This is a genomic window from Brevundimonas sp. ZS04 (assembly GCF_001956865.1).
Lineage (GTDB): Bacteria > Pseudomonadota > Alphaproteobacteria > Caulobacterales > Caulobacteraceae > Brevundimonas > Brevundimonas diminuta.
In genome coordinates, this window is the sequence record NZ_MTHE01000002.1 from 1 (window position 1) to 109,486 (window position 109,486).

The following is a 109,486-nucleotide window of genomic DNA, read 5'->3' on the forward strand; positions in this document are numbered from 1 at the left end:
CCCGAGCCCCTGCCCCCGCGCGACCCCACGCCCGAAGACTATGACGCCGAAGAGCCCGGGCGCGGCCGCCTGGCCCAGCGGCCGTTGCAGATCCCGCACAAGGGCTGGGTCGACATCCTGTGGCGCACGGTCATGGGCTATTTCGGCGATCGCGTCGGCTTCGTCGCCGGGGGCGTGACCTTCTTCCTGCTGCTGGCCCTGTTCCCGACGCTGGGCGCCTTCGTCACCATCTACGGCCTGTTCGCCGATCCGGCCGACGCCTGGGGCCAACTCAGCTTCCTTTATGAGGTGCTGCCGTCGAACGTGGCTCAGTTTCTCGGGGCGGAGATGACGCGGCTGGCGGGCAGCTCCACCGGCCAACTGACCTTCACCCTGATCTGGACCCTGCTGCTGACGCTGTGGGCGGCCAACGGGGGGATCAAGACCCTCTTCTACGGCCTGAACCTCGCCTATCACGAGGTCGAGCGGCGCAATATCGTCATCTACAACCTGGTGTGCATGGGCTTCACCGTCTCGGCCATGGCGGCGGTGATGCTGAGCTCGGCCCTGGTGGTCGGCGTGCCCGTGGTGCTGGCCGTGTTCGGCCTGGAGGACGAGTGGGCCTATCTGGCGCCGCTGCGCTGGCCCCTGTTGTTCCTGGGCTATGCCGGGGCGCTGGCCCTGATCTACCGCTACGGGCCGAGCCGGGCGCGGGCGCGCTGGCGCTGGCTGACGCCGGGGGCCCTGTTCGCGGCCAGCCTGAGCCTGCTGGTGTCCTTCCTGTTCAGCTGGTTCCTGACCACCTTCGTGCGCACCGATTCCTACGGCCCGCTGGCGGCGGCCATGGGCTTTCTGCTGTGGACCTGGTTCTCGGTGCAGGTGATCCTGATGGGCGCGCGGCTGAACGCCGAGATCGAACACCAGACCGCGCTGGACACCACCACGGGCGCGCCCCGGCCGCTCGGCGAGCGCGGCGCTGTGATGGCCGATTCGGTCGGTCCCCGGCGCGGCAATCCCGCCGCCCTGGCCTTCACCCTGAAATACGCCGAGGCGCTGGGCGATCGGGTGATGCGGCGGCGGATGAAGAGACGGAGGCCCTAAGCGGGCCGTCGCGCCCGCAGGGCCTGGATGATGGTGCCGTCGTCCAGCCAGTCCAGTTCGCCGCCGACGGGGACGCCGCGCGCCAGGGAGGTCACCTGCACCCCCGCCGCCGACAGGCGTTCGGCCAGATAGTGCGCCGTGGTCTGGCCATCGACGGTGGCGGGCAGGGCCAGCACGACCTCCTTCGCCTCCCCGCCCTTCGCCCGGCCGATCAGTTCGGCGATGCGCAGTTGTTCGGGGCCGACGCCGTCCAGCGCCGACAGCAGGCCGCCCAGGACGTGATACTTACCGCGAAAGGCGCCCGACCGCTCCATGGCCCACAGGGCGCCGGCCTCTTCGACCACGCAGATCAGGGCGTTGTCGCGGCTCTGGTCCGCACAGACCGAGCAGGGATCGCGCGTATCGGGCGAGCCGCAGACCGAGCAGTTGACCACCTTGTCCGCCGTCTCGGCCAGGGAGGCGGCCAGCGGGACCAGCAGCTGCTCGCGCCGCTTCAGCAGGGCCAGGGCCGCGCGCCGGGCCGAGCGCGGCCCCATGCCCGGCAGCTTGGCCAACAGGCTGATGAGCCGTTCGATTTCCGGCCCGGCGGAGGCGGCCATCAGAAGAGTTTCGGCATTCCGGGGATGTTCATCCCGGCCATCGGCCCGGCGGCGTCGCGCATCAGGGCGTTGTTGATCTCGTCCAGCTTGCGCTTGGCGTCGGCGTGGGCGGCGACGATCAGGTCGGCCAGGATCTCGCCCTCGCCGGGCGCCATCAGGCTGTCGTCGATCTTCACCGAGGTGATCTCGCCGGGGCCTTTCAGGGCGATGGTCACAAGGCCGCCGCCCGAGGTGCCCTCGGCGGTGGATTCGGCCATTTTCGCCTGGGCGTCCTGCAGCTTCTGCTGCATCGCCTGGGCCTGTTGCATCAGGGCGTTGAGGTCTTTCATGCGCCCTAGATAGGGCCAAGCGCCGCGCGGCTCCAGACCCTGACGAAGAAAGCCTGTCGCGCCCGCCCCCTCCATATTCGTCACAAAATCGGTTGCCGATCTCTTGACGACGGAGTCGCGCAAGCCTAATTGGCCACAACTGAAGTTACCAATCAGTTTTCTGGAGAAGCCCTGATGGCCTTTGACGCCCTTTCCGCCCGCGACCTTCCGGTTTCCGACGCCGTTCTGGCCCAGCTGTTCACCGAGGCGCGCACGCGCAACGGCTGGAGCGACCGGCCCGTGTCCGAAGACCTGATCCGCAAGCTGTATGACCTGACCAAGTTCGGCCCGACGGCGGTCAACATGACCCCGGCCCGCTTCGTCTTCATCACCTCGCCCGAGGCCAAGGCCCGGCTGTCGACGCACATGGCCGAAGGCAACCGCGCCAAGACCCTGGCCGCGCCGGTCAATCTGATCATCGCCCAGGACATCGACTTTCACGACACCCTGCCCAAGCTGTTCCCGCACGCGCCGGGCGCCCGCGACTGGTTCCTGGACGAGGCCGGTCGTCGTGAAGCCGCCTTCCGCAACGCCTCGCTGCAGGGCGGCTATCTGACCATCGCCGCGCGCGCCCTGGGTCTGGACGTGGGGCCGATGTCGGGCTTCGACGCTGCGGGGGTGAAGGTCGAGTTCTTCCCCGACAGCAATGTCGAGCCGAACTTCATCATGAACCTGGGCTACGGCACGGACGAGAACCTGTTCCCGCGCTCGCCCCGCCTCGACTTCGAGGAAGCGGCCCAGATCCTGTAAGCGTTTTCCTCTCCATGAAATGGGGAGGGGGACCACGAAGTGGTGGAGGGGCTTAGCGACAGCGGAACCAAGCAGCCCCTCCGTCACGTCGCCTGCGGCTCCGCGCCACCTCCCCACGAAATGGGGAGGAGAAATTCAGCCCTCGCCCCGCGCCCAGGTCTCGAGCAACCGCCGCGCGATGGCGTAGGGCGGCGGGGCGTGGATGGTCGGATGGGTCTCGTCCAGAACGGCGCGCGCCTCGCCGCGGGTCAGCCAGGCGACGGCCTCCAACTCGGTCTGGTCGGGCGCGGCCTCGTCGGTCGTGACCTCGGCGATCAGGCCGATCATCAGTTGGGCCGGGAAGGGCCAGGGCTGGCTGGAGTGGTACCGTACTTCCGACACCGTCAGCCCCGCCTCCTCCATCACCTCGCGGGCGCAGGCCTCCTCGATCGATTCGCCCGGCTCCATGAAGCCCGCCAGCGCCGACATGCGACCGGCGGGCCAAGCGGCCTGACGGCCCAGCAGGCAGCGCGGCTCAGCCCCGCCCTTATAGACAGGAAGCATGATGACGACCGGATCGACGCGCGGGAAATGCTCGGTCCCGCAGGCGGGGCAGACGCGCTTCCAGCCGCCAGACGCCTGATCCGACGCCTTGCCGCAGGCGGCGCAGAAGCCGTGACGACGGCGCCAGTCGAACAGGCTCTTGGCCGTGGCGGCGATGCCGGCGTCGGCCTCGGGCAGGACGACCGCCGCCTCGCGCATCTCGACGAAACGGCCAAGGCCCCCGGCCGGGCCGCTGGTCGGGTCGATGGAGCCCTCGAACTCGGCGGCGAAGACCGGCGCCCCCTTCCACAGACCGAGGAAGACGTCGCGGTCGCGCGCCAGGTCGCGTGCATGGCCCAGCGACAGCCAGACCAGCCGCTCGGCCCCCTCATGGGTTTCGATCAGCGGGCGACCCTCCCACAGGATCATGGCCAGGGCTTCGGGATTGGCTTCCTGCTCGGCCAGCCAGGCGGCGTCGTTGCGAAGGTCGCCGGAGCGGTCGAGCGGATTGCCGGAAAAGACGTTGCGATAGGGCATGAGGCTTCATAGCCCCGACGACGCGTGCAGGGGAGGGCTTGATTCCCGCGCCGTCCGCCGTCATATCCCCTCTCGGAGATCGCGGGCGAAGGCTTCGCCAACCTGGTCAGGGCCGGAAGGCAGCAGCCACAACGAATTCCCCTTCGGGTCGCGGTCTCCACCTTATTCTTAGGGCGCTATGTTCGCGCCGCGGGCGCTCACGACTTGAGCGCTTTTTTATGCGGCATTGTTAGTGCGCTATCGCTCGGCTCGCGGAGCCTCGCTGCTTGAGCGCACGATCCCCGACATCTGCGCCGCACGTGTACCTGCATCTCCGCCGTCATCCTCGGGCTTGACCCGAGGATCGAGTTAAACGGCGTGCTCTGTCTTGCCGATGCCCCGCAGACAGATGGCCCGATCCTCGGGTCAAGCCCGAGGATGACGGCGAGGGAGGGGCGAACGGCGGCGTGGAAGGCCCGTCGTGCAAGCTTCACGGAACCGGGCTGCGCCTCATTCGCTGAAAGGGCTTCGATCCCCTCATCAGGAGCAGGCGAATGAGCATTCTCGGCAAGATTCTCGGCGGCGTCTTCAGGAAGAAGGAGGCGACCCCCGCCGCACCCGCGCCCGAAGCAGCGGCCCCAACCCTGGCGCCTTCGCCCACGGCAGCCGCCGTCGCGCCCCAGCCCGCGGCCGAGGTCGATGTCGCCGGCATCCTCGACTTCATGAACGAGCAGCGCGCGCAGAAGCTGAACTGGCGCACCTCCATCGTCGACCTGATGAAGCTGATCGGCCTGGAATCCTCGCTGGCCGAGCGCAAGGAGCTGGCCGACGAACTGGGCTACACCGGCGACAAGTCGGACAGCGCCAGCATGAACATCTGGCTGCACAAGCAGGTGATCCAGAAGATCCGCGACAACGGCGGCCAACTGCCCACCGATCTCTGAGCCTCTCTGCGGCGCGAGGGGGTGCGCGACGGCGCCCCTTCGCGCTAAGACAGGACCATGAGCGACGCCGATCACAGTCTCGATGGTCCTCCGTGGGAGGAAGACGCGCCCGAAGTCGAGGAGCGCGACCCCAACACCGACGACATGTTCGGCGCCCCGCCCCCCGTCGCGGCGGCCGAACCCGCGCCTGAACCGAAGGCGGAGCCCGCGCCTGCGCCCGCTCCCAAGCCGTTCGAAGCGCCGCCCGCCGAGGGCGAGGCCTACACCGTCCTGGCCCGCAAATACCGGCCGCGCGCGTTCGAGGATCTAATCGGGCAGGAGGCGATGGTCCGCACCCTGACCAACGCCTTCGCCACCGGGCGGATCGCCCACGCCTTCATGCTGACCGGGGTGCGGGGCGTCGGCAAGACGACGACGGCCCGCCTGCTGGCCCGCGCGCTCAACAACGAAACCGAGACGATCGACAAGCCGTCCCTGGCCCTGACGCCCACGGGGCGGCACGACGCCGCCATCATGGCGGGCCAGCACATGGACGTGATGGAGATGGACGCGGCGTCGCACACCGGCGTCAACGACATCCGCGACATTCTTGAGAGCGTCCGCTACGCGCCGGTCGAGGCCCGTTACAAGGTCTATGTGCTGGACGAGGTCCACATGCTGTCGACGCAGGCGTTCAACGCCCTGCTGAAGACGCTGGAGGAGCCGCCGCCCCACGCGAAGTTCATCTTCGCCACCACCGAGATCCGCAAGGTGCCGGTGACCATTCTGAGCCGCTGCCAGCGTTTCGACCTGCGCCGCGTGGAGCCTGAGGTTCTGGTCGGCCATCTGGGCCGCGTCGCCGAGCGCGAAGGCATGAAGATCGAGCAGGAGGCGCTGGCGCTGATCTCGCGCGCGGCCGAAGGGTCTGTGCGCGACGGCCTCAGCCTGCTGGATCAGGCGCTGGTTCAGGCCGAGCGCGGCGCGGTGGTCGAGACGGCCACGGTGCGCGACATGCTGGGCCTGGCCGACCGCACCCAGACCATCGCCCTGTTCGAACAGACCATGGCGGGCAAGACGGCCGAGGCCCTGACGACCTTCCGCACCCTTTACGGCTACGGCGCCGATCCGGTGCAGGTGGCCAACGACCTGCTGGAGCACTGCCACGCGGCCTCGGTCGCCAAGATGCTGGGGCCGAACGCCACCCGCCTGCCCGGCGATCAGGCGCAAAAGCTGGCGGCGCTGGGCGCGGCCATCTCGGCCGGGACGCTGTCGCGGACCTGGCAGATGCTGCTGAAGGCGCTGGACGAGGTGCGGCGCGCGCCCAATCCGGCCGATGCGGTGGAGATGGCCATCGTGCGGCTGGCCTACGCCGCCGACCTGCCCGGCCCCGAAGAGGCGCTGAAGGCGATCCAGTCGGGCGGCGTGCCCGGCGGCGGGGCCGGTCCTCGCGGCGGCGGCTCAGGGGGCGGAGGCGGCGGCGCTTCGGCCATGCTGGCGGCGCGGCCGATGGTGGCGCCCGCCCTGCCCGATCCGCAGAGCTTCGAGGCCGTGGTCGCCCTGATCGGCGAAAAGCGCGAGATCACCCTGCAGATGGACGTGGAGCGCTACGTCCGCGTGGTCAGCTTCCGCCCCGGCGCCATCACCTATGAACCGGCCGAGGGCTCGCCCCATGATCTGGCGCGGCGTCTGGCCGGGCGGCTCAAGGAATGGACCGGCCGCACCTGGCTGATCGCCGCCAACGGACAGGGCGGCGGCGAGACCCTGATCGAGGTCGAGAAGAAGGCCCGCGCCGCGCGCCGCGCGGCGGTCGAGGCGGACCCCTTCGTGGTGTCGATCATGCAGGCCTTCCCCGGCGCCGAGATCAAGGAGATCGTCACCCTGGCCCCGGCCGTCGAGATGCCCGCCATCCCCGACGACGGCGAGGCGGGCGACGACGACTGATCAGGCCAGCGCCCGCGCGGCCTCCAGATCGGCCGGGTTGTCCACCGACAGCGGCGCCGCTTCGATCACCGAAGCCCAGATCTGCAGCCCCATCTCCAGGGCGCGCAGCTGCTCCAGCTTTTCGCGCTTCTCCAGCGGCGACGGCGGGGCGGCGCAGAAACGGGCCAGGGCTTCACGCCGATAGCCGTAGATGCCGACATGGCGCCAGACGGGGCCGTCGCCGTACAGGGTCGAGCGGGTGAAGTAGAGGGCGCGGCCGCTCGTCTGGCCCTCCGCCAAGGCCAGCACCGCCTTGACCACATCGGGATTGGCCCGGTCCGAGACGTCCGCCTCGGTCGCGACCAGGGTGGCGATGTCGCAGGCTGATTCGCGCGCCAGCAGCGCGGCGCAGGCCTTGGTCAGGTCCGGCGAGGCGAACGGCATGTCGCCCTGGATATTGATGACCACCTCATGGGCGCCGTCGGGATCGACCGCCTGGGCGGCCGCCAGGATGCGGTCCGAGCCGCTGGGCAGGTCGGGATCGGTCAGCACCGCCTCGCCGCCCGCAGCCTGCACCGCCGCGACGATCTCCGGATCGCCCGCCGCCACGGCGACGCGGAAGCCCGAAGCCATGGCCTGCTCCCACGCCCGCACGATCATCGGCTTGCCGCCGATGTCCGCCAGGGGTTTGCCGGGCAGACGAGTGGCCGCCATGCGAGCGGGTATCATTATCAGCGGATTCATGGTCGCCAAGCGCCTTGAAAGCGCCCGGAAGCGTCCGGGCCGGTTGCGAAGGTCGCGCTAGCGTGTAAGAGACGCCCACGCAAGAATACGCCTGAACGCCGCTTCGCGGTTGGGGGGCTCACCTAGAGACGGGATGCGACGACGCGGAATGAGCGGCGATCTGAAGTGGAACAAGATTATGGGCGCGTGCCTGGGCACCGCCTTTGCGATCCTGGTGGTCCAGCAGGTTTCGGGCATGGTCTACCACACCAAGCAGCCCGAGAAGATGGGCTACTTCGTCGACGCGCCGGATGAAGCGGCTGCGGGCGCGGCCGAAGCCGCCCTGCCGATCGACTGGGGCACGGTCCTGCCGACCGCCGACCTGGCCGCCGGTGAAGCCGCCTTCGCGCGCTGCCAGGCCTGCCACACCGTCAACTCGGGCGGCGCCGACGGCATCGGCCCGAACCTGTTCGCCGTGGTCGGCGGCCCCGCCATGCACCGCGCGGGCTTCGCCTATTCGGACGCCATGGCCAAGCACAAGGCCGAAGCCCCGACCTGGAACTATGACGAGCTGGATCACTTCATCAACGCGCCGGGCCGCTATGTGCCGGGCACCAAGATGTCCTTCGCCGGCATCCGCGACGAGAAGACCCGCATCAACCTGATCGCCTGGCTGCGCACGCAAGGCTCGGCCGGTTTCGCCATCCCGGCGCCGGATCCCGCCCGTCAACCGGGCGCCGCCGCCCCGGCCGCCGCCGAAGGCGAGGCTCCGGCTGCTGAAGGCGCCGCTGCGACGGAAGCCGGCGCCGCTCCGGCCGAGGCGCCCGCCGCCGACGCCGCCGCGACCCAGGCGACGCCTCCGGCTCCGAAAGCCTAAGGGCGGACGGACACGACAGACGACGGAAAGGCGGCCTTCGGGTCGCCTTTCTTCGTTTCAGGATCAGGCTTTAGGGTGTCAGACCCGGCGGAAAATCGCTGAGGCGAAGCCGTCGGCGGTCAGGCGGGCCTCGACCTCGGCCAGGGTCTCGACCACCACGCCGCCGCGCGCGCCGGTCGCGTGGATGATGCGCTCGGCGTCCAACACCAGGGCCGAATGGCCGGTCCAGTCGCCCTCGGCCTGCGACAGCCAGATCGCCAGGTCGCCGCGCTGGGCGTCCTCGCGCGACACGGCGCGGCCGAGACCGGCCTGCTCATCCGCGCGGCGCGGACCAGGCAGGCCGCAGGCCAGCAGAGCCTGCTGCACCAGGCCCGAACAGTCGGTCTCCAGCGAGGAACGGGCGCCCAGGGCGTGCGGGCGGCCCAGCAGGCGCTCGGCCACCGCTACCAGGTCGCGCTCGAACGCGCCGATGGATTCCAGGTCGCTGTCGGCCAGGCCCTGAGCGTCGTCGCCGATCAAGGCGTTCAGCGGCAGGGCCGCGGAAACAGAAGCGACGCGGCGCGTCGCCAGGGGCGCGCCGGGCGCCAGGGCCTCCAGCGAGACCCAGCCGACCACGCCGTCGCGTCGGGCGCGGCCCCAGGCGCGGTCTTGCCGACGCTCCAACACGTCGAAGGCCTCGCCGAACAGCAACTGGTCGATGCGCTGACCGTCGTCCGCGACGATGTCGGCGACCGGCAGGCGGCAGTGAGCGGGATCGGTCCGGCGATAGGCCTCGGCCCGCATCAGGCCTTCCAGCGCCTGCTCGGCCAGCACCACGCGATCCCCGTCCCGCAGGATCAGGGGCGCGCCAGGCGGCAGCAGGGCCAGGACATCGGTCAAGCGGCGGTCTCTAGACGGCTCGGACAATTCGAGCCGCCCACCCTAGGCGCCGATCCCGAAGGGGGCGTTAACAGCCTTGGCTATTTGACGAATTTGTCGCTGAGGTAGCGGAAGCAGGCGCGGATGGCCTGGGCCTCGCCGCCTTCGGGCCAGCCGGGCCGGGCGCGCGGATTCCAGGCGAAGACGTCCATGTGCGCCCAGCTGCCCGTCGTCGGGGCGAACTTCTGCAGGAACAGGGCCGCCGTCACCGATCCGGCCTGGGCCCAGGCGGCGGAATCGTTGCGCACATCGGCGATCTCGCTGTCCAGCGAAGCGCGATAGCCCGCCCACAGAGGCATCCGCCACAGGGGATCGCCCACAGCCCGACCGGCGTTCAGCACGCCCTCGGCCAGGGCGTCGTCGTCGGTGTAGAGCGGCGGCAGTTCGGGGCCGAGCGCGATGCGCGCCGCGCCGGTCAGGGTGGCGAAGTCCAGCGTCAGATCCGGCTGGTGCTCGCCCGCCCGCGTCAGGACGTCGGCCAGGATCAGCCGCCCTTCGGCGTCGGTGTTGCCGATCTCGATGGTCAGGCCCTTGCGGCTGTTCAGAATGTCGCCCGGCCGGAAGGCGTCGGCCGACACGGCGTTCTCGACCGCCGCCACCAGCACCACCAGCCGCACCGGCAGACCGGCCTGCATGATCAGGCGGCCCAGCGCCAGGGCGTGGGCGGCGCCGCCCATGTCCTTCTTCATGTTGCGCATCCCGGCGGCGCCCTTGAGGTCCAGACCGCCGGTGTCGAACACCACCCCCTTGCCGACCAGGGCCACCAGCGGCCGGTCCGCCTTGTCCAGATTCCAGCCGATCTCCAGAACGCGCGGCGCGCGGTGCGGGGCTGCGGCGCGGCCGACCGCGTGAACGGCCGGATAGTTGTCCTCCAGCAGGGCGTCGCCGGTGGTGACGGTCAGGCTCGCGCCCGCGCCCTCGGCGATCTCGCGGGCGATGGTTTCGAGCTGCAGCGGCCCCATGTCGGCGGCGGGAGTATCGACCATTTCGCGGGTCAGGGCGCAGGCGGCGGCGATGTTCAGCGTCGCCGTCAGGTCGAGGCCGTCCGGCGCGACCAGACGCGCGCGGCCGCGCTCGGGCCGGGCCTTGTAGCGGTCGAACAGATAGCCGCCGAGCGCAAAGGCCAGCGCCGCCGAATGCGCCGCCTCGCCCTCGACGCCCTCCAACCGCCAGTCGCCCGCGGGCAAGCGCGTCGGCAGGCCGCGCGCCGTCATGGGCTCGAAGGCCTCGCCCGCGCCGAAAAGGGCCTGCTCCGGCGCGCCGTCGGCGGCGGGGACCACCAGCAGCTGGCCCGCCTTGCCGGTGAAGCCGTTGGCCTCGGCCCAGGCGGCGATGCGTCCCTCCAGCGCCGCGCCCGCCTTGACGATGCGAACCGGACGCGCGGTCGCGGAAGCGGGGATCAGCAGTTCGGACTGATGGGACATGGGGCGACCTTTCCGACACTTAACGCCGATTAACCAAACCTTGACCCGTCGGCGCGACCATAAGGGCAGAACCGCCACGGACCCCTTCCATGTCGCGCAACGCCGCCCTCGCCGCAACCGTCAGCCTGACGCTTCTGGCCCTCGCCGCCCCGGCCCTGAGCCAGACCGCGCCCGCAGCGCGCGCCCCTGCCGACGCCGCGACGCGGGCGGGCTACGACCGGGCCGACGCCCTCAGCCGCTCGGTGTTCTGGACCCAGGAGCAGCAGCTCAATCCGATGGACCCGGTCGCCGGGGTCAAGCTGGCCCAGGCCCTGCGCGAACTGGGCCAGTTCGATCAGGCCGCCGAGACCGCGCAGGGCGTGCTGGTCGTCCAGCCCGCCAATGTCGAGGCCATGCTGGAGGTGGGCCGCGCCCACATCGCGCGCGGCCAGGCCTTCTACGGCATCGCCGCGCTGGAACAGGCCAAGGCCGCCGCGCCGCGCGACTGGCGCCCTCTGTCGCTGCTGGGCGTGGCCTATCAGCAGGTGCGCCGCCCCGACGACGCCAAGGCCGCGTGGAACGAGGCCCTGCGCCTGTCGCCCGACAACGCCGACGTCCTGACCAACGCCGCCATCGCCCGCATCGGCGAGGGCGACGCGCCCTCGGCCGAGATCCTGCTGCGCCGCGCCGCCGCCCAGCCGGGCGCCGGGCTGCAGGTGCGCCAGAACCTTGCGCTGGCGCTGGGGCTGCAGGGCAAGACCGCCGAGGCCGAAGCCATCCTGCGCCGCGACCTGCCGCCGGAAGCGGCGGACCAGAACCTGCGTTGGCTGGCCGCGCGGATGCAGCCGGGGCAGACGCCCTCTCCCGCCGTGGCTGAAACGTCGCCGACCGCGCGGACGTGGTCGTCGCTGCAGGGCGGATAGAACGCGACTTTCTCCCTCCCCTTTTCATGGGGAGGGTGGCCGAGCCCTTCAGGGCGAGGTCGGGTGGGGGCGGCTTGGCTATCCAGGTGCCGCGTTCATGACCCAGCCCTCCCCACCCGGTCGCTGCGCGACCACCCTCCCCATGAAGGGGAGGGAGAAGCCTTGCGTCTCTTCACCTTCCGCCCTTGAGGGCCTATCTTCATCCCGTGATCGACGACCTTTACAGCGCGCGCATCCTGTCGCTGGCGGCCAACCTGCCGCACAGCGGGCGCCTGCCTGCGCCCGAAGGCTCGGCCGAGCGGGTCGCCAAGCTGTGCGGGTCGAAGGCGATCGTCGACGTGGTGCTGGACGCGGACGGCCGCGTCAGCGGCTTCGCCCAGACAGTCAAGGCCTGCGCCCTGGGTCAGGCGGCGGCGGGCGTGGTCGGGGAAAACGTCCTTGGCGCCTCGGTTGAGGAGATCGAGGCCGCGCGCGACGCCATGTCCGCCATGCTGAAATCCGGCGGCGACGGTCCCGAGGGCCGCTTCGAAGCCTTACGCGTCCTGAAGCAGGTCGCCGACTATCCCGCCCGCCACGCCTCGACCATGGTGGCGCTGGAAGCGACGCTGGAGGCGGCTCAGCAGGCGTTGGCCAAACACCAGAGCGATACGCGAACTCGTCTCGCCGGCGCGGCCTGAACGGCGCGTCGGTTGATCCCCCTGCCGTGAAGAGGGATAAGCGCGACGAACCCGAAACAGAGCCCCCGGCGAAGGGACCGATGTCTCTCTACGAACGCAGCGTCCGCGCGGCCCATCGGGGCTATAAGCTGACGCTGTCCCCCCTGATCGGCCAGCAGTGCCGGTTCATGCCGACCTGTTCGGATTACGGGCGCGACGCCCTGATCCAGCACGGTCCGGTGCGGGGGGGATGGCTCACCGTGCGGCGCCTCTGTAAATGCCATCCCTTCGGCGGTTCGGGCTATGATCCCGTTCCGCCCGCCAAGACCGAAAAAGAACGACCGTCATGATCGAACTGAAATTCCCCGACGGCGCCGTGCGTCAGTATCCGGCCGGCTCGACGGGCCGCGACGTGGCCGCCGCCATCTCGCCCTCGCTGGCCAAGAAGGCGGCCCTGGTCGTCTGGAACGGCGAGCAGCGCGACCTGGACCGCGTCATCGACGGCGACGGCGACTTCCGCCTGCTGATGCGCGACGACCCCGAGGCGCTGGAGACCATCCGCCACGACGCCGCCCACGTGCTGGCGCAGGCCGTGCAGGAGTTGTTCCCGGGCACCCAGGTGACGATCGGCCCGGCCATCGAAGACGGCTTCTATTACGACTTCGCCCGCGACGAGCCCTTCTCGACCGACGACTTCCCGAAGATCGAGAAGAAGATGGCCGAGATCATCGACCGGGGCGCGCCGCTGGAGCGTCAGGTCTGGAACCGCGACGAGGCCATCGCCCACTTCGAAAAGATCGGCGAGGAATATAAGGCCGAACTGATCCGCGACCTGCCCGAGAGCGAGACGATCACCGTCTACAAGCAGGGCGAATGGGCCGACCTGTGCCGGGGACCGCACTTCCCGACGACCAAATTCGTGGGCAAGGCCTTCAAGCTGACCAAGCTGGCGGGGGCCTATTGGCGCGGCGATTCCAACCGCGCCCAGCTTCAGCGCATCTACGGCACGGCCTGGGCGACCAAGGAAGATCTGGACGCCTATCTGCTGCGCATCGAGGAGGCCGAGAAGCGCGACCACCGCAAGCTGGGCCGCGCCATGGAGCTCTTCCACATGCAGGAAGAGGGCCGGGGCATGGTCTTCTGGCACCCCAAGGGCTGGGTGCTGTGGCGCGTGCTGGAAGCCTATATGCGCCGCCGTCTGGACGCCGCCGGGTATGTCGAGGTCAAGACGCCGCAGGTGCTGGACCGGAAATTCTGGGAGGCCTCGGGCCACTGGGACAAGTACCGCGCCAATATGTTCGTCTGCGAGACGGTCGAGGGCGAGACGCTCAGCCTCAAGCCGATGAACTGCCCCGGCCACGTGCAGATCTTCGATCAGGGCCAGCGGTCCTATCGCGAACTGCCGCTGCGCATGGCCGAGTTCGGCGCCTGTCACCGCTATGAGCCTTCGGGCTCGCTGCACGGCCTGATGCGGGTGCGCGGCTTTACGCAGGACGACGCCCACATCTTCTGCCGCGAGGACCAGATCGTCGAGGAGACGGCCGAGTTCATCAAGCTGGCCTATTCGGTCCACGCCGACCTCGGCATGGAGACCAAATACATCAGCCTGGGCACCCGCCCCGAGCTGCGCGCCGGCACCGAGGAGTTCTGGGACAAGGCCGAGGCCCAGATGCTGGAAGCCGCCCGCGCCGCCGGAACCGAGCCGGTCGTCACCGAGGGCGACGGCGCCTTCTACGCGCCCAAGCTGGACTTCATCGTCAAGGACGCCATCGGCCGCGAATGGACCTGCGGCACGATCCAACTGGACTATGTGCTGCCCGAGCGTCTGGATGCGACCTACATCGCCGAGGACGGTCAGAAGCACCGCCCGGTCATGCTGCACCGCGCGATCCTGGGCTCGTTCGAGCGCTTCATCGGCATCATGATCGAGAACTACGCCGGGGCCTTCCCGCTGTGGCTGGCGCCGACGCAGGCCGTGGTGGCGACCATCACGTCCGACGCCGACGGTTACGCCGAGGAAGTTCTGGCCAAGTTCCGGGCGGCGGGTCTGCGCACCGAGATCGACCTGCGCAACGAGAAGATCAACTACAAGATCCGCGAGCACTCGGTCGCCAAGGTGCCCGCCATCGCCGTGGTCGGCCGCAAGGAGGCCGAGGAAGGCAAGGTCGCCATCCGTCGCTTCGGCTCTCAGGCCCAGACCATCGTCACGGTGGAGGAAGCCATCGCCATGCTGACGGACGAGGCCCTGGCGCCGGATCTGAAGCGCATCCGCGACGGCGTGGCGTAAGACTGAGCGCGCTTCTCCTCTCCACTTTGTGGGGAGGTGGCGCGGCGCCGCAAGGCGACGTGACGGAGGGGCGGCCGGTCGCGCTGGCCCCTCCACCACTTCGTGGTCCCCCTCCCCATGAAATGGGGAGGAAAAGGCGCCATAAGCCTGTCATGGCCACCACCCTCTACATCGACGCCGACGCCTGCCCCGTGAAGGAGGAGGTCTATCGCGTGGCGCGCCGCTGCGGGCTGAAGGTCTTCGTGGTGTCCAACGCCTGGATCAACACGCCGCGCGAGCCGCTGATCGAACAGGTGGTCGTCGACGCCGGGCCGGATGTCGCCGACGACTGGATCGCCGAGCGCGCCCAGCGCGGCGACATCGTCATCACCGCCGACATTCCGCTGGCCGACCGGGTGCTGAAATCCGGCGCGCAGGCGCTGAAGTCGAACGGCCAGCCCTTCACGGCGGACTCCATCGGCTCGGCCCTGGCCGGGCGGATGATCGGCGAACACCTGCGCTCCATGGGCGTGCCGACCAGCGGGCCGCCGCCCTTCTCGGCCGCCGACCGCTCGCGCTTCCTGCAGGCGCTGGACGCCGCCGTGGTGCGGGCGCGCAGAGACGCGTCATGAGCCGTATTCCTGAAGACGAGCTGGAGTTCCGCTTCTTCCGCGCCGGCGGACCGGGCGGGCAGAACGTCAACAAGGTCTCGACCGCCGTGCAGATGCGGTTCAACGTGAAGAACTCGCCCAGCCTGACCGAGCCGGTGAAGGCGCGGCTGATGAAGCTGGCGGGCAGCCGCCTGACGCTGGACGGGGTGATCGTCATCAGCGCCGTGCGCTTCCGCACCCAGGAGCGCAACAAGGCGGACGCCGTCGAACGGCTGGAGGCCATGGTGGCCGAGGCCTCGATCAAGCCGGTCTACCGCGTGCCGACCCGTCCGACGCGCGCGTCCAAGGAGCGTCGGCTGCAGGCCAAGTCCAGCCGATCCTCGATCAAGAGCGGACGCGGCAAGCCGTCGCTGGATTAGGTTTCCACCCCCCTCCGTCATCCTCGGGCTTGACCCGAGGATCAGAGGCGGCGTCGCGCTCCTGTTTCCGAGGTCGGGCGCGCGAATAGCTGGATCCTCGGGTCAAGCCCGAGGATGACGGCGAAGGGATGGGGGAGGAGGGCTGTGCGGAGAGCGCCCTCAGTCCTGCGCCGGGCGGAACAGCAGGGCCGCGATCTGGTCCTGGTCGTCGAAGGCGATGACCCAGTCGGTGGCCTGCTTCTCGAACACCACGCGGAACATGTCGGCGCCGCTCTGCTGGCCGCGATGCTCGATCGTCTTCAGCGCGCCGAACTGCTGGATGAGGGGCGCCACCGCGCCGGACTGGGCGCGAATCTGCTCGGCCATGTCGGTGCTGAACACCGAATAGTCGATCTGATTGGCCTGGAAGGCGGCGATGACCCGGCGCAGGGCCTCTTCCGAACGGGCGATGTCCGGCGCCTGGGCGACGGGACCGGCGACCGGCGGCGAGGCGGGCGGGGTCGAAGCGGCGGGCGCATCCCCCTCGAAGGCGTCGGGCAGGGTCGCCGCAGCCGCGCCCTGAGCCGGCGCCCGGCTCGGAGCGGCGGTCTGGGCCAGCGCCGGGGCGGCCAGCAGGAGGGCGCCCGACAGGACGAGGGCGAAGGAAGAGGTCTTCATGAAACGCAGGCTCCGAAGAAACGTCAGGCGACGATCATCGGCCAAAGCGTCAGCACCAAGGCGACCGCCGACGCGCAGACTGCGACGGTGACGGCGGCGACCACCCAGGGCCGCGTTCCGGCCTTCTCGATCACCAACGTCTGAGACGACGGCGGGTTCTGCACCAGACGCGACAGGGCCCTGAGAGCGGCCATCGCCTCCTCGACCGTCTCCTTGATCTGGGCCTGCGGGCCCAGTTCGCGCTTGATCCAGCGCTCGACCACCGGCTTGGCGGCCTCCCACAGATCGTGATCGGGGTTCAGGCGGCGCGCCACCCCCTCGACCGAGACCATGGTCTTCTGCAGCAGCACCAGTTCGGGGCGCATATGCATGTCGAACAGGGCGGTGATCTCGAACAGCTGGCCCAGCAGGCGGCCCATCGACACCTGGCTGGCCTGGCGGCCGATCACCGGCTCGCCGACCGCGCGCAGGGCCTGGGCGAAGGTGTCGACCGAATGGTGCGGCGGCACGTATCCGGCCTCGAAATGGACGCGGCTGATGCGGTCGTAGTCGCGGCTGATGAAGCCCCACAGGATCTCGGCCAGATAGCGTCGCTCGGCCGGTCCCAGCCGCCCGACGATGCCGAAGTCGATGGCCGTCAGCTGCGCGGGCGCGTCGGCGAACAGATTGCCCTCGTGCAGATCGGCGTGGAAGACGCCGTGATCCAGCGCCTGGACCAGGAAGGCGCGCACCACCTTGTCGGCCAGGGCGTCCTTGTCGAGACCGGGCAGATCGACCAGGGCCGGGTCCGTCATCGGCAGGCCGGGCGCCCACTCCAACGTCAGCACCCGCTTGCCCACCCCGTCCCAGACGACGGCGGGCGCGGACATATAGCCGTCCTTGGCCATGACCTCGGCCAGTTCGGAGGCGGCGGCGGCCTCCAGCCGCATGTCCAGCTCAAGCTGCAGCGACTGGGCGATGATCTCGACGAAGGCGCGCGGCTCCAGCCGACGGGCCGGCTCGACGAAGCGGTCCACCAGCTTGGCGCCCAGACGCATGGCATCCAACCCCTGGGCCACGCGGCGCTCGACGCCGGGGCGCAGCACCTTGACCGCCACCTTGCGCCCGTCGGCCAGCCGGGCCGGATGCGCCTGAGCCAGCGAAGCGGCGCCCATCGGTTCGGTCAGATTGATGAACAGGCTCTCGGCCGGACGGCCCAGCGAGCGCTCGATCTCGCGCTTGGCCTCTTCCAGCGGGAAGGGCGGCAGCTTGTCCTTCAGACGCCCCAGATCCTGAGCGAACTGCAGGCCGAAGATGTCGGCGCGGGTGGCCAGCACCTGGCCCAGCTTGATGGCGACGGGGCCGAGATGCTCGAAGGCCTGACCGACGCGCTGGCCGGGTCGTCCCGCGCGGTGCTTGCGGCTGGCGAACAGCTGGACCAGGCGGGCGAAGGGGCGGCCCCAGGCGGGCAGCAGGGGGTTGGCCTCGCGCGGGATCAAGGCGTCGTGGCGCGCCAGCACCCAGCCCCAACGGATCATGCGCAGGGCCGCGCCGACCGGATGGCGGACCGGCTGGGCCTGCGGCGTCGGCGGCGGGGCGTTGAAGGTCAGCCGGCTCAGATCGCCCACCCGTGGTGGATGGCGGCGATCCCGCCCGACAGATTGGTGACGCTGACGCGGCTGAAGCCCGCCTCCTCGATCATCCGCTTAAAGGTCTGCTGATCGGGGAAGCGGCGGATGCTCTCGACCAGATACTGGTAGCTGTCGCGGTCCTTGGCGACCAACTGGCCGATGCGCGGGATGGCGTGGAAGGACCAGGCGTCATAGGCCTTCCTCAGCGCGCCGGTCGTGGGCCGCGAGAACTCCAGGCAGATGAAGCGGCCGCCCGGCTTCAGCGCGCGGCGCGCCTCGCGCAGGGCCTGCGGGATGTCGGCCACGTTGCGGATGCCGAAGCTGATCGAATAGGCGTCCAGGCAGGCGTCCGGCAGCGGCAGGTGCATGGCGTCGCCGACGCCCCAGGCCATCTCGGGCTCGCCGCCCTTGGCCACGCCGTTCAGGATCATCTCGGCGTTATAGTCCATGACGATGACAGTGGCGTCCTCGCCCCCGCGCCGTTCCTGGGCCGCGCGGGCCATCCTGGAATAGCGGCGCGCCATGTCGCCAGTGCCGCCGGCCATGTCCAGCACCACCTCGCCCGGCCGGACGTTCAGCTTGGCCGCCGTCGCGTCCTTCCAGATGCGGTGGACGCCCGCGCTCATCAGGTCGTTCATCAGGTCGTAGTTGGAGGCGACGGAGTTGAACACGCCGCGCACCATCTGCACCTTTTCCTTGGCGTCTACGTCACGGAAGCCGAAGGAGGAGGTCTTGCCGGAAGCGTCGGAGGAGGGATCGGCCTGGGTCATGGATGGCGGTGTAACGCCTCCCGTCGCCGCCGTCATCCGGGGAAGCGTCGCATGATGGCGCCATCTGACGCAGGCTTGCCGCTTGTCGCGTCACGGGGCGCGCGATACGCCTGAACAAAATCCAAGGAGACGCCCATGACCGCCGCCCTCGACGTGACCGAAGTTCTGGCGGGCCTGCCCGACTGGCGCCGCGCCGACGACCCGCGCCCGGCCATCGCGCGCACCCTGCGCTTCGCCGATTTCAACGCCGCCTTCGGCTTCATGACCCGCGTCGCCCTCTTGGCCGACAAGGTCGACCATCATCCGGAGTGGTCCAACGTCTACAACCGCGTCGAGGTGCTGCTGACCACCCATGACGCGGACGGGGTGACGGAGCGCGACGTGGCGATGGCCCGCTTCATCGACGAGGCGGTCAAGGGCCTGGTCGAGTGACCGGCGGCCGCGTCGCAGGCAAGGCGGCCCTGATCACCGGCGCCGCAGGGGGGCTGGGCCAGGCCATGGCGCGGATGCTGGTCCGCGAGGGCGCCAAAGTGGCGCTCAGCGATCTGGACCTGAACGGCGCGCGCGCCCTGGCCGAGGCGATCAACGCCGACCACCCCGGCATGGCCTTCGCCTATGAGCACGACGTCACGCGCGAGGACGACTGGGTCCGCGTGGTCGGCGCGGCGGTCGAGGACATGGGCGGGCTCAGCATCCTGGTGAACAACGCCGGGATCGGCGGCCAGCTGTTGTGGGCCGAGCAGGACACGCTGGAGAACTGGCGCAAGGTCCAGGCGGTCAACCTGGAATCCGTCATGCTGGGCTGCAAGCACGCCATGGCGCCGCTCAGGGCCTCGGGCGCGGGGTCGATCGTCAACATCTCCTCGATCGCGGGGCTGGCGGCGGCGCCGGGCATGGGCGCCTACAACGCCACCAAGGCGGCGGTCTGGCTCTACACCAAGACGGTGGCGCTGGAGGCGGCCAAGGCGGGCTGGAACGTGCGCGCCAACTCGGTGCACCCGGTCTTCATCAAGACGCCGATCCTCGACCCCTTCATCGCCATGGCGGGCGGAGACGAGGCGAACGCGCACGAAAAGCTGGCGCGCGGCATTCCGCTGAAGCGCATCGGCGAACCGGACGACGTGGCCTATTGCGTGCTTTACTTGGCCTCGGACGAGTCCAAGTTCGTGACCGGCGCCGAGTTCAAGATCGACGGCGGACTGACGGCGCAGTAGGGGCTCCGCCCCCTTCCCCAGGCGCAGGAAAAAGGGCGCCGCGGTCTCCCGCAGCGCCCTTCCATCTTCAGACTGTGAAGCCTCAGTCGCCGTAGGCGGGCGGCATGGCGCCTTCGCCGCCGGTGCGGTAGCGGTCGCGCAGCAGCAGGTTGCGCGCCTGCAGCGGCTGCTCCACCCCGTCGATCAGCACGGCCGAGGGCTGGCTCAGCGGCTCCAGCGGATCGCCCGACCAGACCACGACGTCGCCTGCGGCCCCGGCCTTCAGCTCGCCGAACTGGCCGTCGAAGCCGAAGATGCGGGCCGGATTGACCGTGATCGCCTGGATGGCCGCCGCGAACGGCAGGCCGTGCGACACGGCGTTGCCCGCGTTGTAGCGGATGTCGCGAGCACGGTGGGCCGAGCCCTCGTTGCCCTTGATGGCGATGACCACGCCCGCCGCGTTCAAGGCCGCCGCATTCTGCATCCGCGCCGCCCGCATCTCGAAGTTCGAGGGCAGGTTGGTGGTCGGGTGCAGGATGACCGGAACCTTGGCCGCCGCGATCTCATCGGCCACCAGCCAGCCTTCGGCGGCGCCGTCCAGGATGACCTTGACGCCTTCCTCGCGCGCCAGACGCAGCACCTGCTGGATGTCCGAGGCGCGGTTGACGGTGACGATCAGCGGCATGGCGCCGTTCGCCACCGGGATCAGGGCCTCCATATCGGCGCGAGACAGCGACAGAGCGCGCATGTCGGCCCGCTCATAGGCCGCCTTGTTCCGGGCGTAGGCCCGCACCTCGGCCAGGGTCTCCTTGAACAGGACGAACTCGGCGCCGCGAGCGCCGCCCGCCACCGTCGCCCCGGCCTCGCCGAAGGGCGCGACCATGGCCACGCGCGGCTTCACCAGGATGTCGGCGCCGCCCAGCTTGATGACCGCCGCCTGGCCGGCGAACAGGCCCGGCGACTGGAAGCCGCCGTGACCCGCGCCGGCGAAGTCGGAATCGTCATGGCTGTGCCCGCCGCCCGAGCCGCCGTGCTGCGGCGTGACGACGGCGCGGGTGACGCCGCCCAGACGGGCCACCGGCAGGGTGAAGGACCAGGGGTCCAGGCCGTAGGACAGGTCGAAGGCTGCGGTCAGGGTGTTGGCGCGATTGGCCAGGTCGTTGGTCCCGCGCACCGAGCCGACCTCGGTCCCGGCCAGGCCGGAATCCACGGCGACGAAGCCCGGCGTGACGATCTTGCCGCGCGCGTCGATGACCCGCAGACCGGCCGGCGCGCCGCCGGTTCCGACCGAAACGACCTTGCCGTTGCGGATGACCACCGTGCCGTTCTCGATCACCGAAGTTCCGGTCAGCACCCGGCCGCCGGTGATGGCGACGTCCTGCGCCAGGGCGGGGCCGGTCAGGGCCAGGGCTGCGACAGCGCCCGCGAGGAGAGTTTTGATACGCATTGTTCAGCGAGCTCCCTGGGCGACGCCGGCGGCGGCCTGGCCGAAGCCGGGCTGGCCCAGTTCGAAATCGGACACGGGCTGGAAGGCGGGGTTCTGGCGATCGAAGGCCAGGCCGCCGTCGATGAAGACCTGGTCGGCGCGGGCGTAGATCGAGAAGGGATCGGCGCTCCAGATCACCACGTCGGCGCGCTTGCCGCTCTCCAGAGAGCCGGTTTCCTTGTCGATGCCGATGGACCTGGCCGCATTCAGCGTGATCCAGCTTATGGCGTGCTCTTCGGAGATGTTCATCCCGGCGCGGCGGCCGGCCGACAGGGCGGCGGCGGCTTCCTGATTCAGGCGCTGGATCAGTTCGGCGTCGTCCGAGTGGATGACGGCGCACGAGCCCTCGGGCGCGTCGGTCAGGGCGGCGTTCTCCTCGATGCCGTCCAGGGCCTCCATCTTGAAGCCCCACCAGCCGGTCCACATGGCGGCGCAGACGCCTTCACGCGCCAGCAGGGGCGCGATCTTGTAGGCCTCGACCGCGTGGTGGAAGGTGGTGATCTTGTAGCCGAACTCCTTGGCCACATCGAGCATGACCGCCATTTCATCGGCGCGGTAGCAGTGGTTCTGGATCAGGATCGAGCCGTCCAGAACGCCCGCCAAGGTCTCGAGCTGCAGGTTGCGGGTCGGGGGCGTACCCTGACCGTCCTCGCGCCACTTGTCCCACTTGGCCTTGTAGTCGCGCGCGGCGATGAAGCCGGCGCGATAGCCCGCGACATTGCCCATGCCGGTGGCCGGCGACTGGTTGCGCGAACCGTAGACCCGCGACGGATTCTCGCCGCAGGCCATCTTCAGGCCGTAGGGAGCGTTCGGGAACTTCATCCCCTGCATCGTCACCGACGGCACATTGCGCAGGGTCACGCCGCGGCCGCCGAACAGATTGGCCGAGCCGGGCAGGATCTGCATCGTCGTCACCCCGCCCGCGCGGGCGGTGTTGAAGCCGGGATCCTGCGGCCAGATCGAGTGTTCGGACCAGACCTGGGCGGTGTTCGGGTTGGTCGCTTCGTTGCCGTCGCTCATGCCCATGACGCCCGGCGAGGGATAGACGCCCAGATGGCTATGGATGTCGATGATGCCCGGCGTGACGAAGCGGCCGCGCGCATCGATCACCTGATGGCCCGCCGGGACCGGGGTGTTCGCCCCGCCGACGGCGGCGATGCGGCCGTCGGTGACGACGACGACGCCGCCCTCGATCTTCTGACCGGCGCCGGTCAGCACCGTCGCGCCGACGATGGCCATGTTCTGGCGCGGCAGGCCGCGATAGGTCGAGGGATAGGGGTCCGTGTTGGCCCAGCCGTCCAGACCCGGCGCCATCGTGCGGTCCTTGGAGGACGACGCGGCGGAAGCCGTCTCGGTCTTGGGCGCGGCGTCGCCGGTCGTGGCGCAGGCCGACAGGCTGAGCGCGCCGAGCGCGCAGGTGAGAACAGCGAGGCTTGGACCCCGCAGGCGACTGAACAACATGGGCGAGCCCCCTCGCGCCCGCGAACTGCGGGCAGACAATGGCGTGTATACAATCGCCAGTTTCCGTCAGGGTAAAGCTCTAAAAGCCGCCGCTCTCGGCAAAGTCAGGCGCGCGCTCAATCCGCAGGCAGGCGGGCGCGGACCTCCGCGTCGGTCAGGCCGTCGACCTGGATCATCTTCAGCCGCGACTGTCCGCCGCGCGCCAGCGCCACATCGCGCTTGGGCACGCCCAGGGCCTTGGCGAGGAAGGCGGTCAGGGCGGCGTTGGCCTCGCCCTCCACCGGCTGGGCGCGGACGCGGACCTTCAGCACCGGGCGGCCGTCCGGGTCGACATCCCAGCCGTCGATGCGGTCGGCCGAGGCGCGCGGGGTCAGTTTGACGGGAATGCGGGCGGTCATGGGAGGTGTTTGGCCCAAGGAGAGGAAAGGTCCAAATTTTCGTCATTCTCCGGCAAGCCGCGCAGCGGCGCAGACCGGGGAACCCAGCGGCGCCCGGAGGGCGAAACTCCACGCGCCACGCCTGCAGGAAAGATCGCCTTTGGCGCCGCTGGGTCCCCCGGTCTCCCCCCGCCTTCGCGAGGGTCGCCGGAGGATGACGAAAGATAAGGCGCGCCAAAAAGAAAACGCGCCGGACGATCCCTCGCCCGGCGCGCTTCTAACTCAGCGTGTGAAACCGATCAGCCCAGGGCGGCCATCAATTCCGGCACGGCGGTCTTGTAGTCGGCGACCCAGCCGTAGTCGGCGACCTGGAAGATCGGGGCGTCGGCGTCCTTGTTGATCGCAACGATCACCTTGGAGTCCTTCATCCCGGCCAGGTGCTGGATGGCGCCCGAGATGCCGATGGCGATGTAGAGGGCCGGCGCCACGACCTTGCCGGTCTGGCCGACCTGATAGTCGTTGGGGGCGTAACCCGCATCGACCGCCGCGCGCGAGGCGCCGACGGCGGCGCCCAGCTTGTCGGCCAGGGGGTCCATGACGGCGTGGAATTCTTCAGCCGAGCCCAGGGCGCGGCCGCCCGAGACGACGATCTTGGCGGCGCCCAGTTCGGGGCGGTCCGACTTGACCATTTCTTCCGACACGAAGGCGGTCTTGGGCGCTTCGCCGGCGGCGACGCTCTCGACCGAGGCCGATCCGCCTTCAGCGGCGGCGGCGAAGGCCGTCGGGCGCACGGTGATGACCTTCTTGGCGTCGGCCGACTGGACCGTCTCCAGCGCATTGCCCGCATAGATCGGACGCACGAAGGTGTCGGCCGAGACGACTTCCACGATGTCCGAGATCGGCGCCGTGTCCAGCTTGGCGGCGATGCGCGGCGCGAAATTCTTACCGTCGGTGTTAGCCGGGGTCAGGATGGCGTCGTAGTTCCCGGCCAGCGGCAGGACGGTGGCCTCGACGGCCTCGGCCAGACCGTGGGCGACGGCGTCGCCTTCGGCCAGCAGCACCTTGCGCACGCCCGCGATCTTGGCGGCGGCGTCAGCCACGGCCTGAGCGCCCTTGCCCAGCACCAGAACGTCCACGTCCGACGACAGGGCCAGGGCGGCCGTCACGGTCTTGTGGGTGGTGTCGCGAACAACCGAGCCGTCGTGGTCGGCGATGACGAGAACGGCCATTACAGAACCCCTGCGTCTTTGAGCTTGGAAACCAGTTCGGCCGCATCGGCGACCTTGACGCCCGCCGAACGCTTCGGCGGCTCCGTCACCTTCAGCACCTTGAGGCGGTCCGCCGTGTCGACGCCGTAGTCGGCGACCGCCTTCATGGCGATCTCCTTCTTCTTGGCCTTCATGATGTTGGGCAGCGACGCATAGCGCGGCGTGTTCAGGCGCAGGTCGACCGACACCACGGCCGGCAGTTCGGCCGCGACCGTCTGCAGGCCGCCGTCGACTTCACGGGTGACGACAGCCTTGCCGCCTTCGATCGCCAGCTTGCCGGCGAAGGTGGCCTGAGGCCAGTCCAGCAGGGCGGCCAGCATCTGACCCACGGCGTTGTTGTCGCCGTCGATCGACTGCTTGCCCAGCAGCACCAGGTCAGGCTTCTCTTCGTCCACCACGGCCTTCAGCACCTTGGCGACGGCCAGCGGTTCCAGATCCGTGTCCGACTGCACCAGGACGCCGCGATCCGCGCCCATGGCCAGGGCCGTGCGGATGGTTTCCTGCGCCTGGGTCACGCCGATGGAGACGACGACGATCTCGGTCGCCGTGCCCGCGGCATGGTGTTCCTTGCCTTCCTTCAGACGCACGGCCTCTTCGACGGCGATTTCGTCGAAGGGGTTCATGCTCATCTTGACGTTGGCCAGGTCGACGCCGGTCTGGTCCGCCTTCACGCGAGCCTTGACGTTGCTGTCGATCACCCGTTTCACCGGGACGAGTACCTTCATGAGCCTATCCACTTGGTCATCGAAATGTCGGTCGAGGGATTGGACCGATGAAACCGGCCTGTCAACGTAACGCTACGTGAACTGCGGTCGTGTCGCGGACGCATTTTTGATCTATTGAGACTGGCATGAAACGCTTCCTAACGATCCGGCGCCTCAGCTTCATCTTCTTCAGCCTGTTCGCGGTGACGCTGGCGGGGGTGTTCATCCTGCAGCGTTTCTGGGTCGATCCGGGCGAGCGCTGCGCGGCCAAGGGCTATTGGTACGATCTGGAGACGCGCATCTGCGCCCAGCCCATCTACATCCCCGACATCACCGGCCGCCCGGCGGGCACGACGCGCGCCGAGGCCTCGAACAAGGCCAATCAGGAGCTTCTGGTCCTGGAAGACCAGGTCAACGCCCAGAAGCGCGCCCGCGCCGCCGCCACCGAGGCCGAGCGCGAGCGGGTGAACGCCCTGCGGTCGCAGTAGGCCCGCGCCTCAGCGCGTCGCGCCGGGCCGCCACAGGACATCGCCGGCGCCATTGGCGTTGGCGCGGCGGGCGGCGACGAACAGCAGGTCCGACAGGCGGTTGAGGTAGCGCACCGCCTCAGGGTTCACGACCTCGCCCGCTTCCATCAGACGCACGGCCTCGCGCTCGGCCCGGCGGCACACGGTGCGCGCCAGGTGCAGATGCGCCGACAACGGCGAACCGCCCGACAGGATGAAGCTGTCCAGCGGCTTGAGGCTCTCATTCATCCAGTCGATCTCTGATTCCAGCCGCTCGACCTGGGAGGCGATGATGCGCAGGGCCTCCCACTTGGGCGCCGGCTCCATCGGCGTGGCCAGGTCGGCGCCCAGGTCGAACAGCTCGTTCTGGATGCGGCCCAGCATGGCGTCGATGCGGTCGTTCTGGCCGCTGTTCAGGCGCGCCACGCCGATGACGGCGTTCAGTTCGTCCACCGCGCCATAGGCCTCGACCCGCGCATCAGTCTTGGACACCGGAGCGCCCGAAGCCAGCCGCGTCTGCCCGGCGTCGCCGGTGCGGGTGTAGATCTTGTTCAGCGTCACCATGACGCGCCCTCCCCTGTTCCTATTGGTGCGCGCCTCAGCCCGCGTGCGTCCGCTTCAGCCACATGCCGACCATCAGCAGCAGCACCGCCACCGCCTGAAGGATGATGCGCAGCCGCATCAGCTTGTTCGAGCGGACGCTCGCGCCCTCCCCGCCCTTGTTCAGGTTGTAGAGGCCGAAGCCCAGGGTGACGACGACGCCGGCCACGGCGATCAGGATCAGAATGTCGATGAGGTCCATGACCGCTTCTTAGGCCCGCCCGCCATCCCGCGCCAGACATGTCGAAGCGAGATCGCAATTGCGACCTATTCGCACACCCCCATTGCGTTGAGAATGCGAACGCTGTTGAGAGGCGTTCTCATTTTAAAGGCCCCTCCCCGAATGTCCCCTTCACGCATGTCCCGCCGTTCGTCCCTGCTGGCCGCCACCGCTCTGATGACTGTGGGCGCCGGCGCGCCCGCCCTGGCTGACGAGACCGCGGACCTGATGGAGCCGACGCACAAGGTCGCCGACGTGGTCGTCACCGCCTCGGGCTTCGAGCAGAAGATCACCCAGGCGCCCGCCTCGATCAGCGTCCTGCCGCGCGAGGAGATCCAAGAGATCCGCGCCGCCTCGATCGCCGAAATCCTGAACAACATCGAGGGCGTCGACACGGGTTCCGGCGTCGGCAAGACCGGCGGCCAGACCATCAACATCCGCGGCATGGGCTCGGACTACACCCTGATCCTGATCGACGGCCGCCGCCAGAACACGGCCGGCAGCGTGACCCCGAACGGCTTCGGCGAAACGGCCAACAGCTTCCTGCCGCCGGTCTCGGCCATCGACCGCATTGAGGTGGTGCGCGGCCCGGTCGCCACCCTCTACGGCTCGGACGCAATGGGCGGGGTCGTCAACATCATCACCCGCAAGGTCGGCGACGCCTGGACGGGCTCGGCCTCGGCCAACTACACCCTGCAGGGCGACGACGAGTTCGGCGACTTCTGGGGGATCAACGGCTACGCCTCGGGTCCGCTGATCGCCGACCGCCTGGGCCTGGCCTTGCGCGGCTCCTGGTCCGAGCGCGAACAGTCGGACCTGAAATACCGCGACGTGAACGGAAACGAGGTCGACGTCGCCGGCTTCGGGCGCAGCGCCACCGCCTATGAGATCTGGACCCTGGGCGCCCGCCTCAGCCTGACGCCGAACGCCGACCACGACCTGTGGCTGGACGTCGACGCGGCCGGCCAGTGGTACGACAACGCCAAGGGCCAGATGGGCACCAACACCGTCGCCGGCGGCTACAAGGACTTCCTGGAGTTCAACCGCGAGCAGTACCTGCTGGCGCACAATTGGCGTCTGGATTTCGGCACGCTGGAATCCACCCTGTCGCACAACAAGACCGAGACGGTCGGCCGCATCATCCCCCGCGGCGTGCCCGGCGCCGGGGGCGACCGCACCCTGGAGACCACGACCACCCTGTTCGACACCAAGCTGAACAGCCAGTGGCGCAACCACACCTTCACCGTCGGCGGCCAGTACATGGACGCCGAAATGACCGACGGCGTGGCGGCCGGCAACTTCACCTTCGAGCAATGGGCCCTGTTCGCCGAGGACGAATGGCGGCTGCGCGACGACTTGGCCCTGACGGTCGGCCTCCGCTACGACGACCACTCCAGCTTCGGCGACCACGTCAGCCCGCGCGCCTATCTGGTGTGGAACGCCAATGAGCAATGGACCCTGAAGGGCGGCGTCAGCGGCGGCTACAAGACCCCGCGCCTGGAACAGCTGACCCCCGGCATCAATGGCTTCGGCCGCCAGGGCGCCCTGCCGCTGATCGGCAGCCCTGGCCTGCAGCCGGAAACCAGCGTGGCCTATGAGTTCGGCGTCTATTTCGACAACGGCTCGACCTTCCGCGCCAACGCCACCGTCTTCCGCAACGACTTCGAGGACAAGATCGCCTCGGGCCAGCCGATCGCCAACTGCACCTTCGGCCTGACCCAGGCCCAATATGACGCCGGCGACTACTCCAAGACGGGTTGCGCCGACGTCGGCTTCTGGTCGGCGATCAAGGAGTTCGGTCAGAGCGTGAACATCGACGAGGCCACGACTCAGGGCCTGGAAGTCGTCGCCCGCTGGCGCTTCGCCGAGGCCTGGAGCCTGCACGGCAACTACACCTACACCGACAGCGAGCAGAAGACCGGCGCGCAGGCCGGCCGCCCCCTGACCGATACGCCCGAGCACATGATCAACACCCAGCTGCGCTGGCAGGCCACCGACCGTCTGTCGACCTGGCTGCGCGGCGAATACCGCTCGGAGCGCTGGCGCGGCGAGGGCGCCGCCCGCGACGCCCTGGGCGACTTCAAGGCCTATGAGCTGTTCCACATCGGCGGCTCGTACGAAGTCAATGACCGCGTGACCCTCAATGCGGCCATCTACAACCTGTTCGACAAGGACTTCGTCCGTCTGGCTCCCTATGGCGCGCCGGTCGCCTATTCGCCGGAATACGCCAACAATCAGGAGCCGCGTCGTCTTTGGATGTCGGTGACGACGACCTTCTAACCCCTCTTCAGTTTCCTCCCCGACTGACCGGGCCGCCTCCTTGAAGGAAGCGGCCCGTTTTTTTGACCTGCGCCAAACTAAGCCGTTGGTCATTTTTGACTGGCAGGATGGCCGTCATGACTGATCGCGCCATCCGCAACCTCGAACACCTGCGCCGCACCGCCTCGACGGCGCGCGTGCTGAATCTGCTCAAGGTCTATGACGAGCACGGCGACAGCGACGACTGGGCCGAGCGCCCCATGTTCCGCAACCCGGCCCTGAATCGCGCCCTGATCATCAAGCACAGGCTGCGGCGCAATGAGACCGACGCCTTTCCGGGCCGCCGTCAGGTGGCGACCAAGATCGTGGTGCCGATCGACAGCACCGACCTGAAGACCGGCGGCCGCTTCATCTTCGTCAATCAGATCGGCTTCGAGCGCGCCATGCACGAGGCCTTCGGCGTCGACCCCGACCACCCGGACCTGAAGACCCTGCGGCTGATGGATCAGCTGCCGTCGCTGGACCCCTTCCTGCTGCGCGAACAGCTGCGGCGCGGAAATGTGGACGCCGCCCCCTGCTATTTCGCCCTCAGCGAGGCCGACCTGGAGCGTATGCTGGAGTTCGTCCAGAAGGAGATCGAGCCTCTGGTCACGCTCAGCGTCGGCGACGGGGTGGTGGCCGCCGGTTCAACCGCCCGCATGGCGTCGAAGATCCTGTCCAACGCCCCCGGCGACCGGCTGGAGGCGCTGCGCCTGACGCTGAAGCTGGAGCCCGAGCAGTATCAGGAGGGCGTCTTCTGCTGGAAGGGCTTCCTCTACTACAAATGGTCGCTCGCCAGTCTGATGGCCGACATCGTCCATGTGGCCGACGAAGTGGGCACGATCCAGCCCGCCGGCCCCAGCGACCAGGCGGCCAAGGACTATATCGCGCGCGGACGCGGCGTGCTGCGCGGCCGCATCATGAAGACCTGCGAAGAGGTCAGCCGCACCCTGCGCTATTACGACGACGCCTATGCGGGGCTGACGCGCGAGGGCAATCCGGTGGCGTTCCGCGACTTCCTGCTGGAGGCGCCCGCCCTGTTCACCCGCCTGGGCGACCAGCTGGGGGCGGTGCAGCACATCGTCAGCTTCTGGCGCTTCCGCTTCAACCCCAAGGCGCCGCCGGTCGGGGTGGATGAGCTGATCGACATCTTCATGGACTTCGAAACCGGCCTGATGGGCCGAGGGCCTGACGAGTTCGATCCACGCGACGTCGCAGCGTAAGTTCAAAAGAAAACCCCGCGCCGTCGCCGGCGCGGGGTTCTGTCTTTCAGACCCGAGACAGGTCTCAGTAGCGGTAGTGTTCCGGCTTGAACGGACCCTCGACCGGCACCGAGATATAGTCGGCCTGATCCTGGCTCAGCGTCGTCAGCTTGGCGCCCAGCTTGGCCAGGTGCAGGAAGGCGACCTTCTCGTCCAGGTGCTTGGGCAGGGTGTAGACCTTGTTGTCGTAGGCCTTGGCGTTGGTCCACAGCTCGATCTGGGCCAGCGTCTGGTTGGTGAAGGACGCCGACATCACGAAGGACGGGTGGCCCGTGGCGTTGCCCAGGTTCACCAGACGGCCTTCCGACAGCAGGATGATCTTCTTGCCGTCAGGGAACTCGACGTGGTGGACCTGATCCTTGATCTTGTCCCACTTGAAGTTCTTCAGGCCCGCGACCTGAATCTCAGAGTCGAAGTGGCCGATGTTGCAGACGATGGCGTTGTTGCGCATGGCGCGCATGTGCTCGACGCGGATGACGTCCTTGTTGCCCGTGGTGGTGACGAAGATGTCGGCCTTGTCGGCGACGTCTTCCAGGGTCTGGACCTCATAGCCTTCCATCGCCGCCTGCAGGGCGCAGATCGGATCGATTTCCGTCACGATCACGCGGGCGCCGCCGTTGCGGAGCGAAGCCGCCGAGCCCTTGCCCACGTCGCCGTAGCCGCAGACCACCGCCACCTTGCCCGACAGCATGACGTCGGTGCCGCGACGGATGGCGTCGACCAGGGATTCACGACAGCCGTACAGGTTGTCGAACTTCGACTTGGTGACGCTGTCGTTGACGTTGATGGCGGGGAAGGGCAGCTCGCCGCGCTCGGCCATCTGATACAGGCGATGGACGCCCGTGGTCGTTTCTTCCGACACGCCGCCGATGGCGTCGCGGATGGCCGAATAGAAGCCCGGCTTTTCCTTCAGATAGCGCTTCATGACCGAGAAGAGGGCTTCCTCTTCCTCGTTCTGCGGGTTGTCGAGGACGGAGGCGTCCTTCTCGGCCTTCGGGCCCAGCACGCACAGCAGGGTGGCGTCGCCGCCGTCGTCCAGGATCAGGTTCGGATAACCGCCGTCGGCCCATTCGAAAATCTTGTGGGCGTAGTCCCAGTACTCCACCAGGGTCTCGCCCTTGAAGGCGAAGACCGGCGTGCCCGACGCGGCGATGGCGGCGGCGGCGTGATCCTGGGTCGAGAAGATGTTGCACGAGGCCCAGCGCACTTCGGCGCCCAGGGCTTCCAGCGTCTGGATCAGCACGGCCGTCTGAATGGTCATGTGCAGGCTGCCGGCGATGCGGGCGCCCTTCAGCGGCTGGGACGCGCCGTATTCCGCGCGCAGCGCCATCAGGCCCGGCATCTCGGTTTCGGCGATGGCGATTTCCTTGTTGCCGAAGTCGGCCAGGGAGATGTCGCGGACGATGTAGTCGGTCATGCAGAAATGTCTTTCGGCCACTGTCGGGGGATCGCCGTCGCTATAGCGCGGCGCGGCGGCGGGAGCAATCAAGACATAAGGATGTCTTTATATGAACGGCCAACCGCCTGAATCGCGGGCCCTCCGAAGCGGTTAAGGAAATCTACGCAATCCGGGCTTAACCCGGCCAATACCCTCTTGATGACAAGGGGCATTAAGGGCTCTCCCCCGCCCTGCCGTTAAAACGAGTTGCGTCATGGCTTCCCACGAGATCGACCGTCGCATGAACTTCATGGGGCTGGGTCGGCCGTCCGCCGGTTACAGCGCCATCTCGGGCCTGCTGCGTCAGGCCGTGCCCCAGGCCCTGACCGCCTTCTACGACAAGGTGCGCGCCGAGCCCGAGACCCGCCGCTTCTTCCGCGACGAAAGCCATGTCGCCGCCGCCAGCAACGCCCAGCAGCGCCACTGGGCCGCCATCATCGACGGTCGCGCCGACGAGGACTACGCCGCCTCGGTGCGCACCATCGGCCGCGTCCACGCCCGCATCGGTCTGGAGCCGCGCTGGTACATCGGCGGCTACAGCGTCATCCTGGCCCACCTGACCCGCGCCGTGGTCGAGCGCCCCAGAAAGCTGTTCGCCAACCGCCGCGCGCACGACCGCATCACCGCCGAAGCCCTGGCCGAGCTCAACCAGCGGGTCATGCTGGACATGGACCTGGCCATCTCCATCTATCTGGACGCCCTGCAGGAAGAACGCGACCGGGTGCAGGCCGAGCACGACGCCGCCGAAGCCCGCCAGGCTGAGGTCGTGCGCGCCCTGGGCGCCGCCCTGCACAGCCTGGCCGACAACGATCTGTCCGTGACCATCCCGGACGTCTTCCCCGAGGAATACCGCTCGCTTCAGAACGACTTCCACGCCGCGACCCGCGCCCTGCGCACCGCCGTGCGCGCCGTGGCCGACAGCGTCGAGAGCCTGAGCGCCGGGTCCAGCCAGCTGGCCGTCGCCTCCGAAGACCTGGCCAGCCGCACCGAGCGTCAGGCCGCCAACCTGGAGCGCACCGTCAACGAGGCCGACGCCATCGCCCGCCAGGTCGCCTCGACCGCCGACGGCGCGCGCCAGACCGCCGAGGCCCTGGCCGCCGCCCGCGCCGATGTCGAACACACGACCCAGGTGGTCGGCGACGCCGTATCCGCCATCCACGCCATCGCCGAATCCTCGACCGAGATCGCCCGCTTCACCAGCCTGATCGACGAGATCGCCTTCCAGACCAACCTGCTGGCCCTCAACGCCGGGGTCGAGGCCGCCCGCGCCGGCGACGCCGGGCGCGGCTTCGCCGTGGTGGCCCAGGAAGTGCGCGCCCTGGCCCAGCGCTCGTCCGAGGCGTCCGGCGAGATCCGCACCCTGATCTCCACCTCCTCGGCCCAGGTGGCGCGCGGCGTCGATCTGGTCGAGCGCACCGGCGCGGCGCTGGAGCGCATCGGCGCCAAGGTCTCGGCCGTCGACGGCCTGGCGGGCGGCATCGCCGGCTCGGCTCAGGAACAGGCCGACGGCCTGGCCCGCGTCCGCCGCGCCATGGGCGAGATGGACGACATCACCCAGCAGAACGCCGCCATGACCGAAGAGGCCACCGCCGCCGCCCGTCAGCTGGCCAATGAGGCCGTCAGCCTGAACCAGCAGGTCGGCCGCTTCCGCCTGGACCGCTCGGTCGCCGCCGGCGCCGCCGCGACGGGCCCCCGCCTGGTCGCCTGATCCGCAGACGCAAATCCGACTGGCGTCAGGCGACGGACGCGGGCTAACACTCTCCCCGAGTTTCGAGGGGGGAGTATCCATGATGAAAACCTTGCTGACGACCGCCGCCTGCGCCCTGGCCCTGGCGGCCGCGGGCGCGCCCGCAGCCGCCCAGACCGCCACGCCCGTCGCCCCGACGGGCGCCGCGCCCGCGCCGGGCGTCGTGACCCTGATCCAGGCGGGACGCCTGCTGGATCGTCCCGGCCAGGCCCCGCGCGGGCCGTCCACCGTAGTGGTGCGCGACGGCAAGGTGGTCGAGATCCGCGACGGCTTCGTCGACGCCGCCGCCTTTCCCGGGGCCGTGGTGGTGGACCAGCGCGACCGCTTCGTCCTGCCCGGCCTGATCGACAGCCATGTGCACCTGGTGTCGGACGTGGCCGGTCAAGCGGGTTTCCTGGCCGAGATCACCGACAACCTGCCCTCGCGCGCCTACAGCGCCGCCATGAACGCCCGCAAGACGCTGATGGCGGGCTTCACCACCGTGCGGAACCTGGGCGACAGCGGCGGCGTCACCCTGGCCCTGCGCGAGGAAACGGCGGCGCACCGCCTGGCCGGACCGCGCATCATCGACGCCGGGAACAGCATCTCGACCACCTCCGGCCACATGGACGGGCGTCTGGGCTTCAACGACGACTTCCGCGAGCACGTGGCCCACGACAACGTCTGCAACGGCGCCGAAAGCTGCCGCGAGGCCGTGCGTCTTCAGGTCGGACGCGGCGTCGACGTCATCAAGATCGCCACCACCGGCGGGGTCAACAGCCGCATCGGCGCCGGACTGGGCGCCCAGATGTTCGACGACGAGGCCAAGGCCCTGATCGACACGGCCCACCTCTACGGCAAGAAGGTCGCCGTCCACGCCCACGGCGCCGACGGCGTCAACCTGGCCCTGCGCATGGGCGTCGATTCGGTCGAGCACGGCACCATCTTCGACGACGAGACCCTGCAGCTGCTGCGTCGCACCCGCGCCTATTACGTCCCGACCCTGTCGGTGGTGAACGGCTACACCGAGCGTCTGGCCGCCGACCCCGAGGCCTATCCGCCGGAAGTCCTGGCCAAGATCCGCTGGCGTATCGAGATCACCGGCCAATCGCTGCAACGCGCGGTCCCGGCTGGCGTCCGCATCGCCTTCGGCACCGACGCGGGCGTGTCCAAGCACGGCCGCAACGCCGATGAGTTCGAGCTGATGGTCAGGAACGGCATGACCCCGGCCACCGCCATCGAGGCGGCCACCGTCAACGCCGCCGATCTGTTGGGCGTCTCGGCCGAGGTCGGCACGCTGGAGCCGGGCAAACGCGCCGACGTCATCGCCGTGGCGGGCGATCCGCTGGCCGATGTGACGAGGCTAAAGTCCGTCGCCTTCGTCATGCGCGACGGCCGCGTCTACAAGGACGAACGCTGAGCCAAAGAACGGCGACGCGTCACTTCCGGCTTGGCCGCGCCCGCGCGCGCGGCTAAGCCGTCGTCCCATGGCTGACGACGCATCGATCCGACCCGCCCGCGATCTCTCGATCCCCCGTCACGACTGGACGCTGGAGGAGGTCGAAGCCCTGTTCGCCCGGCCCTTCATGGAGCTGGTGTTCGAGGCCGCGACGGTGCACCGGCGCACCTTCGACCCGAATGAAGTCCAGAAGTCGCAGCTGCTGTCGGTCAAGACCGGCGGCTGCGCCGAGAACTGCGGCTACTGCTCCCAGTCGGCCAGCTTCAAGACCGGACTGAAGGCCGAGAAGCTGATGGAGCCGACCGCCGTCATCGCCGAGGCCATGGCGGCCAAGGCCGGCGGGGCCAGCCGCTTCTGCATGGGCGCCGCCTGGCGCGAGCTGAAGGACCGCGACACGCCCAAGCTGGCGGCCATGATCTCCGGCGTGAAGGCGCTGGGTCTGGAGACCTGCGCCACGCTCGGCATGCTGAACGCCGACCAGGCGAAACAGCTGAAGGACGCGGGCCTCGACTACTACAACCACAACCTCGACACCGGGCCCGAGTACTACGCCGAGGTGGTGACGACCCGCACCTATCAGGACCGGCTGGAGACCCTGCAGCACGTTCGCGACGCCGGCATGAACACCTGCTGCGGCGGCATCGTCGGCATGGGCGAGAAGCGCCGCGACCGCGCGGGCCTGCTGCACGCCCTGGCCACCCTGCCCGTCCACCCCGACAGCCTGCCGGTCAACGCCCTGGTCCCCGTCGGCGGCACGCCGCTGGGCGAGCGGGTGCTGAAGGAAGGCGAGATCGACCCGATCGAATTCGTCCGCACCGTCGCCGTCGCCCGTCTGGTATGCCCGCAGTCGATGGTCCGCCTGTCGGCCGGTCGCGAAGGCATGACGCCCGAGATGCAGGCCCTGTGCTTCCTGGCCGGCGCCAACTCCATCTTCGTCGGCGGCAAGCTGCTGACCACGCCGAACCCGGAAGAGGACGACGACGCCAAGCTGTTCGCACTGCTGGACCTGAAGCCCATGCCCGCCAAGGGTTGCGACGCCCATTGATCCGGGTCCGCCCGACGCGCGGAACGGACATCGGCCGTCTGGAGGCGGTGGAGCGGTCGGCGGCGACGCTGTTTCGCACCCTGCCCGATCTGGCCTGGATCGCCGACGACCACGTCGCCGGACCAGACACGCACCGCACAGCCGTCGCGCAGGGCCTGTCCTGGGTCGCCGTCGATGCGGCGGATCAGCCGATCGGCTTCCTGATCGCCGCCGAGGCGGACGCGGACCTGCATATCCTTGAGCTGTCCGTCGCTGCTGAACATCAGGGGCGCGGCGGTGGGCGGGCGCTGATGGCGGCCGCGCGACAGGAAGCCGGGGTCCGCGCCAAACAGGCCCTGACGCTGACCACCTTCAGCACCGTTCCCTGGAATGCGCCCTTCTATGCGCGCCTGGGCTATGCGGCGCTGACGTTTGCAGAAACGCCCGCCTATCTGCGCGAGACCCTGGCCGCAGAAGCCGCCCACGGCCTGACCGACCGCGTCGCCATGCGGCTGACGCTTTAGCCCTGCCGGGCGAGCCAGCCTCGCACCAGCCTGAGATGCAGAGCGTGAGCTCCGACCCAGGCCAGCCCCATGACGATCAGGACGCCGAAGTAACGCCGCGCGTCCGCGCTCTCCAGCGGCCCCAACGCGCTGGCCATCGCCATGGGAAGCAGAGTCAAGGCCGCCAGAACAGGCGTGAAACTCAGGGCGACGTCACGTGGCGCACGCCATATGGGCCGCCCGTCAAAGCCCCACTGCATCGGCAGCCGCGTCTCGCGCGGCAGGCCTCTCGCGGCGCGCCAGGACATGGCCGCCGACACGGCCACGGAAGTCAGAGCCAGGAACAGGGCGAACACCGTCATATCGACAGACGATCACGTCTATCCGAGCTGATCAAGCCAAAGGCCCCGCCGGACTACTTGCTCATCCAGGGGCGCGACGCCCCGCTCTTGATGCGAGCCGCCTGTTCGCGCTGAAACGTCCGCCGCGCGGCGGCTTGGGCCGGGCGTCGATCGCCGCCTTCTTGAGCCGCAGCGCCCGCTGCACGGGCGTTTCACCCGGAAGGGAGTCCGCAGGTTCGGCGGCGGGGGCGTGATCGTCGTCAATGGTCATGCCGACGACAGTAGCACTGTTCGCGCCTCTGAGGGACGACAGACCCGTTCCCTAGGATCCGCCTCGCGGAGCACGCAGATCACGGGCCATGACATCCGCCACCGCTCCCGCCTGCGCCCGGACCGACGCCCAGTCCGGGCGTGGCCCGTAAAGGGCGACGAGATAGGCGCGATCCCACTCGGTAAGACCCTGCTGCGCATCTCCCGAAAAGAGATTCAGGATCGTGTCGAACCCTTGCGTTTCCGCTCGTGGATCAAGCTGAGCCAGACTGATCAGAGCAATGTAGTCGCCCAACTGAGTCGTGTTGACCTCGCCGGTCATGTCCGTGTCGACGATCACCATGGTCTTAAACAGCGCGTCAACGACTTGGGTGCTCAAACGGCCCGGCCCCTTTCGACGCACAATAGGAGAGGCGGCTGCGACGCAGTCGTTGGGATTGCACCCCAAGATCGCCGCCAGCTGGCTATCGACTATCCCGCCGACCGCATCCCCTGGCATCCTTACGACCGCCCGACCGGTCTCGCTATCGACGGGAAGGCTCAGCGACCACCAGCGGACGGGACGCTCTGCGTCCAGAAAATCCTGGAACGCCGTCGTGTCGCGATGCATGCCCGTCACGTTCTGACGAAAAAGCCGGGGGTTGTCGGCGTTCATCGTTCTCGCCAGCCCGCGGCCGTCATTCGTGAAGATCACGACCACATTGGGATGGCAGCCCGGCTCGCCAGTCCGCAGGTCCAAGCTTGCGGCGGTCTGGGTGATCCGATCTATGACGGCCTGGGCGGCCTCACGCTCAAGATTGACGACACCAGGGCAGATCTCGCGACGCCACAGCGCCAGGCCTCGCCCGCGCGCAGGCGCGCCGACCCGCCCGACGAAATCGCGGGCCGCTTCCTGCACCGGTCGGCCTCGCACCATCAGATCCGGCAAGACGGTGGCGTCCGTGCTCGGCGCGTCCTGTGCATGCGCAGGCCCGAACAGGCTCAGAACGACAGCCGCGACAATTCCCATGTTCCGCATAAGGGTCTCCATGTCGCGGCCATCTCACATAACCACGCTACCCGTCCACATAGGACGCCAACATGAAGAGGAAGGCAAGCAGCACGGGCTTCTTTGACGGCCGCAGGACGGCGCCGGATGAAGGGCTGGCGGGTTCGAAGCACCGATGGCGCTGACCGCCATCAAGCGGGCGTCTTCCCGACTTACCGTCCTGGCCGTCGGGTCATCGCCGAGGCGGGGGCCAACTGGAGGCCGCGCGCCTCCAGGCCCGCCGTCCAGCGGGCGGCGGCCTCGACGGTGACGGGGTAGGAGAAGCCGGTTCCCAGGGCCGCGCCGTTGGTCTTGGCGGCGGCCTCCAGCGCGTTGAACTGGCGCAGGATGGCGGCGGGGGTCTGTTCCTCGTCGACGACGCGGTCGGCGCTGGCGCGGGCGAAGGCGCCGGGGCGGCGGCGCATGGAGCCGTCGTCGAGGAAGGCCAAGCCCCGCTGGCGCAGGTTGGTCATCAGGGCGCTCACCCCCTCGTCCGAGGTCGCGAAGCGGTCGCCCAGATAGTTGGTCACGCCGAAATAGCCCGTGGCGCGCGCCAGCAGCCAGTCCAGCTTGACCGCCACGTCGTCAGCGCCGCCGGACGACAGCAGGGTGTAGGGGCCGGGGTCGTTTTCGGGATAGCCGGTCGGCTCCATCGGCAGTTCGATCATCACCTCATGGCCGTGGGCGCGGGCCATGTCGATCCAAGTCTGAAGCCCCTCGGCGTAGGGCACGAAGGACAGCGTCACCTCGGCCGGCAGGCGCTCGATCGCCGCGCGCGTCGTGGCGCTGTTCAGGCCCAGACCGCCGACCACCAGGGCCACCATCGGCTTGCCGTTCGAGCGGAAGGGCCGGGCGTAGGCCTGGGCCGGGACGCGGCCGTCGACGGCGATGCGCGGCAGGGGGCCGTTCGGGCCGGGCTGGAACAGGCCCGCGATCGGCGCCTTGGGCAAGGGATTGGAGGGCGCGCGCACCGGGGCGCTGAAACCCTGGCCCGAGGCCACGCTGGCGCCGTCCGGCAGAGTGATGAGCGCCTCGCCCCCGGCGGCTCCGCCCTCGCCCATCAGGGCCGGATCGATGGGGCCGAGATCCTGATAGATGTCCAGACCGCTGAAACCGAAGGCCTCCGCCCCGGTCGGCGCCGTGTCGGCGGCGACGGGCCGCTCCAGCACGGCGCTGGCCGTCGGCGCGCCCGCGCGCGGATCGCCCAGCACGGCGACGAACAGGGCGGCGGCGCCGATGACGAAGACCCCGGCCGCGCCCGCCGCGACGGGCGGCTTCTTCAGGGCGTTCAGGACCGGCTCCATGGCGACGCGCGACCGGGGCTCCGGCGGCGCGCCTGCGGCGGCGGCGAGGGCGGACTGGCGCTTGGCGAACATGGTCAGGGCGGCGGCTCGGGCTTGCAGGCGCCGCACAGACGCGGCGCCCCTCAGCCTCAGTTAAGCCCTGCGTCGGTTAAGAAAGCCTAACGGCGCGTTCACCACGTTTGCGGGACGCGCCGGATGCGGCGATCAGTCCTTCTTCGGCTCGTCCGGCTTGACCGTGACGGTCGGCGTTTCGGGCGTGTCCGTCTTGGCCTCAGCCGTCTTGACCTTGTCCTCGCCGGGCTCGGTGATGACGATCCCCTCCGGCGCGGCGGCCAGCTTGGCCAAGTCGCCGCCGGCGCGCAGCACGTCCAGCGCCCGCTCCAGCTGATAGTCCTTGTCCTTGGCGTAGTCGGCGCCCGGCGCTTCGCGCGGTGTGTGCGGCCCCTTGCGCTCGGCCCCGATGGAGGAGTCCAGCGCCGTCGAATAGGCCGCCTCGGAATAGATGAAGCTGGAGCGCGAGACGATGCGGGCCTCGGCCTCGGAGCGAGCGACCTCCAGGTCCGGCTCGATGCCGATCTTCTGGATCGAGCGGCCCGACGGCGTGTAGTAGCGCGCCGTGGTGATCGACAGGGCGCCGTCCTGGCCGCCGCGCAGCGGGATCACCGTCTGCACCGACCCCTTGCCGAAGCTGGTCAGGCCGACGACCGTCGCCCGCTCCTGATCCTTCAGGGCGCCCGCCACGATTTCCGACGCCGAGGCCGAGCCGTAGTTGATCAGCACCACCACCGGCAGGCCGCCGGTCAGGTCGCCCGGCTTGGCGGCGTAGCGTTCGATGTCCTCGGGCTTGCGGCCGCGCTGGCTGACGATCTCGCCGCGCTCGAGGAAGGCGTCCGACACGTCGATGGCCGCCGTCAGCAGGCCGCCGCCGTTGTTGCGCAGGTCCAGCACATAGCCCTTGAGGCCCGGCTTCTCGCGCTTCAGCCGCTCGATGGTCTCGGTCAGTTCGCGGCCGGTGTTCTCGTTGAAGGTCGAGATGCGCAGATAGCCGAAGTCGCCTTCCAGGCGGCCGGTGACGGATTCGACCTTGATGACCTCGCGCGTCAGCACGACCTCGCGCGGCTCCTCGCCGTCGCGCAGGAAGGTGACGGTGACGCTGGTGCCCGTGGCGCCGCGCAGCTTGTCCGAGACCTCGGACACCGTCAGACCGGCCGCGTTCTGGCCGTTGACGGCGCTGATGACGTCGCCCGCCTGAACCCCCGCACGGCCCGCCGGGCTGTCGTCCATCGGCGAGATGACCTTCACCAGCCCGCCCTCTGAGGTGATGGTCAGGCCGACGCCGGAATATTCCCCCGAAGTCCGCTCGCGCAGGTCGCCGAAGGCCTTGGCCGGCAGGTAGTTGGAGTGCGGGTCGAGCGCCGTCATCATGCCCTGGAGGGCGGCCTCGATCAGCTTCTTGTTGTCGACCGGAACGACGTAGGCCTGCTCGACGATGCCCAGCACGTCGCCGAACATCTCGAGCATGCGGAAGGTCTCGTTGCGCGGAGTCTGGCTGGCCACGGCCGCCGCCGATCCGCCCAGCGCCAGGGCGGCGGCGCCCACGAGAAGCAGTTTACGCATTCGGTCTCTTTCCATCGGATCCGCTTTCGGCTCCGGTCGTCCAGGGCGGCGCGGGCGCCACGAACGGCGCGCACGACAGTTCCGGCGATACAAACAGCGTCCGCGCCGATTTGAAAGGGATTTCGCGCGGTTGGCCCTCGGAGGGCGGCCTACTGCAGCCAGGGCGCGGGATCGATGGGCCGTTCCTGGCGACGCAGTTCGAAATAGGCCTCGCCGTCCTCGCCGGTGCGGCCCAGGGTCTGGCCGTCGGCCACGCGCTGTCCGGTCTCGACCTCCAGACGATCCAGGCCCGCAATCACGGCCCGCCAGCCGGGGCCGAGGTCGAGGATCACCACCTCGCCCCACTCCTTCAGCGGCCCGGCGTAGGCGACGCGGCCCGCCGCCGGGGCGCCGACCGCCTCATGGCTGGAGCGCCAGCTCCACCCGGCTGAACGGCCGCCGAAGCGTTGAGAGGGCGTCCCTGCGATGGGCGGGGTCAGGCGGCTGCGGCCCGCAGGCAGGCGGGCGGCCGGGGCTTCTTCCGGCGCCTCGGCGATCCGAGGCGTCTGGCCGCCCAGTTCGCGGATGCGCGCCTCCAGCGCCTTGGTCGCACGCTCGGCCCGCGCCGCCTCGGCTCGCAGGACGGACCGCAGGGCGGTCTTGCGAGCCGTCAGCCCCTCGATCTCGGCGCGGCGGTCGTTCTGGGCGCTTTCGACGGTGAACAGCCGCTCGCTGGACAGGGCGGCCAGGCGGCGGATGCGGCCGATCTCGGCTTGGCGCTCGACCAGGGTTTCGGCCCGGTCCTGAAGCTCAGGCGTGATGGCGCGGATCAGGATGGAGGCGCGCACCGTGTCCACCGCCTTGTCCGCCGGGATCAGCAGGGGCGGCGGCGGCTCGCGGCTCATCATCTGCAGGGCGGACAGCAGCCGTCCCTGCGCCGCGCGCTCGCGCGACAGGGCGGCCAGCAGGGCCGCTTCACGATCGCCCAGCTCCTTCAGACGGGCGCGCTGGGCCTCCATCTGCACGTCGTCCTCAGCCTCGGCGCGGCGCAGCTCGCGCAGCTGGCGGTCCAGGTCGACGATCTCCTCGGCGGCGGCGGCGGCCTCGGCGCGCAGGCGGCGGGCGCGGGCGGTCTCGTCGCGATACTCGGCCTGAAGCCGGGTCAGCTCGGAGTTCGGCTGGGCCGCGCGCTGGCTGGCCGCCGGCCCGGCCAGGGCCAGCAGCAGGCTGGAGGAGGTCAGAAGAAGAACGGCCCCGGATCGCATCAGTCGCGATGATAGGGCGAACCGGCCAGGATGGTCACGGCCCGATAGATCTGCTCGGCCAGCATGGCGCGGGCTAGAGCGTGGGGCCAGGTCTGCGGCCCGAAGGCCAGGGTCGAGCGGGCCGCGCGGCGCACGCTTTCGTCCAGACCGTCGGCGCCGCCGATGACGAAGACCAGCCGCCGCTCGCCCTGATCGCGCAGGGCCGCCACATGGTCGGCGAAGGCGCGCGAGGAATAGGTGCGCCCCCGCTCGTCGCAGGCGATCAGGTGCGCGCCCTCGGCGGCGGCCAGCAGCAGCTCGGCCTCCGGCGCCTTGCCGGGTTTCTTCGGCTCCAGGTCGATGAGTTCGAGGGGGCCCAGACCCAGGGGCCGCCCCGACAGGGTGGCCCGCCGGGCGTAGTCGTCGGCCAGGGCGGCCTCGGGACCGCGGCCCGGCTTGCCGATGGCCGCGATCGCCAGCTTCATGAGGTCAGTCCCGGGCGGGGCCGCCGCGGTGGGCGCTGTCGACCGCCCAGATCTTCTCGATGTTGTAGAAGGTGCGCACTTCCGGGCGGAACAGGTGGACGACGACGTCGCCCGCATCCAGCAGCACCCAGTCGCAGTGCGGCAGGCCCTCGACCTTCACCTTGCCCAGGCCCAGTTCCTTGAACAGGCGCAGCAGGTGGTCGGCGATGGCGCCGACGTGGCGGTGCGAGCGGCCCGAAGCCACGATCATGGCGTCGGTCATCGGGCTCTTGCCGCGCAGGTCGATCAGGACGATGTCCTGGGCCTTGTCGTCGTCGAGTTTGGCGAGGATGGCCTGCTCCAGCTCGGTCGCGCCCACCGGCAGAGGCTGGCGCCCGTCGCTGCCGGAGTCGTCGCTACTGGGGCCGTCCTCGGCCTGACCGTCTTCGGAATGGACGGAATCCATCAGGTCCATTTCGTGCGCCGCATTCGAAACGGCGTCTTGCGCATCGTGCGCGGTCGAGGGGGTCAGCGGAGGGCTCCGAGGCGATTACTAAAAGCCGATCATAGCACGCCCGGCGCAAAAGGTCACCCAGCCTGCGACGACTCTTCACCCCGCCGCGCGCGTCGCGCGGATGGCGGTGGAGGAGCGGTGGTTCAGCGGCGCCGTCAGATAGGTCCAGGCCGGCGCCTCCAGATTGGGCAGCAATCCGGCCTGGGCGGCGGGAATGCGATAGCGGGCGAACCGAGCCGCCGCCGGGGCCGTGCGGCTGTCCAGCAGGCTGCCCGGCCGGGCGATCACCGCCACCGGCATCAACCGCATGATGTCGGTCCAGCCGCGCCAGCGGTGGAAGCCCGCTAGATTGTCCGATCCCATCAGCCAGACGAAATGCACGCCGGGATGGCGGGCGACGACGGCGCGCAGGGTGTCGACGGTCCAGCGCGTGCCCGCCCGCGTCTCGAAATCCGAGACGATCATCGCCGGGCCGACGCTCGCCGCCACGGCGCGCGCCGAGGCCATGCGTTCGGCCAGGGGCGCGGTCTCGTACTCGGATTTCAGCGGGTTCTGCGGCGAGACCAGCCAGACCACCCGGTCCAGGTCCAGCCGCTGCATGGCGGTAGCCGCCACATGGGCGTGGCCGTCGTGAGCCGGATTGAACGAGCCGCCGAACAGGCCGACCTTCATCCCCGGCGCCAGATCCAACCCGTCGCGCAGGGCGCCTCGGCGAAGACCGGAGCCTTTCGGCGCGGGACCGGCGTGGAAGAAGGACAAGGGCGTCTCTTGCGGCGGCGGCGAACGAGTGAGCGCGGCCAACGCCTTATGCTCACCTGCGCCCTAACACGGTCCGAAGCGCCTGTCTCGCTCCGCGAACGGAGCGAGCGACCGCGCTAGAATTCCTTCCAGCTCGAGCCCGGATCGCGTTCGCCCGGCTGAGCCAGCTGCTGGCCCCAGGTGATCATCATCAGGGCCTTGTGGCTGCGGATCTTGTACTGGCCGATCATCGGCGTGACGGCGCCCAGCGGCATCCCGGTGCGGGCGTCGTAGAGGAAGCCTGAGAACTCGGCCACGCCCATGCGGTCGCGGTTGGAGTAGAGCGACAACTCCGGCAGGGAGACGACGTTCAGGCTCTCATTGATCGGCACCCGCATGTCGGGAATGCCCACCACCCGGCGCAGCTGGTCCAGCGACAGGGCGCCGGCGCGCACCTCGAAGATGGCGTCGGCCTCGCCGCGTTCGCGCACGATGGCGTAGCCGGCTTCCGACAGGGCGGCGCGGATGGCGCTCAGCGCATAGCGGGCGTTCTCGGCCTGGAAATAGGTCTCGTCGACGAAGACGCGCGCGCCCTGGGGGATCGGCAGGGTCAGGCCCTCGACCGCCCGGTCGGCGGCGCGGTTGACCAGCAGCATGTCCGTGGCCGTCCGCGACGGATTGGTCTCCGTCACCGAGGCGCAGGCGCCCAGGCTCAGGACCGCCAGACCCAGGATCAGCCGCGCCGAAACGCTCACCAGGCGCCCACGTTCGGCATGGAGGCCCAGGGCTCGGCCGGAGCCAGACGCTCGCCCGACTGCAGCAGCTCGATCGAAATCCCGTCCGGCGAACGGATGAAGGCCATGTGGCCGTCGCGCGGCGGACGGTTGACGACCACGCCGCCGTCCATCAGCCGCTGGCAGGCGGCGTAGATATCGTCGACCTGAAACGCCAGGTGGCCGAAGTTGCGGCCGCCGTCGTAGTCCTGATCGTCCCAGTTATAGGTCAGCTCGACCTCGGGGGATTGCTCGGCCTCGGCGCGAGCCTTGTCCGCCGGCGCGGCCAGATAGACCAGGGTGAAGCGCCCGGCCTCGTAATCCGCGCGGCGCGTCTCCACCAGACCCAGCAGATCGCGGTAGAAACGCATCGAAGCGTCCAGATCCTTCACCCGGACCATGGCGTGCAGATAGCGCATGATCGGGCTCAGTGCGCCTCGGGCGGACGGGCCGCCGGATCGAGGTATTCGCTCTCGGGATGCGGATGGGCCGACAGCACGAAGCGGCGGTCGCAATAGCCGCACTCGATGAAGTCGTCCTCGCCCATGTCCATGTAGACCAGCGGGTGGCCCAAGGCCCCGCCGCCGCCGTCGCAGGCGACGCGCTTGGTCGAGACCACGATCTCTTCGGGCGGAGGAATGACGGCTTCGAGATGGCGGGGAGGCATGATCCGGTCCGGTCTGGAAAGGCTTTGCGCCGTTCCTAGGCGGACCGGACCGTCAGGTCAAACCTCCGAAGGCGCGGCCTTGCGGCCCATCACCTTGTCGAACAGGGCCTTGCGCTTCTTGAACAGGGTCAGGCCCAGGCAGCCCGCCCCGACCCACAGGCCGATCTCGCCGATCACGGCGGCGACCGCGGCGATGATCGCCGCCTGGGTCATGGGCAGATAGTCCAGCTTGCCCGCCAGCAGGGCCAGGGCGAAACCGGCGTAGCCGATGGCGCAGACCCCCATGGCGATGAAGCCGATCAGGCGAATGCGGGTCAGCGGCTTACGGGTGGCGACGGCGGTGGTCATGGCGTGTCCTTATCCAAGGGAAGTTGTCTTTCTGACAAGCAAGCTAGACACATTGCCTACACACGTCAAGCACCATTTACATATCGTCTCGCAACCTTGTCCCCCCACGCGCGGCGACGGCTTGGCGAACGGCCCCGCGCCCCCTACCTATGCCGTCCGCCCCGCCTTGCCCGAGTTGAAGTCCGCGCCATGACCCAAGAGCCCCGCCTGCCCGTCAACGCCATCGAGGTCAGGGGGCTGAAGAAGACCTACAAGGGCTCGCGCAAGTCGCCGCCGAAGACGGCCCTGCGCGGGGTCGATCTGACGGTGCCGCGCGGCTCGATGTTCGGACTGCTGGGGCCCAATGGGGCGGGCAAGTCGACCCTGATCAACATCATCGCGGGCGTGGTGAACAAGTCCGAGGGCACGGTCCGCATCTGGGACCGCGACATCGACCATGAGGCGCGCGACGCCCGCTCGGCGCTGGGCGTGGTGCCGCAGGAGATCGTCGCCGACGTCTTCTTCACCCCGCGCGAGGCGCTGGAGGTCCAGGCCGGCTTCTACGGCGTGCCCGCCGACGAGCGCCGCTCGGACGAGCTGCTGGCGGCGCTGGGCCTGTCGGACAAGGCCAACGCCTATGTCCGCGCCCTGTCCGGCGGCATGAAGCGGCGCCTGATGGTGGCCAAGGCCCTGGTGCACAATCCGCCCGTGCTGATCCTGGACGAGCCGACGGCGGGCGTGGACGTCGAACTGCGCCGCCAGCTGTGGGACTATGTCCGCAAGATCAACGAGGAAGGGGTGACGGTGATCCTGACCACCCACTACCTCGAAGAGGCGCAGGAGCTGTGCGACACCATCGCCATCATCAACCGCGGCGAGGTCGTGGCCTGCGAGCCGACCGAACAGTTGTTGAAGCGGCTGGACACCCGCAACGTCGTGGTGACGCCCGAGACGGCGCCCGAGACCCTGCCCGCCCTGAACGGCTTTGCGGTCGCCCCGCGCGCCAACGGCGCCTTCATCGTCACCTATCGGACAGGCGAGTCGAGCGTCGAACAGGTGCTGGCCGCCGTGCGCGCGGCGGGCGTGACCATCAAGGACATCGCCACCGAAGACCCGGACCTGGAAGACGTCTTCCTGGCCATGACCTACGGCGACACGAGCCGCCCCGACCCGACGCAGGACTGAGGGAGGGGCCTAGCCCCTTCACGCCACCATCACCGTGCCGAGCAGCAGCTTGGCCCCCGGCTTGCCCAGAATGGCGTCCGTCGCGTGCTGCAGCGCCACCACCAGCCATTCGACATTCGGCGGCGCATCGGGCAGCAGCCGCTCGGCGGCGATGCGGACAATCTCGTTATAGGCGGCGCTAAGGCGCGGCAGGGACAGCTGCGCTCGCTCCATCAGGGCGCCGTCGGCGATGTCGAGGCCCGTCTCGACCGTCATCACCCCGCGTCGTCCGTCGCGGCGCAGCACGGTGGCCGTGGCGGTCGGCAGGGACAGATAGCCCCCCTTGGTGCCCCCGCTCTTCTCGGGTGAAGCGTGCGCCGCGCTCGCCAGCGCGAGCCCGCTCAGAGTCAGGCCGATCAGATGACGTCTGTCCATGACGCCACCCTAGCCGCGCACGCCTTTCCCGGACGTTGACGCCTAGCCCGCGACGAGGCGGCGGCGTATGCGAAGGGCATGAGCATCGACCTGTCCCTCTATCGCCCCAACGTCGGGGTCGTCCTGTTCAACCCGGCCGGCCAGGTCTGGTTCGGCCGCCGCGCCGACACGCCCGAGCCGTGGAACTGGCAGTTCCCGCAGGGCGGCGTCGACGACGGCGAAGACCTGGAAGCCGCCGCCCGCCGCGAACTGCACGAGGAGACGGGCGTGCGCTCCATCGCCCTGCTGGGCCGCACGACCGAGTGGATTCCCTATGACTTCCCCGAAGGCCTGCCGAGCCCCAAGAGCTGGAAGGGGCTGAAAGGCCAGCGCCAGCAGTGGTTCGCCTTCCGCCTGACCGGCCAGGAGGACGAGATCGACCTGAACGCCCACGGCGAACCGGAATTCGACGCCTGGCGCTGGGGGCGGCTCGAAGAGGCGCCCAGCCTGATCGTGCCGTTCAAACGCCCGGTCTATGAGCAGGTGGCGCGGGTGTTCGGGGAATGGGCCGCCTGAGGCTCTGACGCTTCTCTAGAGACCAAGCGTCACCCATCCGATCCCACTGCCGTCATCCTCGGGCTTGACCCGAGGATCCTGCCGTCCGCGTGCGGAACCTTGGCCAAGTGAAGCGCGCGCCGCACTGGATCCTCGGGTCAAGCCCGAGGATGACGGCGGAGATAATGGATGACGACGTGAGGAGCGATGACGGCGGAGTTGGCGTCGGACATCGCGCACGAAAAAGGCCCCTCGCCGCAAGCGAGGGGCCTTTGATCGTTTCAGCCGTGCGAACCTTTAGTTCGCGACGAGCTCCGAAGCCTCTTCGGCCAGGATGGTCAGGCCTTCGCCGTTGACGTCGGCGAAACCGCCCTTGACCTCGAAGCGGCGGCGCTGGGCGCCGTCATAGACCGTCACCACGCCTTCGCGCAGGGTGGTCATGAAGGGCGCGTGGCCCGGCAGGACGCCGAAGTCGCCCTCGACGCCCGGCGCATCGACCTGATCGACCGAACCGGCGAAGACTTCGCGTTCCGGGGCGACGAGGGAGAAGTTCAGCTTACCGGCCATGGCTTAGGCTTCCGCGGCCATCTTGGCGGCCTTCTCGACGGCCTCTTCGATAGCGCCGACCATGTAGAAGGCGGCTTCCGGCAGGTGGTCGTATTCGCCGTCGCAGATCGCCTTGAACGAGCGGATGGTGTCGGCCAGCTCGACGAACTTGCCCGGCGAGCCGGTGAACTGCTCAGCCACGAAGAAGGGCTGCGACAGGAAGCGCTGGATCTTGCGGGCGCGCGACACGACCAGCTTGTCGTCTTCCGACAGCTCGTCCATGCCCAGGATGGCGATGATGTCCTTCAGCGCCTTGTACTGCTGCAGGATTTCCTGGACGCGGCGAGCGACCTGATAGTGCTCCTCGCCGATGACCAGCGGGTCCATGATCCGCGAGGTGGAGTCCAGCGGGTCCACGGCCGGGAAGATGGCCTGGGCGGCGATGTCGCGCGACAGAACGGTCGTGGCGTCCAAGTGGGCGAACGAGGCGGCCGGGGCCGGGTCGGTCAGGTCGTCGGCGGGGACGTAGATGGCCTGGACCGAGGTGATCGAGCCCTTCTTGGTCGAGGTGATGCGCTCCTGCAGGTTGCCCATCTCGGTCGCCAGCGTCGGCTGATAGCCCACGGCCGAGGGGATGCGGCCCAGCAGAGCCGACACTTCCGAACCGGCTTGGGTGAAGCGGAAGATGTTGTCGACGAACAGCAGCACGTCCTTGCCTTCTTCGTCGCGGAAGTATTCCGCGATCGACAGGCCGGTCAGGGCGACGCGGGCGCGGGCGCCGGGCGGCTCGTTCATCTGGCCGTAAACCAGGGCGCACTTGGAGCCTTCGGTCGAGCCGTTGTTCTTGGCCGGGTCCACGTTCACGTTGGACTCGATCATCTCGTGATACAGGTCGTTGCCTTCGCGGGTGCGTTCGCCCACGCCAGCCAGAACCGAGTAACCGCCGTAAGCCTTGGCGATGTTGTTGATCAGTTCCTGCATGGTCACGGTCTTGCCCACGCCGGCGCCGCCGAACAGGCCGGTCTTGCCGCCCTTGGTATAGGGGCAGATCAGGTCGATGACCTTGATGCCGGTGACCAGGATTTCCGCCGAGGTCGACTGTTCGTCGAAGGTCGGGGCTTCCTTGTGGATCGGACGGTATTCAGTGGTCAGGATCGGACCGGCTTCGTCGATCGGCTGGCCGACGACGTTCATGATGCGGCCGAGCGTGCCGGGGCCGACCGGGGCCATGATCGACTTGCCGGTGTCGACGACGGGCTGACCGCGGGTCAGGCCTTCGGTCGTGTCCATGGCGATGGCGCGGACCATGTTCTCACCCAGGTGCTGGGCGACTTCCAGGACCAGGGTGAAGGGCTCGCCCGTCTTCTGGTCGACGTTCTGGGTCTCCAGGGCGCTCAGGATCGCCGGCAGGTGGCCTTCAAACTCGACGTCGACGACGGCGCCGATGACCTGGGCGATCTTGCCCTGGCCCGCGACGGTCGCGACGGCGGCCTTCGGAGCGGCGGCCTTCTTGGGAGCGGCCGGCTTCTTGGCGGCGGGTTTCTTGGGGGCGGTGGTGTCGGTCATCGGGTTTTTGTCCGTGTCGAATGTCAGCTGTGTCGGGATCAGAGCGCTTCAGCGCCGGCGATGATCTCGATCAGCTCGGTGGTGATCTGAGCCTGGCGGGAACGGTTGTACTGCAGCGTCAGGGCGCTGATGAGGTCGCCCGCGTTGCGCGTGGCGTTGTCCATCGCGGCCATCTGGGCGCCGAAGAAGCCGGCCTGGTTCTCCAGCAGGGCGGCCAGGATCTGCGTCGTCAGGTTGCGCGGCAGCAGGGTCTCGAGGATTTCCTCTTCCGACGGCTCATATTCATAGAGCGCGCCGGCGTCGGCAGAGGCGTCCGCGTCGACTTCGGCCGGGGCCAGCTGACGCGACGACGGAACCTGAGAGATCACCGACTTGAACTGGCTGTAGAAGAGGGTGACCTTGTCGGCCTCGCCCGCTTCAAACTTCTCGGCCAGCAGTTCGGCGATCGGCTGGGCCGAATGCAGGCCCACCGTCTTGTGCTCGCTCAGCTCGAAGGTCTTGACGACCTTATCGCCGAACAGGCGGGTCAGCTGGTCGCGCGACTTGCGGCCGACGGCCACGATCTCGACGGTCTTGCCGTTGGCGATCAGGCTGTTGATGTGATCCCGCGCGGCGCGGATGACGTTGGTCGAGAACCCGCCCGCCAGGCCCTTGTCGGCCGTGGCGACGACGACCAGATGCTTCTGGTCGGCGCCGGTCCCGGTCATCAGGCGCGGGCCGTCGTCGCCGACGCCGGCCGCCAGGTTGGCGATGACCGAGGCCATCCGCTGCGCATAGGGCCGGGCGCTTTCGGCCTGGTCCTGGGCGCGCTTCAGCTTGGCCGCGGCGACCATCTGCATGGCTTTCGTGATCTTCTGCGTCGCTTTGACGCTTCCGATCCGATCGCGCATTTCCTTGAGGCTAGCCATCCGGCTCTGCTCTTCCTTTGACTACAGGGCCGAACGATCAGGCGAAGGTCTTGGCGAAGGCCGCCAGGATGTCCTTCAGCTCGGCTTCCAGCTCGGGCGTCAGGGCCTTCTTGGTGCGGATGCCGTCCAGCAGCGAGGCGTGGTTGGCGTGGATGCGCGCCAGCAGTTCGCTCTCGAAACGGCCGACCTGAGCCACTTCGATCCCGTCCAGATAGCCGCGCGTGCCGGCGTAGATGGACACGACCTGCTCTTCGACGGCCAGCGGCGAGTACTGCGGCTGCTTCAGCAGCTCGGTCAGGCGGGCGCCGCGGGCCAGCAGGCGCTGGGTCGAGACGTCCAGATCCGAGCCGAACTTCGCGAAGGCGGCCATTTCACGATACTGGGCCAGCTCGCCCTTAATCGAACCGGCGACCTGCTTCATGGCCTTGATCTGGGCCGAGGAGCCCACGCGCGACACCGAGATGCCGACGTTCACGGCCGGACGGATGCCCTGATAGAACAGGTCCGATTCCAGGAAGATCTGGCCGTCGGTGATCGAGATCACGTTGGTCGGGATGTAGGCCGACACGTCGTTGGCCTGGGTTTCGATGATCGGCAGGGCGGTCAGCGAGCCCGAGCCGTAGTCCTCGTTCAGCTTGGCCGAACGCTCCAGCAGGCGGCTGTGCAGGTAGAAGACGTCGCCCGGATAGGCTTCACGGCCCGGCGGACGGCGCAGCAGCAGCGACATCTGGCGGTAGGCCACAGCCTGCTTGGACAGATCGTCATAGATGATCAGGCCGTGCATGCCGTTGTCGCGGAAATACTCGCCCATGGCGGTGCCGGCGAACGGAGCCAGGAACTGCAGCGGAGCCGGCTCCGACGCCGTGGCGGCCACGACGATGGTGTATTCCAGCGCGCCCGACTCTTCGAGGGTCTTGACGATCTGGGCCACGGTCGAGCGCTTCTGACCGATGGCGACGTAGATGCAGTACAGCTTGGCCGACTCGTCGTCCGACTTGTTGACGGCCTTCTGGTTCAGGATGGTGTCGATGGCGACGGCGGTCTTGCCGACCTGACGGTCGCCGATGATCAGCTCGCGCTGGCCGCGGCCGACGGGGATCAGGGTGTCGATCGCCTTCATGCCCGTCTGCATCGGCTCGTGAACCGACTTGCGCGGGATGATGCCGGGGGCCTTCACGTCGACGCGGCGACGCTCGGTGAACTGGATCGGGCCCTTGCCGTCGATCGGCTCGCCCAGCGGGTTGACGACGCGGCCCAGCAGGCCCTTGCCGACCGGCACGTCCACGATCTCGCCCAGGCGGCGCACGTCGTCGCCTTCGGCGATGGCGGCGTCCGCGCCGAAGATCACGGCGCCGACGTTGTCGCGTTCCAGGTTCAGGGCCATGCCCTTCACGCCGGCCTTGGTGAACTCGACCATTTCACCGGCCTGGACGTTGTCCAGACCGTGAATGCGCGCGATGCCGTCGCCGACCGACAGCACCTGGCCGACGTCCGAGACGTCGGCTTCCACGCCGAAGTTGGCGATCTGCGACTTGAGGATGGCCGAGATTTCGGCGGCGCGGATATCCATGATTGGCTCTTTCGGCTTTCGTCTTCGGTGCGGGCCCGCTGGCCCGGCTTGATCTGGAATTCGGGGCTTAGGCGCGCTTCAGCGCAAAAGTCATCTGGTCGAGCTTGGTCTTCAGCGAGGCGTCGAACAGCTTCGAGCCCACCTTGACCTTCAGGCCGCCCAGGATCGTCGGATCGACGCGGGCGGTCAGTTCGGGATCACGGCCCAGGGCGGCGCGCAGCTCGGCCTGGATCTTCTTGGTCTGGGCGGCGCTCAGCGCCACGGCCGAAACCACCTCGGCGGCCACGACGCCCGTCTTCTTGGCGTACAGCGCCTCGAAGCCGGCGATCACGCCCGGCAGGTCCGACGCGCGGCCGTTCTGGCCCAACAGACCCAGGAAGTTGCGCGTCGTCGCATTGAACTTGGCCTTGTCGGCGATGGCGGCCAGGCCCTTAGCCTGATCAGCCGACGCCACGATAGGCGAGGTGGCGAGACGGCGCAGGTCCGCGCTGTCCAGCCAGGCCGCCTTTAGCGCAGCCAGATCGGCGCGCACGGCGTCCAGCGCCCCCGTCTCGTCCGCGAGGTCGAACAGCGCCTGTGCATACCGTCCGCCGACTTCCGTCGTCCTGAAATCGTCCGCCACTTATATTTGGTCCGCGTCTGAAGCGTTTGGATCAAGACCGGCCGCAGTCGCCTGCGCCAGCCAAGGGCCTGAAATGCTTGTAGAAAGCACGCTGGGGACGCATCTTTCGATACGCCCTTCGCTAAAGCCGCGCGGCTGATACCATGCAAGGCCTCGCCTCGCAACCGAGGGGCGCGGAACGATAACGCCGCACCCGCGCTCTCTTTGGTCGAATAGGACCGGTCAAGCTGGGTTCGACAGGAGGGCCTGCGACGACGACGACGCCATCCGACGCTTGATGCGCGCTCACGCTCCCGTTACCGAAAACCTTCCAACACCCATCAGGACACCCGATGCTCGAAAGCATAACCCCGCTGTTGACCGATCCCGCCGCCTGGGCGGCCCTTGTGACCCTCGTGGTCATGGAGGTGGTGCTGGGGATCGACAACCTGATCTTCATCTCGATCCTCTCGAACAAGCTTCCGCCCGAACACCGCCAGCGCACGCGCCGCATCGGCATCGGCCTGGCGCTGATCATGCGCCTGGGCCTTCTGGCCACCATCGGCTGGATCGTCGGCCTGACCCAGCCGGTCTTCGACCTGGGCTTCCACGGCGAGACCTTCGACACCGCCTTCTCCTGGCGCGACCTGATCCTGATCGCCGGCGGCCTCTTCCTGGTCTGGAAGGCGACGAAGGAAATCCACCACGCCGTCGACACCACGCCGTCGAACGACCACCTGCTTGAGAAGGACAAGAAGGACGTCGTCATCAACAACGTCGGTTCGGCCATCTTCCAGATCATCCTGCTGGACCTGGTGTTCTCGGTCGACTCCATCCTGACGGCGGTCGGCATGACCGATCACGTGCCGATCATGATGATCGCCGTGGTCATCGCCGTTCTGACCATGCTTCTGGCGGCCGACCCGCTGGCGAACTTCATCGACAAGAACCCGACCGTGGTCATGCTGGCCCTGGGCTTCCTGCTGATGATCGGCGCCGTGCTGATCGCCGACGGCTTCGGCGTCCACGTGCCCAAGGGCTATATCTACGCCGCCATGGCCTTCTCGGCCCTGGTCGAGGGCCTGAACATGTGGTCGCGCAACGCCCAGATCAGAAAGAACCAGGCCGAGGAAGCCGCCCAGGCCGCCCTCAACAAGGCCGAAACCGCCGAGCCCGGCGTCTAAGCGTGCGTATCGGGCCGGTCCTGGCGACGCTTCTGCTGGCGCTTCCCGCGTCGGCGGCGGCGCAAGCGCCGGGGCCGGCCCCTTCTTCTTCCACTCAGCCCGCGCCGGCCCGCGTTCCGGTCTACGGCTATGAGGTGGTGCGGACCTTCCCCCACGACCCGACCGCCTTCACCCAAGGGCTGGTCATCCGCGACGGCGTGCTGATCGAGAGCACCGGCCGCAACCCTTCCAGCGTGCGGCGCGTGCGGCTGGAGGACGGCGTCGTGCTGCAGAAGCGCGATCTCGATCCTGAATATTTCGGCGAAGGCCTGACCGAGAAGGACGGCCGCGTCTTCTCCCTGTCCTGGGTCAACGGCGTCGGCTTCATCTGGAGCGCGGACGACCTGAAGCCCGTCTCCCGCTTCGCCTATGCAGGCGAAGGCTGGGGGCTGACGCATGACGGAACGCGCCTGATCCTGTCGGACGGATCGGCGGCCCTACGTTTCCTCGGCCCCGATACTCAAGCCGAGACCGGCCGCGTCAGCGTCACCCTGAACGGCCGTCCGGTGCGCCAGCTGAACGAACTGGAATGGATCGACGGCGAGGTCTGGGCCAACGTCTGGCGGACCGACTACATCGTCCGCATCGACCCTGCGTCCGGCCGAGTGGTGGGCGTCATCGACCTCAGCGGCCTGCTGCCCAAGGATCAGGTGAAGGATCCGGTCGACGACGTGCTGAACGGCATCGCCTGGGACGCGCAGAACCGCCGCCTGTTCGTCACCGGCAAGAACTGGCCCAGCCTGTTCGAGATCCGGCTGACCGGGCCGAGGTAGGCGCGGCTCTCGCCCTTACCCCTCACTCCACCGTCATCCTCGGGCTTGACCCGAGGATCGAGCGGCGGGCGCGCTCGCCCTCTCCAAAGTCGCGGAGGCGGATGGACCGATCCTCGGGTCAAGCCCGAGGATGACGGAGAGTGGGTAGGCGCCAGCACGCCTTACAGGAAACTATAAGGATCCACGTCCACCGTCAGCCGCACCGAGGCCGGAACCTTCACCCGCGCCAGCCAGGCGCGCAGGAAGGCCTGCAGGTTCACGTCGCGGTCGGCGCGCACCAGCAGCCGCTTCCTCCGCCGCCCGCGCACCAGCGCCAGCGGCGCATCGGCGGGGCCGTAGACCTCCAGCCGTTCGGCGTTGGGGATGGCCTCGGCCAGATCGCGGGCGACCTTCTCGACCGTCATCGCGTTCTCGCTGGACAGGATCAGCGCCGCCAGACGGCCGTGCGGCGGCAGGGACGCCGCCTCGCGCTCAGCCATCTCCGCCTCGACGAAGGCGTCGCGGTCGCCCGCCGCCAGCGCCTGCAGCACCGGATGCTCGGGCGTCCAGGTCTGCAGCAGGGCGCGGCCCGGCTTGTCCGCCCGCCCCGCCCGGCCCGTAGCCTGGGCCAGCAGTTGATAGGTCCGCTCGGCCGCGCGCAGATCGCCGCCGCGAAGCCCTAAGTCCGCATCGACCACCCCGACCAGGGTCAGGCGCGGGAAGTTGTGGCCTTTCGCCGCAGCCTGGGTGGCGACCAGGATGTCGATCTCGCCGTCGGCCATGCTTTGTATGAGGGCGCGGGCCGACTTGCCGTCCGGCACGGTGTCCGAGCTGAAGACAGCCGTGCGCGCCTGCGGGAACAACTGCCGCACCTCCTCCTCGACCCGCTCGACGCCCGGCCCGACCGGGACCAGAGTATCCTCGGCCCCGCATGACGGGCAGGCCTTGGGCTTGGGCATGGAGAAGCCGGTCAGGTGGCAGACCAGCCGCCCGGTGTAGCGATGCTCGACCAGCCAGGAATCCGTATCCGGCGCCGTCAGCCGGTGCCCGCACGACCGGCACAGCACCACCGGCGCATAGCCGCGCCGGTTGAGGAACAGCAGGCTCTGCTCGCCCCGCGCCAGCGTCTCGCCGATAGCTTCGCGCAAAGGCTGGGACAGCCAGGTCTGCGGGTCGGGCGGACATTCGCGCAGGTCGATCAGGCCGATCTCGGGCAGCACCGCCGCCCCATGCCGCGCCGCCAGCTTCAACCAGCGATACCGCCCCTGATGGGCGTTCCACAGGGTCTCCAGCGACGGGGTGGCCGAGGCCAGCACCACCGCCGCCCCCTCGATCCGCGCCCGCGCCACGGCCAGGTCGCGGCCGTGATAGACCAGCCCCTCCTCCTGCTTGAACGAGCCGTCGTGCTCCTCGTCCACCACGATCAGGCGCAGGTTGGCGTAGGGCAGGAACAGGGCCGAGCGCGCGCCGACCACGATGTTGCAGCGCCCGGCGACCACCGCCTCCCACGCCTGACGACGGCGCGGCGGGGCGACGCCGGAATGCCATTCGGCCGGTGCGACGCCGAAGCGGGCGGTGATACGCTCGATCACAGCCTGGGTCAGGGCGATCTCGGGCAGCAGGATCAGCACCTGCGCCGTCGGATCGGCCCGCAGCGCCCGCGCCGCCGCCTCCAGATAGGCCTCTGTCTTGCCCGAGCCCGTCACCCCGTCCAGCAGGAAGGGCGCGAAGCCGCCCGCCGCTGTCGCCTCGGCGATGGCCGCCGCCGAGGCCGCCTGATCCGGATTCAGGGTCGCGGGCGCATGGTCGGGGTCGGGCGGGTCGAAGGCGGCGACGGCTTCGACCTCGAACGCCTCCAGCACCCCTTCGTCGACCAGTCCCTTGACCACGCCGGACGAGACGCCCGCCGCCCGCGCCAGATCGGGCCCGGACATGGCCCGCGCGCCCAGCGTCTCCAGCACCGCCGTCCGCGCCGCGGTGGGGCGAGCGGGACTGCGCCCCTCGACGCGCCGCACCCGCCGCTCAGGCCGGGGCCGGGGCGCGCGCAGGCCCTTCAGCGCCGTCGCCGCCATCTCGCCGGGCGGGCTGAGGGTCCAGCGCGCCGCCCATTCGACGAAGTCCAGCGTCCGCTCCGGCAGGCGCGGATCGTCCAGCAGCTGCTCGACCGCTTTCAGCTTGCGATTGGAGCCGGTCGTCTCGAACACCTCGGCCACCACGCCCCGGATCAGGCGCGGGCCCAGCGGCACGGCGACCTGATCGCCGCGCGCGACCGACAGCGCCTCGGGAACCGCATAATCGAAGGCTTCCGGCACCGGCAGGGGAATGAGGACGGAGGCGATTTTCACGCGGCTTCTCCTCCCCATTTCGTGGGGAGGTGGCGCGGTCGCGCAGCGACCGTGACGGAGGGGCTGCCTGGTTCTGCTGACAGAAGCCCCTCCACCACTACGTGGTCCCCCTCCCCACAGAGTGGGGAGGAAAAGAATGAGAGTCGCCCTTCGCGTTGGTCAGGGTTAGAACTCTTCCCCATGAAACTCTTTCTCGACACCGCCGACGTCGCCGTCATCAAGGACTTGCTGCCCACCGGGATGGTGGACGGCGTCACCACCAATCCTAGCCTGATCGCCAAGTCGGGTCGCAACATCGCCGAGGTCATCGCCGAAATCTGCGCCCTGGTCGAGGGGCCGATCTCGGCCGAGGCCGTGGCCACCGACTTCGAGACCATGGTCAAGGAGGGCGACAAGCTGGCCTCCATCGCCCCCAACGTCGTGGTCAAGCTGCCGCTGACCTGGGACGGCCTGCGCGCCACCCGCGCCTTCGCCGACAAGGGCATCAAGACCAACGTCACCCTGTGCTTCTCGGCGGCCCAGGCCATGCTGGCGGCCAAGGCGGGCGCGACCTTCATCTCGCCCTTCGTCGGTCGCCTGGACGATGTCGGCGCCGATGGCGTGGGCCTGCTGGAGGACATCCGCACCCTGTATGACATCCACGATTTCAGCACGGAAATCCTGGCCGCCTCGGTGCGCAATCCGGACCATGTGACCGCCGCCGCGCTTGCCGGCGCCGACGCCTCGACCATTCCGGCCGACGTTTTCAGGGCCCTGGTAAAGCACCCGTTAACCGACAAGGGGTTGGATGCCTTCCTGGCGGACTGGGGCAAGACCGGTCAGTCGATTCTGTAGTTTCTGACCCGACGAGAGGTCCGCTTGAGCACTTCCCTGGACCTCTCCACCGACCCGGCAGCGGGCCTGCACTGGCCGCAGGTGCGGGCCTGGCTGGAAGATCACGCCGAACACCTGCTGGACGACCGCGCCCTGCTGGAAGAGCTGGGCCTGGCCGCCACCGGCCGTAACGTCGTCGACTTCGGCCGCGCCGCCCTGGCGCGGCTGGAGGCCGTCGCCCAGCGCGAGGCGGGCGCCCGCAAGCTGATCGAAGAGATCGCCCGCGCCAACTTCGCCGCCCAGACCCAGACTCACGTCGCCGCCCTGGACCTGATGGAGGCCCAGACCCACGCCGAACTGGCGCGCTGCCTGGACGCCGTGACGCAGGGGCGTTTCGGCCTGGCCGGCGCCGCCGTGGCGATCGAAAAACCGGGCGCCGTCCCCTTCGGCTGGAAGGCGCTGGAGCCGGGCCGCGTCGACGCCCTGCTGGGCGAGGACGGCCTGCACTGGCTCGGCCCCAACTTCACCGGCCTCAGCCTGTTCGGCCCGGCCGAGGGCGAGGTCGCCTCGGTCGCCCTGGTGCGGATGAACCTGCGCCTGCCGGGCGCCGCCGCGCCCCGCGCCGCCCTGTGCGCCTTCGGCTCGGGCGAGGAAGACGGCTTCACCCCCGCCATGGGCTGCGAACTGGTGGCCTTCGTCGCCCGCGTGGTCGAACGCATGGCCGAGCGATGGCCGCTGGACGCCTGAACGTCCCCTCCATGACTTCGCAGGACGCTCTGGCCGCCTGGCTGGAGCATCTGGCCCACGAGCGCCGCCTGTCGCCGCGCACGCTGGAGGCCTATGGCCACATCGGCCGGCTGTATCTGGCCTTTCTGGAGCGCCATCGCGGCGGCCCCCAAAGCGCGGCCGACCTGGGGTCCGTCACAGCGGCCGAGGCGCGCGCCCATCTGGCCGAGCGCCGCAACGGAGATCGCCCGCTGAACGCCCGCTCGCTCAGCCAGACCCTGGCCGCCATCCGGGGCTTTCACGCCTTTCTTGACCGGCGCCTCGGCGTAGCGACGCCCCAGCTGGCTCTTGTACGGGGGCCCAAGGTCAAGCCGTCCCTGCCCCGCCCGGTCAGCGAGGATCAGGCCAAGGGCCTGCTGCACGAACCCGAGGCTGATCCCGACATGGAGCCGTGGGAGGCCGCGCGCGACCGCGCCGTCCTGACCCTGCTCTACGGCTGCGGCCTGCGGATTTCGGAGGCTCTGTCGCTGAAGCGGTCGGACGCCCCACTGCCCGAATCCTTGCGCATCACCGGCAAGGGCGACAAGACGCGCATGGTCCCCGTACTGCCCCAGGTGCGCGAGGCGACGCAGGCCTATCTGGCGCTGCAGCCCTTCGTCATCGACGCGGATCAGGCCCTGTTCCGGGCGCGGCGCGGCGGCCCTTTGAGCGCCCGTCATGTGCAGGCGGCCGTGCAGCGGCTGCGCGGGCGCCTCGGCCTGCCCGCCTCGGCCACGCCCCACGCCCTGCGCCACAGCTTCGCCACCCACCTGCTGGGCGCCGGGGCCGACCTGCGCTCGATCCAGGAGCTGCTGGGCCACGCCAGCCTGTCGACGACGCAGAAATACACCCAGGTCGACGCCGCCCGCCTGCTGGCCGCCTACGCCCAGGCCCATCCGCGCGGCTGACCCTCCGCAAACGGACTTTTCAGCACCCCGAAAAGGCGCCAGAATTCCGGCCTGGGGATCGCGGAACGGGAGTTCACGCGCGTGCACAGGCCGTTTCTCGTTTCTGAGACCGATCGCTTCGCCCCCAGCCGTCGCATGGCCCTGAGCCTGCTGGCCCAGACCGGACTTGTTCTGACGGCTCCTGCCTGGGCGCAGGATTCGACGAGACAGACGCCTCCCGCTCCGCCCGACGCCGAGGCGCGCCTGCTGGCGAACCTGCTGACCCGCATCGGGGTCGAGGTCGATCTGGACGGGCGCAAGGCGCTGTTCGTCATCGACACGGGCGCAGAGCGCAGCGCGATCTCCGACCGGCTGGCGCAGGCGCTGGACCTTCCGCCCGGCCCGCCCGTCCTGGTGCACGGCATCACCACCGCCCAGATGACGCCGACCGTGCGCCTGCCCCATCTGGCCTTTTCCGAGCGACGGTTCGCCGACCTGGTCCTGCCGGTCTTTCCCTATGGGCTGCTGGGGGCCGACGGTCTTCTGGGGCTGGACGTGCTGTCGCGCTTCCGGTTGACCCTGGACCTGCGGCGACGCCGGGTCATGATCGCGGCCTCGGGCGCCGACGTCGTGCGGCGCGGCCTGTCCTTCGGCGGACGCGCCAGCCGCGTGGGTCTGGACATCACCGATGTCCGCTCGGGGCGTTTCAGCCAGTTGATCCTGACCCAGGTCGCCGCCGACGGCGTCCCGGCCGTCGCCTTCATCGACAGCGGCGCCCAATATTCGATCGGCAACCGCGCCCTGATGCGGGCGCTGGATTCGCGCCTGGGCAGGGTCGAGCGTCCCTTGGTGCGAGTCTATGGCGTAATCGGCCAGTCCTTGCTGGTGCGGTCCGGCGAACTGGCTGATCTGCGCCTGGCGCGGCGCGATCTGGGGCCGACGCCTCTGTTGTTCGGCGATCTGCACGCCTTTCGCATCCTGAACCTGATCGACCGCCCCGCCCTGTTGCTGGGCGCCGACGTCCTGACCCGGTTCAGCCAGGTGACGCTGGACTATGGCCGGGGCCGCATCGCCCTAGGCGGCCTGGCCCGTCGTCCGACGCCGCAGGCCGCGCCTCGGTCCTAGGCCGATCAGATCGCCTTGACCGCTCCGCCATCGATGCGGATCAGGGAGCCGGTGACATAGCCCGCCAGCGGACTGGCCAGGAAGGCGGCGACGGCGCCGAACTCCTCGGTCGCGCCGATGCGTCCGGCGGGGATGGACTTGACCGATTCCGCACGGGCCTCGGCGGGTTCGACGCCAGTCGCTGCGGCGCGGGCGGCGTCCAGCCGCTCAATGCGCGGGGTGTCGATCCGGCCGGGCAGAAGGGTGTTGACCGTCACCCCATTGGCCGCCACCTCGCCCGCCAGGGTCTTGGCCCAGGCCGCCACCGAGGCGCGCAGGGTGTTGGACACGCCCAGCGTCCCGATCGGCTCGATCACGCTGGTCGAGGCGACGTTCAGCACCCGCCCCCAGCCCATGGCCCGCATCCCCGGCATGACCCGGTCGGTCAGGCGGAAGACCGACAGCACCATGGCCTCGAACTGCTCGCGCCACAGCGCCGGGTCCAGCCCCGCCACGCCCGACGGCGGCGGCCCGCCCGTGTTGTTCAACAGGATCTGGATCGGCCCGCCCAGCCCCGCCTCAGCGACGTCCACCGCCTTCAGCAGGGCCTCGTGATCGGCCAGGTCGGCCGGGGCGATGACCGCCCGGCCCGGCCCCATGGCGTTCAGTTCGTCGGCCACGGCCTGAAGCCTGGCCGCATCGCGCGACAGCAGGGCCACGTGCGCGCCCTCGGCCACAAGCGCCGTCGCCACCGCCCGCCCCAGGCCGCTGGAGCCGCCGCAGACCAGGGCGCGCTTGCCGGTGAGTTGAAGATCCATGCGAGGCTCCTGTTGCGAAACACCCAAAGCTCCACATGTACGTGGCCCTCTCGTCCAGACAAGGCCGCCATGTCGCTTCCCGCCCTGCCCATCGAAACCGAACGCCTGTCGCTGCGCGCCTTCAGCCCGGACGATTTTGACGCCTATTACGCCTATCACGCCCTGCCCGAGGTCTATCGCTACCTCTACGCCGCGCCGCCGAGCGCCGAAGAGGCGCGCAAAACCCTGCAAACGGCGAACGCCTTCACCGAGGACGGCGACGTCGCGCGGCTGGCGGTGACGCGACGCGCGGATGGAGCCCTGCTGGGCGAGCTTTTCCTTAGGCTGGCCAGCAAGGCGGCCTTGCAGGCCGAGATCGGCTACATCTTCAACCCGACCTTCGCCGGCCAGGGCTACGCCGCCGAGGCGGTGCGCGCCCTGGTCGGCGTCTGCTTCTCCAGCCTCGGCCTGCATCGCCTCTACGCCCGCCTCGACACGGACAACCAGGGCTCCATCGGCCTGGTCGAGCGGCTGCGCTTCCGGCGTGAGGCGCACCTGATCCAGAACGACCGTTTCAACGGCGTCTGGGGCGATGAATTCATTTACGCCGTGCTGGCCGCAGAATGGGCCGCTAACGCAGAACCGCGTCGGAACTGACCAGCCGCACGTCGTGCATCTGGTTCAGATAGGCCTCGTAGTAGCCTTTGTGCGAGGCGCCGACGATGGTCAGCATCCGCGTGCCCGGATAGCGCCCCAGCACGTCGCGGATGTTGGCGACCATACGCAGGTTGCGGGTCTCCCAATAACCCAGGTAGCGTCGCCCGAACGCCTCGGGCGACGGCTCCACATGGGTCGCGCCGAAGTCGGAGCGATAGGCCGCTACGGCTTCAGCCGGATCATTGTAGGCCCGATACATCGCCAACAAGCCGCCTGGACGCTCCAGACCAGCGCCCAACGCCGCTGAGGCTTCCTTTCGCGCCTTTGAATTCGGGTTGTCCCAAGATCCCATGATGGCCTGGCGATAGCCCTCCTGCTCGTCCGGTCGAATGTCGGAAGAAGCCGTGTGGTCATCAACGGCCCACAACCTCTCCAGGCCCAGACGCGCCGCCAGAGCCGCGGCGATCAGCTCGGTCTCATTGCGACGCGTCATCCGACGGTTCAGTTCGGCAACCAACTCCTCCGTCAGCCCGTCCTGGGCCAACCGCTCGCTTTCAGGCAGGCGCAGCCACTGGACCACGGCGGACTGTGCTTCTCCGGCGGCCAGAAAAAGTAGGGCGAGCTGTCGCCTCTGTGTTGACGAAGGCGTCTCCGGCCAGTCCGCCAGAACGCGCTCGACTTCGACATTGGCGCCCGGAACATCCAATGCAGCGGCTTCACCGGCCTTGGCCGGATCATAGCAATAGCTTCTAATCGTCGAGGCATAGCGTGTCGGCTGGCGTTTCATAGCATCGCACTGCAGACCCGAAAGGTTCTCGACCGCAATCGCCGTCGGTCGCCAAGTCGCCAACCGATCAAGCAAGGGCTCCAACAGCTCGGGCCGGAAGCTGTCCGGCAGGGCGGACAGGTGCGGCGAGCCCAGCACCAGAACCTCATTGAACGCGCCTGCCGGAGGGCCTTTCAACTGGTCAGGATGAAACGTGGGTCGATAGTCCTGCGCCGAGGCGACAGAACCGATCACCGCCCAGGCCGCCGCCGCCATTCCAATCGCCAAACGCATCGTTTCACCCTCTTTCCCGCCGTTTCGCGGTGAAACTGAAGACGCCCGCCGAGGCCAGCAAGTTAAGTTTCGGCAACGAAAAACGGCGCGCCCCGTGCGGAGCGCGCCGTTCAGATCGCGGTCTGAAGCCGGTGAGGCTTACGCCTGCATCGTCCAGCCTTCGACGCCCATGGCGGCCTGACGGAAGGCTTCCGAGCGGGTCGGGTGCGGGTGACAGGTGCGGGCCACGTCTTCCGAGGCGCCGCCGAAGGCCATGGTCATGCAGGCCTCGCCGATCAGCTCGCCCGCCTGCGGGCCATAGATGTGGACGCCCAGAACCTTGTCGGTCGCGGCGTCGGCCAGAACCTTCACGAAGCCCTCGGTCTCATGGTTGATCTTGGCGCGGCTGTTGGCGGCGAAGGGGAATTTGCCCTTCTTGTAGTTGACGCCCGCGGCCTTCAGCGCCTCTTCGGTCTTGCCGACCCAGGCCACTTCCGGGCCGGTGTAGATGACCGACGGCACCAGGTCGTAGTCGACGTGGCCCGGCTTGCCCGCGATCAGTTCGATCACGGCCACGGCGTCTTCCTCGGCCTTGTGGGCCAGCATCGGGCCGTGCGTCACGTCGCCGATGACCCAGACGCCCGGCGCCGAGGTCTTGAAGTGGTCGTTGGCGATGAAGCCGCGCTGATCCGGCGTGACGCCGACCGTCTCGAGCCCCAGGCCTTCGGTGTAGGGACGGCGGCCGATGGCGACCAGCACCACGTCGCCCTTCAGGGTTTCCGCCTCGCCGCCCTTGGCGGGTTCGAGGGTCAGCTCCACGCCGTCCTTGGACGTCTTGGCGCCGGTGACCTTGGTGCCCATGCGGAAGGTCATGCCCTGCTTGGTCAGGCCGCGCTGGAAGGCGGTGGCGACTTCGCCGTCCATGCCCGCCCCGACCTTGTCGAGGAACTCCACGACCGTGACCTGGGCGCCCAGACGACGCCAGACCGAGCCGAGCTCGAGGCCGATGACGCCCGCGCCGATGACGATCAGATGCTTGGGAACCTTGGGCAGGAACAGGGCGCCGGTCGAGTCGATGACCTTGCCGTCCTCGAAGGCGACGCCCGGCAGCGGGGTCGGCTCCGAGCCGGTGGCGATGACGATGTTCTTGGTCTCGAGCGTGGTCTTGGCGCCGCCCTCGGCTTCGACCTCGACCTTGCCCTGGCCGACGATGCGGCCGAAGCCCTTCACCACGTCGACCTTGTTCTTCTTCATCAGGAATTCGATGCCCTTGGTCAGGGCCTCGACGCTGTCGTCCTTGGCCTTGTGCATCTGGGCCAGGTCCAGCTTGGGCTTCACCTCGATGCCGATGCCGGCGAATTCGATGTTGGCGGCCTCATACAGTTCCGAGGCGTGCAGCAGGGCCTTCGACGGCATGCAGCCGACGTTCAGACAGGTGCCGCCCAGGGTCGCGCGCTTTTCGATCAGGGCGGTCTTCAGCCCCAGTTGTCCGGCGCGGATGGCGGCGTTGTAGCCGCCCGGCCCGCCCCCGATGATCACCACGTCGTAGGTCTGGGAAGCAGCGTCGGCCATATGGTCCTCTGATCGTTCAGGCGCTGGGGAAGAGAGCGGCGCGGACACTAGCGCCGACCCCGGCGGGGTCAACCGCCACGGTCCATATAGGCCCGGATCGCGTCGGGGACCATGCCGAGAAAGACTAAAGGAGGGGCCGACGAAAGCAAAAGGCCGGGCGTCGCCGCCCGGCCTTCCGTTTTCAGCCGCTATGGACCGATCAGTATTTGAAGCGCACGCCCATGAAGACGTTGTAGCCGAACTTCTCGTACTCATAGGTCCGCTCGCGCGAGCCGTAGTAGCGAACGCCCGCCGAGTCGGTCAGGTTCTTGGCCTCGCCGAACACCTCGACCCCGTTGCCGAAGTCGTAGGAGGCGGTGAAGTCCAGTTGCTCGCGGCCTTCGACGAACAGGTCGAAGTCGGGGTCGTCGGCGTTGATCTCTTCCAGATAGTCGCTGCGCTTGGTGTAGCTGAGGCGGGCGCTGAAGCCGGCCATCTCGTAGAAGAGGGCCAGGTTGTAGTTGTTCTCCGACTGGCCCGGCAGCGAGAACTTGTTGCGGCCGCCATAGGCCTGGGCCGTTTCGATCTCGGCGTCGGTCCAGGTGTAGTTGGCGAAGACGCCGAAGCCCGAGGCCCAGCCGGGCAGGAAGCTGAACTTCTGCTGCCAGTTCAGCTCCAGGCCCATCAGGTGGCCGTTCGGGGCGTTGATGGGGGTCTCGAACTCGGCGTCGAACTCGGTCCCGTCGATCGTCACCTTGTCCTCGTACTTGAGGATGTAGCGGTAGTCGCTCAGATCCTTGTAGAAGGCGTTGGCCGACACCACGCCCAGCGAGGCGAAGTAGTATTCCAGCCCGAAGTCGACGTTGTTCGACAGCGTCGGCTGCAGGTCCGGGTTGCCGATCTCATACGAGATGTCCGTGCCGTCGGTCTCTTCGATACGACGCGGGACGATCTGATTGAACTCGGGGCGCGAGATCGAGCGCGTCAGGGCGAAGCGGCCGATCAGATTGTCCGAGAAGCTGTGGCGGACCGTCAGGTTGGGGAAGAACTCGGTGTCGTCGCGATCGACCCGCGCCATGTCATAGGGCTTGGTGCCGTCGTTATCGATCAGGCTGGCGGCCTCGCCCTCGAACTTGGTGTTCTCTACGCGCAGGCCGAAGATGATGTTGGTCGCGCCGATGTCCAGGCGGCCCTGGGCGTAGGCCGACAGAATGTCTTCCTTGGCCGTATAGTCCGCCGCGATGGAATCCGCCGGACGGATCGGCGACAGCGGGCGCATCTGGCCGAAGTAGTCGTCCACCAGGCCGTTGTTGAACTTCTTGCCCAACAGATAGTCGTAGTTGCGCGAGTCCGAGCCCGTCAGCAGGTCGGCGTAGGACTGCGACGGCGCATGGGCGGCGTCACGGCTGCGGAAGCGGTCCTCGTCGGCCGAGATGTCGCGGGTGCGGTATTTGCCGCCGAATTTCCAGGTGATCTCGCGGCCGCCGATGACCGAAGGCAACTCGAAATTGGTCTGGAAGGTCAGTTCGTCCTGCTCGGTCGTGCTGGAACGGAAGGCGTTCTCGCGGAAGCGGTATTGCGCCGCATCCATGTGTTCGCCGGTCGTGAAGATCGAATAGGTCGGCTGGTAGTGATCGCCGGTGAAGTCATAGGTGACCGACGGCTTGGCCCGCGACCGGAACAGCAGCTCGTTGCGGTTCGGATAGGTCTGCTCGCTGCTGGCCCACGAGATGTTCGCGTCCCACACGGCGCCGTTGCCGAAGATGCGCTCGGCCCCGGTCGTCAGGGTCAGGATTTCGTTCTTCTGGGTGCGGTGACGCAGTTGGCGCTCGACCGTCACGTCATTGAAGGTCGCCTTGCGGTCGGTGGCGCCGGCCTGAAGCTTTCCTTCGTCATAGGTCAGCAGCAGCTGGTTGCGGTACTCGTCGTCCTCGAACTGGGCGAACGAGCTGCGGACCCAGGCGCGATAGGCGTCCGACGGGCGGAACTCCAGCGCGCCGTTGATCGACTGGCGCGTACGCTCGGTGTCGTAATCCTTGAACAGGCTTTCCTCGAGGGCGAAGACTTCGCCGCCTTCGGGGGTCTCCATCTTGGTCCAGCCGGACTCGACGTTGTCGGGGCGGCGGTTGGTCCTGGAGTAGGAGTAGGACAGCAGGCCGCCGAAGGTCTGGTCCGCGCCGAAGACGTTCGACGCCGTGGCGCCCGCGCGGATGTCCTCGCCGCCGTAGTCGTTGTAGCTGCCGCCGGCATAGCCGCTGACGGCCAGGCGGCGCTGGTCGAAGGGCGAGCGGGTCTTGATGTTGACCGCGCCGGCGATGGAGTCGGCGTCCTGGCTCGGCAGCAGGGTCTTGGAGATCTCGATGTTGGAGACGATGTCGCTGGGCAGGGTGTCCAGGTCGACCGCGCGCGTGCCCGGATCGACGGCCGGAACCGTCACCCCGTCCACCGACACGGAGGTGAAGGCCGACGGCGCGCCGCGCACGTTGATGTAGCGGCCCTCGCCCTGGTCGCGCTGGATGGCGATGCCGGGCACGCGCTGCAGGGATTCCGCCACGTTCGGATCGGGGTAGCGGCCGATGGCGTCGGCCGACAGGACGTTGATGGTGCCGTCGGCGTTCTTCTGCTGGTTCAGCGAGCGGGCCACGCCCTCGGTGATGACGCCGTTGACGATGACGTCGGCCACGGCGACCGCATCGCCCGAGCCCATCATGACGGTGACCGAGGTCAGGCGGCCCGGCGCGGCGGCGACCGTCTGGGTCGCGGTCGGCAGGCCGATGTAGCGGGCCTCCAGCGTGACCTGGCCCGAGACGCCGCCCAGGTTGAACTCGCCCTGGCTGTTGCTGACCGCGCGGCGGCCGCTGGCGCGGTCGATGATCTCGGCGCCCGGCAGGGGCGAGCCGTCGGCGTTGACGACGCGACCGATCAGGCCGTCGCCCGCCGGGGCGGCCGCGACGGCCGGAGCGGCGTCAACCGCCACGTCGGCAGCCCTGGCGTCAGCAGCTTGGGCGGCGACAGCGAAAACCAGCGGCAGGCTCGCCGCGCTGAGAAGAAGTCCGAGCTTCATGTCCATATCCCCGAAGGCCGGCGCCGCTTCTGGCGGCCCGGTTCCGGCGGGATGGCTAATGCGCCGCGACGACGCGGCCGCGACGGTTTCACGAAAAGGAATCTGCGAGCGGAACACGGGATGACGACAGTTCGTCCCGATCCGGATCATCCGTTGTCGAACCATCGCCGAACCGTCGCGGCGGCGCCGTTGACCGTCCTTTCGCGCGCGTGTTTCGGGCGGGCATTCCTCATTCGGACGGAAAGCTCCGCTCATGCCCGCCTCCCTGCCCCTGCGTTCGCTCGCCGGCCTTCTGGCCCCCGCCCTGCTTCTGGCCGCCTGCGCCGGACACGAGGCGGACTATCAGGGCGAGGGCGGCGGCTTCGTCGGCCAGGGCGCGCCCGTGCGCGCCGTGCTGGAGACGCCCTCGGTCGGCACGGTGGGCGACGACGCGGCCGACGATCCCGCCGTCTGGGCCTCGACGACGCCCGTGACCATCGGCGGCGTCCAGACCCCCGGCTTCGTCGTCGGCACCGACAAGAAGGCGGGCCTCTACGTCTACGGTTTCGACGGCAAGATTCTGCAGTTCATGCCCGAGGGGCTGCTGAACAACGTCGATGTAGTCGAGGGCCTGAGCCTCGACGGCCGCCCGCAGTTGCTGATCGGGGCCAGCGACCGCACGCCGGGCCGCACCGGCGTCGCCCTCTATCTGTTCGACCCGGCCGGGACCGGCGACAACAAGGTGCGCTACTGGGGCTCCATCGCCACCGACGTGGTCGAGCCCTACGGCTTCTGCTTCGCCCGGCGCGGCGAGGAGGTGCACGCCGTCCTGGTCGGCCATGAGGGCGAGCTGCGTCAGTTCATCGTCGCCGCCGGACCCGACGGCCGCCCGTCTGCACAGTTGGTCCGCCGCGCCGAGATCGGCTCCATCTCCGAAGGCTGCGCCGCCGATCCGGCGACCGACGCCCTCTATATCGCCGAGGAGAACGTCGGCCTGTGGCGCTACGGCCTCGACCCGGCTTCGGGCGGGACGCGCACCCTGGTCCAGCCGGTCGCGCCGGGGCTGCTGGTGGCCGACGCCGAAGGGCTGACCACGCTGACGGACGGCGCCGCGCGCTATCTGATCGCCTCCAGTCAGGGCGACTCGACCTTCCCCGTCTGGCGCATCGACGGCTCAGAACCGCAGTTCAAGGGCCGCTTCGTGGTCGTGGACGGGACGGTCGACGGGGTGACGGGCACCGACGGCCTGGCCGCCCTGGGCGGTCCGGTCGGACCCTTCCCCGAGGGCCTGGTGGTCATCCAGGACGACGTCAACGACACCGGAACCCAGAACTTCAAATACGTCGACTGGCGCGACATCCGCGCCGCGCTGGGGCTGTAAGGTCGGAGGAGGGAATGCGAAAAGGCCTGACGGGATCGTCGGGCCTTTTTCACGTGCGGCGATGGACAGGGCGCAAAAGGAAACGGGGCCCGACCTTGCGGCCGGACCCCGTTTTCCCTTTCGACTGGAGCGGGCGAGGCGATTCGAACGCCCGACCCTCACCTTGGCAAGGTGATGCTCTACCCCTGAGCTACGCCCGCACTCCGTTGGGAGCGATGTGCTGCTCCCCGTCGAGGAAGGGGCGTATAGCGGACCGACTTCGGATCGCGCAAGCCCCTTTTTCGATTTTCGTCCAATCCGTCGATTTTTTTCGAATAGCCCTGAAACTTCACACGAAAACGGCCCCCGGAACGCCCGCTCGGACGCCTCGGGGGCCACTTCAAAGCGCAGCTGCTGCCGCCGCTACGCGCCCTGCCCGCTCAAGCAGCGAGCCGCCGCGCGGCGAGCGCTAGCGGCCTTGCCGCTCATCGCCTTAGCGAGGCGCGAGACGGATCGCCCCGTCCAGACGGATGCACTCGCCGTTGATGTAGGTGTTCTCGGCCAGATGCAGGGCCAGGGCGGCGTAGTCGGCCGGCGTGCCCAGACGCTTGGGGAAGGGGATCATGGCGGCCAGGGCGTCCTGCACCTTCTGGTCCATGCCCGCCATCATCGGCGTCCACATGATGCCCGGCAGGATGGTGTTGACCCGCACGCCCTCGTTCATCAGGTCGCGCGCGACGGGCAGGGTCATGGCGTAGACGCCGCCCTTGGACGCCGAATAGGCCGCCTGGCCGATCTGGCCGTCCTGGGCCGCCACCGAGGCGGTGTTGATGATCAGGCCGCGCTCGCCGTCGTCCATCGGCTCCAGCGTCACCATGCCCGCCGCCGACTGCGACAGGACGCGGAAGGTGCCGAAGAGGTTAATCGAGACGGTGCGCTCGAACTGGGCCATGTCGTGGGCGCGGATCTCGCCGGTGTCCTTCTTGCGGCTGACGGTCTTCTGGCCGGTGGCGATCCCGGCGCAGTTGACGGTCAGGCGCTCCTGGCCGTGGGCGGCGCGAGCCTTGGCGAAGCCGGCGGCGACGCTGTCGTCCGAGGTCACGTCCACCTTGCAGAAGACGCCGCCGATCTCCTGGGCGATGACCTCGCCGCGCTCTTCGTTCAGGTCGAACAGGGCGACCTTGACGCCCTTGGCCGCCAGGGCGCGCGCCGTGCCTTCGCCGAGGCCCGAAGCCCCGCCCGTCACCACTGCTGCGATCGAAGCGTCGAGTTTCATGAAAGTCGTCCTATATTCGATTGAACCGAGTGCTCGTGCGAGGATTTAGCGGCCATGACCGCAAAGACCAACGGGGTGTCGCCTGATGACGCCATCAATCCTGAAAAGGCCCTGGTTCCCGCCGTGCAGAAGGTGAACGAGATGCGCGTGCGCAAGGGCTTCTGGCCCAAGATGCGGCGCACCGCCGCCCGCATCCCCTTCGCCGGACAGGCGATGGCGGCCTGGTACGCCGCCCAGGATCCCAAGACGCCGCTGGCGGCCAAGGGGCTGATCCTGGGGGCGCTGGCCTATTTCGTCATGCCAGTGGACGCCATTCCCGACATCTTCGCCGGCATCGGCTTCACCGACGACGCCGCGGTGATCGCGGCGGTGCTGGCCACCCTGGGCGCCCACCTCAAGCCCCGCCACCACGATCAGGCGGCGCAGGCGTTGAAGCGGCTGCGGGAGGACGAGGAATAAGCCCTTCTCCCCCCGTGGGAGAAGGAAGGGTCGATCAATCCTCCACCTTCACCACGATCTTGCCGACGGCCGAGCGGTCGCTGAGGGCCTGGATGGCCTCATGGGCGCGCTCCAGCGGGAAGGTGCGGCTGACGCGCGGCTTGATCTTGCCCTCGGCGTAGAGCTGCATCAGCTCGGCCATGTTGGCGGCGTGGGCCTTGGGATCGCGGGCGACGGCGGCGCCCCAGAAGACGCCGACCACCGACACCGACTTCAGCAAGGTCAGGTTCAGCGGCAGGGACGGAATCCCCGCCGGGAAGCCGACCACCAGATAGCGGCCGTTCCAGTCCATCGCGCGCAGGGCCGGCTCGGCGTAGTCGCCGCCCACCCCGTCGAACACCACATCGGCGCCGTCGCGGCCGGTCGACAGCTTGAACTCGCCCGACAGCTCCTTCTGGGCCGCCTTGTCCATCGGGCCGGAGGGGTAGATCAGGCCGTTGTCCGCGCCCAGCTCCAGCGCGAACTCGACCTTGTCGTTGGTCGAGGCGGCGGCGACCACGCGCGCGCCCATCGCCTTGCCCAGCTCGACCGCAGCGGCGCCGACGCCGCCCGCCGCGCCCAGCACCAGCAGGGTCTCGCCCGGCTGCAGCTGCGCCCGGTCCTTCAGGGCGTAGTAGCTGGTGCCGTAGGTCATGATGAAGGCGGCGGCGGTCTCATAGTCCATGCCCTCGGGAATGGGGATCAGGCTGTCGGCCTTGACCTTCAACCGCTCGACCATGCCGCCCCAGCCGGGCACGGCGACGACGCGGTCGCCCCGGAACACGCCCTTCACCCCCTCGCCGACGGCGTCGATCACGCCCGCGACCTCGGCCCCCGGCGCGAAGGGGCGCTCGGGCTTGAACTGGTATTTGTCGGCGATGATCAGGGCGTCGGGATAGTTGACGCCCACGGCCTTGACCTCGATCACCACCTCGCCCGGACCGGGCGTGGGGTCCATGACCTCCTCGACGACAAGCGATTCCGGGCCGCCGGGGGCCTTGGACAGGACTGCACGCATAGGAACTCTTTTCAGCTTTCCCCCATCGGCCATGGCGCCGACACGCCGGCGACGCTAATCAGCCTGCGGCCCGATGCAAAGAGGTCGAATAGGTTCTGAGGAGACGATCATGGCGAAACCCGCCCTCATTCTTCACGGCGGCGCCGGCGCCCGGCGCGAGCGCAACTACGACGCCGAGGTCGTGCACATGCGCGAGGTCGTCGAGGCGATGAAGGCGCGGCTGGACGCCGGGGCGTCGGCCTTGGACGTGGCGGTCGAGGCGGTCGTCATGCTGGAGGATTCCGGCCTCTACGTCGCCGGGCGCGGGGCGTCGCCCAATCTGGCGGGCGACTATGAGTTGGACGCCAGCCTCATGGACGGCGCCTCGGGCAAGGCCGGGGCCGTCGCCGCCCTGCAAGGGTTCCGCAACCCGGTCGTCGCCGCCCGCGCGGTGATGGACCGCACCCCCCACGTCATGCTGGCCGGAAACGGCGCCGCCCGTTTCGCCGCCGAACAGGGCCTGACCCGCGTCGAAGATCCTGAGGCATGGTACACCCGCGCCGGCAAGGGCGAGGACAACCATCCGCCCGGCGGCCTGAGCCACGGCACCGTCGGCTGCTGCGTGCTGGACAGCCAAGGCCGTCTGGCCGCCGCCACCTCGACGGCGGGCGTGTTCGGCAAGATGCCGGGCCGCGTCGGCGACACCCCTATCCCCGCCGCCGGCACCTGGGCCGACGAACACGCCGCCGTCTCCTGCACCGGCCAGGGCGAGTATTTCATCCGCGTCGCCGCCGCCGCGCGCACGGCCTTCGGCGTCGCCGCCGGTCAGTCTCTGGCCGAGGCGTCGCAAGCCGTCATCGACCGCATCGGCGCCCTGGGCGGCGACGGCGGCCTGATCGCCCTGGACCGCGAGGGCAACATCGCCGCCCCCTACAACAGCCAGGGCATGAAGCGCGCCTGGCTGGCGACCGACGGCGGCGTCGGCGTCGAGGTGTTCGGGCGGTAGAGCTCCGCCCCTTTCATTACAGCTCCGTAAGGTGCGCGGCGGCTCTTCGCCCTGCTAGGCTTTCAGCGCCCGTTTCTTCGACTGCGGGCGTTGGAAAGCCGCCCCTCATGAAGAATCGCCTGATCCTGACCGCCTGCGCCTCGGCGCTGCTGCTCGGCCTGCCCGCCGCCGCCCCGGCCTGGGCCAAGGCGCCGCCCGCCGTCGCGTCTGCCGCCCAGGGCGGGGTCGAGGTGCCGCCGCTGGGCTTCGCCAAGCGGGTGCTGGCCAACGGCATGGAGGTCTATACGGCGCGCGACGCCTCGACCTCCAACGTCACGGTCCAGGTCTGGTATCGCGTGGGGTCGAAGGATGATCCGGCGGGCCGCTCGGGCTTCGCCCACCTGTTCGAGCACCTGCTGTTCAAGGCGACGAAGAACATGCCGTCCGAGACGTTCGATCGTCTGACCGAGGACGTCGGCGGCTTCAACAACGCCTTCACCGCCGACGACGTGACCGCCTATTACGAGGTCGTCCCGGCCAACCACCTGCAGCGCATCCTGTTCGCCGAGGCCGACCGCATGGGCTCCCTGGTCGTCGACGAGGCGAACTTCGCCTCAGAGCGCGACGTGGTGAAGGAGGAATACCGCCAGCGCATCCTGGCCAGCCCCTACGGCCGTCTGTTCGGCCTGTTCACGCCCGAGACCATCTATCAGGACCACCCCTATCGCCGTCCGGGCATCGGTTCGATCGAGGAGCTGGACGCCGCGACCCTGGACGACGTGCTGCGCTTCCACGCCACCTACTACCGGCCGGACAACGCCATGCTGATCGTGGCGGGCAATTTCGATCAGGCGCAGCTGGACGGCTGGGTCGACGAATATTTCGCCCCGCTGAAGCGTCCGGCGACGCCCATGCCCGCCAACGACGTGAAGGAGCCCGAGCCGACCGGCCCGCGCACCGCCACCTATTACGCGCCGAACGTGCCCCTGCCCGCCGTCGCCCTGGCCTGGAACACCGTGGCCTACAAGGACGCCGACCGCGCGGCCCTGACGGTGCTGGACGGCATCCTGTCCACCGGCGAGAGCAGCCGCCTGTACCGCTCGCTGGTCTATGACAAGCAGATCGCCGCCTCGGCGGGCTCCAACCCCGACTTCGCCCAGCAGGCGGGCAACCTGGCCGCCTACGCCATCATGGCCGGCGGCCAGACGGTCGAGACCGGCAAGGCCGCGCTGGAGGCCGAGATCGCGCGTCTGCGCGACGAGCCCGTCACCGCCGCCGAACTGGCCGAGGCCAAGAACGAGCTGGTCGCCGACGCCCTGCGCGGCCGTGAAAGCATCGACGACCGCGCCACCACCCTGGGCATGGCGCTGATCATGACCGGCGACGCGACCGCCGCCGACCGCGAGATCGCCGAGATCCAGGCCGTCACCGCCGCCGACGTGCAGCGCGTGGCCCGCCGCTATCTGACGCCGCAGCGCCAGATCACCATCAACTACCTGCCCGCCGACGACGCCAATGCGCCCAGCGAGCAGAAGAAGAACGTCGACGCCCCCGTCACGGTCGCGTCCCTGGCCCCGGCCGGCCCGGTCGCGGTCCTGCTGCCGGAAACCGAGCGCGCCCGCCTGCCCCAGCCGGGGCCCGAGGTGTCGCCCGCCACCCCGGCCATCGCCGACTTCCGTCTGGACAACGGCCTGCGCGTCCTGGTCGCCCCGACGCAGGGCCTGCCGCTGGTCTCAGCGCGGCTGAACTTCAACGCCGGTTCGGCCCACGATCCGGCGGGCAAGCCGGGCGTCGCCTCCATGACCGCCGCCCTGCTGACCCAAGGCACGACGACCAAGGCGGCCCCGGAAATCGCCACCGCCATCGAACAGCTGGGCGCCAGCATCGGCGCGGGCGCGGGCGCCGACTTCACCAATGTCTACGCCAATGCGCCCAAGGACGTGTTCGGCCGGACCCTGACCCTGATGGCCGACCTGGTGCGCAACCCCACCTTCGCCGCCGAGGAGCTGGAGCGTCAGCAGTCCCAGACCCTGGACGGTCTGCGCGTGGCGCTGAGCCAGCCGGGCTCCATCGCCTCCCAGTCGGTGGGACGCGTGATCTACGGCGACGCCCCCTACGGCGCGCCGGGCTCGGGGACGGTGAACAGCATCCCCGCCCTGACGCGCGACGACGTGGCGGTGTTCCACTCCGACCGCTTCCGTCCGTCGCAGGCCACGCTGGTCTTCTCGGGCGACGTGACCCCGGCCGAGGCCCGCGCCCTGGCGGATGAAGCCTTCGGCGACTGGCGCGACGCCGGTCCCGCCCCTGCCGCCGTCGACAAGGCGGGCCAGGCTTTGGCTCCGCGCGTCGTCGTCATCGACCAGCCGGGCGCCGGCCAGGCCGCAGTCGTCGCCGCCATCCGCGGCGTCAGCCGCACCGACGCCGACTTCTTCCCGCTGACGGTGGGCAACACCCTGTTGGGCGGCGGCTATTCCTCGCGGCTGAACCAGAAGATCCGCATCGAGAAGGGCCTGTCCTACGGCGCTGGATCGGCGCTGGGCGCGCGGGCCGAAACGGGCGTCTTCACCGCCTCGACCCAGACCAAGAACGAGTCGGCGACAGAGGTGGTCGAGCTGATGCTGGCCGAGATCGGCAAGCTGGGCGACGCCCCGGCGACCGAGGCTGAATTGGCCCCGCGCCGCGCCACCCTGATCGGCGCTTTCGGCCGCTCGCTGGAGACGGTCGACGGCCTGGGCGGCCTGGTCGCCAACCTGGCCCTCTACGACCTGCCGATGAGCGACCTGGCCGACTACGCCGGGCGCGTCCGCGCGGTCACGCCGCAGCAGGTCGAGGCCGCCTTCGCCGAACACCTGCCGACCGACCGGGCCAGCCTGGTCGTGGTCGGCGACGCCTCGAAGTTCATCGACGGCCTGCGGGCCAAGTATCCGAACGTCGAGGTCATTCCGCTGACCGAACTCAATCTGGACAGCGCGACGCTGAAGTAGGGCGCCGGGCGATCTTTTCCTCCCCATGCAAATGGGGAGGGGGACCGCGAAAGCGGTGGAGGGGCTAGGACGGCGGAACCAAGCGGCCCCTCCGTCTCGCCGGCTACGCCGCCGATCCACCTCCCCGTCCGCTTCGCGAACAGGGAGGAAAATCATTCGCTCACGTCGTCAGGCAGACCACCTGGGCGACGCGCAGATCCTGACGCAGGCGATCGGAGACGGCGCCGTAGTTCTGGGTCGTCACCGCCTGGCCGAGCGCCGCTTCGTCGGCGCGCTGCTGGGCGCCGACGGTGGGCACGAAGGTGTCGGGCGCCGTGGTGTAGATACGGCCGCGCCGGGGCGACTCGGCGATGGTCACGCCCAGCACCCGTCCGCGACGATCCAGCACCGGCGCCCCGGACAGGCCAGACAGCGTGCCCTTCAGCCCCCGCGTGCGTCCGGCCTCGGCCCAGGCCAGCACCGGCTCGTCATAGGAGCGGTGGCCGCGAATCTTCAGCGTCTCGCGGCCGATCAGGCGCGAGGCCACCTCGCCCGGCCGTCCCTGGGGGAAGCCGGGATGGAAGGCGCGCTGGCCCTTGTAGAGCGGCGCCTCGGGCGCGATCGGCAGGGCGGGCGGCCCGCCGTCGGTCAGCAGCAGAGCCACGTCCGCCCGCGCGGCCAGGCGCACGTCGGCGGCCAGGGCGCGAGTCTTGTCGATCACCAGGGCCGGCTTGCGACAGCCCTCGACCACATGGCGGGCGGTGATCCAGCGGCCGTCCCCGGCGATGGAGAAGGCCGTGCCCGACACCGGCTCGTGCTCGTCCGAAGTGTCGACGGTGACGGACGGGTCAAAGGGGGTGATCGGCCCCAGCAACGGTCCTGTCGGCTCTTCGGCATGGAAGTCGTGGGGCGCATCAGCCCGCTCGCCCCGGTTCAGCGACGCAACCAGGATCACGCCGATGACGGCGGCGTAGATGGTCCAGTCGGGAAGATGGGGAAAGCGCAAGGCCGCCCCCTCAACCCGTCAGGGCGGCCGCCAGGATCAAGGCGGTCGACAGCTTGGCCCCGGCCAGGACCACGGCGGCGGAGGTTTCGCCCTTCTCTATCCGTTGCGGCAGGCCGTGCAGCAGGAAGTCGACGACGCGGAAGGCCAGCAGTTGCAGCACCACCGTCGCCACGCCCCAGATGGCGATGTCGCGGATCGAGGTCGACACCGACAGGGACACCGCCAGCGGAATGGCCAGGCCCACCAGCACCCCGGAAAAGGCCACGGCGGCGGCCGGATTGCCCTGGCGGATCAGGGCGATTTCGCGCCACGGCGTCAGCAGGGCGTAGACCGCCGCCCCCGCCGCCAGCAGGCCGAAGGTCACGGCCAGATGCAGCATCAGGATCGGAAAGCCCGTCGCGAACGCCTGGAGTTCAGGAGTCGACAGAACGCCCGGCAACGACGAGGTCTCCATGACGACGAACCCTAGCCTCCCAGCCTGAAGGGGAACGAAACCAAAACACCCTTGCCCGAAAGCCTGACCATTCCGCTAGGGCGCCCGCGCCACAGTCGACGGACAAAGCGTCCAGACGGACGGTCGGGCCTCAGGCTGCGTCCGCCTCTTCGCGCTCGGCCTTCAGACGCGCCGAAGCCCGCAGTTTTTCGCTCTCGGACTTCAGCTGGCCGCAGGCGGCCAGGATGTCGCGGCCGCGCGGGGTGCGGATGGGCGAGGCGTAGCCGGCCTTGTTCAGGATGGCGGCGAAGGTCTCGATCGTCTTCCAGTCCGAGCACTGATAATCGGTGCCGGGCCAGGGGTTGAACGGGATCAGGTTGACCTTGGACGGAATGCCCTCGATCAGCTTGATCAGGGCGCGCGCCTCGGCCGGGCTGTCGTTGACGCCCTTCAGCATGACGTATTCGAACGTCACCCGGCGTGCGTTGGACAGGCCGGGATAGGCGCGGATGGCGGCCATCAGCTGATCCAGCGGATACTTCTTGTTCAGCGGCACCAGCTGGTCGCGCAGCGGGTCGTTGGTGGCGTGCAGGCTGATCGCCAGCATGGCCGCCGTGCGCTCGCCCAGGGCGTTCAGCTGCGGCACCACGCCCGAGGTCGATACGGTGATCCGGCGCCGCGACAGGGCGATGCCTTCGTTGTCGGAAATGATGTCGATGGCGTTGGCGACGTGGTCCAGATTGTAGAGCGGCTCGCCCATGCCCATGAAGACGATGTTGGACAGGCGGCGGTCTTCCTTGGGCGAGGGCCACTCGTCCAGGTCGTCGCGGGCCACCTGGACCTGGGCCACGATCTCGGCCGTGGTCAGGTTGCGGACCAGCTTCTGCGTGCCGGTGTGGCAGAAGGTGCAGTTCAGGGTGCAGCCCACCTGGGACGAAACGCACAGGGCGCCGGCCCGGCCCACGTCGGGGATGTAGACGGTCTCGATCTCGATGCCCGGCGCCGTGCGGATCAGCCATTTGCGGGTGCCGTCCTTGGACACCTGACGCTCGACGATCTCGGGGCGGGCCAGGGTGAAGGCCTCGGCCAGCTTGGCGCGGGTGTCCTTGGCCACATCGCTCATCAGGGCGAAGTCGGTGACGCCGTAGTGGTGGATCCAGCGCCAAACCTGGGAGGCGCGCATCTTGGCCTTTTCGGGCGGACAGATTTCGGCGTCGATCAGGGCCTGGCGCAGTTCGTCGCGCGTCAGACCGCTGAGGTTGACGGGCGTCTTGACCGGGGCGCTGGCGCGCGAGAGATCGAGCGAAATGCTCAAGGGCGGATGTCCTGCGGCGAAGAGTGAAGCGGCGGCGTCTAGCACAGATGGGGCGTCTTGTCGCCTTTGGCCATGCGCGGGTTGATAGACTCGGAACGAGGCGTTAGAGGGGCGGCCGTTGGGGAGTAGCTTCCGGCATATCCCAGCCGGGGTCGCGTCAACACACTTGCTCCTGTCGTCAGGAGCATGGCGCGATCAGCGGATCACCTCCGCCTAGCGAGACCAGCATGCTGCACCTGCGGGGCCGGCCCGTGCGTGGAGCGTGCTGTCATGCGTCCGGCCGAGTGTGTTTTCCCATGATGTCCCCTGTCGCCATCGCCGTCCTGTCCGTCAGCATGTCCGCCGACGCCTTCGCCGCCGCCATCGGGCGCGGCGCCCAGCACCGACCGACGGTGCCCCAGGCCCTGCGCTCGGGCCTGGTGTTCGGCGTGATCGAAGCCATCACTCCCCTGATCGGCTTCGCCCTGGGCGTGGCCGCCGCCGGCTTCGTCGCGGCGATCGACCATTGGATCGCCTTCGGCCTGCTGGGCGCGGTCGGGGCCAAGATGATCTGGGAGGCGCTGAAGCGCGACGAAGAAGCCGTCGAGGCGGCTGACGCAGGCGGCAAGGCCGCGTCGCGCGGCCTGCTGGCCCTGGTCGCCACCGCCGTCGGCACCTCGATCGACGCCGGCGCGGTCGGGGTCGGCCTGGCCCTGCTGGACGCGAACATCTGGCTGATCGCCGCCTGCATCGGCTTCACCACCTTCGCCCTGGCGACCCTGGGCCTTCTGGTCGGCAAGGCGGCGGGCGCGCGGCTGGGCAAGATCGTCGAGCTGGTCGGCGGCGTGGCCCTGATCGCGCTGGGCCTGAAGATCCTGCTGGAGCATCTGGGCGTTCTGGCGGGCTGACGAGACGCCGAAAGCCTAGCCTTGCTCCGAGACGGATTCAGGGGGATCATTCCGTCTCGCCGCTCGTTCACCGGTTGAAGGAGACTCCCATGCGCGCCCCCCTGTTCCTCGTCGCCGTCATTGTCGCGCCGCTGGCGCTCGCCGCCTGCGCTTCGACCCATCCGCTGCCGACCTATCAGCAGGAAATGGATAAGCTGGACGCCGAATGCCGCGAGCGCGGCGGCATCATCTCGCCCACCGGCCGCCAGACGGGTCGCCCGCAGACCGACTACGTCTGCAAGATCACCGGCGGCGCCTCGCGGATCCCGCAAAGCTGAGCCTCCACGGCCGCTTTATTTAGAAGAAATGGCCGAACGCCCGCTCTGTAAGATGTTCGACCGCTGATCGTCTGGCGGTGCGGCAGGAGCCACCATCTCCGGCCGCAGCCAAGAAACCGCTAAAGCAGACGCTCATTCCCGGTCATGCGCTTAAAGAGGTTGTCGAGCGCAGCGAGTAGGTATCCACCAAGTCCAGTCATATAGAGCCAACCGGCCATGCTGGATTTGGTTGCAGGCCGGGGCGATGGTCTGGCGCTGCGATCCATGTCCGCCGCCCGCACAGAACGACCGCTCATCCTCCCGCTTCGTTTTAACCCCAGCGACAGAGCTTCATCGGGATCAACTAAAGCACTCCCCCCGGTTTACTGGGGCGCTTTCTGTCGTTTGGAACCACTTCCCGCGCATACAGTTAGCCCGTCGCAGCCCGCCCCAACCCATCTAGGGCTGCCCTCTGTTGAACCGCGGAGCCCCTCGCTAGACGTCTGAGCGCCTGGCGAGGGGTCTTCAATTATCTAGGACGCCCCGCTCGAGCAGACCCACGACTACTGGGTCTTGCAGAGACGCGGCGACCTCGCGGGCAAACGCTCGATGAGCCTCAGCTTCATCCGTGATCAGGCGCTGACTGCCGTTCCGATGCGATGAAAGCTGAAAGGAAATCAGGCGCTGCTGCTTGGCCAAACGCTCTATTCGAACCAGCTTCACCCCCGCCTGATCGCGCAGAGTAGCGCGTGAACTGATGACCATGATCGACCTCCTGAACAGGCCCATAAAGGCGAGGCCGCGAAGAACCGTTCCAAGCGAAGAGAACACGGCGACGCCCGACAAGCGACAGCTCGACGAGAAGCGGCCTCCTCCGTTGTCGGCTCGGAGGATGGACGCGACGGCTTCAAAGCTCGCGTCGCCATAAGCCGCTGAATTAGGCTTAACCGCTAACCAGCGTGTAGGGTCTCGCCATCGTAGGCTAAGTTCATCTGGCCGTCTGCGACTGGTAGAGATCGGTAGCGCACGCCGAACACTCCCGCCTGAACGGCTTGGGAGTTGCCCGTGGCTTACTTTTGTTTGATCGACCTTTCGTCTTCCAACGTGCCCCATATGGAATTCTTGGAGGCTGAGTCCCCGACCGAAGCCGAGTTTGAGGCGCGCGCGCTGAGCCTGCTTCATCAGAGCGCGAAGACGACTAGCATCCTGAACGGCGAAGGCGAGGTTACGGCCGTCCTTCCGCCGCCCGGCAAGCCGTGAGCCGCCAAGAGCACGCCCATACTCGATACGGCTCGCCACGCCATCAGCGGCGCAACGGGGCGATGCGCGACCGTGTATCGCCGACATTTGACCAGGAAATCCGTGGTGGTTGGAGGCAACTACCAACGCACACCCACATTGGAACGGATCGTGAAACTGGCCGTCTAGCCTAGAAAAGGCTCGCCTGAGCCGCCGCCGGCGCCAGCTTCACCCCTTTCCCGATCAACAGTTCGGCCGCCGTCGACGCCTTGTCTCCGCCGGCGATGGTGTACGTCGTCTGCACGGCCTCGATGTCGGCCCAGGCGAACAGGTCGCGGATCTCTGGCCGATCATTGATCAAGAGCAGGAACTTCCCCTCGATCGCGCGCAGCTTGTCAGCCATGCGTTGGAAGTCCCCTCGCATGAAGACGCCGGCGCCATAGTCGCCCTCGCCGCCCCAGTAGGGCGGGTCCAGGTAGAACAGCGTGCCCGGCCGATCATAGCGCGCGATGACGTCGAGCCAGTCCAGGTTCTCGATGACGACGCTGGCGAGGCGGTCATGCAGGCGCCTCAAGCGCGGCTCCAGCCGCGTCAGATCGAAGTTGTGCGCTCCCTTGGTGCTGACGCCGAACGATCGCCCAGACATCTTGCCGCCAAAGGCCAGGGTTTGCAGGTAGAGGAACCGCGCCGCTCGCTCGATGTCGAGCAGGTCGCAGTCCTGCGTTTCGTTCAGCCTGGCGAACTCGCTTCGCATCGCCGGTCGCCAGCGCAGCTCGCGCAGCAGGGCGTCGGGAAAACGCTGCAGCACCCGAAACAGGGTGACGATATCGCCAGAGATGTCGTTGATGACCTCGACCGGCGGCCGAACCCGCCGGCGCAGGAAGACGCCGCCCATGCCGATGAAGGGTTCGACATAGGCGTCATGATCGGTCGCAGCCAGAATATGACAGATGGGCTTGGCCAGGTGGCGCTTGCCGCCCAGCCACGCTGCAGGCGGCTCGGCGGCCGCGACGGGGCGTTGGCCGAGATGGAGAACATTACGAGAACAATTCATTTGCGGGCAGGTCCCTTGCACGGTTAGGAGTCCCCCTCTCGCGAGAGCGGGGCGGCGACCGGCCGGGCGGCCGATCGGTCCAGTCGTGCGGGGACCTGCCCGCAGGTCGACGCGTTGGCGCGCGCCGATCCCGCCCCGGACGAGAGGCGGAATGGATGGAGGAGACGATGAAGCGAGACGAACCCAGTTCGCCGCCGGAGGAGCGGTTCAAGGCCGAGCTGCAAGAGCTGGCGGCCCTGATGGAGGAGCGGATCACGCCGCCGCCTCGCGATCGCGCGCTGATTGCGGGGCTGATCGCCGGCATGACCCATGTCGGGCGGCCGCCTCGATGACCGCCCCAGCGGACAAGGAACTGGCCGCCTTGATGCTGCGCCTAGCCGGCCTGGACCTTCACAGCGCAGACGGCCGGGCCGGGGCCGGGGCGATCCTTCGCGAGATCGAGACAAAGGCGCCGGGGACATTGGCGCGCCTGCGCACGGCGTGCGCTGCAAGGGGAGCGACGGCGCATTAAGCCATGCATCGCGAGTACGACGACACTGTCGCGGTGGATGACATCGCGCCCTGCGACCAGATGGAACTGACGTGCGCCTGCGGGCACAAGGTCGGCCCCGCGTGGGCTCTGTGGCCGAGGCAGGCCAGGCGCACGCCGATAAAGGACCTGCGGCCGTCCCTCAGGTGTCAGTCCTGCGGCCTGCGAGGCCCGAGCGTAACGATCAGCAGCTACGCCGGCGGCGGCGCCGGGATGCGTGTTATCTGGCGTTGGCCGCGTGACTGACCATGGGCATGAACCCCCGCTACAACAACTGGACGCGCGCTCAGTGGATGGGCCGCGCCGCCAAGGTCGGCGACCTCCAGCGCCAGGGCTGGCCCGTGGTCGCCTGCTGCCTGCGGTGTCATCTGGAGATGACCGTCGACCTGGCCGTCGTGCGCAGGGCGCTTGGCGAGGACTTCGTGCTCTGGGGCCGGACCGCGCGCTGCCGCCGCCGGCACTGTCAGGGGCGTATGTGCTTCTGGACCTACCCGCCTGAAGGTCGCGGCCTTAAGGTCGAAATGTTCTAGGGAGCCGCCGATGTGCAACAACTACCGCCTGCATGTTCCCGCTAACCAAATCGCCGCGCCGTTCCGTGACGCGGGCCGGTCGCTCGGCTTCCCGGGCGGCCTGCCCAACCTGGCTGCAGCCGACTACCGCATCGGCGACGTCGCGCCCGTCATCACCCAAGGCGCCGATGGTCTGCAGCTGACCATGACGCCCTGGGCGTGGAAGAGCCCGACCGGGAAACCCGTCTTCAACTTCCGCTCGGACGGGCGCTCTTTCGCCAAGTCGACCCGCTGCCTGATCCCCGCCGACGGCTTCTACGAGTTCACCGAACCCAAGGTGCAGGGACGAAAAACGAAGTGGCTCTTCACCATGGCTGGCCAACCATGGTTCTGGATTGCCGGCCTCATTAAGGAGGGGGCTTTCTCTATGCTGACCACCGAGCCGGGCCCCGACGTCGCGCCCTACCACGACCGCCAGATTGTCCTCTTGCCGCCGGGCGCCGGCGTCCACTGGCTGGATCTCAGCGCGGCCGAAGACCTCATGCTGCAGCCCTGCTCGGCCGGATCACTGACCGTGCAGAAGGTCTGGCCCGAATCGCCATGACGGCCGAGACCGATCAGCAGAAGGCCGCCCGCTTCGAGGCCGAGGCCCATGACCTTCACCGTCGGTCCCGCGCGGCGGCCAGCCTGCCCGCGTCCATCGTCCTGCGCTTTCGCGCACTGTGGAAGGAAGAGGCGGCGCGTCTGCTGCGGCGCCAACGCTAGGCCGCGACAGGGCGACTCAGCTACACCACCGCGCCATGACGCCCGAACAACTGACCCCCGCTCTCGACGCCATGCTGGCCTCTGCCGGCGAAGACCCCGACCTTCAGCCCGGCCTCATCGAGATCAACAGCGATGAATGGTGCGATGATCTCTACGCGATCGATCACACGGCCAAGTCTCTGGACGAAGGCATCCGACATCGAGGCATCAAGGTCGCCATCTCCTCGGCGTTTGAAACGCGAGTGCTGACCAGATCCGAGGCGGGCGATCGGGGCGAGCCCTATCGGGATGTGACGCCAGCCGCCTGACGCCGAATCATGGAATCCTTTTCTGGCCCCCTGCGTTCAGACAGAGAGGAGCCGCGAATGATCGAACCCGAACAGCATCGCTACCTCGCCTACGCTGAAGGCCTCGGCCGGGCGCACGGCCACGTCCTGGAAGCCGGCAGTTTTGAAGCGGCGGCCGTCGGATTTACCGAACTCTACTCTCCGCCCGTCGACGCCGACGACGAGATCCGCATCTTCGTGGCGGACCTGGACGGCGGGCAGGAACACTGCTTCGTCATCGACCTGAACGACGGGCAGGCGGAGCCCTGCGACTGAGCATAAGGGAGCGAATCACCGGGCCCGGTGTTGAGTCGGCGGCGCATGCGGCGCCGCCCGGAGGTCCGACATGGCTTATCGCCCCACCTGGCAGGGACACCTGCGCCTTTCCCTCGTGACATGCCCGGTCGCGCTTTACACCGCGACCAGCTCCGGCGGCGATGTACGGTTCAACCTTATCAACCCTGAGACCAACAACCGCATTCGCATGGTGACGACCGACCCCGACACCGGGCCGGTCGAACGGTCTTCGCTGGTCAAGGGCTACGCCGTCGCCAAGGACGAGTACATCCTGCTGACCGACGAGGAGATCAAATCGGTCAAGCTGGAGAGCACCAAGACGATCGACATCGAACGCTTCGTGCCCGAGGAGGAGATCGACCGCCTATATTGGGACAACCCCTACTACCTAGCCCCGGCCGGAGCCTTGGCCGAAGAGGCGTTCGGGGTTATCCGCGAGGCTATGCGATCTGAGGGCAAGATCGCTCTCGGTCGTGTCGTTCTGTCAACGCGGGAACGCCTGCTGGCGCTTGAGCCGCGCGATCGCGGCATTCTGGCCTATTCCCTGCGCACACGCGACGAGGTCAGGGCGTCGCGGGAAGTGTTCGGGGCCATCACGGACCAGGCTCCCGACCCCGCCATGGTCGATATCGCCCGCCGCATCATCGAGCAAAAGGCCGGCCCGTTCGATCCTGACCAGTTCGTCGATCGTTACGAGGAAGCGCTCAAGGCGCTCATTGCAGCGAAGCAGAAGGGCCAGAAGCCGGTCCGCGCCGCTGAGCCTGAAGACACGGACGTGGTGGATCTGATGGCCGCATTGCGCGCCAGCCTGGAGGGCGGCGCTGCGCCTCGGCGTCGGACGGGGGCAAAGACCCAAGCGGCGCCGGCGAAGGCGCGTCGAGCGGCGCCCCGCCGCAAAGCCGGCTAGAAGCCGCCTTTTCACGCGGTTCCAAACGACGAAAGGCCCGCCCTCCGAAGAGAGCGAGCCTCAATGGCGGAGCCCGAAGCTCGACGCCTTGCAATCCGGGCTCGCATCCCCATCTAGGATAGGAGCCTCGGCTCATTAGGCCCGTCTGAGTCCCAATGTGGCAGACGGGTTTTCTTATGCCCGTCAGCCAGGCCTGGGCGGCAACTCAGGCGGCGGCGGGCAACTCAGCCCCTTCATACCGTTGTCGGCCGCCCAGCGGCACAGCCGCCCGACCGCATCCCATCCGCGCTCGCCCCAGCCCTCGATGGCGATGTCATGGGCTATGCCCGCTGCTTCGCTGCGCACCGCTTCAGGCGCCATGACCGGCTTGGCCTCAACGGCCAGGTCGGCACTCGGGGGGTAGATCGGCGTCACGCGTTCCCTGCTCGCGCAGCCGGTGACAAGCAAGAGCGACGCGGCCAGCAGTGGGGCGAGCGTCAGGGATCGAAGAGACCGCATCGGTCCGTTCCTTTTCCAGTCGGTTGTTGATCTTCAGGTCGGTCAGCCGGTCATCAGCTGCGCGATCGTGCGAAGCGGCGCCCGTGGTGCGCGCCTTGGCGTTGGCCGCCTCGACGGCGCGGTCCTCCTTGGCCCGTTCCCGGCCGGGCGCCGTGGCGGCGCACCAGCCCATGACGAACAGCAGCAGGACGCAGAGGGCGATGACGGCCCATGACGCCGGGCCGATGGCGCGAAGAAAATCTCTCATCGCGCGATCTCGAAATGCGGCCCGTCCAGCAGGGCGCTCTTGCCCATTGCCTTGCGCCGCGCCTTGTAGCCTTCGAGGGCAGCCTTCATCGCCGCAGGCCCGGCCGGGAGGTCGTTCAGCACCCGGTCCCACGCTCCGCCCCAGACCAGACGAACCCCGACCAGAATGGCGGCCTCCCGCATGGCCGAGGCGATCTCATAGAAGGGCTCGATGACGGCGCCCGCCTTCGTCTTCACCCGCCAGTGGTCGTCGCCCCAGGTGAAGACGCCGTCGATGTAGGGGACCAGATCCAGCCCGGTCGAGAACGCCGTGCCCGCCTTGATGACGTGCGCCGAATCCATGGTCCGCGACACGCCACGCCGCACCTTCTCGGCCTGTTCGTTCAGCGACCGCGACTGCTCTTCGGTGATGCCGAAATCGACGGCGCATCGGTTCAGGGCGATGACCGCGACCGCCATCAACAGCGGATCGACCGCGCGCGCACGGTCCATCGACCGCTTGGAAAAGCGGAATCCCATTGGGTTCTCCAGTTCGGATTGAAATGACAGGCTTGGCCGCAACCTCAATCAGAGGACGGCGTTCGGATTCCCCTGACAGGGGAGTAGATGAAATGACGCAGACACCCGTCGTTCAGCGGGCCTTCCAACTGGCGGACAGCGGTCGATATCGCATTCCGTCGGAAGTGCGCAGGGCGTTGGTCCGAGAGGGCTACACGCAATCAGACGTGTTCGGCCTTGAGGGGAAGGCGACATGGAGCCAGCTGCGCGACCGATGCGGCAAAGCAGTAGGGCAAGGTTCCGCCACAGCTAACTAAGCCGCCCGGCTCGCGCTCTGCCGTCTCACGTTCCGCCACAGAACATGGGCGGTGTAGGCCACGGCGCAGACCAGCAGCGCCTCGGTGCGGGATGCGCCGTAGTCCCCGACCAGAACGGTCAGGGAATAGGCGCCCAGGATCAGCGACAGGATGAAAAGCGCACGTCGCACATCGCCCGGTCCCTCAGGGTAGTCGCCCATGCGGGGCTTCAGCGCCTGCGCCCGCAGTTGCAGGCAGGCGCTGCCATAACCGCTCGCCATCGCGGCGATCCAATCGACCCAGGTCATCCCGACTTCTCCTTGCCTAGACGAGAGGCCCAGCGCTTGGCCCCCTCGATGACGAGCGGCAGAAGCTCCCAACCCAAACCACCGACGACGAAGCCGACGGCGACCGGATCGACGGCCGCCCTCAACCCCTCGAACGGGATCATGGCGACCATTGCCGGGCCGAGAGCGAAGGCTGCGACGGTGCCGACCAGCAGCCCGGCCGTCACATTCGCCAGCGCCCGCCAGAAGTCACTCAGCGTCGGCCGGTGCCCGGCCTTCACCAACTGGACGAAGGTGTAGACGCCATAGATCAGCGCCCCGGCCGCGCCCCCGAAAGCATAGCGCAGCCGCCCCAGGTCGAAGCCGGGGGGTAGATCAGACAGCATGCGCCGCCCTCCCATTTCAGATTGTCAGGAAACGGCCCGCCAGAGGCGAACCGGGTTCGTTACGCCGCCGGAGGCGTCGGATTGGGCGCCGAGACCGGCGGTGACGCTGCGGCTGTCAGCCGGGCGATCTCGGCGTCCAGCAGGCCCGGCAGGCCCTGGGCGTGGTTGATGAAGCTCTGCGCCGCCACCGCCCCGGCGCCGGAGAGGGTAGGCAACAGAGCGGCGGCGGCCGCGATCGCTGCCTGATGCTCGGCTGTGATCAGCGCCTCGCGGAACGCCAGAAGCTTGTCGCGCCTCAGCGCCGCCACCTGACGCTCTGCGGTCGCGATGTCGGCAAGCAGCTGCTGTTCGGTTTGTTCGGTCATTGAGGGTTCTCCTTAATCCTCGACGCAGACGACGTTCAGAAACTGGCTGCGATAATTCCCCGCCCCGTTCAGCCAGGTGAAACTGCGACCCGACATCTCGACCCGGTACTGGCGGTCCAGGGTGTTTCGATCTGGATCGACAAATGTCGCGGCGCCGCCGCAGACGACCTCCTGGCCTTCTTCGAAAAAGTCGCCGCCGTTGATGCCCCAACTGCGGCGCTGGCCGGTGGCGGCGAAGGTTGCGACCAACTCAAATGCGCCGCCGTTCAGTGAACGATACAGGCGGATTTGCGCCGTCGGATCGTTGGAGACGTCCTCGTAGCTGGGCGGGAACGGGGGGGAATAGCTGGTGCTGGCGACGCGGGTTTCCGCTGCGTAGCTGAACACGATCGTGATCGTTCCGCCCAACGACCCGAAACGGCCCGTTTGAGCGGATACCGTCGCGCTCTGATCAGACGTGCGAGCTGACGCCTGCAACTGACCGGCCGAAATCCCGCCCTTGTAATAGGCGGCGCCATTGGCGTCGCGCCACTCGGTCGCATTCGACTTGCGCATGGCCGAGGGATCGATATTCGGCCCAAACCAATATATCATGTCGTCGTTCGGCAGCATGCCGATGACGATCCGCGCGTTCCCCTTGGTCCAGATGATGGCGGGCAGATCCGGGTCGATGGCGATCTGCTTCAGCAGCCCGACGAACACCTTTCCGGCGAAATGAGCCGAGGTGCCGACCAGCCGGAACACCGGCACGAACAGGCTGCCGACCTTGGTCCACAGACCGATGGCCTGGGCGCCGAGGTTGATCTCCGACACCGGATTGCCGTTGTCGTCCTCGGCCTTCATCTGGACGAACGCTTCGGCGCTTCCGGCCGACACGGTGCGTTCGGCCCAGGCCTTGGTCTTGCCCTCCAGCGTGCGGACGGCGCCCGCCGTCTCCTCGACTTTGGCTAACTGACCGCCGCCTGCAGGCGCGCTGTAAGCGGGCAGTTGTGTCGCGCCCGGCGCCATACGGGCCCACGCCCAACGGCGAGCGGACACAATGGCGGTGCTCGACGTAGAGCCCTGGCTGTGGATGTAAGCCTCAATCGTCAGATAACCATCGGCAGGAACGGTGAAGACGCTGCCCACACGATGCCAGTTCGTCTGACCGTACTGCGATTGGAAATCGGCGGCGGGGATTACTCCCCACAATGTGCCGTCGGCGTTGAACAGCCGCACGCCCACGGCCCAGCGCGCCGCCGGATGACCATAGGCCGGGCTTTCATCACGCGCGTCAAAGGCGAACCCGATGCGCTCGCCTGCCGACACGCGCCAGGCCCGCATTCCATAAGAGTTCGTTTCCGGACCAAATGGCCCGCCGCCGAAGTCGAGCGACCCCAACACGACGACGCCAGGGTCTTGGATGCCACCGCCGTTCTTTAGGGCGAAGAGATACTCGTTCTCCCAAATGCCGAGACTGATAGAGGAGCCAGACCCGTTCCAGTGCTGGCGAAAGCCCGTCATCCCCTGCGCCAGGTCGGCATTGTTGAATTCATTCGTCCCGGCGCGCGCCTCGAGCAGATCCTGGCGCAACGCCATGACGCCCTGCTCGCCCGCGATGGCGGTGAACTCGCTCGACAGGCGGGCCGACATGGTTGGATAGGAACCGCGCGCCTGGCCGGTCTCTATCTCGGCGGCCGTGGCCTCTCGCACCAGCGCCTTATGCCAGACGATAATCTTGGCGCTGATCGCCCCGAAACCGTCGACATAGCCGCTCATGGCGAACAGATCGAACCACGCCACCGCCGGGTTTTCGACACGCACGATCTTGCTGAAGGCATAGGTTCTGCCGGGCGCGCCGCTTCCAACGGCATTCCCAGAACTGTCTGGGTCTGCCCGGAAATCGATAGAGTTAGCGACCAACGCCCCCGTGTTTGGGCCTGCCGACTGGAGCAAAAGCAGGCCCGCGCCGTCGAGGCTGCCAGCCTCCAGCGTCACCATCGCCTCCAGCACATACCAGCCTGGCTTGGGAGTGCGTCTGAACCCCTCATGGCGCGCCATGATGCCGGTGATCCGCCCTACCGGGACCACATATCGAAGAGCGTATCGCGAGAGCTGCCCAGCCACGACCGTGCGGTCATGGCCCCAGCTCCAGTCCGCCCAACCGGGCGCGACCGCTGGAAACGGCGCCTCAGGATCAGCAGCAGCGAACGTCGGATTGGCGTTCATCGCCCCGGCCGCCGCATTGGTGACCGCGACCTCACGAACGTCGCTGACCTCTTCCACAATGGCGCCCAGACCGGCCTTGACCGCATCGACGTCGGTCAGGATTTCCTCCCGCGTGCGGCCGCCTAGGTGAGTCGCATCCCCCGCCACCAACTGCCCCGGCACGCGCGGCCCGATCACCAGAAACTGGCTCGGCACGCCCTGGGCCGACAGGTGCGTGATCGCGACGAAATGCTCGACGCCGGGCGTCAGATTGCCGATCTCCAGCGCCTTGGTCAGCGGCGCGCCTTCGTAAGCTTCGGTCCATGGGCCGTCAGGCGTCAGGCCCCAGGCGATGCGCACGGCCGCCACGTTGGGATCATTGACCTCGCCGCGCACGATCAGGATCGGCTGCGACACGCCGTTCGCGTCCGGCCCCTTGGCGTCCACCGACCAGACCGATTCAAGCGGCGCGCCCGGAACCGGCTTGACCACCGTCACCTGCAGCGGCGGCGATACGCGGCCGTCCACCGTCGCGGCGGTGATCTCGATCTCGACGCGCGTGGCCTCGACGCCTTCCACAGGCGCCTCGCGCAGCGGCGGCGCGACCAGCTCGCGCGCAGCCGCGTCCAGCGCAGGCAACGGCGCCCAGCTGCCAGCCTCGCCCTCCTCGCCCTTGGCGCGCCAGCGGACCGAGAAGCCGCTCAGCGGCGCACCCCGCCATGTCGGCATGTCGAAGCTGACGCGCACGGCGTGCGCATCGGCCGTGACGCCCAACAGCGTCGGGCGCGGCGGGTTTGCCTGGCGGTCGCCGGACAGCTTGGACGTCAGCGGCGGGATCGGCCCCGTTTCACCGGCCATCAACAGCGGCGCGACATAACGCACGCCGGTCAGCACGGCTGTCAGGTTCTCGCCCGGCTCGATGGCGATGATCTCGACGTCCTCGCTGACCTTCTCAACCTCGCCGAAAGCGATCAGGTCGCCGGCCGCCGGGCACACGCTCGGGGCGCGGGCCGAGGCGAACAGGATCTCGCGCGTGACGCCGGGCTGCGTCTGGATGGGCACCCCGTCGTACAGCCCGCCCTTGGTTCTCAGGTCGACGGCGTAGCTGACGCCGGCGAACATCTCCACCGGCGCGGAAAGGCGAAGGCCAACCACGGCCGACCCGTCTTCACTCCAGCGACGGCAGCGCACCCGCGCCGATCCTCCGCCAGCACGATTCCAGGCCAGACGAACGCGAGAGCCGTATTGCGAAATCAGGTGCTCGACGTCCGCCGTCCAGGTGTCGATCCGACGCTGATGCCGGCGTTGACCCAGCTTCCACCGTCCGTCGCGATAGGCGCGGTTCGGCGTGGCCTGACCATCCAGCGTCAACGCCTCGATCAGGCTGGCCGCCTTGATCCCGTTCGCCGGGTCGGCCACCTCGCCATAGCCGTCGTTGTAGACAAACAGTTCGTCCGGCTCGCCGCCCTTCTCGATGTTCTGGAACTCGACGCGCAGGGCGTGGACCGGGTCGGGATAAACGATCTCCCACCGATGATCCTTCAGGTTATCGTCAGTAAAGACCTGCGCGGGAATGGGCTTCTCGACCCATGGCGAAGCCGCCAACTGCGTTCCATCCCAGAAGACGCCTGCGCGACCGGCCCGCTCCAGAATGGCCAGCGCCTCCGACTGAGTACGCGCCTCGGTCAGATAGAGGTGGCATTTCCAGTCGTACTGCTCGCACAGCTGATGCCACACGCGCAGCCGCGCGTCGGCCTGGGCGGGCAGAAGAGGCTTGGCCGGGGCCGGTCCGGTCAGCAGCCAGCGCGCCAGTGCGGCCGGGTTCGACGTCGCCACCGGCGGACCCCACGCGCCGCCCGTCCAGGTCGAGCACTTCGGCTTGATGCGACAGGTGATCGGAGCCAGCCCGCCCTGGTTGATCGCCGTCGCCCTGACGGCGAACTCGATGATCGACAGGGTTTCGTCCGCGACCGGCTTGCGGAAGGCGACAGACTTGATCGCGCTAACCATGATGGTGTCGCGGCGCTTGTCGTTGCCATCGTCCGGTCGGTTGCGCGTCAGTTCGAACTCATATCGGCCGTGCGGCAGGTGGACCGAATGCGTGACCCGGATCGGATCCTTGGTCGCGCTGGTCCGCGCCCAGCTCGGCCCCGATTGCCACGGCCCGGTGGCGACACCCGTCTGGTCGATGGGGCGATAGCGGACGGCGACCGACGCATGGGCGGTCAGCACGCGTCCGTCGTCCTTCTGGAAATACAGCCCGGCCGGCAGGAAGAAGTCGAGATCGAACCGGCTGCCGTCCGACGACGCAGCGCGGATCAGCGGCGTCGCACTCGACGGCGTCGCCTTCAGTTCCTCGTTCAGGTCCAGCTGGTCGACGTCGTTCGGATACAGCTGGAAGGTGCGCGGCCCCGGCTCCAAGTGCTGCACCATGCGGAAGTCGCCCGCGCCCATGGTGCTGACCAGGGTGTCGCCGATCTTGACCTCGGACACCTCGCACGGGCCGTAGTGGACGCCCAGGACGCCGTACATCCAGACGTCGTCGCCCTGGCTCTGGGTGAAGGTCTTGGCCGCCAGATCCGGTACGGTCACCACCTCGCCGAGGGCCAGCGGCATCGGCCCCCACTGGCGATACTGATTTGACGCGCTCTGCAGCGCGTAACGGTCGTTGGCCTTCGTCGTCTTGCTGTCGGGCGCATACAGGCTCGCGATCAGCGCCTGCCCGCCCAGGGTGATCGCCGCCGCCGCCGCGCGCGCCAGCAGCTTGCTGGTGATCATGCCGCCAGCGCCGCCGCCGACCCAGGCCGAGACCGCGATCACCGCCACCGTCAACAGGATCTGGCCGATGTCCTTACGACCGCCGCCGCCTCCGCCCATGGGCTCGACCACAACGTTGACCACCTGATCGGCCTCCAGGACGTGATCCAGCGCCGTCTCCCGATCCAGCCGCGCCCCGTCGACGTAGATTTCGGTGCGGTTCAGCGCCTCGATCGGCAGGCCCGCCTTCACCGCCTCGACCAGCATGGCGCGCACGGTCAGGCCCTCGACCACCGTCAGGTCGAAGGCGTCCCGGCCAAAGGCCTCAGGCGTCACGACGATGGGCAGCGAGCCGTCAGCCACGGGCGCCTCCTTCTCTCAGGTTGTCGGTGATGAAGCGCACGGCGTGCGCTGCCTGCGTCGGGTCGAGAAGGCGGAGCCTTCTGACCGCAGGCGACTAAGAAACCCTGCGTCGGGTCGAGCAGGCGGAGCCTTCTGACCGCAGGCGTCTAAGGAGACCTGCGTCGGGTCAACCCGAAGGGCCGACAGCCGCAAGCCGCTAAGAAACGGCGATGTCTGTGACGAAGGCGGGCACAAAGGCCCCCTTCAGCCGATACCGACCGCCCGGTTCGTCCAGGTCCAGCAGGGCCGTCTGCATCGGCGTATCGGCGTGCAGGATCAGGCGTGACGTCAGCATGTAGCCGACGTGCCCGGCCCGCCCCATCCAGGTCAGCCAGGCGACCACGCCCGCCTGGGGTTCGACAGGCCGCCACGCCGCCAGCCCCTCAGCCAACAGCCGCGCCCGTTCGCGCGTCCCGGCCGGGCAGACGATGGCCGCCTCATACAGATCCAGATAATCCGGCACCTCGATCCCGCTGAACGTCCTGAGGCACCACCGGGTCAACCCCCGGCAATCCCACCCGTCCGGCGTGTCGCCCTTGACCAGGAACGGCGCCCCCACCAGCGGCGCCGCCCGCCTGACCAGATCGCCCGGCACCGTCATTCTCATCAGAACATTCCGGGCGTCGTCGCAGGCGTGTAGCTGACGGCGCAGGCCGGCTCTTCGTTGAAGTCGCGGGGCCGGATGACGGCCGTAGCCTTCGTCCTGTCTCCCTCGGTAGAGGCGATCCGCGCATCCATCAGGGCGCGCTCGATGACGTTGGGATCGGCCACCCGAACGACCGACAGATCGATTTCCGGCGGCTCCTCGGCAGCGTCAGCGGCCGCCTCGATCACCTGATCAACATTGGCGATGGTCAGGCGCGCCTGACCGAACGGACTGTCCTGGCTCGCGCCGGCCCAGCTGAGTTGAAACGGATAATGGACGTGCTCGACGCCGTTGGACGTCAGGCCGCCGGGCCAGTCCGTGACGTTCAGCGGTTCGTCCAAGCCTTCGCTGCGGATGGTCACTAACTGCGCCACGGCGTCCGGCTCGCCCCTGAACGCCGCCTCCACCATCGCTTCGGTCACATCAGGCATCAGGCGGTCTCCAGCCAAAGAGCGACATCCATGATGTGCAGGGCGCCCCGCGTTTCGCTCAGGCGCGGCGCCCCATCAGCCGCCCAACTGCCGACGCAAAGCCGCTCGCTGCCCGGCTCCACGATCCAGAAGCTTCGCGCCGTCGCATGGAAGGCCTCAAGCATTGCGCGCTGAACGACGTCGCAACGGATCTGGCCGGACAGCTTTCGTGCGGCGTCGGCCGTGATGGGACGCGACATCGGACGCCCCGGCCCGGCGTCGAACTCGATCATGCCGGGCTTGGGTTCGAAGCCCGCGCCGACGCCGAACTCCCTCAGCGCGCCCGGCCACGACGGCCGCTTCAGATCGACGTTGGAATGCAGGCCGGGCGACCACAGGAGCGGGCTCTGCGAGCCCTGCGGCGCTTCCGCGATCAACGGCTTCAACAGCACCGCCTCTATGGCCTGCCCGGCCCCCGTCGCCCGGCCGCCCGCCTCGACTGCGGCGCTGACGGCCGAGGCGGGCCGCTCGATCCGCGCCCAGGCGCGGTAATAGGTGTCCAGCAGCCCGTCGCGGGCGACGCCCCAGCTGGCCAGCACCGGCCGCCGCACGGTCAGCTCATGCGCCATCAGCACGGCGCCGCCGGCGTCGAAGAAGACCAGGCGGGCGAAGGGCGGGACGGCCGCCCCGGCGACAAACGCGGCGGCGACCAGAGAAACCTCTACGACAGAAACCCCCTGAACGTCGGCCCGCGCCGTCGACGCCGGCGTGATGGCGAAGGATTGTCCAGCGCTGCTGGAGGTGCCCGAGGCGCGAATGACGCACCGACCGGGCGCGCCCCGCTCCGTCTCATCCTTCGACAGGGTCATGCCTGCCGTGGCGGCCCAACCGTCGACGCCGTCAAGGGCGCCCGCGTTGGTCAGTCGGTTGATCATGACGACTCCCGATCAAATCCTAGCCGCGACGTCTCGGCTGGGGCGTCGCCCGCTGCGCCCGCGCAAGGCTCCCGTCTTTGCCCGCCTTGGCCAGTTGGCTCTTGAAGAGCGGCTCAAGCTCCAGTTCGAGGCCGCCGCCCGCATTTTGCGACAGACGGCCGGTCATCGGTTCCGAGCCATAGTTCTTGATGGTCAGACCGCCGAGGTTGACGTTCATGCCGCTGCCGCCGGCGGCCGCCTGCCGCGCCCGGTCATGCTCCATCACCTGCGACCCGCGTGGCAGTCGCAGTAGCTCAGGGCCCCGTTCCCCGACCCATTTCCAGCCGCCCTCGGAGAAGTCCGTCCCTGCCGCGTGGCCGCTTCCGAACAACTGCGAAAGGGCGCCGCCCAGATCCATCCCGCCGCTGCTGAAGCCGCCGCCCAGCGATCTAAGGAATCCGCCCCAATCCAGCTCGCCCAGGGCGTCGCCGAGCTTGACCAGCCACTTGTCCGTGGCGCGGTCCAACTGGTCATAGAGAGCATCGCCTAGACCGCTGCGCTTGATGTCCAGCAGCATATTGCTCGTCCAGGCGCGACGGGCGCCCGTAAGCGCAGCATCCAGCTCTTCCTTGATTTCGCGTCCCGCCTGTTTCAGGCCCTCGCCGCGATTCAGGTTTCCGCGCTGTTCGATCTCCCGCGCGCGCCGCTGAATACGATCGGCAACGCTCAACCGGCGATACTCTTCTTCGTCACCCGACAGACGCGCCAGGTTCAGCCGATGCTCCGTCTTGGCGTCAGCGATCGTCCGTTTCAGTGCAGCGGCGCGCGCCTCGACCAACTGGTTGCGCTGCGCCTCAGCGAGGTTGGTCGCGGTCGCCAGGTCATAGCCCGCCTTCTGAAAGGCAAGGATACGGTCCTCATGCTCGATCCGCTGGCGCTGGTTCTCCAGTGATCGTTCTTCGCCCAGGAGCCGCATCACCTGCGCCTCAGCTTCACGCTGCAGCTTCAGGCCCTCTTCGTCCCTCTGGACCTTCATGGCCTCCAGCAGGCGCTGCTCTTCCTGCGTCGCACGGCTCTTCGCCAGGGCCGCCGCCACGCCGTCGTCTTCCAACTGCCGGATGCGCGCACGGACCCGCGCCTCAGCCTCAAGGTCGCGAACACGGTCCAGATTGTTGGTCGCCTTGGCTTCCTGCAGCGAAAGGTTGGACTGGACATCCTCCTCCCGTCGCGTCCGCTGCAACAGCTCGCGGGCCTGACGCTCGGCCTCCCGCCGCGCGCGATCCGCGTCCCGCGCCGCCCTGTCCCGATCCTTCTTGCCGGCGTCCTGGCGATCCTTAGCCTCTTGCGCCGCCTGATTGGCGGCCGCCGAGTTCGCGGCATCCTCACGTTCGCGATTGTCCCAGTCGCGGAGGAAGGTCTCAGTGAACAGCTTCGTCTCAGCCTGGCGGCGAGCGAACGGCGTCAGCGCCGCATCGCGACGAAGCTCAAGGTTCTCGATCCGCTCATCGCGCGTGGTCTGCAACCACTCCCCCAGCTTGGTCCAGTAGTTGGACATGCTGCGGGTGGCGACATCCCAAAAGCTGCTCAAGTCATCGACCTTGTCAGCGTGCCCGCTCATAGCGCCGGTCAGCGCCTCCAGCAGCACCTTCTGCGCCGCCGTCCGGTCGCCCAGCTTGGTCAGACTGTCGATATGGTCGAGCGTCTGCTGGTCCAGCAGGCCGAACTGGCGCGTCATGTCGCGCGCCGCCTTGTCCGGTTCAGACATGGCCTTGGCCAGCAACTCTGTCGCTGCCCTGGCGTCCACGCCCATGAAGGCAGCATAATCCTTGGTGACGGCGACTAGGCCGCTCATCACCTCGCCGCCGATCTTGCCGCTCGAGACATAGGCGGTCGCCATCTCCTGCGCAGACTTGATCGAGATCTCGCCCGCCTCAGCACCGGCCTCGGCGGCCGCCTTCAGCTCGGCGCCGGACATCTTGGCCGTGCGTCCAAGACCAGTCGCGGCCCTGTCCAGCGCCGCTGACGACTTCTCCGCCTGGGCCCAGGCCACAGCCATGGCGCCGGTCGCCCCGGCCAGGAGCCCGGTCGCCCCGACCAGCATCGTCAACGGCCCCGTCAACTTGATGGCCGAGGTCGACCAGGCGTCCAGGATCTGCGGCCCCTGCTGGATCGCGATCATGAAAGGGCTCATGCCCATTAACCCCGTGGTGAAGACGTCCGCCCCCTGACGCGTCAGGTTCAGGCGTGACGTCATGACGTTGCGGCTCAGCCCCTTGCCCTGCCGGTCCAGCGCCGCCGTCGTCTCATTGTACCGCTGCTTGGCTAGGTTCTGCGCCTGAGCCAGCTGTTCGGTCGTGATCTTTCCTCGCCGCGCCAGCGCGTCGTACTCGGCCAGTTCCTGGTTCAGCTTTCGTTGCGCCGCCCAAGCCGGGTTCAGGCCCTCCAACAACACCTGCGCACGCCGATCATAGGCCTTGTCTGCGGCCGCGAGCGTCCGCCCCGCAACCGAAGCGCGCGCGTTGGTCCCCCCGCTGACGCCGGTCGTCTGGTCGATCCGGCTCTGCAGCGCCGTGTTCGCCTGGGCGGCCGCCTTGGCCACTTCGCGCAGGCGCTCGACCTCGCGCATGGCGGCGGCGGCGGCCTTCTCAGACCCGGCCGCCGCCTTCTCATTCATGCGAACCAGCGCGCGCTCCGCGCCCTCCGCCTCGCGGATGACGTCCTTTCCGCCCTCAGGCTTCAGGCGAATGGCGACCTGTTTGGTGCTCATATCATCGACTCCGATGCGTGACGATCAGACCCGCCGTCTTCGACCCCGCCTGTTCGGCGAGGGTGTCCAGATCCATGCGTTTCTGTGTGGTGATCTGCGGTACCAGGATGAACGCCACGAACGACTGCCCGGCGGGTCCATACAGGCGCGATCCACGGCCCTTTGACCTGTAGGGCCGCGCCACGCGGCCGGGGCCTAGCATGGCCTGATCGGCGATCAGGAAGGCTCGGCGACCGCCCTTCTTGCCGCCCTCATACTGAAACCTGAGCTTCATGCCGGTTCGGCGCTCAAAGCCGCCCGGCGTGATCCGCTCGCGCGCGCCGCGCTTGTTAACGGTCGCCCCCATGCCGTTGGCGCCGCGCTTTAGCCCGAACTTGCCAGCCGCTTCGGTCGGAATCGCCAGCCAGCGCCCGCCTCCGGCGCGAATGATGGTGGCCTTCAGCGCCGTCTCGATGATGGCGGCGGCCGATCCGCGAACGGCGACGTATCCGGCAGCGTCGACGCTGTCCTGCCCCTGCGGATACACCTTGCCACGCCACGCTTTCGGCAGCCGATTGCCTTTGAAGGCTCGTTCCGTAGCGCCGCGCAGGAGCCCCTTTAGTGTCTCCGTTCCCTCCCGCACGCTGGCGGTGACGTCGCGAGCCAGTTCCTTTTCGATCTCGGCGGCCAGACCCTCCGCCTCGATGCTGACCTTCGCCCTCATTCGTCATCCTCCCGACGAAGGCCCTTGATGATCTGCCCCTCGACCAGAGGCAGGGCCTCGGCCATCAGCAACCGGGTCGCCTCGTCCATCGGCCCGCCCAGCTGCGCGAAGGCGACCACGGCGCCATAGTCCAGGGCGAAGGCGCCGAACCCGCTCGACCTCAACTGGCCGGCGCAGGCGTCGAGGACGTCCCAGACGCGGCGCCCTTGCGGGGTCTTCAGGACGTACTGGTCGAAGGGGCAGGGCTCGCCTTTGCCTCCGCAGTATTGTCGTCGGCAGCTATCCCGGCAGTAGGATCCGCCTCCCTTGCCGAACTGCCACTCGGCGAGGGAGACGATCCGTTTTTTTCCGACAGCAGAGCGAACACGTCATTCGCATAGCCCTTGTCGAAAAAGTCGAAGATAGCCGGAGACTGACGCAATAGCCGGTAAACCTGCATCGGCTGGGGATTTGGTAAAAGCTTCCCCTTCTCGTCGCCGAAACCCTCCCACTTCAAGGCCCCGGCCGAAACGATGGCGGCGACCATGGTGAAGGTGATGCGTCCGGTGCGTCGCGCCGGCGCCTCATCTGCAGCCTGTTCAGCAATGGCCTCATCTACGGCGCCGAAATCACCTCCGATTTCAAGCTGACGCATCAGATCCGATAGGATCAGTCGCATATCGACGATGACCGGGGTTGAAACGGGGTCCATATAAACTTTCAGACCTCTGACGGGCTCAACCCACTCCGCCGCCGCCTCTTCTTTCAGTTGAAGCATGGTTCAGTCCTCTCCTCAGGCGCCGTAGGCCGAACCGGCCACGTCGTTGTCGAGGATGACGGTCAGCGCCCGACCAAGCGTCGGATCGACGGCCGCCTGATAGGCGTAGTCCGCCTGGATGCCGCCCGGCCCCGTCACGGGGCGCTTCGCCTTGGGAAGGAAGACGCGGTGCTGGATCAGCCGCAACGAGAAGTCCGTGCCGGGCAGCGTCCACATATGTTCCAGGTCGCTGGCCTCGCCGTTCTCCGCCTGCAGCTGCAGCTCAGGCCCGCTGTAACGGACACCGATCTGCCCCGTCAGGGCCAGCGCGCCTTCGTCGATCCCGCTGACCCGGCCGTCGCTGCGGATGGCCGGGACTGGGTCGAGACCGTTCGACAGGTTGAACTGGCCGCTGACCAGATCGGCGATCGGCACGCCGTAACGCAGCACAGACCCCGAGAACTGCGAGAAGCGCGCCACCGCCATTTCGGCGGCGACCGTGCCGGCGGCCGACGCCGTGGCGACGGATTCGCCCTGGGCGATCAGACCCAGCGTCGCGGTCAGATTGCCCCCGCGCTGCATCTGAACGCCCAGGGTGTTGGCCTTCACGCCGTAGTTCATGTTGAAGGCGGGAACCTCGGGATGCTGAAGCTCGATCGAGGCCGATGGCAGCACCGCCGCGCCGCTGGTGAAGGTGTGACGATACCCGCCCGACGCGGCGCCGCCGGTCAGCGTCGCACCCGAGGCCGTCGCGTTGGATGCCGGGGTTTCGCCGGCCTCAATCGCAAAGCTGTTGCCCGACACGCCCAGCGTGTCGTGCTGGATCAGAATGGCGTTGCCACGGTCATTCTGGCGATAGGTGGCCGCCGCGACGCCTGTCACGGCGCTGGCGTTCAGGGCGCGCACGGCGTTCGCCACCGTAGCCGGAAGCGTCGCGCCGATCTGGATCTGATTGGCGGTTGGCGTGCCGGTGACGAAGGTGAATGCCTGGCCGCCGATGCTGATGGTCGCATTGTTTACGGGCTGGGCCGAAAAGGTGATCGTTCCCCGCGCCGCCTTGCCCGCCGCGCTGGTCGGGGCGCCGAGCAGCATCCTCAGCCACACGCCGCTCTGCCGCGCGCAGATGGGCACGACCACGTCGCCGGTGTTCGTCACGGCGTCCCGGCCGGGCTCGCTGGGCTCTCGACCCCGGCCCAGCAGTTCACCGTCGATCAGCGGCTGCTCCTCGCCGAGCGACGCCGAGACGAAGGCCATCAGGCCAAAGCCGGTCGCGGGCGGGAAGCCGAAAGTCTGTTCAATCGCCAAGGCCATGCGGGCGTTGGCGCCGCGTGCGCGTGCCATGTCAGTTCTCCATCATGAGGGGTGTCCGCCTGGGGCCGGACGAGGTCAGCCAGGTGCGATCGGCTTGGGCCGATCAGGTCAGCGGGTTGGACGTCGAGTAGACGACGACGATGCTGAGCTGCGCGCCCCGCACCGGTTCGGCGCTTTCTAAGGTCACATCGTCGGTCATCGGCGCCGTCGCCTCGACCCATTCGGCGACACCGCCCAGGCTTCGATCCGTTTCAATCCTGTCGCCGATCGGGATCAGCAGCTGGTCCAGCAGCTCGTGCCGATTGGTCGAGCCCGGCGGACCCAGAACCTCGACCTCGAACTCGTGGGTGTAGGTGTAGAGCAGCGGCGAAAGGGTCACCTCCGGTTCCCCCGGATCGCCGTCGTGCAGAATGATGGTGCCGCCCGGATCCGGCCGCTTCGGCCAGGGTTGGTCGCGCCTGACCTCGGCGTGGGGCGCGGCGGCTTCCAGCAGCGCCTTCACACCCTTGGCGGCGGCTTCACGTGCGCTGCCCATGGCTCAGCCTCCGACCGGAACGACAGCGCACAGCCACCAGCCGTCTTCATTGCGACGCGGATCCCCCACGATCTTCAGCGTCTCGCGTACCGCGCCGGTCACGTCGTCCAGCAGCTGTATCTGCTGGCCTTCCTCTGGTTCGGCGATCCAGCGCTGATGGATCTCGACGGCTCGGGCCGTCAGAATGTGCGACGCGTCGCCATACCGCGCGATCGCGTCCTCTTCAGCCGGGTGGACCCGCACCTCGCCAGCCACGCCCGTCCACAGCGCAGGATCGCCGAGGTGGTCATCCACCTCGGCGACCATGGCCGTCAGATGCTGCCCGAAGCCCATCTTAGGGCTGGGGCCCCCAGACCCACTTCGTGGTCAGGCGAGGCTTCCGCCAGATCGGCAGGGAGTTCATCTGGTACTTCCATTCCAGACCCGCTCCGTGCTTCATCACCTCTTCCGAGAAATGGATCAGGTCCTCGTCCGAGAAGGTCGCGCCGTCCAGTTCGCGGATATCCAGCGGCGGTGCCGCATAGGTGACGTGCGACTCGATCGTGCCGGTCGGGTAGGAAACACCTTCCTTGGCGTCGAGCAGCCGCGTCGTGCCTTCCGTTCCCCACAGCTTCACCCGCGCGCGGTACTCGCGGATGGTGCAGCCGGAGATCTCGATCACACGACGGAAGCTGTTGGCCGACTTCTCGCGCTGCTGGTTCAGCAGCTGGAGCATGGCGGGCGTGCCGGCGAAATACTTCTCCACCGACGGGTGCCGGATGATCTTGCTGTAGAACTCCGGCGCGATGCGGACCTCCAGCCCGGTCATCGTGTCGTTGACCAGCTCCTCCTCGGTGCCGGAAAGCACCTCCTCCAGCGCCGCCGGCACGTCGAAGGTCGGATCGTCCAGGTCGAAATAGACCACACGCTGCTGCAGCTCGAACACCTTGTTCAGGTCGTAGATGAGCTGATTGGCGCCGTCGACAATCCGCCCCTTCAGCGAGGAGATCTTCATCACCTCAAGGGTGATGGAAAACTTCAGACGGTTGCGGCGGTGACGGGTTTCGACCTTGTTGATCAGGGCGTCGTCCGGCGTGCGGGTGCGCCGAGCGTAGGCCATCCAGGACCGGATGTCCGCCGCCAGCACGGAGTCCTCGTGGCTGACGTTCGGAATCTCGAAGATGACGCCCTTGCCCTTGCCGTGGCGAGCGATGCTCGACGGGCGGCCGCCTTCCGTGACCGGCAGGGCGGTGATCACCCCGTCATCGATGTCGATGCGGACGTAAGGCGTGTCCAGGCCTTCACTCGGGAACATGCCGTCGGCATTGAGCTGGCCGAACTGGTCGGGGACGGAGTTGATCAGGCCGGTGTGGTGCGCGGCCGTCAGGGGCAGCAGCGAGCCGCTGTCCAACAGTTCATCGGGGTCCATCGGAGCCCTCCTATCGTTTCAGTGTTCAGGGATGCCGGGCCGCCAAGGGGCCCGGATTGCCGGCTCAGCCGCTGACGCGCGGTTGGATGCCCAGCGAAGCCAGACGGCGGTAAGCCGCTTCCTTCTGGCCGTCGGTGACGCCCAGAGGCCAGGCGATGGCCTCGCGACGAATGATGACCGGGCCGCGCGCCAGGACCGTCAGCTCGACATCCACCCCGACCGGCGCCTCAGCCGACAACAGGTTGACGCCGGTGATGATCTGCGAGCCGTCCGTCGCCGCCGGATCCCACGGCGCATCCTTCTCGATCACGCCGTCCTCATAGGCGACGGAGACCGAAATCCGGTCGCCGGCGACGAAGTCCGCCGAACCGTCCGACAGGGTGAAGTTGATGGCGCCGTTGTAAGGCGAGCCGACATTGCCCGCGCCGTCCAGGCTTCCGTCGGGACGGATCACCTGAAAGGCGCCGCCGTCCGCCGCCGGAGAGACGATGACCACCTCGTACTGGCCCGCAGCGGCCCCGGTGTCCGCCGTAACGACGCCGATCGCGCCGTTGCCCGTGCCGACCACGGCGCCGGCCGTGACGGTCGCCGCGCCGATCAGCACCGTGCCGACAAGCACGAAAGCCGCAAAGGCCCTCGTCGTACCGACGCCGCCCAGGCCGACGCGCTTGTCGGTCGTATAGGTCGGATCGTACTCCGAATGGATGAGATCGCTGAGCCCGGGCAGGCCGGTCTCGAAAGTATAGGCCTTCATGACGGCCTCCTCTGTTCAGCAGGTTGATGCAGCCGGGATCAGGTCCAGCCCCCGGCCGAGCTGGTCGGCTCAGCCGGCGCCGCCGCCCCGGTTCCGATCGATGCGGTTGGCCACGGCCGCGCTCATGCCCGTGGCCCCCTTGGCCCCGTCGGCCCTCAGGCGCTGGGTTCCCGACATGGCGCGATCCAGGCGGCTGCCGCCTTGGACCGAACCGGCGACGGCGGCCGACGCCTTGAACTGCGCCAGCGTCTGGCCCGACTGGATGGCGGCCAGAGCGAGCGCCGGGTTCTTCTTGGCCTCAGCCGAAGCGGCGATGGCTGAAGCCTCGCCGTTGCCGCCTTCCGACGCTTCCGGCGCGTCGTCATCCTCGTCGTCGTCTTCGTCCGGGTCCTTTTCCTCGGCCGAGGCGCCGCCCTGGCCGGCGGCGTCGTCCTCGTCGTCCTCGTCGTCCTCGTCAGGTTCCGCCGCAGTCGCGCCGGTCTTGACCTTCGCAAGGTTCGCCTGCGCCAGGCGCAGCGCCTTCTCGGCCTGGGCCACCTGGGCGGCCGCTCGGGCCTGCCGGCCCGCCGTGGGTTTCGTGGCCATCACGGCCTCCTTTTCGGTTTGGGCCGAAGCGCGCGAGCCCGACGCGCCGGCTTGGTTTCCTGAAACAGGCTCGGAAGAAACGTGCTCGACCAGGGCGGCGAAGGCCTGCTCCTCGTCCATGATCTCGTCGGCGAGACCCAGCGCGACGCCCGATCGGGCCTCGTCCTGGTGCTCGGCCATGAAGACGTCGGCCCTCAGCTGCAAAAGCTGGTCGCGGGTCAGGCTTGATCGCCCCGCCTCGACATCGGCCAGGAACAGGGCGCCCACCTGGTTCACATCCGCCTGCCATGCCGCCCGAGCGCTCTCGCTCAGCGCCTTCCACCAGGCGCCGTCCGTCTTCACCCCGCCCTCGGGAAACTCGATGGTGGTGATTTCGACGCCGTCCTGCTCCAGCGATCCGGCATGGCTCTCATGCACCATGACGGCGCCGATCGAACCGACGTAGCCGACGCTCGGCGCGATGATCCTGTCGGTCTGCGCCGCGATCCAGTAACCGGCCGAACAGGCCATATCGGCGTAGGTCCAGATCGGCTTTCCGCCGGCTGCCTCCCGGGCTTCACGCATGAAGCGGGCGAGGGTCGGCAGGCCGCCGGCCACGACGCCGCCCGGCGTATCAAGGCGCAGGAAGACGCCGCGAACGCGGGCGTCCGCCAGGGCCTCGCGCATGGCCATCAGCAGGGTGTCGTACCCGTGCCAGACGACGCCGCAGAACTCGTCGCCGCGTTCGACCAGAGGGCTATCGCATTCAATGAGCGCGACGCCGTCCTTCAGCGACCAGCAGAATCCGGTGTCCTCGACCTCGCCCAGCCAGCGCGGTTGATAGGCGAGACGCTCCTCGATCGGGACGAACGGCGCGCCCTCGCCTTCGTCGTCCCAGGCGAACGCCGTGCGCGCGCTGTCGCCGGGCGCGTGGCCCAGGCCAACGCGGCGCAGGAAGGCGTCCAGACGCGACGGACGGCTGAAGGCGCGCGGATCGACCGAACGGATACGCAGCGCCAGATCTCGGGCGGCCGCCGGCGTCAACAGAAGGGGGCGGCCGGCATAGCGGGCCGCCATAGAGGCGTAGTCAGGCATGGTGTTTTCCTCAGGCGGCGGTGCGCTGATCCAGGAAGGCCTGGTGCGCTGGATCTCGGCTGGTTGCGGCGGCGCGCTCCAAGGCCCCGCCCGGCATGGTCAGGCCAAGCTCCTGGTACTTGGCCTGCTCTCGCGCCGTCTGCTCCAACACCTCTTCCCAGTCCTTGCCTTGATCGTCGCACTCGTCTTCCAGGGTGCTGACGTTGGCCTCAATGCGCGCCGAGGCTGCGTCGATCTCCTTGGTCGGATCGATGAAGCCCCGACCCGGGCCGATGCAGTGGATCTGGCAGTAGGCGTCGACCGCGTCGTAGAAGTCCGGCGCTCCCTCGGGGATTTGCACGTAGCCCCGGTCGAAAGCCTCTTCGGCCCAGGCCACCACGAACGGCCTCACCAGCTGGTCTTCCATCAAACCCATCAAGGCGACGGTTTCGGCCCAGGCATGGACGAGGGCTGCACGCGCAGACGAGTAGTTCGTCTGCGAATAGTCCATCGACAGCTCTTCGTAGGTCACGCCCAGCGAAGCGGCGATCAGGCGAAGGATCGAGCGCACGAAGGCGTCGAAGCTGGTCACATCCTTCGACGCCGTCTGCAGCTGCAGTTCGTCGCCGTAGGGAAAAACCGGGATCTGGGCGCCGTTGCCCAGATTGACCGGGTTTTCCTTGTAGTGCTCCTGGCGCCAGGTCTCGAACTGCTTGACGTCGCCGGGCTCGAAACTCTCGCTGACGGCGCCCGGCCCGCCGTTCGACTTCATGAAGGCGACGATCAGCGCATTGACCGTCGCGCTCTGCAGCGTGGCGTCCGTGAACCGGGACAGCGCGCGGAAACTCTTCAGCGCGGCGGCGAAACGGCTGACGCCGCGCGTCTGGCCGGCCCGTTCCGGCTCGAAGCAATGGAACACCTGCGGCCGACCCCATTCGGTCCAGCGCTCGAACCTCTGCCAGCGGAACTGGCCAGGACCGCCGAAATCGGACGGATGCCGCTCGCGGATATGATAGGCGTCGGCCGCGCCCCAGGCGTCGAACTCGACGCCGCCGCGCAGCTCGTCCCGATCCGGTCGACCGTTCGGATTGCTCAGCCGGTCAGGATCGACCAGACGAAGCCGCGTCTTGTACCGGGTCGCCTCGTCTTCCGCCCATTCGCACAGCCCGAGCGCCTCGCCGTCGACCACGATGTGCGACGCCGCCAGTCGGAGCTGCTGGCCCCAGGTCAGCTTGCGCTCAGCGTCGGACGTAAAGGCGTGGCCGTAGCCGTAAAGCTGGAACTCTGTGCTCAGATCGGCGCCGAGCTGCCGCGCCGCCTCTCTGTCGATGCCGAGGGCGCGGGCGTTCGGCCTGAACTTGACCCGCCAGCCTTTGCCGACGGCCGCATTGACGCGACGGGACCGCGCCGAGGCGGCGACGGGATCGTTGCGCACCCGCTCCCGCACGCGGGCGGTGACGCGATCGCGGTTCGGAAGCCAAAGCTTGTCCGCCGAGCCGAGCTGGGCAGGCCATTCGGCGAAATAGGTGCCATGGCCGCTCGCCCCCTCATAGGACGGCGTTCCGCCCATGGCGGCCGTATCCGTCATCGCCACGGCGCGCGCGCGGGCGACCTCCAGGCGAGAGATCGACCGGCCCGAGGCAGACACCAGACCTGAGGGAGCGAACGGCGTGCGCATGGCGCGGCTCAGTCCTTGGCCTGCGCAGTCGCGCGGGCTTCCAGAGCTGCAAGGCGCGACTGGAGCGACGCCAGTTCTCCGGCGCTGGCGTTGCCTGCCTCATCAAAGGCGGCGAAGCGGGCCTTCAGAGCCTCGTCCAGGCCTTCGAAGCGCTCATCAATGGCGGCAAGCCCCGTCTTGAGGGCCTCATCACGGGTTTCGCCAGCCTTCTCCAGACCGCCGAAGCGCTCATCGATCAACGAAGCGAACTTATCGAACCGTTCGCCGATCCACGCGTCATCGTAAGCGTCCGATCCGGTTACAGCCACGGGCTCAAACGGTGCGCTCAGCGCCTCGTTGAACTGTCGGCGGGCGTTCAGGACGCCTTCGACCAGCGTGTCAGGCACGGGGCGGCTGGGAAAACTCACCAGGGCCCGCATCGCGTCCAGCAGGACGATCAATGCGGCCACGGCGGGCAGGTTCGACAGGGAAACGCTCGCGACGACGGTTTCTGACGCCGGCGCGGCGGCGGGCGTCTTGGGGGTTCGGCTCATGGTGGCCTCCTCGATGTGGTGAAATCCGGGTGCGAAGGCGGCGCCGCCCCGACGTCGGCGGTCAGGGACCGCCGGCGACCGAGAGCCTCCCCGAACCCGGGGCGGGAGGCCGGTTGACGGCGTAGATCGTTAAAGGCGGATGCTCAGCGCGCCTCGGCGGCGCAGCGGCGCCCCGTCCAGTTGCAGGGCCTTTGCCTCAAGATTGGCGATCTCGGTTTCCAGGCGTCCGATGTCGCCTTTGGCGTACTTCACGGTCCGCCCATTGCTTGTGATCTCGGCCACCTGACCGCCGGCGATAATCTTGGCGTAGGCTGCACGGAAGGCGGCCAGCTGGGCGGTCTCTGCGGGCGTCAGCGCCATTAGAAGCTCCATTTCTTCTTGGCCGCGGCGACCTCGGCCGAGCTGGCGGCGGGCGCTGACGGCGTTTCCGACTGACCGGCTGGCGGGCGTTCCCACAGAGCTTCCAGGCCGGCCTTCTCAGCCTGACGACGGCGCGCCAGTTCGAGCCAGTCCGGCTCGGCACCGGGAACGCCGATGCCCAGAGAAGCGGCCAGCGCGCGGTTGTAGACCCACAGGTCCAGTTCCTCGTTTCGGCGACGGACGCGGACCCAGGCCTCATCCTTCACGACGCCAGTCTTGCTGTCCTGGACAGAGACCAGAGCCTCGCCGGTCAGTTCCTCGAAGAAGTCCCGCTCGACCCAACCCGGCCAATGAGGACGACGCGGCGCGCGGGCGCCCTTCTCCCCTTCCAGGCTCAGCGGTATCGCCTCGTTCATCAGCGTCCGCTTCAGATCCCAGGTGCCGACGCGCCAGGTCCGGCAAGAAACCACTCGCCCCTCAGGCCCTTCCAGCTTCTGTTTCGCGCCTCGGCGAAGCGGCATCCGCCCCCAACCGTCAGCGCCGTCCAACGCCTTCGATTTCCCGTGAGCCGAGCAGTAAGCGTAGACGTGGAAAGTCCCGTAGCCGGAATCGACGCCCTGAACTTCGGTGGCGACGTACCCGCCGTCCTCATGCGGCCAACGTCTGCGCTCCAGCTCGGCCAGCTCGGCCCAGATCTGCGGCTCCGACGGGCCGCCCTCGATCCGCCCCTTGTCGATGGGGACGTGCTCGGCCTCGGGCCCCCAGGCATAGGCCGTCCACTGCGCCCAGTCGCCGTTCAGGTCGACGGCGATGGTGACGATCTCGTAGCCCGACGGCACCACGCCCTTGGTGAACCGGCCGTCCCGACGCTCCAACAGCTTGTCGACATCGGCCTGCTGGACCGTGACCTCGTAAGCCTCGCCGAAGATCTGCTGGTGCAGGGCGATCTTCGCCTCTTCGTCCGTCGCATCCCGGATCTGTTCGGCGATGTAGGCCCAATCCACGGCGTCCGATACGACCTGCCAGGCATGGTAGCTGGGCTGCCGCCCCTCTGTGGGCCGTTCCCGCCAGGCCTCGTACTCACTGACGGCGATGAAGGCGCTTGGCGCCGGATTGTCAGGGTCCGTCGACGGAAAGGTCGGTATCCAACCGCCGCGCACGCCGTGCGCAGGCTCCCGGTACGGGTGACAGGCCTCAACCATCGCACGCTTGTGCCGATGCTCGATCACGCCGCCGCATGACGGGCAGTTGAAGTGGGGCGTTTCGCCCTTCTCCACGCCCATCATCATATCGCGATCCAGTCGGATCAGCACTCCGCCGGGCAGGCCCGAGCAATGGGGACAGGGCAGGTACAACCGGCGCTGGTCGCCGAGGCGATAATCGGCCGTCACCGGGCAGCCGGTAAGTTCGCCTTCGTTCTCCTCCGAACGGCGCACGAGCCCTGGCGTCGAGTTATGGAAGGTCTTGGCGCCGGCCAGTTCCCACTGAAGCTGGCGGACCTTGATCTGCTTGTGCGGATCGCCGCGATCTCCGACCGACACGCTCCAGTTCGGCGTCTCTTCCTTCACCACCAGGCAGAAGGTGACCATCTGCAGCGGCTTGGCGCTGGTCGTGCCGAAGAACTGTCCGTACCCGCCCGGGAATCGTTTGTAGGTGTTGGTCGAGCCCTGCTCGTCCCGCGATGTCACTGCCCGGATTTTACGGCGCAGCTCGGGCGTGGCGTCGACAAGCGGTTGCCACTTCGTCCGGTTGTACTTCAGCGCCTCGTCGCCGCTCGGCAGGGCGACGCCCCACGGGCGAGCCACCACAGCCGAGTAGTAGAGCGTGGCCAGCACGCCGATTGTCGTCTTCGCGATCTGGGCGGAGCCGACGAAGGTGACAGTCCTGGCGGGATCATCGGGGTGAAGCCGGTCCAGCGGCTCGATCAGGTACTCGAACCCGTCCCAGGA

114 protein-coding genes, 1 tRNA gene, 1 other RNA gene, 1 pseudogene and 1 riboswitch (1 of these 118 cut by a window edge) are annotated in these 109,486 nt (G+C 68.5%); of the genes and pseudogenes, 44 read left to right on the forward strand and 73 right to left on the reverse strand.

The annotated features are described in order from the left end of the window. The coding region (locus tag BJP32_RS03030) for a YihY/virulence factor BrkB family protein (RefSeq protein ID WP_076222827.1) at positions 1 to 1,080 on the forward strand (1,080 nt) is incomplete at its 5' end. Here the strand turns inward: BJP32_RS03030 and recR are convergent. Both recR and BJP32_RS03040 read right to left on the reverse strand, forming a co-directional pair. Next, the gene (gene recR, locus BJP32_RS03035) at positions 1,077 to 1,679 is read right to left on the reverse strand and encodes a recombination mediator RecR (protein WP_003166259.1); all 603 of its coding nucleotides are present in this window, start codon (positions 1,677 to 1,679) and stop codon (positions 1,077 to 1,079) included. The genes BJP32_RS03030 and recR overlap by 4 nt on opposite strands. Then, positions 1,679 to 2,008 carry a YbaB/EbfC family nucleoid-associated protein gene (locus BJP32_RS03040; protein ID WP_003166260.1) on the reverse strand — a complete coding sequence of 110 codons (330 nt, stop codon included), beginning with the start codon at positions 2,006 to 2,008 and terminating at the stop codon, positions 1,679 to 1,681. Before BJP32_RS03040 ends, recR begins: the two co-directional genes overlap by 1 nt. Before the next feature lie 174 nt (positions 2,009 to 2,182). On the opposite strand from BJP32_RS03040, the gene BJP32_RS03045 reads away from it, so the two are divergent. Next, a complete protein-coding gene (locus tag BJP32_RS03045; RefSeq protein ID WP_046652415.1) occupies positions 2,183 to 2,797 on the forward strand; it encodes a malonic semialdehyde reductase in 615 nt (204 codons plus the stop codon). A 135-nt stretch (positions 2,798 to 2,932) separates the two neighbouring features. Here the strand turns inward: BJP32_RS03045 and nudC are convergent, their stop codons facing one another. After that, positions 2,933 to 3,856 carry an NAD(+) diphosphatase gene (nudC, locus tag BJP32_RS03050; RefSeq protein ID WP_076222829.1) on the reverse strand — a complete coding sequence of 308 codons (924 nt, stop codon included), beginning with the start codon at positions 3,854 to 3,856 and terminating at the stop codon, positions 2,933 to 2,935. A gap of 71 nt (positions 3,857 to 3,927) precedes the next feature. Here nudC and ffs point away from each other — a divergent pair. From ffs to BJP32_RS03065, 3 genes are all read left to right on the forward strand, one after another. Further along, an RNA gene (gene ffs, locus BJP32_RS03055) (signal recognition particle sRNA small type) lies at positions 3,928 to 4,021 on the forward strand. 368 nt (positions 4,022 to 4,389) lie between these two features. Beyond that, positions 4,390 to 4,779, forward strand: coding sequence for a DUF3597 domain-containing protein (locus BJP32_RS03060; RefSeq protein ID WP_076222831.1), 390 nt, complete (start codon positions 4,390 to 4,392; stop codon positions 4,777 to 4,779). A gap of 57 nt (positions 4,780 to 4,836) precedes the next feature. Beyond that, positions 4,837 to 6,699 (forward strand): DNA polymerase III subunit gamma/tau, encoded by a 1,863-nt coding sequence (locus tag BJP32_RS03065; RefSeq protein WP_076222833.1) that lies wholly within the window; start codon positions 4,837 to 4,839, stop codon positions 6,697 to 6,699. Here BJP32_RS03065 and BJP32_RS03070 read toward each other — a convergent pair whose 3' ends face one another. Continuing rightward, positions 6,700 to 7,422: a 3-deoxy-manno-octulosonate cytidylyltransferase gene (locus tag BJP32_RS03070; RefSeq protein WP_076222835.1), complete on the reverse strand. Its 723-nt coding sequence runs from the start codon at positions 7,420 to 7,422 to the stop codon at positions 6,700 to 6,702. 148 nt (positions 7,423 to 7,570) lie between these two features. On the opposite strand from BJP32_RS03070, the gene BJP32_RS03075 reads away from it, so the two are divergent. Further along, the gene (locus tag BJP32_RS03075; protein ID WP_046652421.1) at positions 7,571 to 8,278 is read left to right on the forward strand and encodes a cytochrome c family protein; all 708 of its coding nucleotides are present in this window, start codon (positions 7,571 to 7,573) and stop codon (positions 8,276 to 8,278) included. Between the two features lie 78 nt (positions 8,279 to 8,356). On the opposite strand, the gene BJP32_RS03080 is transcribed toward BJP32_RS03075, so the two are convergent. Both BJP32_RS03080 and BJP32_RS03085 read right to left on the reverse strand, forming a co-directional pair. Then, on the reverse strand, positions 8,357 to 9,157 hold the full coding sequence (locus tag BJP32_RS03080) for an NlpC/P60 family protein (RefSeq protein WP_076222837.1): 801 nt from the start codon (positions 9,155 to 9,157) through the stop codon (positions 8,357 to 8,359). 80 nt (positions 9,158 to 9,237) lie between these two features. Continuing rightward, on the reverse strand, positions 9,238 to 10,620 hold the full coding sequence (locus tag BJP32_RS03085; protein WP_076222838.1) for a M17 family metallopeptidase: 1,383 nt from the start codon (positions 10,618 to 10,620) through the stop codon (positions 9,238 to 9,240). A gap of 89 nt (positions 10,621 to 10,709) precedes the next feature. Between BJP32_RS03085 and BJP32_RS03090 the strand changes: the two genes are divergently transcribed. From BJP32_RS03090 to arfB, 6 genes are all read left to right on the forward strand, one after another. Beyond that, on the forward strand, positions 10,710 to 11,522 hold the full coding sequence (locus BJP32_RS03090) for a tetratricopeptide repeat protein (protein WP_076222840.1): 813 nt from the start codon (positions 10,710 to 10,712) through the stop codon (positions 11,520 to 11,522). Positions 11,523 to 11,728: 206 nt separating this feature from the next. Beyond that, positions 11,729 to 12,199, forward strand: coding sequence for an iron-sulfur cluster assembly scaffold protein (locus BJP32_RS03095; RefSeq protein WP_003166266.1), 471 nt, complete (start codon positions 11,729 to 11,731; stop codon positions 12,197 to 12,199). An 80-nt stretch (positions 12,200 to 12,279) separates the two neighbouring features. Continuing rightward, positions 12,280 to 12,528, forward strand: a complete 249-nt coding sequence (gene yidD, locus BJP32_RS03100; protein WP_003167548.1) for a membrane protein insertion efficiency factor YidD — start codon at positions 12,280 to 12,282, stop codon at positions 12,526 to 12,528. After that, the gene (gene thrS / locus BJP32_RS03105; protein ID WP_076222842.1) at positions 12,525 to 14,465 is read left to right on the forward strand and encodes a threonine--tRNA ligase; all 1,941 of its coding nucleotides are present in this window, start codon (positions 12,525 to 12,527) and stop codon (positions 14,463 to 14,465) included. The genes yidD and thrS overlap by 4 nt, the downstream gene beginning before the upstream one ends. Before the next feature lie 152 nt (positions 14,466 to 14,617). Continuing rightward, positions 14,618 to 15,076, forward strand: coding sequence for a YaiI/YqxD family protein (locus BJP32_RS03110; protein ID WP_076222843.1), 459 nt, complete (start codon positions 14,618 to 14,620; stop codon positions 15,074 to 15,076). Continuing rightward, complete coding sequence (gene arfB / locus BJP32_RS03115) at positions 15,073 to 15,474, forward strand: alternative ribosome rescue aminoacyl-tRNA hydrolase ArfB (RefSeq protein ID WP_003166269.1); 402 nt, start codon at positions 15,073 to 15,075, stop codon at positions 15,472 to 15,474. Before BJP32_RS03110 ends, arfB begins: the two co-directional genes overlap by 4 nt. 159 nt (positions 15,475 to 15,633) lie before the next feature. Here the strand turns inward: arfB and BJP32_RS03120 are convergent, their stop codons facing one another. The 3 genes from BJP32_RS03120 to BJP32_RS03130 are packed head-to-tail and all read right to left on the reverse strand — an operon-like array spanning position 15,634 to position 18,511. Next, positions 15,634 to 16,131 (reverse strand): hypothetical protein, encoded by a 498-nt coding sequence (locus BJP32_RS03120; protein ID WP_076223107.1) that lies wholly within the window; start codon positions 16,129 to 16,131, stop codon positions 15,634 to 15,636. Between the two features lie 23 nt (positions 16,132 to 16,154). Next, positions 16,155 to 17,738: a 2-polyprenylphenol 6-hydroxylase gene (ubiB, locus tag BJP32_RS03125; protein WP_076222844.1), complete on the reverse strand. Its 1,584-nt coding sequence runs from the start codon at positions 17,736 to 17,738 to the stop codon at positions 16,155 to 16,157. Continuing rightward, positions 17,726 to 18,511: a class I SAM-dependent methyltransferase gene (locus tag BJP32_RS03130; protein WP_040346301.1), complete on the reverse strand. Its 786-nt coding sequence runs from the start codon at positions 18,509 to 18,511 to the stop codon at positions 17,726 to 17,728. The genes ubiB and BJP32_RS03130 overlap by 13 nt, the downstream gene beginning before the upstream one ends. 135 nt (positions 18,512 to 18,646) lie before the next feature. Here BJP32_RS03130 and BJP32_RS03135 point away from each other — a divergent pair, with 135 nt between their 5' ends. Together BJP32_RS03135 and BJP32_RS03140 are read left to right on the forward strand one after the other, a co-directional pair. Next, the gene (locus tag BJP32_RS03135) at positions 18,647 to 18,943 is read left to right on the forward strand and encodes a 4a-hydroxytetrahydrobiopterin dehydratase (RefSeq protein WP_024355112.1); all 297 of its coding nucleotides are present in this window, start codon (positions 18,647 to 18,649) and stop codon (positions 18,941 to 18,943) included. Then, positions 18,940 to 19,725 carry an SDR family oxidoreductase gene (locus BJP32_RS03140; RefSeq protein WP_076222846.1) on the forward strand — a complete coding sequence of 262 codons (786 nt, stop codon included), beginning with the start codon at positions 18,940 to 18,942 and terminating at the stop codon, positions 19,723 to 19,725. The genes BJP32_RS03135 and BJP32_RS03140 overlap by 4 nt, the downstream gene beginning before the upstream one ends. A gap of 82 nt (positions 19,726 to 19,807) precedes the next feature. Here the strand turns inward: BJP32_RS03140 and BJP32_RS03145 are convergent, their stop codons facing one another. The 5 genes from BJP32_RS03145 to BJP32_RS03165 all read right to left on the reverse strand — a co-directional run bounded on the left by BJP32_RS03145 (position 19,808) and on the right by BJP32_RS03165 (position 25,021). After that, a complete protein-coding gene (locus tag BJP32_RS03145; RefSeq protein ID WP_046652436.1) occupies positions 19,808 to 21,151 on the reverse strand; it encodes an amidohydrolase family protein in 1,344 nt (447 codons plus the stop codon). A 3-nt stretch (positions 21,152 to 21,154) separates the two neighbouring features. Then, on the reverse strand, positions 21,155 to 22,651 hold the full coding sequence (locus BJP32_RS03150) for an amidohydrolase (RefSeq protein WP_046652437.1): 1,497 nt from the start codon (positions 22,649 to 22,651) through the stop codon (positions 21,155 to 21,157). A 116-nt stretch (positions 22,652 to 22,767) separates the two neighbouring features. Beyond that, positions 22,768 to 23,049 carry a DUF167 family protein gene (locus BJP32_RS03155; RefSeq protein WP_046652438.1) on the reverse strand — a complete coding sequence of 94 codons (282 nt, stop codon included), beginning with the start codon at positions 23,047 to 23,049 and terminating at the stop codon, positions 22,768 to 22,770. Between the two features lie 278 nt (positions 23,050 to 23,327). Then, positions 23,328 to 24,257 carry an electron transfer flavoprotein subunit alpha/FixB family protein gene (locus BJP32_RS03160; protein WP_046652439.1) on the reverse strand — a complete coding sequence of 310 codons (930 nt, stop codon included), beginning with the start codon at positions 24,255 to 24,257 and terminating at the stop codon, positions 23,328 to 23,330. Next, complete coding sequence (locus tag BJP32_RS03165; RefSeq protein WP_046652441.1) at positions 24,257 to 25,021, reverse strand: electron transfer flavoprotein subunit beta/FixA family protein; 765 nt, start codon at positions 25,019 to 25,021, stop codon at positions 24,257 to 24,259. Before BJP32_RS03165 ends, BJP32_RS03160 begins: the two co-directional genes overlap by 1 nt. 125 nt (positions 25,022 to 25,146) lie before the next feature. Here BJP32_RS03165 and BJP32_RS03170 point away from each other — a divergent pair, with 125 nt between their 5' ends. After that, a complete protein-coding gene (locus BJP32_RS03170) occupies positions 25,147 to 25,488 on the forward strand; it encodes a hypothetical protein (protein ID WP_076222848.1) in 342 nt (113 codons plus the stop codon). Between the two features lie 9 nt (positions 25,489 to 25,497). On the opposite strand, the gene BJP32_RS03175 is transcribed toward BJP32_RS03170, so the two are convergent. Together BJP32_RS03175 and BJP32_RS03180 are read right to left on the reverse strand one after the other, a co-directional pair. After that, entirely contained in the window at positions 25,498 to 26,070 is a 573-nt protein-coding gene (locus BJP32_RS03175; protein ID WP_076222850.1) for a cob(I)yrinic acid a,c-diamide adenosyltransferase, read from the reverse strand. 34 nt (positions 26,071 to 26,104) lie between these two features. Beyond that, positions 26,105 to 26,308 carry a twin transmembrane helix small protein gene (locus tag BJP32_RS03180; RefSeq protein WP_076222851.1) on the reverse strand — a complete coding sequence of 68 codons (204 nt, stop codon included), beginning with the start codon at positions 26,306 to 26,308 and terminating at the stop codon, positions 26,105 to 26,107. Between the two features lie 156 nt (positions 26,309 to 26,464). Here BJP32_RS03180 and BJP32_RS03185 point away from each other — a divergent pair, with 156 nt between their 5' ends. Both BJP32_RS03185 and BJP32_RS03190 read left to right on the forward strand, forming a co-directional pair. After that, a complete protein-coding gene (locus BJP32_RS03185; RefSeq protein ID WP_198935253.1) occupies positions 26,465 to 28,606 on the forward strand; it encodes a TonB-dependent receptor domain-containing protein in 2,142 nt (713 codons plus the stop codon). Between the two features lie 116 nt (positions 28,607 to 28,722). Next, positions 28,723 to 29,847: a hypothetical protein gene (locus BJP32_RS03190; protein ID WP_076223108.1), complete on the forward strand. Its 1,125-nt coding sequence runs from the start codon at positions 28,723 to 28,725 to the stop codon at positions 29,845 to 29,847. Between the two features lie 64 nt (positions 29,848 to 29,911). Here BJP32_RS03190 and ahcY read toward each other — a convergent pair whose 3' ends face one another. Then, positions 29,912 to 31,303, reverse strand: a complete 1,392-nt coding sequence (gene ahcY / locus BJP32_RS03195; protein ID WP_003166281.1) for an adenosylhomocysteinase — start codon at positions 31,301 to 31,303, stop codon at positions 29,912 to 29,914. A gap of 235 nt (positions 31,304 to 31,538) precedes the next feature. Between ahcY and BJP32_RS03200 the strand changes: the two genes are divergently transcribed. The 4 genes from BJP32_RS03200 (at position 31,539) to BJP32_RS03215 (ending at position 36,057) form a co-directional block, all read left to right on the forward strand. Continuing rightward, positions 31,539 to 33,032, forward strand: a complete 1,494-nt coding sequence (locus BJP32_RS03200) for a globin-coupled sensor protein (RefSeq protein WP_076222855.1) — start codon at positions 31,539 to 31,541, stop codon at positions 33,030 to 33,032. Positions 33,033 to 33,111: 79 nt separating this feature from the next. After that, a complete protein-coding gene (locus tag BJP32_RS03205) occupies positions 33,112 to 34,470 on the forward strand; it encodes an amidohydrolase family protein (RefSeq protein ID WP_076222856.1) in 1,359 nt (452 codons plus the stop codon). A gap of 67 nt (positions 34,471 to 34,537) precedes the next feature. Then, complete coding sequence (gene bioB, locus BJP32_RS03210; RefSeq protein ID WP_046652448.1) at positions 34,538 to 35,554, forward strand: biotin synthase BioB; 1,017 nt, start codon at positions 34,538 to 34,540, stop codon at positions 35,552 to 35,554. Then, complete coding sequence (locus BJP32_RS03215) at positions 35,551 to 36,057, forward strand: GNAT family N-acetyltransferase (protein WP_046652449.1); 507 nt, start codon at positions 35,551 to 35,553, stop codon at positions 36,055 to 36,057. The genes bioB and BJP32_RS03215 overlap by 4 nt, the downstream gene beginning before the upstream one ends. On the opposite strand, the gene BJP32_RS03220 is transcribed toward BJP32_RS03215, so the two are convergent. The 13 genes and pseudogenes from BJP32_RS03220 to BJP32_RS03280 form a co-directional block, all read right to left on the reverse strand. Further along, positions 36,054 to 36,398 (reverse strand): hypothetical protein, encoded by a 345-nt coding sequence (locus tag BJP32_RS03220; protein WP_046652450.1) that lies wholly within the window; start codon positions 36,396 to 36,398, stop codon positions 36,054 to 36,056. The two genes, BJP32_RS03215 and BJP32_RS03220, sit on opposite strands and share 4 nt — an antisense overlap. 53 nt (positions 36,399 to 36,451) lie before the next feature. Then, positions 36,452 to 36,648 (reverse strand): annotated as a pseudogene (locus tag BJP32_RS17580) (hypothetical protein). Positions 36,649 to 36,699: 51 nt separating this feature from the next. After that, positions 36,700 to 37,656: a hypothetical protein gene (locus BJP32_RS03230; protein ID WP_112999707.1), complete on the reverse strand. Its 957-nt coding sequence runs from the start codon at positions 37,654 to 37,656 to the stop codon at positions 36,700 to 36,702. A 191-nt stretch (positions 37,657 to 37,847) separates the two neighbouring features. Then, the gene (locus BJP32_RS03235; protein WP_076223110.1) at positions 37,848 to 39,050 is read right to left on the reverse strand and encodes a divergent polysaccharide deacetylase family protein; all 1,203 of its coding nucleotides are present in this window, start codon (positions 39,048 to 39,050) and stop codon (positions 37,848 to 37,850) included. 132 nt (positions 39,051 to 39,182) lie between these two features. Beyond that, positions 39,183 to 40,595 (reverse strand): S41 family peptidase, encoded by a 1,413-nt coding sequence (locus BJP32_RS03240; protein WP_076222858.1) that lies wholly within the window; start codon positions 40,593 to 40,595, stop codon positions 39,183 to 39,185. Positions 40,596 to 40,744: 149 nt separating this feature from the next. Further along, complete coding sequence (locus tag BJP32_RS03245) at positions 40,745 to 41,839, reverse strand: murein hydrolase activator EnvC (protein WP_052747982.1); 1,095 nt, start codon at positions 41,837 to 41,839, stop codon at positions 40,745 to 40,747. Then, entirely contained in the window at positions 41,839 to 42,303 is a 465-nt protein-coding gene (gene rlmH, locus BJP32_RS03250) for a 23S rRNA (pseudouridine(1915)-N(3))-methyltransferase RlmH (RefSeq protein ID WP_003166290.1), read from the reverse strand. Before rlmH ends, BJP32_RS03245 begins: the two co-directional genes overlap by 1 nt. A 4-nt stretch (positions 42,304 to 42,307) precedes the next feature. Further along, positions 42,308 to 42,757, reverse strand: coding sequence for a ribosome silencing factor (gene rsfS / locus BJP32_RS03255; RefSeq protein WP_198935254.1), 450 nt, complete (start codon positions 42,755 to 42,757; stop codon positions 42,308 to 42,310). Positions 42,758 to 42,892: 135 nt separating this feature from the next. Further along, positions 42,893 to 43,555 carry a nicotinate-nucleotide adenylyltransferase gene (locus BJP32_RS03260; protein WP_046652453.1) on the reverse strand — a complete coding sequence of 221 codons (663 nt, stop codon included), beginning with the start codon at positions 43,553 to 43,555 and terminating at the stop codon, positions 42,893 to 42,895. Between the two features lie 116 nt (positions 43,556 to 43,671). Next, entirely contained in the window at positions 43,672 to 44,289 is a 618-nt protein-coding gene (locus BJP32_RS03265; RefSeq protein WP_003166294.1) for a DUF6655 family protein, read from the reverse strand. Then, a complete protein-coding gene (locus BJP32_RS03270) occupies positions 44,286 to 44,726 on the reverse strand; it encodes a VOC family protein (RefSeq protein WP_003166295.1) in 441 nt (146 codons plus the stop codon). Before BJP32_RS03270 ends, BJP32_RS03265 begins: the two co-directional genes overlap by 4 nt. Positions 44,727 to 44,734: 8 nt before the next feature. Then, on the reverse strand, positions 44,735 to 44,974 hold the full coding sequence (locus BJP32_RS03275) for a zinc-finger domain-containing protein (RefSeq protein ID WP_040346318.1): 240 nt from the start codon (positions 44,972 to 44,974) through the stop codon (positions 44,735 to 44,737). A 57-nt stretch (positions 44,975 to 45,031) separates the two neighbouring features. Then, positions 45,032 to 45,322, reverse strand: a complete 291-nt coding sequence (locus tag BJP32_RS03280; RefSeq protein WP_003166297.1) for a hypothetical protein — start codon at positions 45,320 to 45,322, stop codon at positions 45,032 to 45,034. A gap of 189 nt (positions 45,323 to 45,511) precedes the next feature. On the opposite strand from BJP32_RS03280, the gene BJP32_RS03285 reads away from it, so the two are divergent. Further along, positions 45,512 to 46,486, forward strand: coding sequence for an ABC transporter ATP-binding protein (locus tag BJP32_RS03285; RefSeq protein ID WP_076222860.1), 975 nt, complete (start codon positions 45,512 to 45,514; stop codon positions 46,484 to 46,486). Positions 46,487 to 46,504: 18 nt separating this feature from the next. On the opposite strand, the gene BJP32_RS03290 is transcribed toward BJP32_RS03285, so the two are convergent. Then, entirely contained in the window at positions 46,505 to 46,900 is a 396-nt protein-coding gene (locus BJP32_RS03290; protein ID WP_076222862.1) for a Tat pathway signal protein, read from the reverse strand. Between the two features lie 78 nt (positions 46,901 to 46,978). On the opposite strand from BJP32_RS03290, the gene BJP32_RS03295 reads away from it, so the two are divergent. After that, positions 46,979 to 47,455 (forward strand): RNA pyrophosphohydrolase, encoded by a 477-nt coding sequence (locus BJP32_RS03295; protein WP_076222863.1) that lies wholly within the window; start codon positions 46,979 to 46,981, stop codon positions 47,453 to 47,455. 276 nt (positions 47,456 to 47,731) lie between these two features. On the opposite strand, the gene BJP32_RS03300 is transcribed toward BJP32_RS03295, so the two are convergent. The 5 genes from BJP32_RS03300 to BJP32_RS03320 form a co-directional block, all read right to left on the reverse strand. After that, on the reverse strand, positions 47,732 to 48,001 hold the full coding sequence (locus BJP32_RS03300; protein ID WP_003166300.1) for an ATP synthase F1 subunit epsilon: 270 nt from the start codon (positions 47,999 to 48,001) through the stop codon (positions 47,732 to 47,734). 3 nt (positions 48,002 to 48,004) lie between these two features. Next, positions 48,005 to 49,546 (reverse strand): F0F1 ATP synthase subunit beta, encoded by a 1,542-nt coding sequence (gene atpD / locus BJP32_RS03305; RefSeq protein WP_076222865.1) that lies wholly within the window; start codon positions 49,544 to 49,546, stop codon positions 48,005 to 48,007. Positions 49,547 to 49,584: 38 nt separating this feature from the next. Further along, on the reverse strand, positions 49,585 to 50,454 hold the full coding sequence (locus BJP32_RS03310; protein WP_076222867.1) for a F0F1 ATP synthase subunit gamma: 870 nt from the start codon (positions 50,452 to 50,454) through the stop codon (positions 49,585 to 49,587). Positions 50,455 to 50,491: 37 nt separating this feature from the next. Beyond that, entirely contained in the window at positions 50,492 to 52,024 is a 1,533-nt protein-coding gene (atpA, locus tag BJP32_RS03315; protein WP_046652460.1) for a F0F1 ATP synthase subunit alpha, read from the reverse strand. Between the two features lie 67 nt (positions 52,025 to 52,091). Further along, on the reverse strand, positions 52,092 to 52,646 hold the full coding sequence (locus BJP32_RS03320; RefSeq protein ID WP_003166305.1) for a F0F1 ATP synthase subunit delta: 555 nt from the start codon (positions 52,644 to 52,646) through the stop codon (positions 52,092 to 52,094). Between the two features lie 332 nt (positions 52,647 to 52,978). On the opposite strand from BJP32_RS03320, the gene BJP32_RS03325 reads away from it, so the two are divergent. Together BJP32_RS03325 and BJP32_RS03330 are read left to right on the forward strand one after the other, a co-directional pair. Next, positions 52,979 to 53,809 carry a TerC family protein gene (locus BJP32_RS03325; RefSeq protein WP_003166306.1) on the forward strand — a complete coding sequence of 277 codons (831 nt, stop codon included), beginning with the start codon at positions 52,979 to 52,981 and terminating at the stop codon, positions 53,807 to 53,809. Positions 53,810 to 53,811: 2 nt separating this feature from the next. Beyond that, positions 53,812 to 54,621: a glutaminyl-peptide cyclotransferase gene (locus tag BJP32_RS03330; protein WP_233126692.1), complete on the forward strand. Its 810-nt coding sequence runs from the start codon at positions 53,812 to 53,814 to the stop codon at positions 54,619 to 54,621. A 161-nt stretch (positions 54,622 to 54,782) separates the two neighbouring features. Here the strand turns inward: BJP32_RS03330 and BJP32_RS03335 are convergent, their stop codons facing one another. Continuing rightward, on the reverse strand, positions 54,783 to 56,963 hold the full coding sequence (locus tag BJP32_RS03335) for a primosomal protein N' (RefSeq protein ID WP_198935255.1): 2,181 nt from the start codon (positions 56,961 to 56,963) through the stop codon (positions 54,783 to 54,785). A 162-nt stretch (positions 56,964 to 57,125) separates the two neighbouring features. On the opposite strand from BJP32_RS03335, the gene fsa reads away from it, so the two are divergent. The 4 genes from fsa (at position 57,126) to BJP32_RS03355 (ending at position 60,535) form a co-directional block, all read left to right on the forward strand. Continuing rightward, positions 57,126 to 57,779: a fructose-6-phosphate aldolase gene (fsa, locus tag BJP32_RS03340; protein ID WP_046652464.1), complete on the forward strand. Its 654-nt coding sequence runs from the start codon at positions 57,126 to 57,128 to the stop codon at positions 57,777 to 57,779. A 24-nt stretch (positions 57,780 to 57,803) separates the two neighbouring features. Then, complete coding sequence (locus BJP32_RS03345) at positions 57,804 to 58,505, forward strand: DUF484 family protein (RefSeq protein WP_083673857.1); 702 nt, start codon at positions 57,804 to 57,806, stop codon at positions 58,503 to 58,505. A gap of 11 nt (positions 58,506 to 58,516) precedes the next feature. Next, a complete protein-coding gene (locus BJP32_RS03350) occupies positions 58,517 to 59,431 on the forward strand; it encodes a tyrosine recombinase XerC (protein ID WP_046652824.1) in 915 nt (304 codons plus the stop codon). An 81-nt stretch (positions 59,432 to 59,512) separates the two neighbouring features. Beyond that, positions 59,513 to 60,535, forward strand: a complete 1,023-nt coding sequence (locus BJP32_RS03355; protein WP_143255404.1) for a pepsin/retropepsin-like aspartic protease family protein — start codon at positions 59,513 to 59,515, stop codon at positions 60,533 to 60,535. Positions 60,536 to 60,540: 5 nt separating this feature from the next. Here the strand turns inward: BJP32_RS03355 and BJP32_RS03360 are convergent, their stop codons facing one another. Beyond that, positions 60,541 to 61,332 carry an SDR family oxidoreductase gene (locus BJP32_RS03360; protein ID WP_076222872.1) on the reverse strand — a complete coding sequence of 264 codons (792 nt, stop codon included), beginning with the start codon at positions 61,330 to 61,332 and terminating at the stop codon, positions 60,541 to 60,543. A gap of 69 nt (positions 61,333 to 61,401) precedes the next feature. On the opposite strand from BJP32_RS03360, the gene BJP32_RS03365 reads away from it, so the two are divergent. After that, positions 61,402 to 61,968 (forward strand): GNAT family N-acetyltransferase, encoded by a 567-nt coding sequence (locus tag BJP32_RS03365; RefSeq protein ID WP_076222874.1) that lies wholly within the window; start codon positions 61,402 to 61,404, stop codon positions 61,966 to 61,968. Here the strand turns inward: BJP32_RS03365 and BJP32_RS03370 are convergent. From BJP32_RS03370 to BJP32_RS03380, 3 genes are all read right to left on the reverse strand, one after another. Next, a complete protein-coding gene (locus tag BJP32_RS03370) occupies positions 61,943 to 63,028 on the reverse strand; it encodes a DUF5694 domain-containing protein (protein WP_046652468.1) in 1,086 nt (361 codons plus the stop codon). The two genes, BJP32_RS03365 and BJP32_RS03370, sit on opposite strands and share 26 nt — an antisense overlap. 138 nt (positions 63,029 to 63,166) lie before the next feature. Beyond that, positions 63,167 to 64,579: a dihydrolipoyl dehydrogenase gene (lpdA, locus tag BJP32_RS03375; protein ID WP_076222876.1), complete on the reverse strand. Its 1,413-nt coding sequence runs from the start codon at positions 64,577 to 64,579 to the stop codon at positions 63,167 to 63,169. 199 nt (positions 64,580 to 64,778) lie between these two features. Continuing rightward, the gene (locus BJP32_RS03380; RefSeq protein ID WP_076223113.1) at positions 64,779 to 67,622 is read right to left on the reverse strand and encodes a TonB-dependent receptor; all 2,844 of its coding nucleotides are present in this window, start codon (positions 67,620 to 67,622) and stop codon (positions 64,779 to 64,781) included. A 253-nt stretch (positions 67,623 to 67,875) separates the two neighbouring features. On the opposite strand from BJP32_RS03380, the gene BJP32_RS03385 reads away from it, so the two are divergent. Continuing rightward, positions 67,876 to 68,982 (forward strand): phytase, encoded by a 1,107-nt coding sequence (locus BJP32_RS03385; RefSeq protein ID WP_076222877.1) that lies wholly within the window; start codon positions 67,876 to 67,878, stop codon positions 68,980 to 68,982. 125 nt (positions 68,983 to 69,107) lie between these two features. Here BJP32_RS03385 and BJP32_RS03390 read toward each other — a convergent pair. Both BJP32_RS03390 and BJP32_RS03395 read right to left on the reverse strand, forming a co-directional pair. After that, positions 69,108 to 69,182, reverse strand: a tRNA-Gly gene (locus BJP32_RS03390). 272 nt (positions 69,183 to 69,454) lie between these two features. Continuing rightward, positions 69,455 to 70,237, reverse strand: coding sequence for an SDR family oxidoreductase (locus BJP32_RS03395; protein ID WP_003166320.1), 783 nt, complete (start codon positions 70,235 to 70,237; stop codon positions 69,455 to 69,457). A 54-nt stretch (positions 70,238 to 70,291) separates the two neighbouring features. Here BJP32_RS03395 and BJP32_RS03400 point away from each other — a divergent pair, with 54 nt between their 5' ends. Continuing rightward, entirely contained in the window at positions 70,292 to 70,696 is a 405-nt protein-coding gene (locus tag BJP32_RS03400) for a YkvA family protein (protein ID WP_003166321.1), read from the forward strand. Positions 70,697 to 70,730: 34 nt separating this feature from the next. On the opposite strand, the gene BJP32_RS03405 is transcribed toward BJP32_RS03400, so the two are convergent. Further along, positions 70,731 to 71,732, reverse strand: a complete 1,002-nt coding sequence (locus tag BJP32_RS03405; protein ID WP_076222879.1) for an NADPH:quinone oxidoreductase family protein — start codon at positions 71,730 to 71,732, stop codon at positions 70,731 to 70,733. A gap of 109 nt (positions 71,733 to 71,841) precedes the next feature. Between BJP32_RS03405 and BJP32_RS03410 the strand changes: the two genes are divergently transcribed. Continuing rightward, positions 71,842 to 72,717: an isoaspartyl peptidase/L-asparaginase family protein gene (locus BJP32_RS03410; protein WP_076222880.1), complete on the forward strand. Its 876-nt coding sequence runs from the start codon at positions 71,842 to 71,844 to the stop codon at positions 72,715 to 72,717. A 107-nt stretch (positions 72,718 to 72,824) separates the two neighbouring features. Then, positions 72,825 to 75,680, forward strand: coding sequence for a pitrilysin family protein (locus tag BJP32_RS03415; protein WP_076222882.1), 2,856 nt, complete (start codon positions 72,825 to 72,827; stop codon positions 75,678 to 75,680). A 160-nt stretch (positions 75,681 to 75,840) separates the two neighbouring features. Here the strand turns inward: BJP32_RS03415 and BJP32_RS03420 are convergent, their stop codons facing one another. The 3 genes from BJP32_RS03420 to rlmN all read right to left on the reverse strand — a co-directional run bounded on the left by BJP32_RS03420 (position 75,841) and on the right by rlmN (position 78,413). Further along, positions 75,841 to 76,665, reverse strand: a complete 825-nt coding sequence (locus tag BJP32_RS03420) for a serine protease (protein WP_046652476.1) — start codon at positions 76,663 to 76,665, stop codon at positions 75,841 to 75,843. A gap of 10 nt (positions 76,666 to 76,675) precedes the next feature. After that, positions 76,676 to 77,119, reverse strand: a complete 444-nt coding sequence (locus BJP32_RS03425; RefSeq protein ID WP_003166326.1) for a DUF350 domain-containing protein — start codon at positions 77,117 to 77,119, stop codon at positions 76,676 to 76,678. 130 nt (positions 77,120 to 77,249) lie between these two features. Next, positions 77,250 to 78,413, reverse strand: coding sequence for a 23S rRNA (adenine(2503)-C(2))-methyltransferase RlmN (gene rlmN / locus BJP32_RS03430; protein ID WP_003166327.1), 1,164 nt, complete (start codon positions 78,411 to 78,413; stop codon positions 77,250 to 77,252). A 118-nt stretch (positions 78,414 to 78,531) separates the two neighbouring features. Then, positions 78,532 to 78,697: riboswitch (yybP-ykoY riboswitch) on the forward strand. Between the two features lie 12 nt (positions 78,698 to 78,709). Between rlmN and BJP32_RS03435 the strand changes: the two genes are divergently transcribed. Further along, positions 78,710 to 79,300, forward strand: a complete 591-nt coding sequence (locus BJP32_RS03435) for a manganese efflux pump MntP family protein (RefSeq protein WP_083673858.1) — start codon at positions 78,710 to 78,712, stop codon at positions 79,298 to 79,300. 89 nt (positions 79,301 to 79,389) lie between these two features. Continuing rightward, positions 79,390 to 79,617, forward strand: coding sequence for a hypothetical protein (locus BJP32_RS03440; protein ID WP_076222884.1), 228 nt, complete (start codon positions 79,390 to 79,392; stop codon positions 79,615 to 79,617). A 504-nt stretch (positions 79,618 to 80,121) separates the two neighbouring features. Here BJP32_RS03440 and BJP32_RS03445 read toward each other — a convergent pair. Continuing rightward, on the reverse strand, positions 80,122 to 80,442 hold the full coding sequence (locus BJP32_RS03445) for a hypothetical protein (protein ID WP_046652478.1): 321 nt from the start codon (positions 80,440 to 80,442) through the stop codon (positions 80,122 to 80,124). A gap of 583 nt (positions 80,443 to 81,025) precedes the next feature. Then, entirely contained in the window at positions 81,026 to 81,889 is an 864-nt protein-coding gene (locus tag BJP32_RS03450; protein WP_076222885.1) for a DNA adenine methylase, read from the reverse strand. Between the two features lie 167 nt (positions 81,890 to 82,056). Here BJP32_RS03450 and BJP32_RS17290 point away from each other — a divergent pair, with 167 nt between their 5' ends. The 8 genes from BJP32_RS17290 (at position 82,057) to BJP32_RS03485 (ending at position 85,222) form a co-directional block, all read left to right on the forward strand. Continuing rightward, positions 82,057 to 82,221: a hypothetical protein gene (locus tag BJP32_RS17290; RefSeq protein WP_158043288.1), complete on the forward strand. Its 165-nt coding sequence runs from the start codon at positions 82,057 to 82,059 to the stop codon at positions 82,219 to 82,221. Next, positions 82,218 to 82,400: a hypothetical protein gene (locus BJP32_RS03455; RefSeq protein WP_076222887.1), complete on the forward strand. Its 183-nt coding sequence runs from the start codon at positions 82,218 to 82,220 to the stop codon at positions 82,398 to 82,400. The genes BJP32_RS17290 and BJP32_RS03455 overlap by 4 nt, the downstream gene beginning before the upstream one ends. Positions 82,401 to 82,672: 272 nt before the next feature. Next, positions 82,673 to 82,948, forward strand: a complete 276-nt coding sequence (locus BJP32_RS03465) for a hypothetical protein (RefSeq protein ID WP_143255405.1) — start codon at positions 82,673 to 82,675, stop codon at positions 82,946 to 82,948. A gap of 10 nt (positions 82,949 to 82,958) precedes the next feature. Further along, positions 82,959 to 83,531 carry an SOS response-associated peptidase family protein gene (locus tag BJP32_RS03470; protein WP_076222892.1) on the forward strand — a complete coding sequence of 191 codons (573 nt, stop codon included), beginning with the start codon at positions 82,959 to 82,961 and terminating at the stop codon, positions 83,529 to 83,531. Further along, positions 83,528 to 83,692 (forward strand): hypothetical protein, encoded by a 165-nt coding sequence (locus BJP32_RS17295; protein ID WP_157683833.1) that lies wholly within the window; start codon positions 83,528 to 83,530, stop codon positions 83,690 to 83,692. The genes BJP32_RS03470 and BJP32_RS17295 overlap by 4 nt, the downstream gene beginning before the upstream one ends. 35 nt (positions 83,693 to 83,727) lie before the next feature. Further along, entirely contained in the window at positions 83,728 to 84,000 is a 273-nt protein-coding gene (locus BJP32_RS03475; RefSeq protein ID WP_076222894.1) for a hypothetical protein, read from the forward strand. Between the two features lie 57 nt (positions 84,001 to 84,057). Continuing rightward, on the forward strand, positions 84,058 to 84,294 hold the full coding sequence (locus BJP32_RS03480; RefSeq protein WP_076222896.1) for a DUF5961 family protein: 237 nt from the start codon (positions 84,058 to 84,060) through the stop codon (positions 84,292 to 84,294). 70 nt (positions 84,295 to 84,364) lie between these two features. After that, positions 84,365 to 85,222 (forward strand): Ku protein, encoded by an 858-nt coding sequence (locus BJP32_RS03485; RefSeq protein ID WP_076222897.1) that lies wholly within the window; start codon positions 84,365 to 84,367, stop codon positions 85,220 to 85,222. 183 nt (positions 85,223 to 85,405) lie between these two features. Here BJP32_RS03485 and BJP32_RS17035 read toward each other — a convergent pair whose 3' ends face one another. The 24 genes from BJP32_RS17035 to BJP32_RS03595 all read right to left on the reverse strand — a co-directional run. After that, positions 85,406 to 85,582, reverse strand: a complete 177-nt coding sequence (locus BJP32_RS17035) for a hypothetical protein (protein ID WP_158043289.1) — start codon at positions 85,580 to 85,582, stop codon at positions 85,406 to 85,408. Between the two features lie 13 nt (positions 85,583 to 85,595). After that, entirely contained in the window at positions 85,596 to 85,967 is a 372-nt protein-coding gene (locus tag BJP32_RS16875) for a hypothetical protein (protein WP_083673859.1), read from the reverse strand. Next, positions 85,964 to 86,485 (reverse strand): hypothetical protein, encoded by a 522-nt coding sequence (locus BJP32_RS03495; RefSeq protein WP_076222901.1) that lies wholly within the window; start codon positions 86,483 to 86,485, stop codon positions 85,964 to 85,966. Before BJP32_RS03495 ends, BJP32_RS16875 begins: the two co-directional genes overlap by 4 nt. 292 nt (positions 86,486 to 86,777) lie before the next feature. Beyond that, positions 86,778 to 87,068 (reverse strand): hypothetical protein, encoded by a 291-nt coding sequence (locus BJP32_RS03500; RefSeq protein ID WP_076222903.1) that lies wholly within the window; start codon positions 87,066 to 87,068, stop codon positions 86,778 to 86,780. After that, positions 87,065 to 87,433: a hypothetical protein gene (locus BJP32_RS03505; RefSeq protein WP_076222905.1), complete on the reverse strand. Its 369-nt coding sequence runs from the start codon at positions 87,431 to 87,433 to the stop codon at positions 87,065 to 87,067. The genes BJP32_RS03500 and BJP32_RS03505 overlap by 4 nt, the downstream gene beginning before the upstream one ends. Before the next feature lie 59 nt (positions 87,434 to 87,492). Further along, the gene (locus BJP32_RS03510; protein ID WP_076222907.1) at positions 87,493 to 87,798 is read right to left on the reverse strand and encodes a hypothetical protein; all 306 of its coding nucleotides are present in this window, start codon (positions 87,796 to 87,798) and stop codon (positions 87,493 to 87,495) included. 12 nt (positions 87,799 to 87,810) lie between these two features. Then, positions 87,811 to 93,105 (reverse strand): hypothetical protein, encoded by a 5,295-nt coding sequence (locus tag BJP32_RS03515; protein ID WP_076222909.1) that lies wholly within the window; start codon positions 93,103 to 93,105, stop codon positions 87,811 to 87,813. A 196-nt stretch (positions 93,106 to 93,301) separates the two neighbouring features. Continuing rightward, complete coding sequence (locus BJP32_RS03520; protein ID WP_143255407.1) at positions 93,302 to 93,751, reverse strand: NlpC/P60 family protein; 450 nt, start codon at positions 93,749 to 93,751, stop codon at positions 93,302 to 93,304. Then, complete coding sequence (locus BJP32_RS03525; RefSeq protein WP_076222913.1) at positions 93,751 to 94,221, reverse strand: hypothetical protein; 471 nt, start codon at positions 94,219 to 94,221, stop codon at positions 93,751 to 93,753. Before BJP32_RS03525 ends, BJP32_RS03520 begins: the two co-directional genes overlap by 1 nt. Next, on the reverse strand, positions 94,221 to 95,135 hold the full coding sequence (locus BJP32_RS03530; protein ID WP_076222914.1) for a hypothetical protein: 915 nt from the start codon (positions 95,133 to 95,135) through the stop codon (positions 94,221 to 94,223). Before BJP32_RS03530 ends, BJP32_RS03525 begins: the two co-directional genes overlap by 1 nt. 19 nt (positions 95,136 to 95,154) lie before the next feature. Continuing rightward, positions 95,155 to 97,881 carry a phage tail length tape measure family protein gene (locus tag BJP32_RS03535; RefSeq protein ID WP_076222916.1) on the reverse strand — a complete coding sequence of 909 codons (2,727 nt, stop codon included), beginning with the start codon at positions 97,879 to 97,881 and terminating at the stop codon, positions 95,155 to 95,157. Position 97,882: 1 nt separating this feature from the next. Continuing rightward, on the reverse strand, positions 97,883 to 98,584 hold the full coding sequence (locus BJP32_RS03540; RefSeq protein WP_076222917.1) for a DUF6441 family protein: 702 nt from the start codon (positions 98,582 to 98,584) through the stop codon (positions 97,883 to 97,885). Next, entirely contained in the window at positions 98,581 to 98,748 is a 168-nt protein-coding gene (locus tag BJP32_RS17300) for a hypothetical protein (RefSeq protein ID WP_158043290.1), read from the reverse strand. The genes BJP32_RS03540 and BJP32_RS17300 overlap by 4 nt, the downstream gene beginning before the upstream one ends. Positions 98,749 to 98,801: 53 nt before the next feature. Then, complete coding sequence (locus BJP32_RS03545) at positions 98,802 to 99,341, reverse strand: hypothetical protein (protein ID WP_076222919.1); 540 nt, start codon at positions 99,339 to 99,341, stop codon at positions 98,802 to 98,804. Positions 99,342 to 99,356: 15 nt separating this feature from the next. Next, on the reverse strand, positions 99,357 to 100,661 hold the full coding sequence (locus BJP32_RS03550; RefSeq protein ID WP_076222921.1) for a phage tail tube protein: 1,305 nt from the start codon (positions 100,659 to 100,661) through the stop codon (positions 99,357 to 99,359). 73 nt (positions 100,662 to 100,734) lie between these two features. Continuing rightward, positions 100,735 to 101,166, reverse strand: a complete 432-nt coding sequence (locus BJP32_RS03555; RefSeq protein ID WP_076222923.1) for a hypothetical protein — start codon at positions 101,164 to 101,166, stop codon at positions 100,735 to 100,737. 3 nt (positions 101,167 to 101,169) lie between these two features. After that, the gene (locus tag BJP32_RS03560; RefSeq protein ID WP_076222924.1) at positions 101,170 to 101,499 is read right to left on the reverse strand and encodes a hypothetical protein; all 330 of its coding nucleotides are present in this window, start codon (positions 101,497 to 101,499) and stop codon (positions 101,170 to 101,172) included. Between the two features lies 1 nt (position 101,500). Then, positions 101,501 to 102,574, reverse strand: coding sequence for a major capsid protein (locus BJP32_RS03565; RefSeq protein ID WP_076222926.1), 1,074 nt, complete (start codon positions 102,572 to 102,574; stop codon positions 101,501 to 101,503). 64 nt (positions 102,575 to 102,638) lie between these two features. Then, the gene (locus BJP32_RS03570; RefSeq protein WP_076222928.1) at positions 102,639 to 103,328 is read right to left on the reverse strand and encodes a head decoration protein; all 690 of its coding nucleotides are present in this window, start codon (positions 103,326 to 103,328) and stop codon (positions 102,639 to 102,641) included. A 69-nt stretch (positions 103,329 to 103,397) separates the two neighbouring features. Next, on the reverse strand, positions 103,398 to 104,987 hold the full coding sequence (locus tag BJP32_RS03575) for a S49 family peptidase (RefSeq protein ID WP_083673860.1): 1,590 nt from the start codon (positions 104,985 to 104,987) through the stop codon (positions 103,398 to 103,400). A gap of 10 nt (positions 104,988 to 104,997) precedes the next feature. Further along, complete coding sequence (locus tag BJP32_RS03580; protein WP_076222931.1) at positions 104,998 to 106,644, reverse strand: phage portal protein; 1,647 nt, start codon at positions 106,642 to 106,644, stop codon at positions 104,998 to 105,000. An 8-nt stretch (positions 106,645 to 106,652) separates the two neighbouring features. Further along, a complete protein-coding gene (locus BJP32_RS03585; protein ID WP_143255408.1) occupies positions 106,653 to 107,093 on the reverse strand; it encodes a hypothetical protein in 441 nt (146 codons plus the stop codon). A 213-nt stretch (positions 107,094 to 107,306) separates the two neighbouring features. Next, positions 107,307 to 107,537 carry a gpW family head-tail joining protein gene (gene gpW, locus BJP32_RS03590; RefSeq protein ID WP_076222935.1) on the reverse strand — a complete coding sequence of 77 codons (231 nt, stop codon included), beginning with the start codon at positions 107,535 to 107,537 and terminating at the stop codon, positions 107,307 to 107,309. Further along, positions 107,537 to 109,486 carry the 3' portion of a terminase gpA endonuclease subunit gene (locus BJP32_RS03595; RefSeq protein ID WP_076222937.1) on the reverse strand. Its footprint extends 162 nt past the window's final position, so the window shows 1,950 of its 2,112 coding nt (coding positions 163-2,112); the start codon falls outside the window, past its right edge — the gene reads right to left on this strand; its stop codon occupies positions 107,537 to 107,539. The genes gpW and BJP32_RS03595 overlap by 1 nt, the downstream gene beginning before the upstream one ends.

Excerpts from the sequence above, each read along its gene's own strand:
- recR (WP_003166259.1), bottom strand. The coding sequence starts at position 1,679 with ATGGCCGCCTCCGCCGGGCCGGAAATCGAACGGCTCATCAGCCTGTTG.
- BJP32_RS03040 (WP_003166260.1), bottom strand. The coding sequence starts at position 2,008 with ATGAAAGACCTCAACGCCCTGATGCAACAGGCCCAGGCGATGCAGCAG.
- BJP32_RS03045 (WP_046652415.1), top strand. The coding sequence starts at position 2,183 with ATGGCCTTTGACGCCCTTTCCGCCCGCGACCTTCCGGTTTCCGACGCC.
- nudC (WP_076222829.1), bottom strand. The coding sequence starts at position 3,856 with ATGCCCTATCGCAACGTCTTTTCCGGCAATCCGCTCGACCGCTCCGGC.
- BJP32_RS03060 (WP_076222831.1), top strand. The coding sequence starts at position 4,390 with ATGAGCATTCTCGGCAAGATTCTCGGCGGCGTCTTCAGGAAGAAGGAG.
- BJP32_RS03065 (WP_076222833.1), top strand. The coding sequence starts at position 4,837 with ATGAGCGACGCCGATCACAGTCTCGATGGTCCTCCGTGGGAGGAAGAC.
- BJP32_RS03070 (WP_076222835.1), bottom strand. The coding sequence starts at position 7,422 with ATGAATCCGCTGATAATGATACCCGCTCGCATGGCGGCCACTCGTCTG.
- BJP32_RS03075 (WP_046652421.1), top strand. The coding sequence starts at position 7,571 with ATGAGCGGCGATCTGAAGTGGAACAAGATTATGGGCGCGTGCCTGGGC.
- BJP32_RS03085 (WP_076222838.1), bottom strand. The coding sequence starts at position 10,620 with ATGTCCCATCAGTCCGAACTGCTGATCCCCGCTTCCGCGACCGCGCGT.
- BJP32_RS03090 (WP_076222840.1), top strand. The coding sequence starts at position 10,710 with ATGTCGCGCAACGCCGCCCTCGCCGCAACCGTCAGCCTGACGCTTCTG.
- yidD (WP_003167548.1), top strand. The coding sequence starts at position 12,280 with ATGTCTCTCTACGAACGCAGCGTCCGCGCGGCCCATCGGGGCTATAAG.
- thrS (WP_076222842.1), top strand. The coding sequence starts at position 12,525 with ATGATCGAACTGAAATTCCCCGACGGCGCCGTGCGTCAGTATCCGGCC.
- BJP32_RS03110 (WP_076222843.1), top strand. The coding sequence starts at position 14,618 with ATGGCCACCACCCTCTACATCGACGCCGACGCCTGCCCCGTGAAGGAG.
- arfB (WP_003166269.1), top strand. The coding sequence starts at position 15,073 with ATGAGCCGTATTCCTGAAGACGAGCTGGAGTTCCGCTTCTTCCGCGCC.
- BJP32_RS03120 (WP_076223107.1), bottom strand. The coding sequence starts at position 16,131 with ATGAAGACCTCTTCCTTCGCCCTCGTCCTGTCGGGCGCCCTCCTGCTG.
- BJP32_RS03130 (WP_040346301.1), bottom strand. The coding sequence starts at position 18,511 with ATGACCCAGGCCGATCCCTCCTCCGACGCTTCCGGCAAGACCTCCTCC.
- BJP32_RS03135 (WP_024355112.1), top strand. The coding sequence starts at position 18,647 with ATGACCGCCGCCCTCGACGTGACCGAAGTTCTGGCGGGCCTGCCCGAC.
- BJP32_RS03145 (WP_046652436.1), bottom strand. The coding sequence starts at position 21,151 with ATGCGTATCAAAACTCTCCTCGCGGGCGCTGTCGCAGCCCTGGCCCTG.
- BJP32_RS03150 (WP_046652437.1), bottom strand. The coding sequence starts at position 22,651 with ATGTTGTTCAGTCGCCTGCGGGGTCCAAGCCTCGCTGTTCTCACCTGC.
- BJP32_RS03155 (WP_046652438.1), bottom strand. The coding sequence starts at position 23,049 with ATGACCGCCCGCATTCCCGTCAAACTGACCCCGCGCGCCTCGGCCGAC.
- BJP32_RS03160 (WP_046652439.1), bottom strand. The coding sequence starts at position 24,257 with ATGGCCGTTCTCGTCATCGCCGACCACGACGGCTCGGTTGTTCGCGAC.
- BJP32_RS03165 (WP_046652441.1), bottom strand. The coding sequence starts at position 25,021 with ATGAAGGTACTCGTCCCGGTGAAACGGGTGATCGACAGCAACGTCAAG.
- BJP32_RS03170 (WP_076222848.1), top strand. The coding sequence starts at position 25,147 with ATGAAACGCTTCCTAACGATCCGGCGCCTCAGCTTCATCTTCTTCAGC.
- BJP32_RS03175 (WP_076222850.1), bottom strand. The coding sequence starts at position 26,070 with ATGGTGACGCTGAACAAGATCTACACCCGCACCGGCGACGCCGGGCAG.
- BJP32_RS03180 (WP_076222851.1), bottom strand. The coding sequence starts at position 26,308 with ATGGACCTCATCGACATTCTGATCCTGATCGCCGTGGCCGGCGTCGTC.
- BJP32_RS03185 (WP_198935253.1), top strand. The coding sequence starts at position 26,465 with ATGTCCCGCCGTTCGTCCCTGCTGGCCGCCACCGCTCTGATGACTGTG.
- BJP32_RS03190 (WP_076223108.1), top strand. The coding sequence starts at position 28,723 with ATGACTGATCGCGCCATCCGCAACCTCGAACACCTGCGCCGCACCGCC.
- ahcY (WP_003166281.1), bottom strand. The coding sequence starts at position 31,303 with ATGACCGACTACATCGTCCGCGACATCTCCCTGGCCGACTTCGGCAAC.
- BJP32_RS03200 (WP_076222855.1), top strand. The coding sequence starts at position 31,539 with ATGGCTTCCCACGAGATCGACCGTCGCATGAACTTCATGGGGCTGGGT.
- BJP32_RS03205 (WP_076222856.1), top strand. The coding sequence starts at position 33,112 with ATGATGAAAACCTTGCTGACGACCGCCGCCTGCGCCCTGGCCCTGGCG.
- bioB (WP_046652448.1), top strand. The coding sequence starts at position 34,538 with ATGGCTGACGACGCATCGATCCGACCCGCCCGCGATCTCTCGATCCCC.
- BJP32_RS03220 (WP_046652450.1), bottom strand. The coding sequence starts at position 36,398 with ATGACGGTGTTCGCCCTGTTCCTGGCTCTGACTTCCGTGGCCGTGTCG.
- BJP32_RS03230 (WP_112999707.1), bottom strand. The coding sequence starts at position 37,656 with ATGGGAATTGTCGCGGCTGTCGTTCTGAGCCTGTTCGGGCCTGCGCAT.
- BJP32_RS03235 (WP_076223110.1), bottom strand. The coding sequence starts at position 39,050 with ATGTTCGCCAAGCGCCAGTCCGCCCTCGCCGCCGCCGCAGGCGCGCCG.
- BJP32_RS03240 (WP_076222858.1), bottom strand. The coding sequence starts at position 40,595 with ATGCGTAAACTGCTTCTCGTGGGCGCCGCCGCCCTGGCGCTGGGCGGA.
- BJP32_RS03245 (WP_052747982.1), bottom strand. The coding sequence starts at position 41,839 with ATGCGATCCGGGGCCGTTCTTCTTCTGACCTCCTCCAGCCTGCTGCTG.
- rlmH (WP_003166290.1), bottom strand. The coding sequence starts at position 42,303 with ATGAAGCTGGCGATCGCGGCCATCGGCAAGCCGGGCCGCGGTCCCGAG.
- rsfS (WP_198935254.1), bottom strand. The coding sequence starts at position 42,757 with ATGGACCTGATGGATTCCGTCCATTCCGAAGACGGTCAGGCCGAGGAC.
- BJP32_RS03270 (WP_003166295.1), bottom strand. The coding sequence starts at position 44,726 with ATGCGCTATCTGCACGCCATGGTCCGGGTGAAGGATCTGGACGCTTCG.
- BJP32_RS03275 (WP_040346318.1), bottom strand. The coding sequence starts at position 44,974 with ATGCCTCCCCGCCATCTCGAAGCCGTCATTCCTCCGCCCGAAGAGATC.
- BJP32_RS03280 (WP_003166297.1), bottom strand. The coding sequence starts at position 45,322 with ATGACCACCGCCGTCGCCACCCGTAAGCCGCTGACCCGCATTCGCCTG.
- BJP32_RS03285 (WP_076222860.1), top strand. The coding sequence starts at position 45,512 with ATGACCCAAGAGCCCCGCCTGCCCGTCAACGCCATCGAGGTCAGGGGG.
- BJP32_RS03290 (WP_076222862.1), bottom strand. The coding sequence starts at position 46,900 with ATGGACAGACGTCATCTGATCGGCCTGACTCTGAGCGGGCTCGCGCTG.
- BJP32_RS03295 (WP_076222863.1), top strand. The coding sequence starts at position 46,979 with ATGAGCATCGACCTGTCCCTCTATCGCCCCAACGTCGGGGTCGTCCTG.
- BJP32_RS03300 (WP_003166300.1), bottom strand. The coding sequence starts at position 48,001 with ATGGCCGGTAAGCTGAACTTCTCCCTCGTCGCCCCGGAACGCGAAGTC.
- atpD (WP_076222865.1), bottom strand. The coding sequence starts at position 49,546 with ATGACCGACACCACCGCCCCCAAGAAACCCGCCGCCAAGAAGCCGGCC.
- BJP32_RS03310 (WP_076222867.1), bottom strand. The coding sequence starts at position 50,454 with ATGGCTAGCCTCAAGGAAATGCGCGATCGGATCGGAAGCGTCAAAGCG.
- atpA (WP_046652460.1), bottom strand. The coding sequence starts at position 52,024 with ATGGATATCCGCGCCGCCGAAATCTCGGCCATCCTCAAGTCGCAGATC.
- BJP32_RS03325 (WP_003166306.1), top strand. The coding sequence starts at position 52,979 with ATGCTCGAAAGCATAACCCCGCTGTTGACCGATCCCGCCGCCTGGGCG.
- BJP32_RS03335 (WP_198935255.1), bottom strand. The coding sequence starts at position 56,963 with ATGGGGAGGAGAAGCCGCGTGAAAATCGCCTCCGTCCTCATTCCCCTG.
- fsa (WP_046652464.1), top strand. The coding sequence starts at position 57,126 with ATGAAACTCTTTCTCGACACCGCCGACGTCGCCGTCATCAAGGACTTG.
- BJP32_RS03350 (WP_046652824.1), top strand. The coding sequence starts at position 58,517 with ATGACTTCGCAGGACGCTCTGGCCGCCTGGCTGGAGCATCTGGCCCAC.
- BJP32_RS03360 (WP_076222872.1), bottom strand. The coding sequence starts at position 61,332 with ATGGATCTTCAACTCACCGGCAAGCGCGCCCTGGTCTGCGGCGGCTCC.
- BJP32_RS03365 (WP_076222874.1), top strand. The coding sequence starts at position 61,402 with ATGTCGCTTCCCGCCCTGCCCATCGAAACCGAACGCCTGTCGCTGCGC.
- BJP32_RS03370 (WP_046652468.1), bottom strand. The coding sequence starts at position 63,028 with ATGCGTTTGGCGATTGGAATGGCGGCGGCGGCCTGGGCGGTGATCGGT.
- lpdA (WP_076222876.1), bottom strand. The coding sequence starts at position 64,579 with ATGGCCGACGCTGCTTCCCAGACCTACGACGTGGTGATCATCGGGGGC.
- BJP32_RS03380 (WP_076223113.1), bottom strand. The coding sequence starts at position 67,622 with ATGAAGCTCGGACTTCTTCTCAGCGCGGCGAGCCTGCCGCTGGTTTTC.
- BJP32_RS03385 (WP_076222877.1), top strand. The coding sequence starts at position 67,876 with ATGCCCGCCTCCCTGCCCCTGCGTTCGCTCGCCGGCCTTCTGGCCCCC.
- BJP32_RS03395 (WP_003166320.1), bottom strand. The coding sequence starts at position 70,237 with ATGAAACTCGACGCTTCGATCGCAGCAGTGGTGACGGGCGGGGCTTCG.
- BJP32_RS03400 (WP_003166321.1), top strand. The coding sequence starts at position 70,292 with ATGACCGCAAAGACCAACGGGGTGTCGCCTGATGACGCCATCAATCCT.
- BJP32_RS03405 (WP_076222879.1), bottom strand. The coding sequence starts at position 71,732 with ATGCGTGCAGTCCTGTCCAAGGCCCCCGGCGGCCCGGAATCGCTTGTC.
- BJP32_RS03410 (WP_076222880.1), top strand. The coding sequence starts at position 71,842 with ATGGCGAAACCCGCCCTCATTCTTCACGGCGGCGCCGGCGCCCGGCGC.
- BJP32_RS03415 (WP_076222882.1), top strand. The coding sequence starts at position 72,825 with ATGAAGAATCGCCTGATCCTGACCGCCTGCGCCTCGGCGCTGCTGCTC.
- BJP32_RS03425 (WP_003166326.1), bottom strand. The coding sequence starts at position 77,119 with ATGGAGACCTCGTCGTTGCCGGGCGTTCTGTCGACTCCTGAACTCCAG.
- BJP32_RS03435 (WP_083673858.1), top strand. The coding sequence starts at position 78,710 with ATGATGTCCCCTGTCGCCATCGCCGTCCTGTCCGTCAGCATGTCCGCC.
- BJP32_RS03440 (WP_076222884.1), top strand. The coding sequence starts at position 79,390 with ATGCGCGCCCCCCTGTTCCTCGTCGCCGTCATTGTCGCGCCGCTGGCG.
- BJP32_RS03450 (WP_076222885.1), bottom strand. The coding sequence starts at position 81,889 with ATGAATTGTTCTCGTAATGTTCTCCATCTCGGCCAACGCCCCGTCGCG.
- BJP32_RS17290 (WP_158043288.1), top strand. The coding sequence starts at position 82,057 with ATGAAGCGAGACGAACCCAGTTCGCCGCCGGAGGAGCGGTTCAAGGCC.
- BJP32_RS03455 (WP_076222887.1), top strand. The coding sequence starts at position 82,218 with ATGACCGCCCCAGCGGACAAGGAACTGGCCGCCTTGATGCTGCGCCTA.
- BJP32_RS03465 (WP_143255405.1), top strand. The coding sequence starts at position 82,673 with ATGAACCCCCGCTACAACAACTGGACGCGCGCTCAGTGGATGGGCCGC.
- BJP32_RS03470 (WP_076222892.1), top strand. The coding sequence starts at position 82,959 with ATGTGCAACAACTACCGCCTGCATGTTCCCGCTAACCAAATCGCCGCG.
- BJP32_RS17295 (WP_157683833.1), top strand. The coding sequence starts at position 83,528 with ATGACGGCCGAGACCGATCAGCAGAAGGCCGCCCGCTTCGAGGCCGAG.
- BJP32_RS03475 (WP_076222894.1), top strand. The coding sequence starts at position 83,728 with ATGACGCCCGAACAACTGACCCCCGCTCTCGACGCCATGCTGGCCTCT.
- BJP32_RS03480 (WP_076222896.1), top strand. The coding sequence starts at position 84,058 with ATGATCGAACCCGAACAGCATCGCTACCTCGCCTACGCTGAAGGCCTC.
- BJP32_RS03485 (WP_076222897.1), top strand. The coding sequence starts at position 84,365 with ATGGCTTATCGCCCCACCTGGCAGGGACACCTGCGCCTTTCCCTCGTG.
- BJP32_RS17035 (WP_158043289.1), bottom strand. The coding sequence starts at position 85,582 with ATGGCGCCTGAAGCGGTGCGCAGCGAAGCAGCGGGCATAGCCCATGAC.
- BJP32_RS16875 (WP_083673859.1), bottom strand. The coding sequence starts at position 85,967 with ATGAGAGATTTTCTTCGCGCCATCGGCCCGGCGTCATGGGCCGTCATC.
- BJP32_RS03495 (WP_076222901.1), bottom strand. The coding sequence starts at position 86,485 with ATGGGATTCCGCTTTTCCAAGCGGTCGATGGACCGTGCGCGCGCGGTC.
- BJP32_RS03500 (WP_076222903.1), bottom strand. The coding sequence starts at position 87,068 with ATGACCTGGGTCGATTGGATCGCCGCGATGGCGAGCGGTTATGGCAGC.
- BJP32_RS03505 (WP_076222905.1), bottom strand. The coding sequence starts at position 87,433 with ATGCTGTCTGATCTACCCCCCGGCTTCGACCTGGGGCGGCTGCGCTAT.
- BJP32_RS03510 (WP_076222907.1), bottom strand. The coding sequence starts at position 87,798 with ATGACCGAACAAACCGAACAGCAGCTGCTTGCCGACATCGCGACCGCA.
- BJP32_RS03520 (WP_143255407.1), bottom strand. The coding sequence starts at position 93,751 with ATGAGAATGACGGTGCCGGGCGATCTGGTCAGGCGGGCGGCGCCGCTG.
- BJP32_RS03525 (WP_076222913.1), bottom strand. The coding sequence starts at position 94,221 with ATGCCTGATGTGACCGAAGCGATGGTGGAGGCGGCGTTCAGGGGCGAG.
- BJP32_RS03530 (WP_076222914.1), bottom strand. The coding sequence starts at position 95,135 with ATGATCAACCGACTGACCAACGCGGGCGCCCTTGACGGCGTCGACGGT.
- BJP32_RS03535 (WP_076222916.1), bottom strand. The coding sequence starts at position 97,881 with ATGAGCACCAAACAGGTCGCCATTCGCCTGAAGCCTGAGGGCGGAAAG.
- BJP32_RS03540 (WP_076222917.1), bottom strand. The coding sequence starts at position 98,584 with ATGAGGGCGAAGGTCAGCATCGAGGCGGAGGGTCTGGCCGCCGAGATC.
- BJP32_RS03545 (WP_076222919.1), bottom strand. The coding sequence starts at position 99,341 with ATGCTTCAACTGAAAGAAGAGGCGGCGGCGGAGTGGGTTGAGCCCGTC.
- BJP32_RS03550 (WP_076222921.1), bottom strand. The coding sequence starts at position 100,661 with ATGGCACGCGCACGCGGCGCCAACGCCCGCATGGCCTTGGCGATTGAA.
- BJP32_RS03555 (WP_076222923.1), bottom strand. The coding sequence starts at position 101,166 with ATGGGCAGCGCACGTGAAGCCGCCGCCAAGGGTGTGAAGGCGCTGCTG.
- BJP32_RS03560 (WP_076222924.1), bottom strand. The coding sequence starts at position 101,499 with ATGGGCTTCGGGCAGCATCTGACGGCCATGGTCGCCGAGGTGGATGAC.
- BJP32_RS03565 (WP_076222926.1), bottom strand. The coding sequence starts at position 102,574 with ATGGACCCCGATGAACTGTTGGACAGCGGCTCGCTGCTGCCCCTGACG.
- BJP32_RS03570 (WP_076222928.1), bottom strand. The coding sequence starts at position 103,328 with ATGAAGGCCTATACTTTCGAGACCGGCCTGCCCGGGCTCAGCGATCTC.
- BJP32_RS03575 (WP_083673860.1), bottom strand. The coding sequence starts at position 104,987 with ATGCCTGACTACGCCTCTATGGCGGCCCGCTATGCCGGCCGCCCCCTT.
- BJP32_RS03580 (WP_076222931.1), bottom strand. The coding sequence starts at position 106,644 with ATGCGCACGCCGTTCGCTCCCTCAGGTCTGGTGTCTGCCTCGGGCCGG.
- gpW (WP_076222935.1), bottom strand. The coding sequence starts at position 107,537 with ATGGCGCTGACGCCCGCAGAGACCGCCCAGCTGGCCGCCTTCCGTGCA.